Below are 110,886 nucleotides of genomic sequence, written 5' to 3'. Positions count from 1 at the left end.
TTCCTGCGCGTCCTTCAGCAGTTGCGGATCGGGCTGGTCGTACTCGCGGGCGATCCTGGCGAGCACGCGCAGCTGCGTGCCGGAAATCTCGCCGTAAGGCACGGCAATGCGCAGCATCGGCGCATAGCGCTGGATGTACCAGCCGTTCTGCAGGCGCAGCGGGCGGAACTCGTCGTCGCCCAGTGTGCCGGCGAGATTGCGCTCGAGCTGGTCGCGGTACTGGGCGGCGCGGTTGCGCACCATCTGCTTGTCGAAGTCTGTGTATTGATACATCTTGTGGTCTGGTTCAGAGGGAGAGCAGCCGCACGCCGGCATAGGCCAGCAGCAGCGAAAGGAGGGAGCGGATCAGGCGGTCCGGGGCGTGGCGCACCAGGCGCGAGCCGAGCCAGATGCCCGGGAGCGAGCCAATGAGCAAAGTGCCGAGCAGCGGCCAGTTGACGGAACCGATGGAGGCATGGCCAAGGCCCGCCACCAGGGTGAGGGGCACCGCATAGGCGATATCCGCGGCGATGATGCGGGGCAGGGGAAGCGCGGGATAGAGCAACATCAGCACCGTGACGCCGATCGCGCCTGCGCCCACCGACGTCAGCGACACGAGCGCGCCGATCGCGGCGCCGAACAGCACCGGCTGCGACCAGTGGCGCGGGCGGGTCGCCACGGCCAGCTGCGCGGGGTCGAGGTCGCGCGGCGTGTCCTTCCCGCGGATGGCCTTGTACAGCGTCGCGGCGGCGGTGAGCAGCAGCGCCAGCCCCAGCGTCGTCGTCATGACGGCCTGGACACCCGGGTCGGAGGGACCTGCCTGCCGCAGGATCAAGAGCGTGATGAGGGCCGCGGGGATACTCCCGGCGGACAGCAGTCCCACGATGGGCCAGTCGATCACGCGCGCGCGGGCGAGGCCCAGCGCGCCGCCGAACTTGGTCGTGCAGGCGAAGAGCAGGTCGGTGCCGATGGCCAGGTAGGGCTTGATGCCGAAGCCGAAGATCAACAGCGGCGTCATCAGCGAGCCCCCGCCGACGCCGGTGAGGCCGACCACGAGGCCGACACAGAACCCGGCGAAAACGAAGGCGAAATCATGCATGGGCGTCACTCTAGGGCGTCCCCTTATGGGAACGAACTACTTTTTAGTTCGCGCGTTATCTGGATAAGCTTATGCGCAAGGCGGGGCGCGGGTTGGCGCCTATTTCGAGGGCGCAGCCGGATAAGTGCCTGCAGGTTGCACCGCGACGGCCTGCCGCCATAATCGCCCCAACCAACCACGCCGTCACACATGGGCCAGCGGATCTTCGTCAAGGTCGTCGGATTCACCGACGTGGAGCGACACGCGCTCAACACGGTGTTTCGCCTGTCCGATTCGCGGGAAGTCAGCTACTGCCTCTGGATGCCCGACGCGCCGGAAGCGCCGCGGCTCGCCCTGTTCGACGGGCTGAGCTACGAGGCGCCGGTCGAGCTCGAATCGCCCCACCTGGCGGGCATGCGGATCATCTGGGTCGGCCCTTCCGGCCCGGCCAGCGCGTGGCGGACTTTCCAGCGCCCCATCGCCTGGACCGAGATCGTCGCCGCGATGGACCAGCTCTTCGCCCCCGACCCCCTGGACTTCGACCTCGGGTTCGGCGAGGACACGACCCTCCCGCCCCCCGCCGACGACGCGCACCCCAAACGCGCGCTCATCGCCAGCCCCGACCGCGACGAGCGCCTGTACCTGCGCGCGCGCCTCGCGCTCGCGAACATGACGCAGGCCGACGAAGCCGAGACCGGCGCGCAGGCGCTCGAGCTCGCGCGCCAGCACGAGTACGACGTCGCCCTCGTGGACTTCCACCTGCCGGACGTGGAAGGCTGGGCCTTCCTCAAGGAATTGAAGCAGGCGCGCCCGCCCATCCCGCACCTGATCGTCACGAAATCCGGCACCTCGCTCGCCGACAGCGTGCGCGGCTGGCTGTCCGGCGCGCAAGCGTTCCTGCCCAAGCCGCCGCACCCGGGCAAGCTGCAGCGCCTGCTGCGCCGCGTCTAGGCTTTAGGCAGGGGGAGCGGCGGCGCCTTGAGCCAGCCCTGTCGCACGCCCACCAGCACGTCGCGCGTGAGGGTGCCCGCGACGGGCAGCTTCGTCGACATGTTCATGAACACGTCCCGCAGCCACGGCAGCAGCGCCTGCTCCGACTGGAACAGCGGCGTGAGCCGGCGGCTCGCCTCGCCGTAGAAGTGCAGGTGCTGCTTGCGCAGCTCCGTGTAGCGCTCGAGCGCCGCCGGCAGCGCGGCCGATTGCGCGATGCATTCGGCGAGCGCCACCGCATCGAGCAAGGCGAGGTTCGTGCCTTGCCCGAGTTGCGGGCTGGTCGCGTGCGCCGCGTCGCCGATGACCACGCAGCGGTCGGTGTGGTAGGCGGGCATCACCACGTCGTGATAGCGAGCCCAGGTCAGGCGCTCCATCGAATCCAGTTGCGCGAGCAGCGCGTCGCAGCCGGGGTGCAGCGCGCGCACCTTCCCCTTGAATGCCTCCAGCCCCGCTGCGAGAAACGCCTCGTGATCGCGCGCGGGCACGCTCCAGAACAGGCTCACGACCGGCACATCGCTGCCGGGCGCCTTGCCCGTGGGCATGATGCCCAGCATCTCCTTCGCGCCGCGATACCACTGCCGCAGGGTGGTCGCGTGTTCGCCCGACGGGTCTTCGAGCACAGCCCACACCGCGCCCCACGGATACACGCGGTCGGTGCTGGCGAGTCCGGTCTGGCAGCGCAGCGAGGAGCGGCACCCGTCGGAGACGACGACCAGGTCGTGCTTCGCCTGCAACGCGGCCAGGTCCTTGACTTCCTGCCCGGCGACGATGGTCGCGCCGTGCAGCCTCGCGGCCTTCCACAGCGCGTCGAAGAGCACGCCGCGGTGCAGGCCGAGCCCGAAGGAGCCCGGCTGCCAGTGCTGGTAGCGGATGTCGACGACGGGCCAGCCGAAGCGCGTGACGCCATGAAGCCGCTCGATGCGCGCGCCTGCCGCCAGCACTTCCCCTTCGATGCCGAGGACGCGCAATGCCGCGAGTCCGCTGGGCTGCAGCAGCACGCCGGCACCGACCGATTGCGGCTCGGTGAATTTGTCGAACACCGTGACGTCGTGGCCCTGGCGCGCGAGCAGCACAGCGGTCGCGAGGCCCGCGAATCCCGCGCCTGCAATGGCGACTTTCAGATACTCGTTGTGTCCCTGCATCGCGCGATGCTAACGCGTCGCGTCGAGCGCTTGTGCCACCCGGCGTTCGAGAGGTAACGGTTCGCCATGCACGCGTGCCGCCAGCAGTTCGCCGCACAGCGCCGCGAAGGTGAGGCCGCGCGAGCCCATCGCGGTGCTGATCCACAAGCCCGGTTCGATTTCACCGAGCAGCGGCCGGCGGTCGATGGATGCGCAGCGCACGCCCGTCCAGTCCTGCAGTGCATGGCTCGCGATTGCGTGGGAGACGGCGTGCGCCACCGGGGGCGCGAGACGGGCGAGCCTATCGAGGTTGAAGCGCTGGTCTTCCGCGCGCGCCTGCAGGCTGGATTCGTTGGGCGTGAAGGTCGAGCCGCAGAACCACGCCGGCCCGTGCGCGGTCGGCACACCGGCAATGAAATGGCCGTCGCCATGCAGGGGGAAGGGCGGCAGTCCCTCGCTGCCTTGCACGCTCCAGGTGACTTGCCCCCGGACCGGATGGACCGGTATGCGCCCGCCGAGCAACTCGACACAGCCGGTCGCGGCGGCGGCAATCACCAGCGTGGCTTGCGCGAGCGTCGCGCCGTTGGCATCCTCCAGGCGCCAACAGTCATCCGCGCGCTCGATGCGCCGCACCCGCGATCCGCCCTGCCACGCGATGCCCGGCGTCGCGAGCCAGGCCCGCACCAAGGCTGCCGGCTTGATCCATGCCGCTTGCTGGTGCCAGATCGCGGCGGCGCCGGCAGGGACCCTGCCGAGCTCCTTGTGCCGTGCTTCGGCTTCACGGCTCCACGGCTGCATGGCTGCGTCCGCCAGCAGGGGACGCCTGTCTTCCAGATCGCGCACTTCCAGCGCGCCTGTCGCCGCCCAGTCCTCGCCCTCGCGCAGCAGCATCCGCGCCTGCGACATCGTCATGCGCACGCCGCTGCGGGACAGGCGCGAGAGCAGGCTGTCGTCCGGTGAATAGTGCGGCGCCAGCAGGCCGACGGGCAGGCCGGAAGCGCCCGCGGCCGGCTCCTGCGCGGCGTCGAGCACGGTGACGCGCCAGCCGCGGCGCGCGAGGCTCGCCGCCACCGCGGCGCCCGCGAGCCCGCCGCCGATGACGGCGCAGTCGCCGGGTTCGGCGTCCGCATCCGGCCTGGGGCCCCTGGGCTCCCAGGCGGGGTCGAAGACGGCTTGCAGACCCCCGGAGGAATCGCCACCGGCCTGTACGGCAAACCCTGCTTCGGCCAGCGATCGGCGAAGGGAATCGCTCGCGACCTGTGCGACCAGGCGCGCGCCCCGACGGCAATGGCGGGCGAGGGCTTTGCCCATGGTGGGGTTGTCCGTGCCGTCCGGTCGGCCCAGAAAGACGCAATCCGCGCGAAACGTCTGCTGGCGCAGCGCGTCGCGCACCTGGCCGACGAAGAGCGTGAGCAGCACGCGATCCCCGTCGAAGGCAAAGCGATGCATGCCGGCGGTGAGGCCGAACCATTGGCCGGCCAGTTCGGCCGCCAGGGGATGCAGTTGCGGCGTGGTGGCGGCTCGCAGCAGTTCCTCGGAAGGAGGGGGCGACGCGCAAAACGCCACGAAATGGAGCATCGCCGGCCTTCGCGCATCGCCTTTCCACGCCCGCCAGCAGGCGAGGAAATCCGCTCCCTGCCCGAAGTCCGTGTCCAGGATGCGCCATTGCCGGCGCCCGGCCCATGCGTCAGCCAGCCATGCGACCGGCTCGTCCATGGCCGCTCAGGCGCTGGGCGGCACGTAGCCCGCGGCCGTGTCCGCGCCGCCGCCGAAGAAGTGGTTCTCCATCTGGCGTGCGAGGTACTGGCGCGCGCGCTGGTCGGCCAGGTTCAGGCGGTTTTCGTTGACGAGCATGGTCTGCTGCTTGAGCCAGGCGGCCCACGCCTCCTTGCTCACGTTTTCATAGATGCGCTTGCCGAGCTCGCCCGGGTAGGGGGGAAAGTCGAGGCCCTCGGCTTCCTTGCCGAGCTTGATGCAGTTGACGGTACGTGCCATGTGAAAAGCCTCTGACGCTGGGTCTAAAGATCGCGCGCGCAATAAGCTTGTGCGAATAAACAAGTGAAAACTCGGTCGTTCCCGTTTGCTCGGAGGGCTCACAGAATCGCGGCTCGACTCCTGCAAACCCCCGAAAGAAACGCTATGACCGTACGCCGCGACTTTATCAAGATTCCCCTGGCCCTCGCCGCAGCCGCGACTCTGGGCATGGCAGCTCTGCCGTCGTTCGCCCAGCAGCAGGCCTTGACGCTGCTGAACGTCTCCTACGACCCGACGCGCGAGCTGTACGCGGAATTCAACCAGGCGTTCGCGAAGTACTGGAAGGCGAAGACCGGCCAGGACGTGACGATCAAGCAGTCGCACGGCGGCTCGGGCAAGCAGGCCCGCTCGGTGATCGACGGTCTGGACGCCGACGTCGTCACCCTCGGCCTGGCCGGCGACATCGATGCCCTCGTCACCAACGGCGGGTGGGTCGCCAGGGACTGGCAAAAGCGCCTGCCGCACAACTCGGCGCCATACACGTCCACCATCGTGCTGGTGGTGCGGCAGGGCAATCCGAAGGGCATCAAGGACTGGGACGACCTGGTCAAGCCCGGCGTGAGCGTCATCACGCCGAACCCGAAGACCTCCGGCGGCGCGCGCTGGAACTACCTGGCCGCATGGGAATTCGCCAAGCGCAAGATCGGCGGCGATGCGAGGGCGAAGGAGTTCGTCGGGAAGCTCTACGCCAACGTGCCGGTGCTCGACACGGGCGCGCGCGGCTCCTCGATCACCTTCGCGCAGCGCAACCAGGGCGACGTGTTCATTTCATGGGAGAACGAGGCGTACCTGCTGGAGAAGGAATTCGGCAGCAAGGTCGACGTGGTGTACCCGTCCATCTCGATCCTCGCGGAGCCGCCGGTGGCCGTCGTCGACCGCAACGTGGACAGGAAGGGCACCCGCGCCGCGGCCGAGGAATACCTGAAGTTCCTCTACACCGAGGACGGCCAGGACATCGCCGGCAAGAATTTCTACCGCCCGGCGGTGTCGCAGAAGGCGCAGGCTAAGTATGCGAAGCAGTTCCCCAAGCTCAATCTCTTCACGATCGAGCAGGGGTTCGGCGGATGGTCGAAAGCCGACAAGGAGCACTTCGCCGACGGCGGCAGCTTCGACCAGATCTACACGCGCAAGTAACCTGTCAGGCGGCGATGGCGGCCGTCGGCTGGTTCGCAGCCGAGGTCGTCAGCGCCTTGATCGTCACGTCCGCATCGCTCAGGGCTTGCGTCTTCACCGCGTCGCCCATCGCCACGCCTTCGGCGCGAACGAACCGCACGTCGGTGACACCGAAGAAGCCGAACACCGTCTTCAGGTAGCTCTCCTGGTGGTCCAGTCCGGCCATCGCCGGGTTCGTCGAATACACGCCACCGCGCGAGGACGCGATGATCACCGTCTTGCCGCCGGCCAGGCCCTTGGGGCCCTTTTCGGTGTACGTGAAGGTGCGGCCGGCCTGCGCCACGCGGTCGATCCAGGCCTTGAGCTGGCTCGGGACCGAGAAGTTGTACATCGGCGCGCCGATCACCACCACGTCCGCGGCGAGGAACTGGCTCACGAGCTTCTCGGAGATCTCGTTCTCGCGGCGTTGCACGTCGGTCAGGCCTTCAGCCTTCGGGCCGAGGCGAAAGCCCAGCGAGTCGATCGACAGGTGGGTGGGGGCGTCCTGGGCCAGGTCGAGATGCTCGACCGTGGTGCCGGGATGGGTGGCCTGCCACTGGGCGACGACGCGCTCGGTGAGCTGGCGGGAAACCGAATTGGTGCCCAGCGGGCTGGAATCGATGTGAAGCAGTTTCATGGACCTTTTCTCCTGTAGCGGCCTGTTTTTGACCATGGATTGATTGTGGGCGCGCAGGTAATCTTTGATAAGTCGGCAAAACTGCGATAGATTGTCCTGAACACAGGACAATCGACATGCAAGACCTCAACGACATGCTCTATTTCTCCGAGGTCGTGGACCGGGGCGGGTTCGCCGCCGCCGGGCGCGCGCTGGGCGTGCCGAAGTCCAAGTTGTCGCGGCGAGTGGCCGAGCTGGAAACGCGCCTGGGCGTGCGGCTCCTGCAGCGGACCACCCGCAAACTCTCGCTCACAGAAGCCGGCGAGCTGTTCCACCGCCACAGCGTCGCCATCCGCGAAGAGGCCGAGGCCGCCACGGAGGCCGTGGCGATGGTGCAGACCGAACCGCGCGGCACGATCCGCGTGACGTGCCCCGTCACCCTGGCGCACAGCACCATCGGCATGCTGATTCCCGCATTCCTGGAGAAGCACCCGCAGGTGCGCATCGACATGCAGGTCACCAACCGGGTCGTGGACCTGGTGGCGGAGGGCGTCGACGTCGCGCTGCGCGTGCGGCCGACGCTGGAGGACAGCGGCAGCCTCGTCGTGAAGAACCTTGGCCTGACGCAAGGCATGCTCGTGGGCACGCCCGCGCTGCTGGAGCGTCACGGCCGCCCCGCGTCGGTCGATGACCTCGGAAAGCTGCCGACGCTCGCGATGTCCGCCTCGGACGGCAAGGCGAACTGGACGTTGCTCGGCCCTGCCGGCAAGGTCTTCGAATTCCAGCACCGGCCGGTCTACACGGCGGACGACCTGCTCACCCTCAAGTTCGCGGTGTCCCAGGGCGCCGGCATCAGCATCCTGCCGGACTACATGTGCCGGCGCGACCTCGAACGCGGAGACCTCGAACACGTGCTGCCCCAGTGGGGGCCCCGTCCCGGTGTGCTGCATGCGGTGTTTCCCTCGCGGCGCGGCCTGACGCCGGCGGTGCGGCGCTTCCTGGATTACCTGGGCGACAACGTGATGGGAGAGGGCAAGGCACTGGAGTGCCCTTGAGCCACGGCGCGGAGCCTGCTCACACGCCGAGGTATTGATCGAGCAATTCGGGCCGAGCCCGCAGGTCCTGCGAAGTGCCCGCGTAGGCGACCTCGCCCTTGACGAGGATCACGTTGCGGTCCGTCACCTGCGTCACGTGCTTCCAGTTCTTGTCGACGATCACGCTGGAGATGCCCGACTCGCGGATCAGCCCGCAGATGCGCCAGATCTCGCGCGCGATGAGCGGCGCAAGGCCTTCGGTCGCCTCGTCGAGGATCAGCACATCGGGATTCGTCATCAGTGCGCGGCCGATGGTGAGCATCTGCTGCTCGCCGCCGGACAACTGCTGCCCGCCGTGGCCCAGGCGCTCCTTCAGGCGCGGGAAGGTCTCCAGCACCCGTTCGTACGTCCAGTCGCATTGCCCGCGCGTGCCCGGGCGCGCCGCCATCTGGAGGTTCTCCACGACGCTCAGGTTGCCGAAGATGCCGCGGCCCTCGGGCACATAGGCGATGCCGCGCTGTGCGATCTCGTAGGGCGCGCCGCCCGTCATGTCGTGCCCCGCGATGTGCACGGTGCCCGCGCGCGGCTTGACGAGGCCCATGAGGCTCTTGAGCAGCGTGCTCTTGCCCATGCCGTTGCGGCCCATCAGGCCGATCGTCTCGCCGCGGGCGACGCTGAAGTCGATGCCGCGCAGGATGTGGCTCGCGCCGTAGTACGTGTGCACGCCGCGCGCGTCGATGAGGAGCTCGGCCATCAGTGCTCCTCCTCGCCCAGGTAGGCGGACTGCACGCCCGCATCCGCGCGCACCTGCGCCGGCGTGCCGCTGGCGATGACCTGGCCGTTGACCATCACCGTCAGCTGGTCCGCGAGCGCGAAGACGGCGTCCATGTCGTGCTCCACCAGCATGATCGCGTGCCCGGGCTTGATGCGCAGCAGCAGTTGCACCATTCGCTCGGCCTCGGCGGTGCCCATGCCCGCGAGCGGCTCGTCGAGCAGCAGGACTTGCGGGCTCGTGGCGAGCGTCATCGCGATCTCGAGCTGGCGTTGCTCGCCGTGGCTGATCGTGCCCGATACGGCGGATTTGCGATGCTGCAGGCCTGCCAGTTCGATCGCGCGCTCCGCCGCCTCGTTGGTGGGCGCGAAGCCCGCTGCGCGGCTCAGCCAGCGCGCGGCATGCGGTGCGCGCGATTGCGCGGCGAGGCGCACGTTCTCCCAGACCGTGAAAGGCTGGAAGATGTTCGTCTTCTGGTAGCTGCGGCCGAGGCCCGCGCGCGAGATGCGCTCCGGCGTCCAGCCGGTGACATCGCGCCCGCCCAACATCACTTCGCCGGATGTCGGGGCGATGTCGCCCGACAGCAGGTTGGTCAGCGTGGACTTGCCTGCGCCGTTGGGGCCGATCACCGCGTGGATGCGACCGCGCTGCAGATCGACGGACACGTCGTTGACCGCCGCCAGGCCGCCGAAGCGCTTGGTGAGATGCGTCGCGCGCAGCACGGCATCACTCATGCTCGCGCTCCTTGCGGCGCGCCACGCGTTCCACGAGGCCGAGCAGCCCGCGCGGCGCGAAGAGCACGACGGCGACGATGAAGAGGCCCATCCACAGTTGCCAGTGCTTGCCGAGCTGGAAGTTTCCGACCGTGGGCAGGTCCTTGAACCACGACAGCAATGTCTCGAACGCGAACGCGCCGACGATCGCCCCGGCGAAGTTGCCCATGCCGCCGAGGATCACCATCATGATCGCGTGCGCGCTCATGTGGAATCCCATCAGCTCCGGGTTCACGTAGCCGGACTGCACGCCCCACAGGTAACCCGCGAGCCCCGCGAGCGCACCGGCCAGCGTGAAGGCCGCGAGCTTGTAGCGGAAGGTGCCGTAGCCCATCGCGCGCATGCGGTGCTCGTTCACGCGGATGCCCGCAAGCACGCGACCGAAGGGACTCCACAGCACGCGGCGCAGGAAGGCATAGACGGCCACGAGCATCGCCAGCGTGAAGTAGTAGAAGACGCGCTTGTTCTCCAGGTCGAAGATTCCCGCGTCGGGCTTGAAGTTCACATAGACGCCGTCGGACCCGCCGAGCGCCTTGTTGTCGAAGAAGAGGTAGAAGACCATCTGCGCGAAGGCCATCGTCACCATGATGAAGTAGATGCCGCTCGTGCGCACGACGAAGAAGCCGATGATCAACGCGGCGAGCCCCGACGCGGCGACGGCTGCGGGCAGCGTCCACCACAGGCTCACCGCTTCGCCCGCCGGCGTGAAATAGGCGAGCGCGTAACCCGCGAGCCCGAAGTACGCCGCGTGGCCGAGCGACACCAGGCCGGTGACCCCCTGCAGCAGGTCCAGGCTCATCGCGAAGATCGCGAGGATCATCATGCGGGCCACCATTTGCGCGTAGAAATCGCTGCCGACGAAGGGAAAGGCGATGAGCGCAACGAGGCCGAGCGCCAGCGCCACCTGCAGGCCGCGCGGCAACACCTCGAGATGGGAATGCGATGCCCTCATTGCTTGAACAGCCCTTCCGGCTTCCACAGCAGCACCGCGGCCATGAGCATGTAGACCAGCATGCCGGCGACCTGCGGCACGAGCACCTTGCCGAAGGTGTCGACCAGGCCCACGAGCAGCGCCGAGATCAGCGCACCGCGCACGGAGCCGATGCCGCCGATCACGACCACGACGAAGCACATGATCAGCACCTGCGAGCCCATGTTCGGATACACGCTGGACACCGGCGAGGCGATCATGCCGGCGACGGACGCGAGCGCGACGCCCAGCGCGAACACGATGGTGTGGATCAGCTTGATGTTGACGCCCAGCGCCTCCGTCATGTCGCGGTTGAAGGCGCCGGCGCGGATCTTCATGCCCAGGCGGGTCTTCGAGATCAGGAAGTACAAGCCGGCCGCGAGCGCGATGCACACGCCGGACATGAAGAGCCGGTAGACCGGGTAGGAGAGGTTGTCGGTGAGCGGGATCGATGCCGACAGGAGGTCGGGGATCTTCACGCCGTGCACGTCGTCGCCCCAGAGGATGGAGCGCATCTCCTCGAAGATGTAGATCAGCCCGAAGGTGAGCAGCACCTGGTCGAGGTGGTCGCGCTGGTAGAAGTGCCGGAACAGCAGCCATTCGAGCGCGAGGCCGAAGACCACGGACAGCGCCACGCCGCCGAGGATCGCCACGGTGAAGCTGCCGGAGAGGCTGGAGAGCGACCACGCGAGGTAGGCGCCCAGCATGTAGAACGCGCCGTGCGCGAGGTTCACCACGCCCATGATCCCGAAGATCAGCGTAAGGCCGGCGGCCAGCATGAACAGCAGCAGCCCATACTGCACGCTGTTGAGGAGCTGGATCAGGACGTTCGCGAGATCCATGGGCCGCTACGTGGGGCGGCGCGAGAGCAGCAGCAGGGCGCCCATCAGCGTGAAGAGGCCGCCGCACACCCGGTTGATCCATCGCACCGGGCCGCTCGCGCGCAGCACCGGCATCAGGCGGGCGACGCTGAGCGCGCAGGCGGTGAGCACCGCGAATTCGAAGAACATGAAGGTGAGCGCGAGCGCGGCGAACTGCGGCACGATGGGCGCGGCGGGGTTGAGGAATTGCGGGAAGAAGGCTGCGAAGAACAGCACGGCCTTGGGGTTGCTCGCGCCGACGAGGAAGCCCTGCATGTAGAAGGAGTGCGCACGCGGTGCGCCGCCGGCCTCGCCCGTCTTCAGCACCGCGTCGCTGCGGAAGGTCTTGATGCCCAGCCAGACGAGGTAGGCGGCTCCGGCCACCTTGGCGATGGTGAACGCGGTTTCCGATGCGGCGAGCAGCGCGCCGAGGCCCATGGCCGACAGCACCATCACGCCGAGCACCGCCGTCACTGCGCCCGCGACGGAGGTCATGGCGCGGCGCGGCCCGTGGTTCAGCGCATTGGTCATGCACATCAGCATGGTCGGGCCGGGCGTCACGATCAGCAGCGCGACCGCGACGACGTACAGGAGGTAGGTGGAGAGGGTCATGACGGTCTTCGCCAAAAAAATGGGAGGCGCGAACCTCCCATTGTTGCAGGCGCGGACGCTCAGGCCATCTTGCAGCCGGCGCCCGAATCGGCCAGCGCCTTCGCCGCGATGCCGATCACCTTGTTTTCCTTGTTCTCGACCACGCGCAGGTACATGTCCTGCACCGGGTTGTGCGACTTGCTCATCGTCCACTTGCCGCGCGGGCTGTCGATGGTCGCCGATTCCATCGCCTTGTACAGCGCCGCCTTGTTGCCGATGTCGCCCTTCACGGCGGCCATGCCCTGCGAAAGCAGGAGGCCGGTGTCGTAGCCCTGCACCGCGTAGACGTCCGGCTGCATGCGGAAGGTCTTGGCGTAGTCCAGCCGGAACTTGTTGTCGCGCGGCGTATTGAGCGAATCGCCGTAGTGCATCGTCGTGATGATGCCGTCGGCGGCGGGGCCGGCCGCATCCAGAACGCCTTCGGTGAGGAAGCCCGAGCCGTACAGCGGGATCTTGCCCTTCAGGCCCGCAGCGGCGTAATCCTTGATGAACTTCGCGGCGCCGCCGCCGGCGAAGAAGCACGCGACCGCGTCAGGCTTGAGCGCCGCGATCTCCGTCAGCAGCGCCTGGAATTCGACCTGCGGGAAGGGCAGGCCGAGTTCCTTGATGATGGTGCCGCCCGCCTTGGTGTAGCTTTCCTTGAAGCCCTCGAAGGCCTCGTCGCCGGCCGCGTACTTCCAGGTGATCCACACGGCCTTCTTGTGGCCCTTCTTGACCATCACGTCGCCGAGCGCGAGGGTAGGCTGGCTGTTGGTGAAGCTGGTGCGGAACACGTTCGGGGCGCACAGCGCGCGCGTCGCCGCGTGCACGCCGGCATTCGGGATCAGGCACAGCGTGCCGTTGTCGCGTACCACCTTCTGAATGCCCATCTGCACGCCGGAGTGCACCGTGCCGATCAGCACGTCGACCTTGTCGCGCAGCACGAGCTTGTTCGCGTTCTCGATGCCCTTGGACGGTTCGGCCTCGTCGTCGACCTTGAACCATTCGATGTCGCGGCCGCCCAGTTTGCCGCCGCGCTCGTCGATGGCCATGCGCACGCCGTTTTCGATGGCGACGCCGAGCTGCGCGAAGGTGCCGGTGTAGGGCAGCATGAGGCCGACGCGGACCTTGTTGCCCTGCGCGCGCGCGATCTGCGGCAGCAGCAGGCCGGTGGAAGCAGCACCGACGAGGGCTGCGCCGCGGGAGAGGACGAGACGGCGGGATGTCATGGAAAGGCTCCTTCGAATTTAATTTAGGCCTAAAGCATTTTTACCGGATGCGCCGCGGCGGCGCACCATGGCTTACCCGGATTCGGCTCGCGGAACTTCACGCGGCGGGCGGCGTGGAGGCACGCAGCTTGAAACGCTGGATCTTGCCGGTCGCGGTCTTGGGAAGCTCGGGCACGAACTCGATCCAGCGCGGGTATTTGTAGGGTGCCAGCGCATTCTTCACGTGCATCTGCAGGACCTCCGCCGACGCCGCCTGGCCCGCCTTCAGCACCACGAACGCTTTCGGCTTCACGAGCTCGTCGGTATCGGCGACGCCGATGACCGCCGCTTCCAGCACGGCGGCATGCGTCATGAGGCAGGCCTCGACCTCGAAGGGCGACACGTAGATGCCTCCCACCTTGAGCATGTCGTCGCTGCGCCCGCCGTAGGTGTAGTAGCCGTCCGCGTCGCGCGTGTACTTGTCGCCGCTGCGCGTCCACTCGCCGGCGAAGGTCGCCTTCGTCTTGGCGCGGTTGTTCCAGTACATGAGCGCGGCGCTGGGGCCGTTGATCTGCAGTTCGCCGATCTCGCCCGGGCCGCACTCGCGCCCGTCGTCGCCGACGATGCGAAGCTCGTAGCCGGGCACCGCCTGCCCCGTGGTGCCGTACCGCACCTGGCGGGGCCGATTGGACAGGAAGATGTGCAGCATCTCCGTCGAGCCGATGCCGTCGAGGATCTCGCAGCCGTAGGCCTCGGTCCATCGCCTGCCGATCTCGGCGGGCAGGGCTTCGCCGGCGCTGGTGCACACGCGCAGGTTCAGCTGCGCGCGGGCGGGCCGGTTCGCGTCGGCCAGCAGCGCGGCATAGAGCGTGGGCACGCCGTAGAAGATGGTCGGCTGGTACTTGAGCAGGGTATTGAACACCTCCGCAGGCGCGGGCCGCGCGGGCAGAAGCACCGCCGTGGCGCCGACGCTCATGGGAAAGGTGAGCGAATTGCCCAGCCCGTAGGCGAAGAACAATTTCGCCGCCGAGAAGACGACGTCGTCTTCTCGGATGCCCAGCACGCCGCGCCCATAGAGTTCGGCGGTCTGGATGAGGTGGCTGTGCAGGTGGACCGTGCCCTTGGGCGTGCCGGTGGATCCGCTCGAATACAGCCAGAAGCAGGGGTCGTCGGCGCTCGTGTCGTGGGGGGAAGGGACCGGCGATCCCGCTGCGATCAACGCGGCGACGGAGTTCGCCGCGTCATCTCCGGCCATGTAGACGTCCTTGAGCGTCCCGCTCGTGCCGACCAGCGACTCGAACACCGGCAGCAATGGCTTCGACACGAACAGCGCCTGCGCGCGCGAATCGCGCAGCATGAACTCGAAGTCCTTCGTCGTGAGCAGCGTGTTCGCGGCCACGGGCACCACGCCGGCCAGGATGCAGCCGAGGAACACGACCGGCCACTCCAGCGTGTCCAGCATCGCGATCATCACGCGCGTCTCGGGCGTGAAACCCTTCGCGCGCAGGGCGTTCGCGAATTGGTAGGACTGCTTCGCCAGGTCGCCATAGGTGAGGCTCGCGCCGGACACGGCATCGATGAACGCGACCTTTCCGTAGCGGCCCTCGTTTCGTGCCAGCAGGTCCTGCGCGGCGTTGTAGTCCCGCGGAATGTCGACCCGCGGCGGGGAAGACCGGTGGTCCGCGATGCTCGGACGCATGACGCTCAGGCAGTGGTGGTGGCGGGAGCCAGCGCCAGCGCCAGCCATTCGCGGCACCAGGCGGTGGCCAGTTCCTCGGGCATGGTCCCCGCGCTCGCGTCGTGGCACCAGACGTCGCCGATGCGCTGCGCGCCCAGGCCCTGCAGGCGCTCGTCGAACTTCTTGCCGCCGAAGGCGAAGGTGTTGAGGTAGGTGCGATCGCCCAGCGCGATCACGCCGTAGCGCACGTGGCCCAGGTACTTGGGCTGCGAATCGAGCGAGTCGTAGAGCTGGCGCGCGTTGTCGGGGACGTCGCCGGAGCCGTAGGTCGAGGAGCAGATGAGATAAAGTGCATCTTCATCGAAGACAGAGATGTCGAGGCCATCCATCAGGTGGACTTCGATCTCCTCCACCACATCCGCGCAGTCCATCTGGATGGCCTGCGCCACATAGTCGGCGGTGCTGGTCATGGTGCCGACGAGGATCTTCAATTTCATCTTGCTTCCGATCATCCGGTGTGGGCCAAGCAACATGCAATAAACTGCTTGACAATTCGATGATAGGAAGTATACTGCAATCTTGATTTAACGCAAGTCCCCGCGAAAAAAAGACGCCAGCATGCAACTGATGACCGACCACGACGCCCGGGCGACGCTTGCCGAGCTCGGTGCGCGCGTGCGGGCCTGGCGTGCGCGCCGCGGGATGACGCGCAAGCAACTGGCCGCGGATTCTGGCCTGTCCGAGCGCTTCCTCGCGGACGTGGAAAGCGGCAAGGGCAACGTCTCCATCAACTCGCTCGAAGCGGCGGCACGCGCGCTCAACATCACCATCCTGGAATTGCTGCAGGACGCGCCGCGTCCTGCGCTGGCACGGGCCCAGGGTTTGCTGGCGCGCCTGGACGATGGCCAGCTGGACCAGGCGCATGCGCTGCTGTCGTCGACCTTCGGCCTGGACGACGAGAAGGGCCGCGAGAAGCGCATCGCGCTCATTGGCCTGCGCGGCGCGGGCAAATCGACGCTGGGTGCGCAGCTCGCCGCGCATCGCGGCATTCCCTTCGTGGAACTGGACCGCGAGATCGAGCGCGAGGCGGGCACCAGCATGAACGAGATCCTGCTGCTGCACGGGCAGGCCGGGTACCGGCGTTACGAGCGCCGCGCCTTGTTCCGTATCGCCGAGGATCACGCGGATGGCGTCGTGATGACCACCGGCGGCAGCATCGTGAGCGAGCGCGAAACCTTCGACCTGCTGCAGAGCCGCTTCTACTGCGTGTGGCTCAAGGCCAACCCCGAAGAGCACATGAGCCGTGTCGTCGCGCAAGGCGACATGCGCCCTTTCGACACGACCCGTGGCGCGACCGGGGAGGCGATGGAAGACATCCGCCGCATCCTCGCCAGCCGCGAAGCGCTCTACGCGCGCGCCGATGCGGTGGTGGACACCGCGGCGCGCAGCGTCAAGCAATCCCTCAAAGACCTGGAACGCGCCGTTCCGATGGAGCCCAAGCCATGAATGCGATGACCGAACCGCTGCTGTTCAAGCAGGGCGACCGCGAGCTGGTGAATTTCGCCACGCACCCCTCCCGCTACCGGCACTGGAGCCTGGCCGTCGAAGGCGACGTCGCGCGGCTCAAGCTCGACATCGACGAGGACGGCGGCATCAAGCCCGGCTACAAGCTCAAGCTCAACAGCTACGACCTGGGCGTGGACATCGAATTGCACGACGCGCTCAATCGCGTTCGGTTCGAGCATCCGCAGGTGAAGGTCGTGGTGTTCGAGAGCGGCAAGGAGAAGATCTGGTGCTCGGGCGCCAACATCTACATGCTCGGCCTGTCCACGCATGCGTGGAAGGTGAACTTCTGCAAGTTCACGAACGAAACGCGAAATGGCCTGGAAGATTCCTCCCGGCACGACGGCCTGAAGTCGCTCGCCGCGGTCACGGGCGCCTGCGCGGGCGGCGGCTACGAACTCGCGCTCGCATGCGACCGCATCGCGATGGTCGACGACCGCGCGTCCACCGTGAGCCTGCCGGAAGTGCCGCTGCTCGGCGTGCTGCCCGGCACGGGTGGCCTCACGCGCGTGACGGACAAGCGCAAGGTCCGGCGGGATCTCGCGGACATCTTCTGCACGACGAGCGAAGGCGTGCGCGCCGACCGCGCCAAGGACTGGAAACTCGTGGACTCGAACGCGAAGCCGCAGCAGTTCGCGCAGCTGGTCGACGCGGAGATTGCCGCCTTGCGCGCGCAGTCCACCCGCTCGGGCGGGCAGGGCATCGAGCTGCCGGCGCTGGAGCGCACGGTGGACGACCAGGGCTACCACTACGAGACGCTGGACGTGCAGATCGACCGCGCGGCGCGCCTGGCCACGATCACCGTGACTGCGCCGAAAGCTGCGATCGAATCCACACCCGACGCCATCCAGGCTGCAGGCGCCACGTGGTGGCCGCTGCGCTTCGCGCGCGAACTGGACGACGCGATCCTCAGCCTGCGCGCGAACGAGCTCGAGATCGGCACCTGGGTCATCAAGACGCGCGGCGACGCGAATCGCGTGATGCACATGGATGCCGTGCTCGAACAGCACAAGGCGCACTGGCTCGTTCGCGAGACGACGGGTGCACTGCGCCGTACGCTCGCGCGCCTGGACGTGACGAGCCGCTCGCTGATCGCGCTGGTGGACGAAGGCTCGTGCTTTGCCGGCACCTTCTACGAACTCGCGCTGGCCTGCGACCGCATCTACATGCTGGATCTGCCCGATGCGCCGGACGCCGCGCCGGCGCTGCACCTGTCGCCGGCCAATTTCGGGCGCTATCCGGTCGTCAACGGCTTGACGCGCCTGCAGACGCGCTTCAATGAAGATGCCCAGACGATTTCACAGCTGCAGGGTTTGCAGGACAGCGCCTTGCGCGCCGACCAGGCCCTGGGGCTGGGCCTCGTGACGCTCACCCCGGACGACATCGACTGGGACGACGAGATCCGCGTCATGCTGGAAGAGCGCGCGTCGCTGTCGCCCGATGCACTGACCGGCATGGAGGCTTCGCTGCGCTTCCCGGGCAAGGAGACCATGGAGACACGCGTGTTCGCGCGCCTGTCCGCCTGGCAGAACTGGATCTTCATCCGGCCGAACGCGGTGGGTGAAGAGGGCGCACTGAAGCTTTTCGGCACGGGCAAGAAGGCCAAATTCGACTGGAAACGCATATGAGCAACATCGACCTGCAAGCGCTGATCCCCAACAACGTGCACCTGGGCGAGAACCGCCAGTTGCAGCGCGCCCTGGAGCATTGGCAACCGGCCTTCCTCAACTGGTGGGACGAGATGGGCCCGAGCGACTTCAAGGCCAAGGAGGTGTACCTGCGCACCGCCGTCGGCGTGGACGCGCAAGGTTGGGCGAGCTACGGCTACACACCGATGCCCGACTATCGCTGGGGCATCTTCCTCGCGGACAAGGAAGAGGGCCGCAAGATCGGCTTCGGCGACTTCATGGGCCAGGACGTCTGGCAGGACGTCCCCGGCGAATACCGCTCCACTTTCCGCCGCCTGATCGTGACGCAGGGCGACACGGAGCCCGCGTCCGTCGAACAGCAGCGCCTGCTCGGCCACACCGCGCCCTCGCTCTACGACCTGCGCAACCTCTTCCAGGTCAACGTGGAAGAAGGCCGCCACCTGTGGGCCATGGTCTACCTGCTGCACGCGCACTTCGGGCGCGACGGCCGGGAGGAGGCGGAGGAACTGCTGGAGCGCCACAGCGGCGACCCCAACAAGCCGCGCATCCTGGGCACCTTCAACGAGCCCATGGACAACTGGCTGTCCTTCTTCATGTTCACCTACTTCACGGACCGCGACGGCAAGTTCCAGCTCAAGAGCTTCGCCGAAAGCGCGTTCGACCCGCTGGCGCGCACCACGCGCTTCATGCTCACCGAGGAAGCGCACCACATGTTCGTCGGCGAGACGGGCGTGGGCCGCGTCATCAAGCGCACGCTGGAAGTGATGAAGGAGTTGGACACCGACGACGTCGCCACGCTGCGCAAGGCAGGCGTGGTGGACCTGCCCACCATCCAGAAATTCATGAACTTCTGGTTCACGAGTTCGCTGGACCTCTTCGGCTCCGAGTCTTCGTCGAACGCGGCCAACTACTTCAGCAACGGCATCAAGGGCCGGCCGGACGAAGCGAAGTTCGCGGACCACGTGGAAGCCGAAACGGAGATGACCATCCAGGTGCCGGACGGCCAGGGCGGCATGAAATCCGAGACGGTCTCCACGCGCAACGGCATGAACGAGATCACGCGGCTGGAATACGTGAAGGACTGCAACGTCGGCATCACGCGCTGGAACATGGGCATCAAGCGCGCGGGCGTCAACTTCGAATTGAAGCTGCCTTCCACGAGGTTCCGCCGCCAGGTCGGCGCATGGTCGGGCGTGCCGGTCAGCCCGGAAGGCCAGCCGATCACCCAGGCCGAGTTCGATGCGAAGAAGGACGACTGGCTGCCCACGGAAGCAGACATCGCCTTCGTGAAGAGCCTGATGCAGCGGGTGGTCGAACCCGGCAAGATGGCGGCGTGGATCGCGCCGCCGGACCGCGGGATCAACGCGCAGGCGATCGACTACGAATACGTGAAGCTGTAGGCGCTATTTGCTCGCGGCATCGGCAGGAGGCTGCGCTTCGGGCTCCTGCTGCCGCGACATCTCTTCCATCTGCCGCACGACATCCTGCTCCGACGGCACAGGCGCGTCCGCCGGTACGGCGACGACGGCCGGGTCGAGCAGATGCACCGCGCGCGGCCACGCGAACACCAACCCCAGCACGACGACCTGCGCCGCCATGAAGGGTGACAGCGAACGCAGCAGGGCGCCCGTGCCCACGCGGGGCAGCCCCGAACGCGTCCGCGCCATCAGCACCGCATAGCCCATCGGCGGCACGAGAAAACTCAATTGCAGGACAAGCAGCAGCAGCACCGCGACCTGCTGCGCGTCACCGAGCTGCACGATCAGGAGCGGCGCGACGATGGGGATGATCACGAAGATCATCTCGAACGCGTCGAGCACCCACGCGCACAGGGCCACGAGCAAGAGCACGGCGGCGGCTGTCGCCGGTGCGGGCAGCGGCGATGCCAACACCCATTGCGCGAGCAGCTTGTCGGTGCCGAACACGCGAAAGACCAGGCTGAACGTGGTCGCGCCCACGAGCAGCGCGAACAGGGCGCCACTGAGTGCCAGCGTGTCGCGCAGCACGGACTCCCACTGGGCGCGGTCGAGGGCGCGCGTGACCAGCGTGACCACCGCCAGCAGGCACCCGCCCATCGCGGCGGCCTCCACCGCGAACAGCTTGCCGACGAAGACGCCGCCCAGCAGCAGCACGATGACCAAGGCGGTCGTCGCCGCCTGGAAGACTTGCATGCGCGACACCGGTGCGGCTGCATCGGTTGATGCAGGTGGCCGCGCGCGCAGCCACGCGACCAGCGCCCACAGGGCCAGCAGCACTGCGGCCGGGAGCAGCGCGGCATGGAGGATGTCCTGCGTGTTGACGATGCGTTGCGTACCGAGCGTGAAGCCGGGCAGGTTGCTGGCCTCGGTATGCGCGCGCAGCATCGCGTCGCCCAGCAGGATCAGCACGAGGGACGGCGGCACGACGACGCCGATCGTTGCGGCCACGCTCACCAGCGTGATCGCGCGGGCGGGTTCGACGCCGGCGAGCCGCGGCGCCACCAGCCGCCCGAGCAAGGCGGAACTCGACGCCACCGAGCCGTTCATCGGGGCGACGAGCGTGCCCACCGCCAGCGCGGCGAGCGGCGTGCCGGCGCCGGTGCGGCGCAGGAGCCGCGCGGCGGATGCGAAGAGCGCGTCGGCGATGGCGACACGCTGCAGCAGCACGCCCACGAACACGTACAGGGGCAGCGCCTGCAACAGGTCATGCTCCAGCAGGTTGACGATGCGCGGCCCCAGCGCCGAGAGGATTCCTGCGTCGAAGGTGCCCGCTGCGAGGCCCGTCGCGGCGAAGGCGCCGGCCACGCCGACCAGCAAGGCCCACACCGGCAAACCCGTGGCGACGATCGTCACGCCCAGCACCAATAGCATCGCGAGGCCGACCGCGTTCATGCGCGGTCCCCGGCGGGACGAACGAGACTGCGCACGGCGTCGGCGAGCACCAGCGCCGCCAGCGCCCACAGTGACAGCTTGATGAGGAAGAAGCCCGGGTTCAGCGTTTCGCCGAAGTGTTCCAGCTGGCGCACCGACTGCCACGTCGACGCAGCCGAGCTCCACAGCAGGAAGAGCGCCCAGGGCGCGGTGCATGCGAAGAGCGCCCAGGCGCGCCAGCGGGAAGGGGCGGTGGGCTGCTCAGCGGGCGCGTGCGCGGCCGCGAGGTGCACGCCGTCGCGGCCGGCCGCGCTCACCGCGAAGGCCATGTACACCGCGAAGAGAACCTGCGCAAAGTCGTTCGCTTGCCGCGAGTAGGCCTGGACGAGGTCCCGCAGCGGCCACTGCGCGAACAGGAGCGCCGCGAGGGGCAACACCAGCCAGGCAGCGGCACGGAAGAGGGGGCGCATGGGGGCCGAGTGTAGGGGAGGGCCGGGTGGCGGAGCCCCCACCGGCTAGAATGCGGGCTGTCGGAGCGTAGCGCAGTCTGGTAGCGCATCTGGTTTGGGACCAGAGGGTCGGAGGTTCGAATCCTCTCGCTCCGACCAGAACAACAAAGGCCCCTCGGGGCCTTTTGTCCATCCGCTGCCCGTAGCTCAGTTGGATAGAGCACTTGCCTTCTAAGCAAGTTGTCGGGGGTTCGATTCCCTCCGGGCAGGCCACCCCTTCCGACGCACGCTCACCGCCGCTCGTACTGCGTCTTGCCGAACAGCACTTCGCGCGCCTTCTCGTCCGTGATCGGCTTGCGCATTCCCGCCAGCACCTCCACCCCGCGCTTCACGGCCGGACGCGCGGCGATGGTGTCGAACCACTTCTTCAGGTGCGGGTAGTCGGTGATGACGATGCCCTGGCGCTCCCAGCTGCGCAGCCAGGGGAAGGTCGCGATGTCGGCGATCGAATATTCCTTGCCGCCCAGCCACGGGCTCTGCGCGAGCCGCCGGTCGATGACGCCGTACAGGCGCTTCGCCTCATTGGTGTACCGGTCGATCGCATAGGTGATCTTCTCGGGCGCGTAGCCGCGAAAGTGGTGCGCCTGGCCGAGCATCGGGCCGACGCCGCCCATCTGGAACATCAGCCACTCCAGCACCTCGAACTTTTCGCGGTCGCCCCGGGGGAGGAACTTGCCCGTCTTGGCGGCCAGGTACACGAGGATCGCGCCGGACTCGAACACCGAGATGGGCTTGCCGTCCGGGCCATCGGGGTCCACGATGGCCGGAATCTTGTTGTTCGGGCTGATCTTCAGGAAGTCGGGCTTGAACTGGTCGCCGGCGCCGATGTCCACCGGGATCGCCTTATAGGGCAGGCCGCACTCCTCCAGCATGATGTGAACCTTGTGCCCGTTGGGCGTAGCCCACGAATACGCATCGATCATGGAGCTCCTTCACGTGTTTTACTGATAATGGCACTTTAGGTGAATCGCACGCAGTATGTTCGAGCGCATCAAAAAAGCCTTCTCCCGCGGGTCCAGGGACGCCGAAGGTCCCCCGTCCCAGCTGTCGCACGGCCCCGTCTCCGAATGGGCCGGCACCCAGGGCTTTGCCTTTTCGGTCGATGGCGCCAACCAGGGCATCGCGCTCGAAGGCAAGATCGGCGGCCGGCCCTGGCGCATTCAGCTGGGCCGCCCGACGCGCAACTACATCCTCGGCGAGGAAGTGCGGGCGCGCGGTGAGCTCGGTATCGACGAGAACGTCGCGATCCTGATCATGAACCGCGCGCTCAAGGAAGCGCTCGAAAAGCGCGCTTACCAGATCTACACGGACAACCTGCAGACCTCGGTGGACAGCAGCCTCCCGGAGGAGATGCGCTGGCTGGCCATGTTCCAGGAAGTGGGTTGGGAAGGGCTGCCGCGCGAGTTCTGGGAACGCTACAGCGTGCTCACCGACCGCCGCGAGAACGCCATGGCGTGGATCGGCGATTCGCTCGCGCACCTGGCGCTCCAGTGGCCCAAGCCGGGGCCCAGCGCCGAGGTTCCGTTCATGGTGCTGCTGATGAACGGCAAGGCCTACCTGCGCATGGAGTACACCCCGGCCGACATCGCCACGCTGCAGCACGCCTCGCTGATCTTCACGACCGCCTGCGAGTCGGCCCTGGGTACCTTCCGGCGCTAGCGCGTCAGGAGCCGCGGGTGATGGGCACCTGCGCGTCCGCGCCGTAGGCGCCGTACTTGCCGAGCTCCCACTTCGCGATCGCATTGCGGTGCACCTCATCCGGGCCGTCCGCGAAGCGCAGCGTGCGCGCGCCGGCATAGGCCGAGGCCAGGGGGAAGTCCCCGCTGACGCCGCCGCCGCCATGCGCCTGCATGGCCCAGTCGATCACCTGGCACGCCATCGTCGGCGCGACCACCTTGATCATCGCGATCTCGTTCTTGGCGACCTTGTTTCCGGCCACGTCCATCAGCCACGCCGCCTTGAGCGTGAGCAGGCGCGCCATGTCGATCTTGCAGCGGGCTTCCGCGATGCGCTCCTGCGTCACCGTCTGCTGCGCCACCGTCTTGCCAAATGCGACGCGCGCCAGCGAGCGGCGGCACATCAGCTCGAGCGCGCGCTCGGCCAGGCCGATGAGGCGCATGCAGTGGTGGATGCGACCCGGGCCCAGGCGCCCTTGCGCGATCTCGAAGCCGCGGCCCTCGCCGAGCAGGATGTTGTCCACGGGGACGCGGACGTTCTCGAAATACATCTCGACGTGGCCGTGCGGCGCGTCGTCGTAGCCGAAGACAGTCAGCGGGCGCACGATGCGGATGCCCTTGGCGTCCGCCGGCACGATCACCATGCTCTGCTGCGAATGGCGCGGGGCTTCCGGGTCGGTCTTGCCCATGGTGATGAACACGGCGCAGCGCGGGTCGGCCGCGCCGGAGATCCACCACTTATGGCCGTTGATGACGTATTCGTCGCCCTGGCGCTCGATGCGCGTGCTGATGTTGGTCGCGTCCGAGGACGCGACTTCCGGCTCGGTCATCGCGAAGGCCGAGCGGATCTGGCCTTCCAGCAGGGGCTTCAGCCAGCGCGCCTTGATCGCCTCCGAGCCGTAGCGCGCGATCGTCTCCATGTTGCCGGTGTCCGGGGCCGAGCAGTTGAAGGCTTCGCTCGCCCATGGCACGCGGCCCATGATCTCGGCGAGCGGCGCGTATTCCTGGTTCGTGAGGCCCGCGCCCTCGTACCCCGAAGCCGAGGCGCTGTCCACCGGCAGGAAGAGGTTCCAGAGCCCGGCCTTCCGGGCCTGCACCTTCAGCTTCTCCACGGTCTGCAGGGCGCTCCAGCGTTTGCCCGCCTGCGTGTTGGCGAGCATCTCGGCTTCGTAGTCCTTCTCCGCAGGGTAGATGTAGTCGTCCATGAACTTCAGCAGCTTGGCCTGCAGTTCGCGTGTCTTGGGGGAGTATTCGAAGTCCATGTGTCTTCCTTGGGTAAATCGGTGATGGGGCGGTGCGGCGGCTCAGGCCTTCTGGGCGAACTGCCAGGCGAGTTGCGCCATCGGCTTGGCGCCCGCGGCGTTGGCGGCCGCCTGTGCGCTCGACGCCGTGCCTGCCTCGACGCGCTTGGCGATCCCCTGCAGGATCGCGGCGATGCGGAACAGGTTGTAGGCCATGTAGAAGTTCCAGTCCGCGCGCAATTCGGCCGGTGTCGTGAGGCCGGTGCGCTCGCAGTAGCGGCGGATGTAGTCGTCTTCCGTGGGGATGCCCAGCGCCGCATAGTCCAGCCCGCCGATGCCCCGTGCCTGGCTGTGCGGGATGTGCCAGGCCATGCAGTGGTAGCTGAAGTCGGCGAGCGGATGCCCCAGGGTGGAGAGCTCCCAGTCGAGCACCGCGATCACGCGCGGCTCGGTCGCGTGGAACATCAGGTTGTCCAGCCGGAAGTCGCCGTGCACGATGGACACCTTGCTTTCGTCGCGCGCCGCCGCCGGGATGTGCGCGGGCAGCCAGGCGACGAGTTCTTCCATCTCCGGGATGGGCTGGCTCATGGGGCCCGCGCCGTCGGCGGACGCCTTGTACTGCTTGCTCCAGCGGCCGATCTGGCGGTCGAAGTAATTACCCGGCTTTCCGTACGCCGCCAGGCCGCGGTCCGCGAATTTCACCGTGTGCAGCGCGGAGATGACGCGATTCATCTCGTCGTAGATCTCGCCGCGCTGGGCGGGTGTCATGCCGGGCAGTGCCTGGTCCCAGATCACGCGGCCTTCCATGCACTCCATGATGTAGAACGCGCGGCCGATGACGGATTCGTCCTCGCACAGGCAATACATGCGGGGCACCGGGACGTCGGTGCCGTACAGGCCGCGCATCACCGCGAATTCACGCTCGATCGCATGGGCCGACGGCAGCAGTTTGGCCACCGGCCCCGGCTTGGCGCGCATTACGTAGCTTTGCTTGGGCGTAACGAGCTTGTACGTGGGGTTGGACTGCCCGCCCTTGAACATCTCCACCGTCAGCGGACCGGCGAATCCTTCGAGGTTTTTCTCCAGCCAGGCCGTCAGTGCGGCGGTGTCGAACGCGTGCTTGTCGGAAACCGGCCGGGTGCCGATGAAGTGGTCGTAGTTCATTTGGAAACCTGCGTGCTGCGCACTGCGGTGCGAGCCCCTTCGGGCGGCCGTGCGGGGCTCATGCCACATCCGTGTCGATGATTCGAAGCAGCGCTTCGCGGTTGCGCACGACGAGCCCGCCCGGCTCGATGCGGATCACTTCCTCGCGCTCCATCGCCTTCAATTCCTGGTTCACGCGCTGGCGCGACGCGCCCAGCAGCTGCGCGAGTTCTTCCTGCGCCAGCTGCAGGCCGATGCGCACCTCGCGCCCATCGGACAGCGACGGCACGCCGTAGCTGCGCACCAGGTGGCTCAATTGCTTGGCCAGGCGCGCGCGCAGCGGCAGGGTGTTCAGGTCTTCCACCAGCCCGAACAGCTGGCGGATGCGGCGCGCGTGCAGCCGCAACAGCGCTTCGTACAGCTCGACGTGCTGCGTGAGGATCTTGCGCAGGTCGCCGCGCGAGACCGACAGCATCGTGGTGTCGCCGTGCGCATAGGCATCGTGCGTGCGGCGGTCGCCGTCGAAAATCGCGACGTCGCCGAACCAGATGCCCGGCTCCACGTACGTGAGCGTCACCTGCTTGCCCGTGATCGAGGTGGAGCTCACCCGCACCGCGCCGCGCGCGACCGCGCTCCACTCGTCGGCCGCGTCGCCGCGGGCGCAGATCAGTTCGCCGTCCTTGTACCGTTTGACGTAGGCGCATCGAAGAATGTCGTGCCGCAGGGAAGGCGACAACGCGGAAAACCAGCGACCGGTATTGATCGCCTCTCGTTCTTCGATGGTAAGAATGGGGTCGTCCATGGGCTGTCTTGCAAGTGACTGGTTCCATGGCCATTGTCGCGTGTGGGGCCCCGCGAAAACAACGGGGTTGTCCCCCGTGCGTCACTCGTAGCGCGGTTTTTCCCGGGCGAGGAACGCGGCGATGCCGACACCGGCGTTGGCGTGATGCAGGTTTCGAACGAAATGGTCGCGCTCGTCGCCGAGGTGGTGGCTGAGCGTGGCGCCCGCGGCATCGCTGAGCAGCTCCTTGATGCTGGCCAGGGCATTGGGGGCGCGTTCGTTCAGCCGCTGCGTCAGCGCGAACGCCTCTTCCAGTGCCGCACCGGGAGCGGACACCCGATTGACGATGCCCAGCTCATGCAGACGCGCGGCGCCGATGCGCTCGGCACCCATCAGCAATTCGCTGGCGAGCTGGCGGGGCAGCGCGCGTGCGAGGCTCCAGGTCGCGCCGGCGTCGGGCGACAAGCCCACCGTGCTGTAGGCCATGACGAAGATGGCGTCCTGCGCGGCGACGATGAAGTCGCAGGCGAGCGCGAGCGAGAAACCCGCGCCGGCGGCGGCGCCCTCGACCGCGGCGATCACCGGCTTGGGAAACGTGCGGATCGCCTCGACCCATCCGTGCAGCGCTTCCACCGACTGCGCCTGCACCTCCGGCGGCTGCTGGCGGTTGGACAGCAGCCGCTGCAGGTTGCCGCCGGCGCAGAACATGCTGCCTTCCCCGGTCAGGATGACCGAGCGGACTTCCGGATTCGATTCGGCGACGCTGAGCGCCTCGACGCCCGCCGCGTACATCTCGGGGCTGAGGGCGTTGCGCTGGTCCGGGTTGCTGATGGCCAGCACCATGGTGCGGCCCTGGGTGGTGCTCTTGAGTTCGGACGTCATGGCGGGTCAGGATTCCTCGTGCAGCAGCGACAGGCCGATGGCGCCGCGGCGCCGCAGCCAGGGGCTCGGACGATAACGCGGATCGCCGTACACCGTCTGCATGTTGAACAGCACCTCGAGGATGCTGTCCGGCCCCCAGCGGTTACCCATGGCGAGCGGGCCCATCGGGTAGCCGAGCCCCAGCGTGACAGCGGTTTCGAGATCGGCCGGGCTGCAGATGCGCTGCTGGCAGATGTCCGAGGCGATGTTGACGATGCAGGCGACGACGCGCTGCGTCACGAAGCCGGCGGAGTCGCGGATGACGCTCACGGGCTTGCCGTCGCGCGACAGCAGGGCGTGGGCGGCGTCGCGCATGTCCGTGCGGGTCGCGGGATTGGTGGCGATCACGCGGCGTTTCGTCGCGGCGTCCTCCACCAGCATGTCGATCCCGACGGTGCGCGCCGGGTCGAGACGTTCGACGACGGCGACGGTCGTCACGTCGAAGCCCAGCGGCGCCACAAAGGTCAAAGCCTGTGCGGAGGGCGACTGCCCGGTCTCGATCTTCGCGCCCAGGTCCTTGAGCAATTGCAGGAGTTCGGAGCGGCGCGCGGCGCGCGTGGAGACCCACACGGGCGGCATCTCGTCGACCTGCGGCGCGGCGCCTTCGGGCGTGATCTGCGCCTTGCCACCGGTGTAGCGGTAGAAGCCTTCGCCAACCTTGCGTCCGACGACGCCGCCCGCGAGGCGCTGCGCCGTGATGACGCTCGGGCGGTAGCGCGGCTCATCGTAGTACTGGCGGTAGATCGACTCCATCACCGGATGCGACACGTCCAGCGCCGTGAGGTCCATCAACTCGAAGGGGCCGAGCTTGAAGCCGACTTGGTCGCGCAGGATGCGGTCGATCGTCGCGAAATCCGCGACGCCTTCGCCGACGATGCGCAGCGCTTCGGTGCCGTAGGCGCGGCCCGCGTGGTTGACGATGAAGCCGGGCGTGTCCTGCGCCTGCACGGGCGTGTGGCCCATGTCGCGCGCGTACGCGGCGAGCCGCTCGCAGACTGCCGCGTCCGTCTTGAGCCCGGCGATCACCTCCACCACCTTCATGAGCGGCACGGGGTTGAAGAAGTGGTAGCCGGCAAAGCGGGCGGGATGCTTCATCCCGGCGGCAATGGCGGTGACGGACAGCGACGACGTGTTGGTCGCGAGCACGGCCGACGCATCGACGACGCCTTCGAGTTCGGCGAAGAGGGACTTCTTCACGTCGAGCCGCTCCACCACGGCTTCGATCACGAGGGCGCACGTCGACAGGGCCTGGAGCGAATCCGAGGTCAGCAGGCGCTGTTTGCAGGCCTGCACCTGCTGTGCGTCCAAGCGGCCCTTCTCGAGCTGCCTGTCCCATTGCGAAAAGATCTCGTCGCGCGCCTTGGCGACGGCCTGCGGCTGCGTGTCGTAGAGGTGGACGGTGCTGCCGGCCTGCGCGGCGATCTGCGCGATGCCGCGGCCCATCGCGCCCGCGCCGACCACGCCCACGGAGTCGAAAGAGAGTGTCATGCGGCGGATTATCCCGCGTGGGCTTCAGGCGGGCCGAAGCGCAAGCGATCGCGTGGCGATGGCGCTCACCGCCATCGACAGCAGCAGGCCGATGAGCCCGGCCCAATGCAGGTGGTCCATGGCGCCCTGCGAGATCATCCAGCCGCCGCTCGCGGCGCCGATGGCCTGGCCCGCGTACATGGCGGAGCTGTTGAGCGCGATGGATCCCGAGGCGAGCGTCGGCGCGATTCCGACGAGCCGCGCCTGCTGCGCCGAATTCGACGAGAAGCAGCCGAGCGCCCACGGGATGGACACGAGCGCGGCAAGCATGAGGGTCGTGCCCAGCGGCCATATGAGCATGGTGAGCGCCATCGCGCCGACGGCGAGCATCACCGACATCGGCGCGCCGATGCGGTCGATGTAGCGCGACATCAGCATGTTGCCGATGAAGCCGAAGGCGCCGAACCACATGAACATCAGGCCGAGTTGGCCGGGCGTGATGCCGATCTTCATCTTGTAGTACGGCGCGAAGTACGAGAAGAGCACGAACTGGCCGGCCGAATACAGCATGGTGACGAGGACGCAGAGCATCAGCGGACGCGACGTGAAAGTCTCCCGCCAGGCGGCGGCCGAGAGGGCCGGCGGCTTCACGCCGTCGGGCATCGCACGCCACACCCACACGGCACTCGCCAGGCTGAGGAGCCCGATGGCGCCGAAGGCGCTGCGCCAGCCGAGCGTGCCGCCGATGTACGCCCCGATCGGCATGCCCAGCACCGATGCGACGGACCAGCCCAGGAACACGAAGGTGATCGCGCGGCCGCGCTGCTCGGGCGGCACCAGCAGGCCCACGCATGCCGCGGCCTGGGGCGTGAAGATCGCGGGAGCGATCATCGTGAGCACGCGCAAGGGGAGCAGGGCGGCGAAGGTGGTGGAGAGCGTCGACGCCAGGTGCAGCGCGCCGTACCAGACCATCGAGAGCGCGAGGAGGCGGCGCCGGTCCCATCCCGCCACCACCGCGGCGCACAGGGGTGCGCCGATGCACATGAGCAGCGCCGCAGCGGAAATGAGTTGGCCCGCCGTCGCCACGGAGATGTCGAGCGAACTGCTGATCTCGTTCAGCGTGCCCGGCACGACCATCACGCCAGTGCCGATGACGAAATTGCCGAACAGCAGCGGCCACAGCACGGACGGCATGCGGGCCATGGGGTCAGCGGCGGACCTGGAGCGCGCCGGGATTGACGATGTTGGTCGGCGTGCCCTTGATGAAGTTCACCACGTTGTCGAACGCGGAGCCGAAGTACATCTCGTAGCTGTCGAGCTCCACATAGCCGATGTGCGGCGTGCAGATGCAGTTCTCCAGCCGCAGCAGCGCGTGGCCCTGCAGGATGGGTTCGCTCTCGAAGACGTCCACGGCCGCCATGCCCGGGCGGCCGCGATTGAGGGCGGCAATCAACGCCTCGGGCTCGACGAGCTCCGCACGCGAGGTATTGACGAAGAGCGCCGTGGGCTTCATGCGGCCGAGGTCTTCCAGGGTCACGATGCCGGTGGTTTCGTCCGCCAGGCGCAGGTGCACGCTGAGCACGTCGCTCTCGGCGAAGAGCTCTTCACGCGAGCCCGCGGCCTGGAAGCCGTCGTTGACTGCCCGTTCGCGTGCGGAGGGACTGCCCCACACCAGGATCTGCATGCCGAAGGCCTTGCCGTAACCGGCGACGAGCTGGCCGATCTTGCCGTACCCCCAGATGCCCAGCGTGCGGCCCCTGAGCACCACGCCCAGCCCGAAATTCACCGGCATCGACGCCGACTTCATGCCCGACTGCTGCCAGGCGCCGTGCTTGAGTGTGCCGATGTACTGCGGCAGGCGCCGCATGGCGGCCATGATGAGCGCCCATGTGAGTTCGGCAGGAGCCACGGGAGAGCCCACGCCCTCCGCGACCGGGATGCCCCGCTCGGTGCAGGCCTGCACGTCCACGTGCGCGCCGACGCGCCCGGTTTGCGAGATCAGCCGAAGCCGCGGGAGTTTTTCGAGCAGCTGCCGCGTGAGGTGCGTGCGTTCCCGGATCAGCACGATCACGTCCGCGTCGCGCAGCCGGACCGACAGCTGGCCGATGCCCTTCACCGTGTTCGTGTAGACCTTGGCCGGGTAGGCTTCCAGCTTGGAAGCGCAGCGAAGCTTGCGTACTGCGTCCTGGTAATCGTCGAGGATTACGATGTTCATGGCTCGATTGTGCCTCGGGCCGGCCGGCCCCCGCCAAGCAGAGTTGTGGCGCGGCCGTTAGCATCGGCGTTTCGACCAAAACGAGGAGCATCCCATGAGCATTTCCATGTATTCCGCCAGCATTCCCGTCTTCAAGGCCATGCTGGGCAACCTCAGCCACATCCTCGACAAGGCCGTCGCCAACGCCGAATCACGCAAGTACGATCCGTCCGTCCTGCTGCAGTACCGCCTGGCACCGGACATGCTGCCCTTCACGCGGCAGATCCAGATTGCCTGCGACGCCGCGAAGAACGGCATCTCGCGGATCTCGGGCGTGGAAGCCCCGAAGTTCGAGGACAACGAGGCGAGCTTCCCGGAGCTGAAGGCGCGCATCCAGAAGACGATCGACTACCTGTCGAGCGTGCCTGCGGACAAGCTCGACGGCACCGAGGCCAAGGAAATCACCTTCCCCGTGGGCCGCGAGACGACGCGCACCATGACGGGCGAGGCCTACCTCAAGCACTGGGCCTTGGCGAACTTCCACTTCCACGTGACCATGGCCTACGCGATCTTGCGGCACAACGGCGTGGAGCTGGGCAAGGCCGATTACCTCGCTGGTGCCACGCTCAACAAGGGCTGAGCGTCACGGCCCGCGCGGTCAGCCCGCTGCCGCCTCGAGCGCCGCCAGGCGGTCGAGCTCGGCGCACACGTCTGCCATGCGGCCGGACATGAACATCCGGCCGGCAGCCGCCGGCCCGCAAGGCGATTCCACCAGCCGCACCACGCGCAGGGGAGGTACGCGTCTTGCGGGCGCATGTGCCACTGCCGCGTTTGCAGTCGCTGCACGTGCAGGCGCGTGCCCACGTGGTTCGGCGGGACGGGACGGCGCCAGCCACGCCACCAACGCCTGCAGGGGGGCGAACAATCCGCCGAGGGTGAGCATCGTGATTCCCATTTGAATGACTCCTTGAATTCCAGAGTTGGACCACGGCAGGATTGAAATGAAGAGGGCTTCCGCAGGGTGATGGCTTTGCGCCATACGCCCGCCACCTGCGGCAGTGCCCGGGATGCTGGCGCCCTACATGAGCATCGTGTTGCGGATCAGGCCGACGGCCAGGCCCTCGATCTCGAAGGCTTCACCGGGCTCGACGACGATGGTCGGGTAGTCGGGGTTTTCCGCGTGCAGTTCGATCAGGTGCTTGTTGCGGCGAAAACGCTTCACTGTTACGTCGTCGCCCAGGCGAGCCACGATGATCTGACCGTTCTTCGCGTCTTTCGTGGCTTGTACTGCGAGCAGGTCGCCGTCCATGATGCCGGCGTCTCGCATGGACATGCCGCGCACTTTCAGCAGGTAGTCGGGCCGGCGCTGGAACAGCGAGCTCTCGACGTAGTAGGTCTGGTCCACGTGTTCCTGCGCGAGGATGGGTGAACCGGCAGCCACACGGCCGACCAGGGGCAGGGCCAGTTGCGCGAGCGTCTGCAAGGGCAGCGAGAATTGCTTGTTGCGCGATTCGTTGATGGAGCGGAGTGCCTCGCTGCGCAGACGGATGCCGCGCGAGGTGCCGCTGACGAGCTCGATCACGCCCTTGCGGGCGAGCGCCTGCAGGTGTTCCTCCGCGGCGTTAGCGGACTTGAAACCGAGTTCCGTCGCGATCTCCGCACGGGTCGGCGGGGCGCCGGTGCGTGCGATGGCGCTCTGGATGAGGTCCAGAATCTGTTGCTGTCGGGCGGTGAGCTTGGGCGTGTCGAGCATGAAGGGCACTCCACTGTGTTGATATCCAGTACCTGTATTTTTAAACAGTTTTGGAAAGTGTGCAAGTGACGCGCAAAAAAATTGTGGTTTTGGCAACGGGCGGCACGATTGCCGGACGGGCCGCCAGTGCCGGGGACAACATCGGCTACACGGCGGGGCAAGTGGGCGTCGAGGAATTGCTCGACGCCGTGCCCGGGCTGCGCGACGTGGTGGCCGGCGCGGAGCAGGTGGCCCAGGTCGACAGCAAGGACATGAGCTTCGAGGTCTGGCGCGCGCTCGCGCTGCGCTGCGCGCACTGGCTCGGCCGCGACGACATCGCGGGCCTCGTGATCACGCACGGCACGGACACGCTGGAGGAGACCGCGTTTTTCCTTCAGGCTGTCCTTTCGCCCGCCAAGCCCGTGGTTCTCACTTGTGCCATGCGCCCCGCGACCGCGATGGCGCCCGATGGGCCGCAGAACATGCTGGACGCCGCGGCCGTGGCGCTCCATCCGGGCGCGCAGGGCGTCACCGCGGTCTGCGCCGGGGTGATCCATTCCGCCGCCGACGTCGCGAAGCGGCACACCTACAGGCTCGATGCGTTCAGCTCCGGCGATGCCGGCGCCGTCGGTTACGTGGAAGAGGGGCGCGTGCGGCAGCTCCGCGCCTGGCCCGTGCCGCGGCCCGCGCCGGGGGTGTTGGAGCGCTTCGTGGCTGCCACCTCACTGCCGCGCGTGGAAATCGTCACCAGCCATGCGGGCGCGGGTGGCGCGCTGGTGAACGCTCTTGTCCAGCAGGGGGTGGACGGCCTCGTGGTCGCGGCGACGGGCAACGGCACCGTGCATCGCGACCTCGAAGCGGCCTTGCTCAACGCGCAGGCTGCGGGAACGAAGATCGTGCGTACGAGCCGCTGCGCCGAAGGCGTGGTGCTGGCGCGTGGCGACGACCGGTTTCCGGCGGCCGCGATGTCGGCCGCCAAGGCGCGGATTGCGCTGGTGCTGGAATTGCTGGGGTGATCAGGCCGACAGGGCCTGCAGTGCGCGCGCGGTGATTTCTTCCACCGTGCCCGTGCCGTTGATGGCGCGATAGCGCGGACCGTTGACCGGATCGGCCTTGGCCCAGTCCGAGTAGTAGGCGACCAGCGGACGAGTCTGCGCCGAGTACACCTCGAGGCGCTTCTTGACGGTTTCTTCCTTGTCGTCTTCGCGCTGCACCAGCGGTTCGCCCGTGACGTCGTCCTTGCCCGCCACCTTCGGCGGATTGAACTTCAAGTGGTAGGTGCGCCCCGACGCCGGGTGCGAGCGCCGGCCGCTGATGCGCTCGATGATCGCCTCGAACGGCACGTCGATCTCCAGCACGTAGTCAAGCTTGACGCCCGCGTTCTTCATCGCGTCGGCCTGCGGGATCGTGCGGGGGAAGCCGTCGAACAGGAAGCCGTTGGCGCAATCGGCCTGCGCGATGCGCTCCTTCACGAGGCCGATGATGATGTCGTCGCTGACCAGCGCGCCCGAGTCCATGACCTTCTTCGCCGCGAGGCCGAGCGGCGTGCCGGCCTTGACGGCGGCGCGCAGCATGTCACCGGTGGAGATTTGCGGGATGCCGTACTTCTGGCACAGGAAGGTGGCCTGCGTTCCTTTGCCCGCGCCCGGCGCGCCCAACAGAATCAGTCTCATGGATGTCCTCGGATGTCTTGGATGTGGCCTGCGTCGCGCTGCGGGCAGGGCGTCGCCCGCCTTCGCGCTTTGTTGGCGCAAAGGATAGCATGCGACTCCTTCTGCCAGCCTTACGCGGACCGCTCGCGCCAGAGGGCGCGGACGCGTTCGAGGTCCTGCGGCGTGTCGACGCCGATGCCCGGCGCGGTGTCCGTCACATGCACCGCGATCCGGTGGCCGTGCCAGAGGGCGCGCAGTTGCTCCAGCGCCTCCACCTGCTCGACCGGCGCCGGCGCGAGGCGGGGGAAGAGCCGCAGGAAGCGCGCACGGTAAGCGTAGAGACCCACGTGGCGCAGGGGTGGGAGCGCGGCCGTGATCGACGCCTGCCCCGGCGAGCCGTCGCGCCACCACGGGATCGGCGCGCGGCTGAAGTACAGGGCCATGCCGTTCGCGTCGAGCACCGCCTTCACGACATTCGGATTGCGGAACTCGGCTTTGTCCGCGATCGCATGCGCGGCCGTGCTCATCGCAGCTTCCGGGCGCGAGACGAGCAGGGCCGCGACCGCGTCGATCAGCGCGGGCTCGATCAGGGGCTCGTCGCCCTGCACGTTGACCACGGCGTCGTCGCCGTCCAGCCCGAGCAGCTCGCACGCCTGCGCGAGGCGATCGCTGCCTGAAGGATGGTCCTTGTGCGTGAGCACCGCCTGGACCCCGTGCGTCTCGCACGCCCGGACGATCCGGAGGTCGTCAGCGGCGACGACGACGCGCGCCGCGCGAGAGCGTGCCGCGCGTTGCGCCACGCGCACCACCATCGGCGCGCCGCCGATGTCGGCCAGCGGCTTGTCGGGCAGCCGCGTGGACGCGAGGCGCGCGGGGATCAGGACGCAAAAGCCCATGGCGCGTTCAGACGAGCGGGGTGCGCGGCGGCAGGCGGTCGAGTTCGTCGTCGGACAGAGTGCGTGCCTGGTCTTCCAGCAGGATCGGGATGCCGTCGCGAATCGGATACGCCAGCCGCGCGGCGCGGGAGACGAGCTCGCCGCGCTCGCGGTCAAGGTCGAGGTGACCCTTCGTGACGGGGCACACCAGCAACTCGATCAGTTTGGGATCCATGCGGGGATGATAGCTTTGCATCGAGCAGGCGATCGAGCGCATCCCAGAATCCGCGCGGTATTTCGACGCGCAGCGGAACCGCCCAGGCATCGGGACGCAGCCGCCACAGCTTGACCGCGTCCTTTTCCGTGCAGACGATGGCCTCGTCCCCGGGAACCGGCGGGGCCGCGTAGTCGTGGTGGTCCGCAAGGGCGATGGTGCGGTCGGGCTGCAGACCGTTCTCGCGCAGCATGTCGAAGAACGCCCGGGGATTTGCGATGCCCGCCACGGCGGTGAGATGGCGCTGCCGCAGTTCGGCCCATTCGATGCGGGTGCCGTCGGCGCTCACGGCGAAGGATGCGAGCGTCCTGCGCATCGCCCATCCGCCCGCACCGGGCCCGTCCCCGGCCTGCAGTACCAGGTCCGCTGGCCTTGGCCACTTCTCCCGCAACGGGCCTGCCGGCAACAGCCACCCGTTGCCGGTGCCGCGCGCGTCGAACACGCAGATCTCGATGTCCCTCGCGAGCGCGAGGTGCTGCAATCCGTCATCGGAAACGATGACCTGCGTGCGCGGATGCGCCAGCAACAGCGCGCGGGCCGCATCGACCCGGCGCCGCGCGACGAAGACCGGCGCGCCGGTGCGGGCGATCAGCAAGGGCTCATCGCCGACGTCTGCGGGCAGGCTGTCAGGCTCCACGGCACGGCAATCCGTGGTCTGGCGTCCATAGCCGCGAGAGACCACGCCGGCTTCGATGCCGCGCGCGGCGAGGTGTTCGAGCAGGGCCGTCACCACGGGCGTCTTGCCGGCCCCGCCGGCGACGACATTGCCCACGACGATGACCGGCACGGGCAAGCTCGTGACGCGAAGCAGGCCCGCCCGATACGCTGCGCGGCGCGCGGCGGCCAACGCGCCGTACAGCAGCGAGACGGGCCACAGCAGGCGGGCCGGCACACCGCGCCGCAGCCATGCGCGCTGCAGCGCTTCGCGCACCTACTTTCCCCCGGCCTGGGCCGATGACTGCGTGGCGAAGGTGATCTGCACGAGCCCGATCCGGCGCGCGGCTTCCATGACGGTGATCACCGACTGGTGCGGCGCCGTGGCATCGGCGCTGATGATGACCACGCTGTCCTTGCCCGCCGTGGCGGCCTGGCCGAGCGCCTGCGCGACGGCATCGACACTGCGGCCCGCGACGGGCGTGCCCTTGATCGAATAGCGGCCGTCGCTTCCCACGGCGACGATCACTTCCTTCGGGTAGTCGCGCTGCGCATCGGCGTCCGCGACGGGCAGCTTGAGCTGCAGCTCGGTGAACTTGCTGTAGGTCGTGGACAGCATGAGGAAGATCAGCACGACGAGCAGCACGTCGATGAACGGGATCAAATTGATCTCGGGTTCGTCTTTCTGGCGCGGGCGGAAGTTCATGGCGGCGCGACGCGATTCATTTGCCGCGGAGCGTGTTGAGGTGGCGCACGAAGCGTTCGGCGGACAGTTCCAGCGTCAACAGGTATTCGTCCACGCGCACCCGGAAGTAGCGCCAGAAGATCAGCGACGGGATCGCCACGATCAGCCCGAAAGCCGTGTTGTAGAGCGCGACCGAGATGCCGTGAGCGAGCTGCGCCGGGTTGCCGCCGGTCGCACCGCCCGCGGGCGACTGCGAGCCGAAGATTTCGATCATGCCGATGACGGTCCCCAGCAGGCCGAGAAGCGGCGCCGCCGACGCGATGGTCGCGAGCGCGCTCAGGTAACGCTCCAGGCGGTGGGCCACGGCGCGCCCCGTGTTTTCCATCGTGGCCCGAAGGTCGACTTCAGTGCAGCGCGGGTCCGAGTTGAGGGCGCGAAAACCGCTTGCGAGCACTTCGCCCAGCGCGGAGTTGCGCTCCAGCTGGGTGACCACGTCCGGCGCCGGGACGGAGGAGCGCGAGACGGCCAGCGCCTCGTCCAGCAACCGGGGAGGCGCGATCTTCGCGGTCTGGAGGCTGAGGAAACGCTCGATGACGAGGGCCAGGGCGAGGATGGAGCATGCGACGAGGGGCCAGATGGGCCAGCCGGCGGCTTGTATGATCGAAAACAAGAGGGTGACTCCGGGCGCGAGGCGGGTTGGGAAGCAGGATTGCGGCCGATTATCGTGCACGCGCAAGCTTGTAGGAAAACGGCGCATCGACGTAGGACACGACTCACAGAAGTTGTGGATAACTTTGTTGAAAAGCGCACCCCCTCACGGCGGAAACCCGCGCCAATACTTCTCCGTGACAAATCGATGACAAATTGAGCAGGAAAAACAGCAGTGAATTCAATGACTTGCTCGGAAAAATGCGCCTTGCGCGGGGAAACCCGCCCCGCAGCGGCCTGCGGCGCGGCGCTGTGGACTAAGTTCGGCCCCCAACCCCTCGGAAAACCGCGATTTTCCTGATGTCCGGCTTCCCATCCCCTGCATCGGCGCCCCGGGTCTGGCAAGTCGGCGCGCTATGCCGCGCGGTTGCTGATGCGCTCGACGCGCGCTTCAACCCTGTCGCGGTGCGCGGCGAGCTTTCGGGCTTCTCGCGCGCTGCCAGCGGGCATTGCTATTTCTCCCTGAAGGACCCGCAAGGGCAGATTCGCTGCGCGATGTTCCGCCGCGCCGCCGGGCTGCTGGACTTCTCGCCGCGCGATGGCGACATGGTGGAAGTTCAGGGCCGGCTGGGCGTGTACGAGCCGCGCGGGGACCTGCAGCTCGTCGTGGAAAGCATGTCCCGGGCGGGGCAGGGTGCCTTGTTCGAACAGTTCCTGCGGCTCAAGGCGAAGCTGGAAGCCGAAGGCCTGTTCGACACTGCGCGCAAGCGGCCGCTGCCCGCACTGCCGAAAGGGATCGGCCTGGTGACGTCGCTGGGCGCGGCGGCGCTGCACGACGTCGTGACCGCACTGCAGCGCCGCGCGCCGCACGTTCCCGTGGTGCTGGCCCCGGCGGCCGTGCAGGGCGCCCAGGCGCCGGCGGACCTCGTGCGTTCGCTCGGCGCGCTCTACTCACTGGCGCAGCGCGGGGACATCGACGTGATCCTGCTCGTGCGCGGCGGCGGCTCCATCGAAGACCTGTGGGCGTTCAACGACGAGCAGCTCGCGCGCACCATCGTGCGCAGCCCTGTTCCGCTGGTGTGCGGCGTCGGCCACGAGACGGACTTCACCATCGCGGACTTTTGCGCCGACCTTCGCGCCCCCACGCCGACAGCGGCCGCCGAGCTGGCGGCCCGGCCGCGGGATGCATGGGTCGCCGACCTCGACGATGCGGGCGAGCGCCTGGCGTTGGCGTTGCAGCGGCGCGTGGACATCGCGGGGCAGCGCCTGGACGCCGCGGCAGCGCGGCTCGGGCGTCCGCTCAACCGCATGGCGCAACAGGGCACGCGGCTGGAACGCGCCGTGCACCGCCTGCGCTACTCGACCCTGGCCCGGCTGGAGAAGGAGCGGCAGCGCAGCGAGTCCGCGGAATCCACGCTCATGCGCGCGCTCGAGGCGCGCTCGCTGTCGGCTTCGCATGCACTGGAGCGCATGCGGCTGCGCCTCGAATCGCTGGATCCGCGCCTGGTGCTCAAGCGCGGCTATGCGCTGCTTGCGGATGAGCGGGGGCGCACGGTCGCCAGCGTTTCGCAGACATACGAAGGCCAAGCGCTGCGCGCAATCCTCGCGGATGGCGAGGTTGATCTCACGGTCGCGCCGCGAACCGTGATTTAGTTCTTAGAATCGCGCATACCCCGACACAACCAAGAGGACACCATGGAACACACCCTGCCCCCGCTGCCGTACCCGATCGACTCCCTCGCGCCGCACTATTCGAAGGAGACGCTGGAGTACCACCACGGCAAGCACCACAACGCATACGTGGTGAACCTCAACAACCTGCAGAAGGGCACCGAGTTCGAGAACATGACGCTCGAGGAGATCATCAAGAAGTCCTCCGGCGGCATCTACAACAATTCCGCGCAGATCTGGAACCACACGTTCTTCTGGAACTGCATGAAGCCGCAGGGCGGTGGCGAGCCCACCGGCGCACTGGCGGCCGCGATCAACAGCAAGTGGGGCAGCTACGCGGCCTTCCGCGAGGCGTTCGTGAAGTCGGCCGTCGGCAATTTCGGCTCCGGCTGGACCTGGCTCGTGAAGAAGCCGGACGGCAGCGTGGACATCGTCAACACCGGCGCCGCCGGCACGCCGCTCACCACCGCCGACAAGGCGCTGCTGACGGTGGACGTGTGGGAGCACGCGTACTACATCGACTACCGCAACCTGCGCCCGAAATTCGTCGAAACCTTCATGGACAAGCTCGCGAACTGGGACTTCGCGCAGAAGAATTTTGGCTAGGGCCTAACCCTTGAAGGGCGGGCCGCCGAGCTTCGCACCCGCCTTGATCCCCTTCTTCGCGAACCAGCCCTGGTTCATCTCGAGCACGAAGCGCACGGGCTTCTTCGAGCAGTGGGAGTCCGTGGTCTGCGGCTTCATGTCCACGAGATTGACGATGGTGCCATCGTCATCCACGAAGGCTGCGGTCAGGGGCAGCAGCGTGTTCTTCATCCAGAAGCACTGCACGGTGGGCTGTTCGAACACGAACAGCATGCCTTCGAGCTGAGGCATGTCCTTGCGGAACATGAGCCCGATCATCCGCTGCTCGGGCGTCGCGGCGACTTGCGCGTCGATGCGGTGCAGGCCCGCATTCAAGGCGACGCGGGGCAGGTCCATCTGAGCCTCCTGGGCGGATGCCAGGAAACCGGTTGCGGCCAGTGCCAGGGCGGCCAACCCTCGGAAGATGCTTTTCATGCCCGCCATTCTCACTTGCAAATGAAAACGCCCGCCGAAGCGGGCGTTTTGCCAGCCGAGGCCGGATTACTTCTTGGCGGAAGCGGCCGAAGCGGCCGGCTTGGCGGCGGAGGCCGAAGCCTTCGCGCCGGAAGCGCCGGCCATCGGGGCGCCGGCGTGCGAGGCTGCGAAGGTCGCAGCGGCGAAGAGGGTGGCGACGAGGCCAGCGATCAGCTTGTTCATGGTTTGAGTCCTTAGATATGGTTTTTCGAAAAACGGCTCGGGTCCATTTACCTGAGCCTCCGCGCTAACGCCGCCATGGATGGGCTGGTTGACACACCCCGGGAAACCCCGGGTTCGCGCGCTAGAATCCGATGGCTTCGCGCATCGCGAACCCCCGCAGCAATTCCATCCCCGGAGACGTTTTTTCCATGTACCAGCACATCAAGGTCCCCGCCCAGGGCCAGAAGATCACCGTCAACGCCGACACCTCCCTCAACGTGCCGGACCAGCCCATCATCCCGTTCATCGAAGGCGACGGCACCGGGGCGGACATCACCCCGGTGATGCTCAAGGTCGTGGATGCCGCGGTGGCCAAGGCCTACGGCGGCAAGAGGAAGATCCACTGGATGGAGGTGTACGCCGGCGAGAAATCGACCAAGGTGTACGGCCCCGACGTCTGGCTGCCCGAGGAAACGCTCTCCTCGGTGCGCGAATACGTGGTCTCCATCAAGGGCCCTCTCACGACGCCCGTCGGCGGCGGCATCCGCTCGCTCAACGTGGCCCTGCGCCAGGAGCTGGACCTCTACGTCTGCCTGCGCCCCATCCAGTACTTCGAAGGCGTGCCGAGCCCCGTGCGCGAGCCGCACAAGACCAACATGGTGATCTTCCGCGAGAACTCGGAAGACATCTACGCCGGCATCGAATTCGAGGCCGAGAGCGACAAGGCGAAGAAGCTCATCAAGTTCCTGCAGGACGAGATGGGCGTGAAGAAGATCCGCTTCCCGAACACCTCCGGCATCGGCATCAAGCCCGTGTCGCGCGAGGGCACGGAGCGCCTGGTGCGCAAGGCCCTCCAGTACGCCATCGACAACGACAAGCCCAGCGTGACCATCGTGCACAAGGGCAACATCATGAAGTTCACCGAAGGCGGCTTCCGTGACTGGGCCTATGCCCTGGCGCAGAAGGAATTCGGCGCGGTCGAGATCGACGGCGGACCGTGGTGCAAGTTCAAGAACCCGAAGACGGGCAAGGACATCGTCGTCAAGGACTCCATCGCCGACGCCTTCCTGCAGCAGATCCTGCTGCGCCCGGCTGAATACAGCGTCATCGCCACCCTGAACCTGAACGGCGACTACGTCTCCGACGCGCTGGCGGCGCAGGTTGGCGGCATCGGCATCGCTCCGGGCGCCAACATGAGCGACACGGTCGCGATGTTCGAAGCGACCCACGGCACCGCGCCCAAGTACGCGGGCAAGGACTACGTCAACCCCGGCTCGGAAATCCTCTCGGCCGAGATGATGCTGCGCCACATGGGCTGGAAGGAAGCCGCGGACCTGATCATCAGCTCCATGGAAAAGTCCATCAAGTCCAAGAAGGTCACCTACGACTTCGCGCGCCTGATGGACGGCGCGACGCAGGTGAGCTGCTCGGGCTTCGGCCAGGTGATGATCGACAACATGTGATCGCCGGGCCCCATCCAGGGAGCGAAGGAGCGTGAATCCGGCCATCGTGTTCGAACCCGATGGCTACCGCACCGACGGCGAGCGCCTGATGGGACGGCAGGCGGCCGGCAGCGGCTTCCTGCGGGCCGCCGTCGCGGCGGCCAACGGCGAGGCCCTGGCTGGTTACACGCCTACGCAACGATCCGCCGAAGTCTTCGCACGCACCGTCGCGGAGATCGATCCTTCGGCGAAGGCCCAGTGGCTGCAGCCCGGCCGGCCAGACCAGCTCGCACGCATCGGCCACCTCTACATGCCGGGCCCCACGCTGGGCGACCTCGCGCGCCAGCGCATGCGCGTCTCGCCGTCCGCCTGGTCGATCACGGGGATCACGCACACGACGGCCTCCCACGGCGCGATGGATTCCATCGCGGACCTTCTTGCAGCGCCTGTGATGCCCTGGGACGCGCTGATCTGCACATCGAATGCCGTCGTGTCCACCGTGCGCGTGGTGCTGGAAGCGCAGCGGGACTACCTGCGCTGGCGTTTCGGGACGCAGCTCGCGCTCACCACGCCGCAATTCCCGGTGATCCCGCTCGGCGTGCATTGCAAGGACTTCGATCTCGCGCCGGACGAGAGACGCCTCGCACGCCAGGCCCTGGGCATCGGGGACGACGAGGTCGTCGCGCTCTTCGTCGGCCGCCTCTCGTTCCACGCCAAGGCGCATCCGCACGCGATGTACGCGGCCCTGCAGGCGGTCGCCAAATCCACCGGCCGCAAGCTCACCTTGATCCAGTGCGGCTGGTTCGCCAACAAATCCATCGAGCAGGCCTTCCGCTCCGGCGCCATCGCCGATTGCCCGGACGTGCGCTGTCTCTTCACCGACGGCCGGGCCGCATTGAGCCGGCGCAGCAGCTGGGCGAGCGCGGATCTTTTCATCTCTCTCTCGGACAACATCCAGGAGACCTTCGGCCTGAGCCCCGTGGAGGCGATGGCCGCCGGCTTGCCGGTGGTGGTGAGCGACTGGGACGGCTACAAGGACACCGTGCGCGACGGCGTGGACGGGTTCCGCGTGCCGACCTGGATGGCGGGGCCGGGGGCGGGCGAGGGGCTCGCACGCGCGCACGAAATCGGCCTGGAAACCTACGATGCCTATTGCGGCCTGAGCTGCCAGTACGTGTCCGTGGATCACGCGGTGCTTGCCGCGCGGCTGTCGTCGCTCGTGACGGACGACGCATTGCGACAGCGCATGGGCGACGCGGGCCGCGCACGCGCGCGCGAGGTCTTCGATTGGGCGGTCGTCTATCGGCGTTACCAGGAGCTCTGGACCGAGCTCGACCGGTTGCGCGCGGCCGCGCCCGGCGTCGCGGGCGTGGCGCGGGCGTCGCCCGCCAGGCTCGATCCCTTCGTCTCTTTCGCGCATTACCCCACGCACCAGATCAGCGGCGCCACCGTCGTGCGGGTTCGCGGCGGCACCGCCGCCTCGGCTTATGAAGCGATGGCGAAGCAGGGGCTGTACAGCTACGCGCAGCGCGCCATTCCCTCCGTGGACAGCGTGCAGAAGCTGTGGCCGGTCATCGAAACGGGCTCCAGTGTGGAAGCGATCGCGGCGAAATTCCGCGTGTCGCAGGCCGAGGTCGTGCGTGCGGTGGCGGTCCTCGCCAAGATGGGCCTGGTCGAACTCACGGCGGGCGGGACATGACTGCGGCAGGTTCCGATGCGCTGACCGGGCAGCTGCGATTGCTGCGCATGACAGGCGAATTCGCCAAGGCGCGGGACCTGATACGGGCGCAACCCGGGTTCGGGAGTTCCGGGTCGTTGCAGCGACTGCTACACGAGCACGAAGACTTCTGGTGGGCGCCCATCGTCGGCAAGCGCGTGACCTTGCGCAGGCGCGGCGCGCAGGATGTTTCATTTGTACGCCGTTGCTGGAGCGACGCGGACTTCATGCGCCGGTTCAACCGCCTCGCGCGGCCGCTGCCCGAAAGCGACGAGGCACTGGCAGGCATCCTCGCACGCGAACGCGCGGGCTTGTGGAGCGAATCGAAGGCGCTGCACTGGACGCTGGAAGCCAAGGGCGAGGCGATCGGTTTCATCAGCGCCACCGACTATGCGCCGGGGCACAGGCGCTGCGAATTCCTCATCGGGCTGCTGGGCCGGGCGGCGAGCCCGGTACCGGTGGAGGCGACCCATCTCGCGTGCGACTTCCTGCGTGATCGCGCGGGCGTGGAGCGGCTGACGGCGTATTTCTACGCCGAGAACCAATACGCGTCGAAAGTCGCCGCCAAGTTCGGCTTCGAACCGGAAGGTGTGCTGAAGGGGTACATCCGCGATCCGGACGGCGGCCGGTCGGACCTGATGGTGTCCGGATTGCTGCTGGCAGGTGTTGGCACCGACGCCGCGCAAAAACGACGCAAGCGACTTTTTACCTAGATCGGCGCGCGGAATGCCGTGAAACTGAATTACATTTTTACACTGTTGTAGCAGTACGAGGGAGACGACAACAGTGGCGACGTTCAATGGAACGAGCGGCAATGACACGCTCATGGGCGGCGCCGGCGATGACAGCATCGACGGCGGCTCCGGCAACGACAAGGTTGTCTTCGCCGGCTATTTTTCCGACTACCTCGTCAGCTTCGACCCGGCCGCGGACAGCGGAGCCGAAGTCTTCGTGGTTGCCGACACGGCGCCAGGCCGTGATGGATCGGACACCATCTCGCACGTCGAGCAGTTCCAGTTCGCGGACGGGGTGCGCACCACCGCCCAGATGCGCGGGACGCTGGGTACGTCCGGCGGCGATTCGATCACGGGCTCCGCGTTCCCCGAAGCGCTGAACGGTCTGGCCGGCGACGACTCGTTGAGCGGAGGCGACGGCGACGACACACTCACTGGCGGCGCGGGCAACGACACGCTCAACGGCGGAGCCGGCAGCGATACGGCTGCCTACACGGATGCGATGGTGGCAGTTCGCGTGAATCTGGCGTCGGCTGTCGCGCAAAATACGGCGGGAGCAGGTGTCGATACGCTCGTCTCGATCGAGAACGTGTTCGGCGGGCAGGGCAACGACACGCTGACGGGCAACGGCGAGGCCAACCGCCTCGAAGGCGGCGCGGGGGACGATTCGATCGATGGTGGCGCCGGGATCGATTCACTCTATGGCGGCAGCGGCAACGACATGCTGGCCGGCTCAGGGACTCTCGCGGGCGGCGCCGGGGCCGACCTCATCATGGCCGGCGGCAAGGGCGGCAGCACCTTGTATTCGGACATGCCGACGCCATCGTTCTCGCGCCCGTACTACGACTACGTTCCTGCGGTCTATCCCGTGCTGGACACCGGAGCGGAGCGGGACACGCTGGTTGGTGGTACAGGGTACGACACCTTCTTCGCGGGATACGGCGACAACGTCGACGGAGGCGGTTCGGACAGCTCCAATGCGCTGTACATCAGCTTTCTCGGTTCGACGACAGGCGTGCATGCGGACTTCCGTCTGCTGTTGTCACAGGCCGCGATCACGGTGGGTGGCGCGACCATCACCCGCATCAACGATGTGGAATGGCTGCAGGGCAGCGAATTCGACGACTTCCTCGCGCCCCTCAATACCTACTACTCCAACTTCCCGCCGGTCTACGGGATGGGCGGGAACGACGAACTGGTGGCGAGCTATTACACAGGCGTGATGGACGGAGGCGAGGGCAACGACCTGGTCGATGCGCGCGCCGAAGGCTACAGCTTCCCTGTGTACGGCGGCAACGGGGACGACACCTTGCTGGGAAGCGGCGCCCTCTATGGAGGCGACGGCAACGACGTGCTGCGCGGCTCGGGCAGTTCGACTGCGTATGGCGGGGCCGGCGACGACCAGTTGTACGGCGGGAAATCCGCCGAAACGTTGCAGGGGGGCGATGGCAACGACACCATGACAGGGTCCGGTGGCGCCGATACGCTGGCAGGGGGTGCCGGAACCGACGTCGCTGTCTATACGAGTGCTGCCGCGGACTACTCGGTCGGCTTCAATGCGGCGGCCCGCGCCTTCCAGGTCATCGATTCGAACCCCTCGCGCGACGGCACCGACAGCCTCTCGTCCGTCGAACTCGTCCAGTTCTCGGACGGCACTGTCGCGATCTCCGATCTGATCGACCTCGACATCGTGGACGGCACGTCCGCGGCGGACACCCTGGCCGGGGCGGACGGGGCCAGCGCGATCTATGCGGCAGAAGGCAACGACCTCCTGCACGGTGCGGCCGGCAATGACACGCTGATGGGAGAGGCGGGTGCGGATACGCTCGCCGGCGACGCGGACGACGATTCGCTCGTCGGCGGCGACGGCCCGGATACGGCTCTTTTCACCGGGAATTTCGCCGACTACGTGGTGCACTACGAGACCACCACCGGAACCTACGTGCTGGCGGACACAGCGCCGGCCCGGGACGGAGTCGATCGGGTGATCGGCGTCGAGAGCTTCCAGTTCCAGGACGGCACACGGGCCGCGGGACTGCTGCAGGCGATCATCGACGGGACGGACTATGCCGATTCGCTCAGCGGCGACGGCAACGCCAACGCCATCAATGGCCGGGGGGGCGCCGATGTCTTGTACGGCCTTGCCGGCACCGACACCCTGGATGGGGGTGCGGGCAGCGACACGCTCTACGGTGGCGATGGCAACGATGTGCTCACCGGCGGCGGCGACGACGACACCCTCGACGGCGGTCCGGCTGACGACATGGTCACGTGGCGGGGCAATCTTGCGGAATATGCGGTTCGCTATGTCGCCGCCACGACGACTTACGTCGTGCATGACCTCGTCGAAGGACGTGACGGCAACGTCCAGGTGCGCAACGTGGAAACGTTCTCGTTCGCCGACGGCGCGCGCGCGGCAGACCAGGCCATCAACAACGCGGCATGGTACGGAACCTCCGGCGCGGACACCCTGACCGGCACCACGGATGGAGAAACGATGTGCGGGCTGGGAGGCGAGGACCGCCTGGACGGCGCCGCAGGCAACGACTCGCTGGCGGGTGGAGCAGGCAACGACACCCTCCTCGGCGGCGCGGGCGACGATTCGCTGGACGGCGGTGCGGGGTACAACGTGATCGCAGGTGGCGAAGGAAGCGATCTCATCCAGGGCGGCGCGAACGCCGACCGGATTTATTCCGCGTCCATCACGCCAGACTATTCGCCTCCGTACTTCGGACTGGCAGGCGTGCCGCCGCTGCTCGATACGGGGGCGGAGCGCGACACGATCGACGGAGGGGGCGGCGACGACTGGCTATTCGCCGGTTACGGCGACAGCGTCGACGGCGGCCCGAAAGAAAGCTGGGGCAACACGCTGCTGCTGAGCCTGCAGGGGGCGACCGCGGGTATCAGCGCTGATTTCCGCGCTTTCGACCGCGGGGAGTCGATCGTGATCGGCGGCGCGACCCTCGCCAATGTGCAGATTCTCGGGTGGTTGCAAGGCAGCGAGTTCGGCGACACGCTCGTCATGCAGGACGCCTCTGCCTATTTTGCGAGCTTTGTGCCGGTCTATGGCATGGGCGGCAATGACACCCTGCGTGGTGGCTACTACACCGGACTCATGGACGGCGGAGCCGGCGACGACGTGGTGGATGCCAGTCGTACCGCCTATGGATTCGACGTCCTGGGCGGCGCGGGGAACGACACGCTGATCGGTGGCATGCAAAGCGCGGTGCTGGACGGTGGCGACGGCAACGACGTGTTCCAGCTTCCGTACGACCTGGGCCGTGTCAACGGCGGTGCTGGCATCGACACGATGGTGTTGTCCCTTGCCTTCGCCAACTACGACCTGTCCTACAACGCCGGGCTTGGCATGTACAGCGTCGGCTTCTCATCGGCCGTCGGCGTCGAGTTCTTCCAGTTCACGGACCAGACATTGACGCCAGAACAGATGCTCATGGCGCGTGGCACGCCGGGCAACGATACCCTCACCGGGACGGCCGCGTCGGAGCGGCTGGCGGGACTCGCGGGCAACGATGTCATCAACGCCCTGGCGGGCAACGACACGCTCGATGGCGGCCCGGGCAACGATACGCTGAACGGTGGGGACGGCATCGACACGGCGTCGTACGAGAATGCGGCGGCTGCCGTGAAGATCAGCCTCTCCGTCGTGAAAGCGCAGCTCACGGGAGGCGGAGGAACGGACCTGCTCATCGGGATCGAGAATCTGCAGGGCAGTTCCTATAACGATGTGCTAACCGGAAATTCCGGACCCAACCGGCTCGACGGCGGCGGCGGCAACGACACGCTCGACGGTGGTACGGGCGCCGATGCCATGTTGGGCGGCGCGGACAACGACACCTATGTGGTGGACAACGCCGGCGATACGGTGACCGAGATGTACGGCAACGGAATCGACAGCGTGATCAGCGCCGTGAGCCTCACGCTGGGCGACCAGGTCGAGCACCTGACGCTGACGGGGAAACTCGCGATCAACGGGACCGGCAACGAACGGGACAACATGCTGATCGGCAATTCAGCCGCTAATGTGCTGATCGGCGGGGTCGGCGATGACACGCTCAATGGAGGCGCCGGGGCGGACCGGATGGCAGGGGGCAGCGGAAGCGACGTCTACATCGTCGACAGTGTTCAGGATGTCGTCAGCGAAGTCGACGAGACGAACATCGACACGGTGATTGCGAGCGTGAATTTTGTGCTCGGCGCCTTCGTGGACAACCTCGTGCTGGCGCCCGGCAGCAAGGCTGCCAGCGGAACAGGCAACTCGCTCGACAACGTGATCACCGGCAACGCCGCTGCCAACACCCTCAACGGGGCGGACGGCGACGATGTGCTCGACGGCCGTGCGGGCCTGGACATCCTGACCGGTGGCGCGGGCAACGACCAATTCGTCTTCAGCACCCCGCTCCCGAAGAACATCGACAAGGTGATGGATTTCCACGCGGCGCAGGACCAGATCGTGCTGGACCACGCCGTGTTTGCCGTGCTGGGAATGGGCAGCCTGTCGGCGTCGGCATTCCAGGCTGCGGCGACTTCCGCAGCCGCGACGCCCGACGTGCACATCGTGTTCAACACCGTGTCGGGTGCGCTGCTTTACGACGCCGACGGGTCGGGCGCCGGAAAAGCGGTGCAATTCGCAACCATCGTGCTCGCGGGCCTTGCGGGCCCAGTGACTGCCGAAGACTTCCTGGTCGTCTAGACGCTACTTCGACATCATGTCGCCATGCCCCGCGGCATGGAATTGCGGCGCGCGTACCTTGCTGTGGCGCTGCGGGCGCTCGCTCGGCTGCGTGGTGATCGGCTCGATGCTGCCGGTGCCCGGCTCGGCCTGGATGTTCTGCGCGAGCTGGCCCTTGGGACCCTCGGTGACCTCATAGGACACGCGCGAACCCTGCTTCAAGGTCTTGAAGCCTTCCATCGCGATGGCCGAGAAATGGGCGAATACATCAGCGCCTCCACCGTCGGGTTCGATGAACCCGAAGCCTTTTGCATCGTTGAACCACTTGACTATTCCTGTCGCCATTTTCTCGGGCCCCTGTTTCACTTAAATCGAGCCGCCAGTGTCCTGCATTCGGGGTACAGTTGTCAACGTTTTGAAGAACTAAAGTGTACTGACGGGTGGAATTATTTTGCACTGCGCCGCCGCGCCGGGGCGTGGGGCCGCCGCTGGCCGGCGCGCGCGGTTTTCGGCCCGCCGCGTGCGTGCTTGAATGTAGGAATTCCGCCACCAATTCACCTACAGGCTGCACTCGCCTACCCCGCTCGATAGAATGAATTTCATGGCCAGTAAAACACCCACGCCTGCTCCGGTAGCGCCCAAAACGCGGCCGAAGGAGGACGATGGCGGGTCGGTGGTGCTCGAGCGCAGGACCCAGAAGACCAAGCCCCCCCAGATGTACCAGGTCGTCATGCTCAACGACGACTACACCCCCATGGAGTTCGTGGTGGTGGTCATCCAGGAGTTTTTCAACAAGGACCGGGAAACGGCCACGCAGATCATGCTGAAGATCCACCTGGATGGGAAAGGCATCTGCGGTGTCTATTCGAGGGACGTGGCGGCGACGAAGGTCGACCAGGTGCAGGAAGCAGCCCGGCAGGCGGGACATCCCCTGCAGTGCGTGAGCGAACCGATAGAGTGATTTAAAGTGTTGTACACAGCAAGGCAGAAGGAATTTTCATGATTGCCCAGGAATTGGAAGTCAGCCTCCACATGGCATTTGTGGAGGCGCGGCAACAGCGCCACGAGTTCATCACCGTGGAACACTTGCTGTTGGCCCTGCTGGACAATCCCAGCGCGGCCGAAGTGCTGCGCGCATGCTCGGCGAACATCGACGACCTGCGCAAGTCCCTGTCCAACTTCATCAAGGACAACACCCCGCAGGTGGCGGGCACGGACGACGTGGACACGCAACCCACGCTGGGCTTCCAGCGTGTGATCCAGCGCGCCATCATGCACGTGCAGTCCACCGGCAACGGCAAGAAGGAAGTCACCGGCGCCAACGTGCTGGTCGCGATCTTCGGCGAGAAGGATTCGCATGCCGTCTACTACCTGCACCAGCAGGGCGTGACGCGGCTGGACGTGGTGAACTTCATCGCGCACGGCATCAAGAAGAGCGATCCGCCGGAGCCGGCGAAGGGCGGCGAAGCCGCGTCGAACGAGAGCGAAGAGGGCGGCGAGAAGAACGAGAAGGCATCGCCTCTCGAGCAGTTCACGCAGAACCTCAACCAGTCCGCCAAGGACGGCAAGATCGACCCGCTGATCGGCCGCGAGTACGAGGTCGAGCGCGTGATCCAGATCCTGTGCCGCCGCCGCAAAAACAACCCGCTCCTGGTCGGCGAGGCCGGCGTGGGCAAGACCGCGATCGCCGAAGGCCTCGCCTGGCGCATCGTGCAGAAGGAAGTGCCGGAGATCCTCGCGGACTCCCAGGTCTACTCCCTCGACATGGGCGCGCTGCTGGCCGGCACCAAGTACCGCGGCGATTTCGAGCAGCGCCTGAAGGGCGTGCTCAAGTCGCTCAAGGACAAGCCGAACGCGATCCTCTTCATCGACGAGATCCACACGCTCATCGGTGCCGGCGCGGCGTCGGGCGGCACGCTGGACGCGTCCAACCTGCTCAAGCCCGCGCTGAGCTCGGGCGTGCTCAAGTGCATCGGCGCGACGACGTTCACCGAATACCGGGGCATCTTCGAGAAGGACGCCGCGCTCTCCCGCCGCTTCCAGAAGGTGGACGTGGTCGAGCCGAGCGTCGCCGAGACGATCGAGATCCTCAAGGGCCTGAAGTCCCGCTTCGAAGAGCATCACAGCGTGAAGTACGCGGCGGGCGCCCTGCAGGCCGCTGCCGAGCTGAGCGCGAAGTACATCAACGACCGCCACCTGCCCGACAAGGCGATCGACGTGATCGACGAGGCCGGCGCGGCGCAGCGCATCCTGCCGGTGAGCAAGCGCAAGAAGACGATTTCCAAGACCGAGGTCGAGGAAATCGTGGCCAAGATCGCCCGCATCCCGCCCGCGAACGTCTCCAACGACGACCGCGGCAAGCTGCAGACGCTCGAGCGCGACCTGAAGAGCGTGGTGTTCGGCCAGGACAAGGCGCTGGAAGTGCTTGCCGCTTCCGTGAAGATGGCGCGCTCGGGCCTTGGCAAGGGCGACAAGCCGATCGGCTCGTTCCTCTTCTCGGGCCCCACGGGTGTCGGCAAGACCGAAGCCGCCAAGCAGCTCGCCTACATCATGGGCATCGAGCTCATCCGCTTCGACATGTCCGAGTACATGGAGCGCCACGCGGTGTCGCGCCTCATCGGCGCGCCTCCGGGCTATGTCGGTTTCGACCAGGGCGGCCTGCTCACCGAAGCCATCACGAAGAAGCCGCACGCGGTGCTGCTGCTCGACGAGATCGAGAAGGCGCACCCGGACATCTTCAACGTGCTGCTGCAGGTGATGGACCACGGCACGCTCACGGACAACAACGGGCGCAAGGCCGACTTCCGCAACATCATCATCATCATGACGACGAATGCGGGGGCGGAATCGCTGAACAAGTCGGTGATCGGCTTCACCACGGCGCGCGAATCGGGCGACGAGATGGCCGACATCAAGCGCCTGTTCACGCCGGAGTTCCGCAACCGCCTGGACGCGACGGTGAGCTTCAAGGCGCTGGACGAGAACATCATCCTGCGCGTGGTCGACAAGTTCCTGCTCGTGCTCGAGCAGCAGCTCGCCGAGAAGAAGGTCGAAGTGACCTTCACCGACGCGCTGCGCAAGCACCTGGCGAAGAAGGGCTTCGATCCGCTGATGGGTGCGCGGCCGATGCAGCGCCTGATCCAGGACACGATCCGCAGGGCGCTCGCCGACGAGTTGCTGTTCGGCCGCCTGACCGAAGGCGGGCGCCTCACCGTGGACATCGAGACCAAGGCGGACGACAAGGGTGTCGACACGTCCGAAGTGGTGCTCGACATCCAGCCGCTGCCCAAGAAAGAAGGCAAGGCGAAACCGGAGCCGGAAGAAATCTCCACCGACAATCCCTGAGCCATCGGGGACGCCTGAAGAGCCGCCCGCGAGGCGGCTTTTTCTTGGTCGCTGGAAGGTGCAGCGGCGTCCTCCTACGGTCGGTTGCAATTCTTTCCGATAAGGCGCGGAACGCGCGGATGGTTTGATGCCCCATGGACCGCATCACCCCACCCGCCACCGCCGCATTGACCGAGGCGTCCTCCAACGCCGGCAAGCCGCGGCGCAGGTGGTGGGACGGCCCCAATTACCCGTGGTCCACCCAGACCGAAGAGCAGTGGTCCGTCGGGGCGCACTGGCCGCAGCTGTGCGCCGCATTGAGCGAACAGGTGGCGAGCGAAGCCAATGCGATCCGCCGTGAAATGAAGCGGCTCCATGCGGACCGGGGGATCGATCGCGCCGAACTCGCGGCGGCGGACCATCTCGCGCAATCGATCCGGCGCGCGGGCACCACGGTCCAGCAGATCGTTCGCCTCGCGGCCGGCGGCGTGCAGCCGAAGGCGGAGCTCGTCGATCTGCCGGCGCTCGCCAAGCACGTCGTGAACGAGCGCCGCGCGCTCCTCGCCCGCCGCCATGCGGAGATCCGGCTCGATCTCCAGCCGGCGGACGTCTACGTCGATGCCGCCGTCGCGCTGGAAGTCATGAACGCCGCGGTGGACTGGGCCCTGGGGTTCAGCAGCCAGGTGGAGCTGGGCGTGGAGCCGGCGCGCGACGGAGGGCCGGTGCGGCTGATGGTCACGGGCGATCGGGCCGCCCCGCCGCGCGACAACCCGACCGCGCCGACAGCGAGGCGCCGCCGGATGAACGACAGCCTCGACTGGCTGCTGCTCAGGCAGCTGGCCGTCGTGACGCGGCTGAAAGTGTTCCGCGCCACGCAGGGCATGCGCGAGATCGCGTTCATCGAGTTTCCCCGCACCTATGCCACCATGGACGGTGTCGCGACAGTGGAGCTGCTCCCGGGCGCACAGTCCGAGTCGCAGCTGAAGGACGCGCGCGTGCTGCTCATGATCCGCAACAAGCCGCTGCGACAGAAAGTGCTGCGGTTGTTGCTCGCCAACGGTTTGCAGGTGAGCGTCGCGGACAGCGTGGAGCTGGCACGCCCGCTCTGCCAGAAGGACAAGCCGCGAGCCATCGTGTCCTGCCACGAGTTCATCGGCCCGGCCTACATCCGCGACGGGCTGGACCTCGACGGGTCGCGCTGTGCCGTCGTGCAGATCACGCTCGCCCGGCCCTCTTTCCAGGCGAGCGGCTTCCACGGCCACGAGTGCGTGCGGGTGGGCCGCGGCGATGTGGAGAAGGAATTGATCCCCGCGCTGCTGTTCGAGCTCGCCCAGCAGGAGTAGCGCGCGGCTCAGCCCCTGGCGTGGGGCCTGGGCGGCGAGATGCCCAGCACGGTCGTCACGAGCGCATGGGGCTTGAGCGGCTTGGCAGTGTGCGCGTCGAACCCGGCCTCCAGGGCGCGTGCCTTGTCTTCCGGCCGCGCGAACGCCGTCAGCGCGACGGCGGCCAGGCGCGCGGGGGCGCCCGGCGGCGGTTTCAGTTCGCGGATCCTGCGGATCAACTCGTAGCCGTCGCGCCCCGGCAGGCCGATGTCGCTGATCAGCACGTCGGGCCAGTGCGTGCCGACCTCCGCGATCGCCGAGTCGAAATCGTTGGCCGTCCTGATCCGGGCGCCGCGGTCGGAGAGCACCACGGAAAGCATTTCCGAGGCGCCGGGATCGTCCTCCACGATGAGGATGTCGAGGTCCTGCAGCGGCCGGCCCAGGCCGTCGGTTTCGTCGTCGTCCGACGAGGCGGAGGCCCTGAATTCCGCAGGCGCGGTGATGGCGGGAATGGTCACCGGGATTTCGACCAGCATCGTCGTTCCCTGGCCCGTGCCGCCGCTGCGCGCCTCCACGGTGCCCGCGTGGAGATCGACCAGGTGCTTGACGATGGACAGGCCCAGCCCCAGGCCGCCCTGGGTGCGGTTGCCCGGTGAATCGCTTTGCGTGAAGCGGTCGAAGAGAAGCGGCAGGAAGTCGGCCTTGATGCCCTGCCCGAAGTCCTGCACCGTGAGCGTCAGGCGGTCGGCGTCGCGCCGCAGCGTCACGCGCACCTCGCCGCCTTTCTTCGAGAACTTGATGGCGTTGGTCATCAGGTTCCAGAAGATCTGCTGGAAGCGGCCGGGGTCGAGCCAGGCGGGCTGGTCGGCCTGCTGGATGTCGGCCTGAACGGCGATGGCCTTCTCGTCGATCGATGCGCGCAGGGAGGCGATCGCGTTGCCGATGACCTCCGACGGAATCACGACTTCCGGCTCCAGGTGCAGCTTGCCGGAGTTGATGCGCGACACGTCGAGGATGTCCGAGATGATCCGTGCCTGGGTCTTAACGTTGCGCTCGATGGACTGCAGCCCCTTCACCTGGTCGGGCGTCGGGTTGCGGCGCATGAGGATCGCCACCCAACCCACGATCGAGTTGAGCGGCGTGCGCAGCTCGTGCGACAGCACGGCGATGAAGTCGTCCTTCGTGCGGCTGTGCTGCTCGGCGACGGAGCGCGCGGCCTGCTCGCGCTCCAGCACGTCGCGGCGGCGCTGCTCCAGGTCGTGGCGTTCGGACGCATCGTTGGCGATCGCCACGCGCAGGCCACCTTCGATCGGCGCGGAGATCGTCCAGTCCAGGTAGACGTCGCGGCCATCGGCGGCGAGCAGGGGAAATTCGCCGTGCCAGCCCTCGGCGTTGCCGGGCTCGATGAGCCGCGCCGCGCGATTGGCCACCAATCCGCTCCAGTCGGCCGGCGCGAGTTCGGCCAGCGACTTGCCGATCATTTCCTCGCGCGTGCGGCCCAGCAGGCGCTGCATCGCGGGGTTGGCGTCCTCGAAGCGGCCCTGCGCGTCCAGCACGGCGATGCCGCTTTGCGCGTGGTCGTGGATCGCGCGGTAGCGTTGTTCGCTGCGCCGCAGCTGGTCCTCGGCCGTGCGCGCCCGGATGAGCGCCTGCATGGTCGCGACCAGCACGGCCGGCTCCGCGGGGTGGACGAGGTAGGCGTCCGCGCCGGCGTTCAGGCCCGTGACCCGGTCCTCGTCGGCGACGTGCGTGGCCGACAGGTGCACGACCGGAAGGTGCTCCGTGCTGTTGCGCGCGCGGATCGCGCGGCACACGTCGAAACCGTCGATATCCGGGAGGTGGACGTCCAGCACCACGCCCGACACGCCTTCGGCGGAGCGCTCGATGGCTTCGGTTCCGTTGGCCGCTTCCAGGATGCGGAAGCCCGCAGCCTTGAGCACGCGCCCCGTGGAGTAGCGCGTCGCGGCGTTGTCGTCCACCACCAGCAGCGTATGCAGGCTGCGGTCGATGGTGACGTTGATGACGTCCGTGTCGATCATTGCTGTTTCGTGGCAACCACTTCGAGGGGAATGGTGACGGAAAAGACCGACCCTTTGCCCAGTTCGCTGCTCAATTCCACATGGCCGCCGAGGAGTTCCGCCAGGCGCTTGCTGAGCGACAGGCCCAGGCCCGTGCCCTTCAGGCGCTTCTGCAGCGGGGAGTCCACCTGCGAATAATCCTCGAAGATGCTGCGATGAAAGCCCGGCGCGATGCCGATGCCGGTATCGCTCACCCGGAAGCGGATCTTGTCGTCGCCTACCAGCTCGGTCGTGATGCGCACCTCGCCCTTCTGGGTGAACTTGAGCGCGTTGGAGATGAAGTTGCGCAGGATCTGCGAAAGCTTGCGGTCGTCCGTGTAGAGCCGCGGCAAGTCGCCGTGCGGCTCCTCGAAGACGAGGTTCACGTCGGGGTTGGTCAGCACGGGCTTGAACATGCCGCGCAGCGCCGAGAACAGGTCGACCATTTCGAACCACGCCGGGGAAATCTCCACCCGGCCGGCCTCGACCTTGGCCAGGTCCAGCAGGTCGTCCACCATCTCCGCGAATTCGACGGCGTTCTGCTGGATGAACTTGACCTGCTTTTCCTGCTCCTCGGTCAGGGGACCGTCCACGCGGTCGAGCAGCAGGCGCGCGATGCTGCGGATCGAGCCGATCGGCGTGCGAAATTCGTGGCTCATGTAGGCGAGAAAGCGGCTCTTGAGCTCGGTGGCCTGGCGCAGCTGGTCCGCCTGCGCCTCGAGCTCGGCGTACAACGCGAGCACGCCGCGGTTGGTTTCCTCCAGCTCGCTGCGCAGGCCTTCCAGCTCCCTGCGCGCGGTTTCGAGGTCCATGTCGGCGTCGCTCATGGCGTCATTCCTTGCGGCGCAGGACGACCACCGTGGCGTCGTCGCGCCCGCGGCAGTGGTCGCGCATGAGGATGGCCGCCGCGAGCGACGGGTCGCGACCGAGCACGGGCATCAGCCGCGACGTGCTCCAGCGCGATTCGATGCCGTCGCTGTGCACCACCAGCAGCGCGTGGGCGGGCCATGCGGTCACGGTTTCCTCGGGTTTGCGCACCTGGACGCCGGCGGTGCCGTGCTGGGCCAGGAGGGACTTGTCGGACACGCCGGAGACGATGCGGCCCATGACGTTGCCCGCGCCGCACGAGACGATGGTGTCGTTGGCGGCGTCCAGCCGCATCACGGACACGGCGGCGCCTCGCGTGCTGCGCAGGTGCGCGTGCGTGCGTTCCATCATTTCCGCCAGGCCGCATGCCGGGTCGATGCCGAAGACTTCGAGCGCCGCGAGCGACGCTTCGGCCGCGTCCGGGCCATGCCCCAGGCCGTCTGCCACCATGACCGAGCCGCCGGACCCATCCAGGCCCACGGCCCAGGCGTCGCCGCACACCGTTTCGCCGGGCGCGGCGGTGGAGATGCCCGCGCACTCGACGCGCTGCTTGCCCGCCGCGGCGCGCACCGCGCCCGAATTGCGGATGCGCGCGACGGCCACGGTGCCTTCGCCCATGGCCGAGTGCATGTCGAAATCCTGCGCGAGGCGGCGCACCGCGCCCAAACCGGTCCCCGGCGTGCCGCCGGTGGAGTACCCGTCGCCCATGCTGCGGGCGATGTCGGGGATGCCGGGGCCGTCGTCCATCGAGATGACTTCCACCTCGCCCGAGCCGGGGCGCGCCGCGATGAGCAGCTGGCCGCCCTTGGCATGGCGCACGAGGTTGTTGCCCAGTTCGGTGACCACCAGCGCCAGGCGGCCGGCCGCGGTGTCGTCCAGCGCGGCCGACTCGGCGAGCAGGGCTGCGTGGCGGCGCGCCTCGCCCACGCGTGTGACGTCCCCCATCGGAAACGCGGTGTGCAGGCAGCCGACGATGAGGTCCATGGCGGCTACTTCCATCGCGCGATGGTCACGCACGTGCCTTCGCCCGGCGCGGTGCGGATGTCGAATTCGTTGACGAGGCGCTTGCTGCCCGGCAGGCCGAGGCCCATGCCGCCCCCCGACGTCCAGCCGTCCTTGAGCGCGAGGTTGAGGTCGGAGATGCCCTTGCCCTGGTCCTCGAAGTAGAGGCGAAGGCCGAGCTTCATCCCGTTTTCCAGGAGTTCCCAGCGCATGTCGCCGCCGCCGCCGTGCACCAGCGTGTTGCGCGCGAGCTCGCTGGCCGCGGTGATCATCTTGGTCTGGTCGACGATGGAGAACTTGATGTGCTGCGTCAGCACGCGCACCATCTGGCGGGCGGCGACGATGTTCTCTTCGCTGCGCAGGGGCAGGGCGCCCGTCGGTTCAACGGCGGCCAAATGCGTTCTCCCCGCCCGACAGCCGGAGCAGGTCCATGCCCTTTTCGACATTGAGCGCGGTTCGCACGCCCTGGAGCGACAAGCCCAGTTCGACCAGCGTGATCGCCACCGCCGGCTGCATCCCGACGACCACCGTGGTGGCATCCATGATGCGGGCGATGCCCGAGATGCCGGCCAGCATGCGCCCGACGAAGGAGTCGACGATCTCCAGAGCGGAAATGTCGATCAGCACGCCCCGCGCGCCCGAGTTGGAAATCTTGTTGGCCAGGTCGTCCTGGAGGGCCAGCGCGGTCTGGTCCTGCATGTCGACCTGGATGGTGACGAGCAGGAAGCTGCCCATCTGCAGAATTGGGATGCGGTACATGCGGTGCCTTAGACCGCGTCGGCGTCGCGCGTGATCTTGTAGCCGCCTTGCTGCAGGGCCAGCAGCAGCGCGTCGGCCAGCGAGGCTTTGGTCGCGATGCCCTGCAGGTCGATGCCCAGGTGGACGATGGTCTGCGCGATCTGCGGGCGGATGCCGCTGATGATGCAGTCGGCGCCCATGAGCCGGATCGCGCTCACGGTCTTCAGCAGGTGCTGCGCGACCAGCGTATCCACGGTGGGCACGCCGGTGATATCGATGATGGCGAGCTGCGAGCCCGTCTCCACGATGCGCTGCAGGAGCGCCTCCATGACGAGCTGGGTCCGCGCGGAATCCAGCGTGCCGATCATCGGCACCGCCAGCACGCCTTCCCAGAGCTTGATCACGGGGGTCGAGAGTTCCAGCAGCTCGGCTTGCTGGCGCTTGATGACTTCTTCGCGCGACTGCTGGTAGGTGGTCACCGTCCACTGCGCCATCCGGTCCACGACGGAGGAGATGGCCCAGATCGCGTCGAACTGGTCTTTCGAATCCGCGCCCACCTGGCGCTGCATCGCGCTGAAGAGCGCGCGCTTGACGGCGAGCACGAAGCCGCTCGTGTCCCCGGCGGACTGGCCCTGCGCCACGCGCGAGCGCGACAGCGCGGTCAGCGCTTCGCGCAGCGGCGCCCAGGCCGGCGACTGGAAGGACGTCGCGTCGCCGCCGGCCTTCAAACCCGTCACGAGGGCGGACAGCAGGTCGTTGATTTCGCCCTGCATGGTGCGGCGGCCCGCCTCCGTGGACGACGCCCCCGATTCCTGCAGCCACGCGGCCGCGATCTGGGACTCATCCTTTCCGATGAGAGAAAGGATGGCGTCTGTTTCTTTGGTCATGCGGGCTCCGTGCTGCAGTTGGAATGATGAGGCCGCGCCCTTCGGGCGCAAGCGGACCATTCTAGGGTTGCGGTTGAGCTTCCCCTGTAGGACAAGGCCGACGGGCGGCCTGTCAGCCCTTGGGAAGCCGGCCGGTGATCGCTTTCCAGTGCTTCGCATCGACCGGCGTGATGGACAGGCGGTTGCCCTTCTGCAGCACGACCATGTCCGCCAGTTCGGGGCGGGCGCGCATCTCGGCGAGCGTGATGTTGGGGATCTTGCGTGTCACCTGGACGTCCACGAGCTGCCAGCGCGGCTCGTCTTTCTTCGACTTCGGGTCGAAGTATTTCGACTTCTTCTCGAACTGCGTCGGGTCCGGGTAGGGCGTGGACGCCACACGCCCGATGCCCACGATGCCCGGCTCCGCGCAGCTCGAGTGATAGAAGAGGACCCCGTCGTCCACGCGCATCAGGTCGCGCATGTAATTGCGTGCGAGGTAGTTGCGCACGCCGGTCCATGCCACGGTCGACTGGGGCGCCGCGATCGCGTCGTCCACGGAAACCTCTTCGGGTTCGGACTTCATCAGCCAGTAGTTCTTCGCCATGCGCGGGATTATCGGGGCTGCAAAGCGGCCAGCCGCCGGCGAAGCTCGGCGACTTCCTCGATGAGGTCGGCCGTCAACGCGGCGAGCTGCGGGTCCGCGTCGAAGTCGGATTCGAGCCGCGCGATGCGGCGCGCGCGCACCAGCGTCGTGCTGGCGAAGCGCCATTGCCCGCTGCCCGAATCGAGGCTCAGGACACCCGCCTGCACGTGTTCGTGCACCCAGGTGAGCTGCACGCCGCAGGCCCGCGCGAGCTCCTCGTCGGTGAACGCGGCGTCGCCCAGCAACTGCGCATGATGGGTTTCGTGGGCCATGGTCATGCTCCTTGCGCGCGGCGCGCATCGAAAGAGGGAAATGCCTTCGCCAGCGCGGCGAAGGCCTCGCGGGCGGCTTCGGTGTCCGTGGGCGGCAGGGCGAGTTCGAGCTCGAGGTAGAGGTCGCCCGGGTCCTTGCCCGGGATGCCGCGGCCCTTCAGGCGCAACTTGCGGCCGGGCTTCCACCCGGCCGGCACGGTCACCTCCGCGTCCCCCGTGGGCGTGCCCACCACCACGGGGCCCCCGAGCGCGGCCTCCCACGGCGCGAGCGGAACGCGCTGGTACACATCGCGGCCCTCGGCGCACCAGCGCGCGTCCGGCTTGAACGCCACTTCGAGCAGCAGGTCCCCGGGCGGGCCGCCGGCGTAGCCGGGCTCGCCGCGGCCGGCCAGGCGGATGTGCTGGCCCTCGCGTACCCCGGTGGGAATCTTCACCTCGAGCTGGTGGTCCTGCATGACGACGCGCCCCTGCTCGTCCAGGCGCGGCTGCCGCAAGGAGATGGTGCGCTGCGCGCCGTGGTAGGCGTCCAGCAGGTCGAGCTCGATGCGCGCGTGATGGTCTTCGCCGCGGGACGCGGCCGGCCGGCGTCCCGCCGCCTGGGCGCGCTGGCCGTGCGCCGCGCGGCCGAACAACTCCTCGAAGAAGTCGCTGAACTGACCGCCGCCCTGGCCGTCGCCGGTGAATTCGAAGCCGGCGTCCCAGTTCGGGGGCGGGCGGAAGTCGCGGCCGGCCTGCGCGTGGGGCTGCGATCCGAGCGAATCGTAGGCGGCGCGCTTTTCGGGATCGGACAGCACGGCGTTCGCCTCGTTGACTTCCGACATGCGCACCGCCGCGTCGGCTTCCTTGCTCACGTCCGGGTGGTACTTGCGGGCGAGCTTGCGATAGGCCTTCTTGATCTCGGGCTCGGTGGCGGTCTTCTCCACGCCCAGGATCTTGTAATAGTCCTTGAAATCCATGCGTGCGCTCCTGTGCACAATCCGTGCGATGCATTCACTCTACACCGGGCAACGGCGCCGCTTCGTGCAATCGCTGCTGGCCGCGCCCCTGCTTTCAGCTCTGCCGTTGCGCACGTTCGCGCAGGGCGCGGCGCCCTTCACCGAAGACGACCTCGCGCATGCGGCAGCCTTGCGCGACCAGGCGCTGCGCAGCAACCTCGCGTTCAACCTGATGGCTTCGCTGGTGAGCGAGGTGGGGCCCCGGCCCGCGGGCTCGCCCGGCTACGACAAGGCCACGCAATGGGCGCTCGCGCGCCTTGCGGCGCTCGGATTTTCCAACGTGCGTGCCGAGCCCGTTGCGCTCTCGGCGTGGCAGCGGGGGGCCACGACGCTCGACGTGCTCGCGCCGCAGGCGCGAAGGCTGATCGTCGCGGCCCTCGGCAACTCCGTCGGCACGCCCGCGGGCGGTGTGGAAGGCGAGATCGCGTACTACCCGGACTTCGCCGCACTGCGCGACGACACGACGGACCGGGCGCGCGGCCGCATCGCCTTCATCGACCGCCAGCTCGGGCGGGAGCGGGGCACGGGCAGTTACGGCGAGGCGATCCGCGGGCGGGTGCTCGGCGCGGTGGAAGCGGGCAAGCGCGGCGCGCTGGCCGTCGTGATCCGCTCGCTCGGGACGGATACGGACCGCATCGCGCACACCGGGTCCATGCGCTACGACGACGATGTCGCGAAGATTCCGGCGGTCGCCGTGTCGACGATGGACGCCCAGTGGATCGCGGAGCGCGCGGCGAACGGCCGGCCCGTGCGCGTGCGGCTCGCGATGGCCGCGACGGCTCAGGTGCCGGCGCTCGCGAACAACGTGATCGGCGAAGTCCCCGGCACCGGCCTCGCCGGGGAGATCGTCCTGCTCGGCGCGCACCTGGACTCGTGGGACATCACCCCCGGCGCACAGGACGATGCGGCGGGGGTGGGCATCGTGATGGCGGCGGCCAAGGCCATCATCGAAGCGGGACGCAAGCCGCGCCGCACCGTTCGCGTCGTGCTGTTCGCCAACGAGGAGAACGGCTTCGACGGCGCGAAGGCGTACGCGGCGCGCTACAAGGACGTGCCGCACCAGTTGATGGGCGAAAGCGACCTCGGCGCGGGCCGCATCTGGCGCCTGCGCAGCCGGGTTGCCGAATCCGCACTGCCGGCGATCGCCGCGATGGGGCGCGTGCTGCAGCCGCTCGGCATCGCGACGGAAGGCAACGACGGCTCGCCCGAGCCCGACATCTCGGCGCTGATGGACCTGAACCGGTGGCCCGCGCTCGAGCTGTCCCAGGACGCCACGAAATACTTCGACGTCCACCACACCATCAACGACACCGTGGACCGGGTGGACCCGGCCACGATGCCTCAGAACGCCGCGGCCTGGGCCGCGGTCGCATGGCTCGCGGCGCAGAAGGAGGGCGGCTTTGGCCCGATCGCCGGCACGTGACGAGCCCATGAAAAACGGGCCCGAAGGCCCGTCGATCCGCATGCGCCGGAAGCGCGCTCAGCGGCCGTCGCCGTCCGCATCGCCGGGGATGGCGCGCTCGACGCGATGCCATGCGGCGCGCGAGGCGTCCTTCGCTTCTTCCCATTTCAGGCGCGACTGGCCCTTGGTGCGCTCGAATTCGCTGCGCATCGTGGGCTCGTGCTTCTCGAAGCTTTCGCCGTTCGCGCGGGCGCGCTCCCAGCCGGTGTAGCCGGCACGGTATGCGGGCGCGTAGTCGTCGTACGTGTAGTCCTTCTTGTAGCCTGGCGTCTTGGTGTAGTTGTCGCGCCAGTAGCTGTCCTCGGCCGTGGGGTTCACGCCTTCGGCGGCGCCCTTGCCTGCGAGGCCGCCGGCGATCGCACCGACCGCGCCGCCAACCACGGTACCGACCGGGCCCGCGATGGAGCCGACAGCGGCTCCGGCTGCCGCGCCGGCCGCGGCGCCAGCGCCGGTGCCGACAGGATGGGCACCGGGCGCGCCGGTGATGGGATCTGCATTCGTGGGATTCTTGTCTGACATGGATGGTCTCCTTGATGTGCCGTTCGGATGAAGAGCCCTCGCATGCCAGGCGCAGGCTCAGGCGTCAGATTGACGTGCTCGGCGGTATGGTCATGTCGGACAACGCGCACTGGCGCAGTCGGAAAAACGGAAAGAGTCCCCGGACAAGCTCAGCTGTCGGCCGAAAGCAGCCACTCGATCGCTTCGCTCTCGGTGGTGAAGACCGTGAGGTTGACGCCCGAGCGCTTGGCCGTCTTCTCGCTGGCGCGCGTCACGCGGTCGGCGGGCACCACCGACGCCATCTTGCGCAGGTGGGCGAGGTGCCTCGCGACCGATTCGCCGATCGCGTAGTGCTCGGTGAAGGTCTTGAGCGAGCGGACGGTGCGCATGTCCACCAGCACCTCGCGCACACCCCAGCCGGCGGATTCCACGCCCAGGCGCTCGACGAAGGTCAGGAATTCGTTGAGGTCGGGCTCGCCGTCGACGCGTACCACCGAATACCGGCTCCGGTGCTCGACGGTGAAAGTGACGGGCATGGAATCACTTCACTTGCAGCAGTTCGATCTCGAACACGAGCGTGGCGTTGGGCGGGATCACGCCGCCGCCCGCGCCGCGCTCGCCATAGGCAATGGCCGCCGGGCAGGTAAGGCGGGCCTTGCCGCCCGGCTTCATGAGCTGGACGCCTTCGGTCCAGCACTTGATCACGCGGTTGAGCGGGAACTCGGTGGGTTCGCCGCGCGAGTAGGAGCTGTCGAACTCCTTGCCGTCCATGAGCGTGCCGCGGTAGTGGACGCGCACGGTGTCGGTGGCGGCGGGCGACTTGCCCGAACCGTCCTTCAGGGATTGGTAGACGAGCCCGCTGGCGGTGGTGACGGGCTGCGCGGCCGTGGCGCAGGCGGACAAGGCCACGATGGCGGCAGCGACGAAGATGCGTTGGAACAAGATGGAAACTCCTTCAGCCGGCAAGGCCGACGAATACATTCTGCACGTCATCGTGCGCGTCGATGGCCGCGAGGAAGGCTTCCACCTCCTCGAGCGCCGCGGGCGTGAGATTTGCCGGGTCGACCGGGTTCTTCGGCTTGTAGCCGAGCTTGGCCGACAGAACCGTGAAGCCATGCGCGGGCAGGGCGCGGCTCACGAGGTCGAGGTCGGTCGCGTCGGTGATGAAGAGCGTCGTGCCTTCGGCCTCGCCGGCCTCGAAGTCCTGCGCGCCCGCTTCGATGGCGGCGACCTCCGGGTCTGCCCCTGCCGCGGCCGGCTCTGCTTCGATCATGCCCACGTGGTCGAAGTCCCAGGACACCGAGCCGGAGGTGCCGAGCTGGCCCTTGCGGAAGAGCACGCGCATCTCCGGCGCGGTGCGGTTGACGTTGTCCGTGAGGCACTCGACCATCAGCGGCACCTGGTGCGGCGCGAAGCCTTCATAGATCACGTGCTCGAAGTTCACGGCTTCGCCGGTGAGCCCCGCGCCCTTCTTGATCGCGCGGTCCAGCGTGTCCTTGGGCATGGACACCTTGCGCGCCTGCTCGACGACGAGGCGCAGCCGCGAATTGGTCGCAGGGTCCGCGCCGCTGCGCGCCGCCACCATGATGTCCTTGGCCAGCCGGCCGAAGAGCTTGCCCCTCGCGTCGGCGGCTTGCGCCTTGCCTTTTGCCTTCCATTGCGCGCCCATGTGAAGTCCTCCTCGAATTCGGATGCAGGCGCCGAGTTTCTCAGATTCCGCCGCGGGCCATCGCTTACCATCGCTGCGAAATTAGGGGGGAATCGCGGATGTTCAGAAGTTGGATCGTCATGCTGTTCGCTTGCTGCGCCATGGGCGCGCACGCCGGCGAGTCCGAGATGCGCAAGGCGCTGGGGGTCGAATTCGACAGCGCGTTCCAGCGCGGCGACTTCGCCGCCATCGAGGCGCGCTATGCCAGGGCGCTGGGCTCGCGCGAGCGGATGCCGAGCGGGGTCTTCGTCACGAGCCAGATGGTGTACCTGATGTTTCGCAGCTTGCCGAAGACCGTGGAGGCGAAAGGCAACGACGCGTACTGGAAGCCTATCGAGGACCAGGCGCACAAGTGGTTCGCGCAGTATCCGAAGTCCACCATCGCTGCGATCGCGCTGTCGAAGGCCTACTCGGAACACGGGTGGGACTATCGGGGCACGGGTTATGCCAGCACGGTGGGCAAGGAGGATTGGGCGAAACTCAAGGACTACCTGGCGAAAGCGGGAGTTGCCTTGTCCAGCCGCGCCGAAGAAGGCCGCAGGGACCCGACATGGCGCTGGCAGATGCTGCACCTCGGGCGCCTGGCAGGCTGGCCCGACGACAAATATCGCGAGTTCGCGCAGGCGTCGCTGGAAGAATTCCCCGGGTATTACGACACTTATTTCGAAATCGCCGAGGCCATGCTGCCTCAATGGGGCGGCAGCATGCAGCAGCTTGCCGCCTTCGCGGACTACGCGGCGGACCGCACGAAGAAGACCGACGGCAAGGCGCTCTTCGCGCGGATCTACTGGAGCATGCACGGCTACCTCGGGCCTTCCGGCTTGAGCCAGCCGGAGGTCGACTGGCCGTCCATCCGCGCGGGCTTCGACGACCTCGTCAAGCGCTACCCCGACCCGTGGAACCTCAATTACTACGCGCGAATCGCCTGCGATGTCGGCGACAAGGCGACGACGCGGCGCGTGCTCACCGCCGTGGGAGAGCGCGTTGATCCCATGGCCTGGGAGACGCGGGCGAACTGGATGCGCTGCAAGCGCTGGGCGGAGGGCTGAGGCGATGCAATCGCCGATCGCGCGCTGGATGGCGATCGCCTGGCTGCTGCTGGCGTGCGCACCGGGCTTCGCGCAGTCCTCGGCATTCGCCCGGGAGACACGCCCCTTGTTGGTCGCCGGCAGGTTCGACGAACTCGACCAGCTCTATGCCCGGGACATCGCGGCGGCTCCGGTGCCCGGCGCATGGGAACACGAGACGGTCTACTTCTTCTTCAACATGTGGCTGGGCTTCAACGACAAGAAGTGGGCCGAGGACGACGAAGCCACCCGCAAATGGCTCCAGCACTCCCCGCGATCGACCGCCGCCATGATCGCGCGCGCCATGGAGCGCAGTCGCTACGCCGGACGCCTGGAGAAATCCGGCGACTGGGGCAAGGAGGAGGCAGCCCTTGCCGAGGTGCGCAAGCTGCTAGCCGCGGCGCAGCCCAACGCGAAGAACGATGTCGTGTGGCACACGCTCACGATCATCCAGGCCCAGCGCGACGGCTGGCCCGCCGACCGCCTGAAGCGCGCGGTGGAGGCCGCGTTGCGCGTGGACGCCACCTCGATGTTCTACGCCACGGCCGCAGCCAAGGCGCTGGTGCCCGAGCAGCGAAGCGGCCCGGAACCGCTCGCGTGGCTGGCGCGCCGTTCCGCCGAGCTGTCGGAGAAGACGCACGGCAAGGGCATGTACGCGCGGATCTATCTCTGGAACCCGTACGTCTCCGCCGAAGTTTACGAAGACCCGTTCGGCCGCGGCCTCATCGACTGGCCGACGATGAAGCGGGGCCTCGCCGACCTGCAGGAGCGCGGCCCTGCATCCGACGACTTGCTCAACCAGGCGGCGGTCATGGCGTGCAAGGCGGGCGACCAGGAGGCCACGGCGCAGGCGTTGCGCCGCATGAAGGGCGCGGTACAGCTGGAGGTGTGGAAGCAGTGGGGCGGCGATCCACTGTACGAGCGCTGCAGGAAATGGGCCGCGCCGAAGGCCGTGACCTCGTGATTCGCGGCGTGACATCGCGAGGCGGCATGGGCAGAATGCGGCATGCCCGATGTACGCATACCAACACAGCGTGCCCAGCGCTTCCTCACCGCCGCCTTCGACAAGCTGGGCCTTCCACCCGATGATGCCGCGACCGTCGCTCGGTTGATGACCGAAGCGGAGGCGCAAGGCTCCGACGGCCATGGCGTGATCCGCCTTATCCCCTACGCGCGGCGCATCCGCGCGGGCGGCATGAACCTGAAGCCCGACATCCGCGTCGTCAAGGAGAAGGCCGCGATGGCCCTCATCGACGGCGACAACGGCATGGGCCACCTCGTCATGCAGCGCGCCGCGGAACTCGCCATCCGGAAGGCGAAGCAGTGCGGGATCGCGTGGGTCGGCGCGCGCCTCTCCAACCACGCCGGCCCGGCGTCGCTGTATGCGCGCATGGTGCAGCAGCAGGACATGATCGGCATGTACTACGCCGTCGGCAATGCGAACCACCTGCCGCCCTGGGGCGGGCTGGACATGCTGCTGTCCACCAACCCGATCGCCGTGGCCGTGCCCGCGGGCGAGGAGCCGCCCATCGTGCTCGACATGGCGACCACCGTCGCCGCGTACGGCAAGGTGAAGGCGAAGGCGCAGCGCGGCGAGCAGATGCCCGAGGGCTGGATGATCGACCGCACCGGCCAGCCGCTCACCGACCCGAAGCGCGCAGACGAAGGCTTCCTCATGCCCATCGGCGGCTACAAGGGCTATGGGCTTGCGCTCGTCGTCGGCATCCTCGCCGGCACCTTGAATGGCGCGGCGATGGGCAGCGAGACCATCGACTTCAACAAGGACGACGTGACGGTGACGAACACCGGTCAAGCCATCGTCGCGATCGATCCCGATGCCTTCGGCGAGCTGGATGAATTCAAGGCGCGCGTCGACAAGCTGATTCGCGAGCTGCGCGCGAGCGAACGCATGCCCGGCGTAGACCGCATCTGGCTGCCCGGCGAGCAAAGCCATGCGAAGCGGATCGCCAATGAGCGCGATGGCCTGCTGCTGCCGCCCGCGCTGCTGGCGCAACTCGACACATTCGCCCGCGAGGTGGGCATCACGAACATTCTGGAGACGACATGAAGTACGCAGCGATTTTTCTATCGGCGGTACTCGCCACCACCGGCGCGCAAGCCCAGAGCTGGCCCACCAAACCGATCCGCCTCATCGTGCCGCTCGCGGCCGGCAGCGCGGTAGACGCGGCCGCGCGCATCGTCGCGGAGAAGATGTCGCGCGACCTCGGACAGAACATCGTCGTGGAGAACCAGCCCGGCGCGGCGGGGATCATCGGCGCTGGCGCCGTTGCGAAAGCCGCACCCGACGGCTACACCTTCGGCGGCTTCAACGACAGCATCATGACGATGGTGCCCAACCTCACGCCCAAGATGCCCTGGGACATCACGAAGGATTTCGAGCCCGTGTCGCTCGTGGCCACGGTGGAGTGGGGCCTGGTGGTCAACGCGGAACTGCCCCTGAAGAGCGCGGGCGACCTGATCGCCGCTGCGAAGAAGGCGCCCGGCAAGATCAACTACGGCTCGGGCGGCAACGGCAGCCCGCAGCACATCGCGATGGCGCTCTTCGCCTCGCAGGCCGGTGTGCAGATGACCCACGTGCCGTACAAGGGCGCAACCCAGGCGGCGATGGGCGTCGCGGGCAAGGAGGTGGACGCGGCGTTCCAGGGCATCGCGACGGTGAACTCGCTGATCAAGGCGGGGAAGGTGCGGCTGGTCGGCGTCACGACGCCGAAGCGCATGCCGCAGTTCCCGGACGTGCCGACGGTGAGCGAGTCCGGCATGCCGGGCTTCGAGTTCAATTCCTGGTTCGCGATGATGGCGCCCGCCGGCACGCCGAAAACCATCGTGAACCAGATGGCGGCCGAAGTGAAGAAGGCGCTGGAAGACCCGGAAGTGCGCGAGAAGCTGAACGCGCAGGGGCTGACACCCAGGGGCACCACGCCGGATGAGCTCGGAACGGCCACGAAGGCACAACTGGCGAAGTACGGCGAGTTGATCCGGAAAAACGGGATTACGGCGGAGTAGTTCACGATGCGCTGATCCGCGCACACACGGCTCGGCGGTTTCCGCCTAGCATCGGACCGCGCAGCGGGCTCGCCGCTGCGTTTCCACCCCAAGGATCCATGCACAGACGCGAATTCTCCAAGCGGGCCGCCACCACGGCTGCCGCGTTGCTCGGCGCTACACGGCCGTACGAAGCCACAGCAAGCGCCGATGTGGAAGCCGCAGCCTCGCGGGGCAGCGGCGGCGGCCTGGCGCTGGGCACCAATCTCTCCGGCATGGAATGGGCGCGGCCCGGCCTGCGCTATGGCGGCAGCACCGCCCCGAACATCAACTTCACCGTGCCCCGCAAGGCGGACGTCGCCTATCTCGCGTCGCTGGGCTATACGAAGAACCGGCTCCCGGTGCAGTGGGAGTTGCTGCAGCCGATGCTGAACACGACGTTCGCCAGCCAGGCCGTGCAGGCCGCCATCGGCGCGCCGGGGGCGTTCCATGCGGTGTACGCCTCGTATATCACCGACGTGCTCGACGCCCATGCGGCCGCGGGCATCAAGTGCATCATCGACTGCCACAACTACTGCCGCTACCAGGACTTCGTGTTCCAGCCCGACGGTTCGGTCGCCGGGCTCACCACCTTCACGAACCCGCTGCTGCGGCCGTACACCACCGACCCATCGCAGGTGCAGGTGCGCATCTTCGCGCTCGCGCCCGGCGCGACCTTGACGCCCGCCAACTTCAGCGACTTCTGGACGAAGGTCGCGCTCACCTGGAAGAACCATCCGGGCTTCGGCGGCTACGGGCTCATGAACGAGCCGCACGACATGCCCGCGCCGGGCGGCATCGTGGAGTCCTACAACGGCGAAGACCTCACCATCTGGCCGGCGTTCGCGCGCGCGGCCATCGCGGCGATCCGCGCGGTGGATGCGGCCAACCCGATCTATGTCGCGGGCAACGGATGGGACGCCGCGATGACCATCGGCACGATGAACCCGGGCTGGCCGCTCGCGGGCACGAACCTTATCTACGAAGTCCACATGTACCTGGACGCGTACAGCAACGGCGGCGCGTTCGACTACGACACGGAAGCCGCGAAGAACTATTCGGCCGGCATCGGCGACGTCGCCATCAACGTCAATACCGGAGTGAGCCGGCTCAAGCTCGCGACCGCATGGGCGTCCGCGCACAAGGTCAAGCTCGCACTCACGGAAACGGCGATGCCGATCGACGACGTGCGCTGGCAGCAGATGTTCCTCGCGGCGGCGGCTTTCGCGCGCAAGCAGGGCGTGGAGGTCTACACCTGGATGGGCGGCAACCACTGGCCGATCCACAACCACGCGACCAATCACGTCCCGGGCTGGCACCAGAACAAGACGGTGCATCCCGCCGTGGCGGGCGCGCAGCTGGCGGCTGCGGGCATTGCGCGCGCCGCGCTCTTCGACGATGGTCCCGGCTACGCGCCGGCCGGCATTCCGGTCACGGTCACGGTGTACGCGCGCGGCAACCTCGCCAAGTCCGCGTCCTTGAAATTGGCGGCGCCGCCCGGCGTGATCCTCAGCAAGTCGAAGCTCACGATCCCTGCCGGCGCCAACGGGCAGGACAGCTACACCGTCACCTGCCCGGCCAACACCATCGTCACGCTCGTTTATTCGGGCTCGGGTGTGACGGCTCCGCCGCCGCGCAAGCTGTATTCGCTGGCCGATCCGGTCGCGTATGCGGCAGGCACGAGCCTCGCGGATGGCGCGAGGGCCATCCTGGCGAAGTACAGCGCCTGCAAGTGGGACATGGCCGATGGCTACACCGACTACCTCCTGGGCGCGCCCGCCGCCGACGGCCAGGTGGTGCGCGCGATTTCCGATTCGGGCTACGGCTCCTCGCCGGGCAACGCGATGGAGATGCTCAACTGGATCAACAAGGACAACCCCAACGGCGGGACGATGTCCCTGCCCGTCATGCGCGTGACCAACGGCCGCAGGAATTCCGACCACACCGTCTACGACACCTACGGCTTCTGGTGCAAGAAGACCGAGCCCGTGCCCAACATCCAGCCGCGCCCGCGCAACCGCGTGCCCTACAACGTGGAGGACCCGCACTTCACGATCATGGCGTTGAGCGTGCCCGGCTTGAACAACACCGGCGTGGCTTTCCAGGTGTCGAAGACGGAAGCGGGCTACCGCTCGGAACTGGCCTTCGCCAACAGCCAGCCGCAGGCCAACTGGATCGACGGCAACGGGCAGGTGGTGTCGATCACCAGCCCGTTGCGGCTGGTGCCGGGGGCCGTCTCGGTCGTCTCGCTCACCTCGATGCCCGGCGCGCAGGCCTTGCGTGTCGACTCGGCCGTGATGGCCACCAGCGCCGCGAGCTTCGCGCCGAGTCCCTGCACGCAGATGCTGATCGGATGGGGCTATGTCGACTACTACCCGCGCGACGGCTTCCAGGGAAATGTCTACGGCGTGATCACGGGCAAGGGTGTCCCGACGGCGGGTGAGCTGGCGGTACTCGAGCGCTTCCTGGCCGGCTAGCGCCCCGTGAGGAGGCGCACGATGGCCGCCTCCTTGATCCAGATCAAACCGCGGCGGTGCGCCGCGCACCATCCTTGGGCACCAGCACCAGAAAGGTCGGTCCCATGAATGCTCCGCTGCGCAATGCCGCCGGCGTCCTCCTCCTGTCATGGCTTGCCGCTTGCGTGCCCGCGCCCGCGACCGACGCCTACGACACCTCGAAGATGGATCTCAAGCCTATCGCGGCCAAGCTCACGCAGGAGCGTCACAAGGGCGCTTTCGCGTCAGGCGATTCGCTCAACCTCACGGCGCTGCTGAAGCCTGTCGATCCCGCACCGGTCAAGACCGTGCAGCTGGACACGACGCACAAGATCATCGAGATCGCGCCCGGCGTGAAGTTCAGCGGCTGGACCTTCGGCGACCAGGTGCCCGGCCCCGCGATCCGCGCGCGGGTGGGTGAGAGGATCCGCTTCAGCATGACCAACCGCAGCGACGAAGCCGCCCCGGGCATCAGCCTCACCGCCGCGCCGATGATGCATTCCATGGACTTCCACGCGGCGATGGTGTCGCCGCAGGACAAGTACCGCTCCGTGGCGCCGGGCCAGACCATCGAATTCGAGTTCACGCTCAACTACCCGGGCGTGTTCATGTACCACTGCGGCACGCCCATGATCCTGGAGCACATCGCCTCGGGCATGTATGGCGCCGTGATCGTGGAGCCGCGCGGGGGCTACCCCACGAAGGTGGACCGCGAGTACCTGGTCGTGCAGAGCGAGTTCTACGCGAAGCCCGATCCGGAGGGCCGCAAGGTGGACGGCGGCCCGCTGTACGTGCTGGACAACGAGCGCCTGCGCGCCGCGCAGCCGACCCACACCGTCTTCAACGGCTCGCACAATGGCATGGTGAGGAACCCCTTGCCCGCGAAGGCCGGGGAACGGGTGCGGCTGTTCGTGCTCAACGTGGGCCCGAGCAAGACATCCAGCTTCCACGTGGTGGGAACGATCTTCGACCGCGTCTGGCTGGAGGGCAACCCGGACAACCAGATGCGCGGCATGCAGACCGTGCTGCTCGGCTCGAGCAACAGCGCGATCATGGAGATGGTGATCCCGGAGAACGGCTCCTACATCATGGTGGACCACCACTTCGCCAATGCCTCGCAAGGCGCGATCGGGCTGATCTCCACGGAATCGAAGCCGAAGGAAGCCGACCTCGAGCATCACAACATGTCCGCGTCGGCCGCGCCGACGGACCCGCAGGTGCTCGCGGGGAAGACGGCCTTCGAGAGCAAGTGCTTCGCCTGCCACTCCGTCGGGCAGGGCAGGAAGCTCGGCCCGGACATCGCGGGGGTGACGACGAGGCGCACCGACGAGTGGCTCCGGCAGTGGCTGAAGGCGCCCGAGAAGATGCTGCAAACGGACCCGGCGGCGCAGGCGATGCTGAAGGAATCAGGCGGCATCCCGATGCCCAACCAGGGGCTGAGCGAGGCCGAGATCGCGCAGTACCTCGCCTACTTCCACTGGATCGATGCGCAGGCCGCGGCCGCGCCGAAACCGGCGGCCTCGAAATGAAGCGCCTCCATGGTGTCATTGCAGTCGCGATCGTCGCCATGGCCAACGCGGCGGCGGCCTGCGGCTACTGCGTGGAAGACCGGATTGCCGCCGTGTACGACCATGCGCTCACGCTGCGGGCCGCGGGCGGCAAGCTGCAGATCGCCTACTTCGCCTGGGACGGCCCGGTGGCGCGCAGCAGCGAAATGCGCGCGAAGATCGTCTCGGCGGTGCAGGGCACCGGCGGGGTGGACGGGCCCTCGGTGCGCGTGTCGATGGAGCCGGCGGCCATCGCGGTCGCCTTCGACCCCGCGCGCGTCAAACGCGAACAACTCGACGCATCGATGCGCCGGCGCCTCTCCGCGCTGAAGATCGACCTCACATCGTTGCAAACATCGCCACCACCGCCACGGCCATGAGCACCGCGGTGGCCCAGCCCGTCGTTCGCAGGCGCCCCGAAATCACGAACGGGCCCATGACCCGTGCGTTGGCCGCCATCAGCAGCATCACGCCCATGATCGGGATGGAGATGACGCCGTTGATCACCGCGCTCCAGAAAAGCGCCCGGATCGGGTCGATCGGCAGGAAGCCGATGGCGATGCCGAGCACGGTCGAGACCGCGATAATCGAGTAGAAGCCCTTGGCGCGGCTGGGCGGCAGCTCCAGGCTGTTGCGCCAGCGGAAGGTGCCCGCCATGGCGTACGCCGCGGAGCCTGCGAGCACCGGAATGGCCAGCAGCCCGGTGCCGATGATGCCCATGCCGAACAGGAAGAACGCGAAGTCGCCCGCGATCGGGCGCAGCGCGGACGCGGCCTGCGCGGAGGTCTGGATGTCGGTGACGCCCTGCGTGTGCAGCGTCACGGCAGTCGTGAGCATGATGAAGAACGCGATCAGGTTGGAAAAGCCCATGCCGACCACCGTGTCGAGCTTGATGCGCCTGAAATTCGCGCGCGCCTGCACAGGCGCCTTGAGCAGCGACAGGGCGCCGGGCGTGGCATGCAGCTCCTCCACCTCCTCGGAGGCCTGCCAGAAGAAGAGGTACGGGCTGATGGTCGTGCCGAACACGGCGACGAGCGTCGTCACGTAGGCCGCGCTGAACGTGAGGTGGGGCCACACGGTGGCACGCACGACGTCCACCCAGTCGATCTTCACGGCGAAGACGATGCCGACGTAGGCCAGCAGCGCGAGCGTGAGCCACTTCAGGACACGCACGTACCTGTGGTAGGGCACGAAGACCTGCAGCACCAGCGACAGCAGGCCGAACGCGACGGTGTAGACCTTGGCATTGCCGCCGGCCAGCAGGGTGAGCGCGTCGCCCATCGCCGACACGTCGGCGGCGATGTTGATCGTGTTGGCGCAGAGAAGGAGCAGCACGATCGTGTACAGCAGCCACTTCGGGTAGTGACGCCTGATGTTGGTGGCCAGGCCGTGCCCGGTGACGCGGCCGATGCGCGCGCTGACCATCTGGATGGAGACCATCAGCGGATAGGTCAGCACGATCATCCACAGCAGCCCGGTGCCGAACTGCGCGCCGGCCTGCGAGTAGGTGGCGATGCCGCTGGGATCGTCGTCCGCGGCGCCCGTGATGAGGCCCGGGCCGAGTTTCTTCAGCCACGACTGCCGCGCCGGTGCGGCGTTGGGCGCGGGTGCGGGGTGGGACATGGCGCGCAGTGTAGGCCGCGCGCCTTAGTGCCGGCTGACCCCGGCCGCCGCTGGCTCAGCCCGCGCGCCGGCTCGCGGCGGCTTGCGCGACCTCGGGCGGCAGGCGCTTGAGCAGCCAGCGGATGGCCAGCGGGACCAGCACGATGTCGTCCATGAAGCCGACGAAGGGGATGAAGTCGGGGATGAGGTCGATGGGCGACAGCACGTAGAGCACGATCAGCACCGAGCCCACCTTGAGCCAGCGCGGCGCGGCCGGGTGGCGCAGGGCGAACCACAGTTGCCGCGCATCGCCGCGCAGGACGGTCCACAGCAGGGGCAGGCGTTTCCACATGGCAGCGTCTTTCACTGGGGTGCCCGGCGGGCACGATGCTGGGAAGATGGGCACGCGCGCCGCCGCTGCAAGGGGCCGCACGAGCAGTTACATCGCCGCGGCTCAGGCCGTGGCCGTCATGCCTTGCCGCACCGGCATGCGGGCGGTGAAGCACGTGCCGTCTTCGCGGGAAGAGCTCACCTGCAGCGTGCCGCCATGGGCACGCACGATTTGCGAACAGATATGCAGCCCGAGGCCCAGGCCGCCGCCGAGGTTCCCGCCGGCCTTGGTCTCCGGCGGGCGCCAGTAGGGCTCGAAGATTTTCTCGAGGCTCGCGCCCGGGATCGGGTCGCCGCCATTGCGCACGGACAGGCAGAGCCAGGCCGCGTCGCTGTGGACGTCGACGCGCACCGGCTCGCCGGGAGCCCCGTACGCCAAGGCGTTGCCGAGCAGGTTGGACAGCAGGCGCTGCACGCGGTTCAGGTCGCATTCCACGATGCCGTCGATCCGGTATTGCTCCTCGATTGCGCGGGCCGCATTCGAATCGCGCAGTTCCTGCACGACGTCGCGAAGGTTCGCAGCCAGGTCCGTGACAGGTTCGATGTGCAGGCCCATTCCCGCGCCCATGCGGCCGCGGGCGAAATCCAGCACGTCTTCGATCAGACGGGACATGCGCCGGGCGCTGGCGCGAAGCCGCTGGCCGTACCCTGCGACCTGCTCTTCGGACCGCCGCGCGAGGATTTCCGCGATCATCGCGACCGACGAAAGCGGGTTGCGCAGGTCGTGCCCCAGCACCGCGATGAACTGCTCGCGCAGCTCGACGGTGGCGCGGGCATCCAGCAGCGCGATCTCGGTTTCCTCCTGCTTCTGCTCGATGTCCAGCTGGCGGCCGATGAGTTCGGCGAAGCTCTGGAACATGGAGACGATCTTCGGGTCCGACACGACGGCGGGGCGGGGATCGATCGCGCACAGGTTGCCGAAATATTCGCCGTTCGGGCGCACGATCGGCACCGAGATGTAGCTTTCGATGTTGTATAGCCGCGGCGTGTGGTGGTCCCTGTAGTCCGGGTCCCGGCTGGCCTGGTCGATCACGACCGGGGCGCGCGCGGCGCGGGACTCCTTGCACAGGGTCGTGTGCACGTCGAGCTGGCTGCCCGGCACGAGGCCGAATTCGATCTGGTCTTCCACGGCGCAGGCGGTCCAGGTGCCGTCCGTGACGCGGGCGACGGCGGCAAAGCGCATGCCGGTGTTGTCGCAGATGATCTTCAGCAGGGAGGGAACGGAGCCGATGCGCGACACGACGGCGATGTCGCGCGCGATGGCCGAGGGACTGTCATCCAACGGGAGCCTTGTCTAAAAACGGGGGGCGATGCGCCATTCTAGGCATCCCGCTGGCCGCGCGTGCATGGCGGGGTTTCCGGTGGGAGCTCATCAGTCCCCACAGCGGCTCCAGGTCCGGTCGCGGATCGGGCAGGCGGCCGGTTTCTTCAAGGTAGAAGCGAGTGTTTCAGCGGCGGCTGACGGATTCGTGCTTCGCCCACCTACAAGCCGCAGCGGCAGCGTGCGTCACCCTCGAAGCCTCAACCACAGGCTCCCCGATGCAGCAGTACCGCACCCGCCTCGCCCTCACCACCCTGGCCGCGCTCTGGCTGAGCGCTTGCGGCGGCGGAGGTGACGGCGGTCCCGCGGGGGAAGCACCGGCGCCCATGGGCATCGCGTCCTCCTCCGTCGCCCCGCTTCGGGCTGCCATCGCCTCTGCGTGGAACGTGGCGTATCCGACGCCGCTCATCTGGCATTCGATGTCGACGAATGCCGCCGGCGACGTGCTGGCGGCAGGCACCGCCGGCGGCTCGATCCTCGTCTCCGCCGACGCGGGCGCCACCTGGACCGCCGGCAACAGCCCGTCGGGCATCTGGATTTCCAGCGCGATCTCCGGCACGGGCGACCTGATCCTTGCCGTGCAATACGGCGTGGGCATGTACAGGAGCACCAACCGCGGCGCCACGTGGACACAGGTGACGAACAGCCCGCTGGTCTACAACGCCAACGGCATCAACTTCGAGGCGGTGAGCATGTCGCAGGACGGGCGGCACATCGCCGTCGTGATCCAGAACGGCCGCATCGTGCTCAGCGACGACGCCGGCGCGACATGGCGCCTGGCGACCCTTCCCGATGCGCCGCAGGAGCGCTGGTGGCGCTGGGTCGACAGCTCATCCGACGGACGCGTCATCGTTGCCGTCTCGCACAACGGCGAGATCTACCGTTCGGCCGATACCGGCATGACCTGGAAGGCGATCACCGTGGCGGTGGGCTCGCCGAAGACCACCGTGGCCGAGCACTGGTATCGCGTGAAGCTGTCCGCCGACGGCAACACGATGGCGGTCGTCGCCAACTCCTTCGGCGGCGGGCCGGGCACCGGCATCTACGTGTCCCACGACGGGGGCTCCAGCTGGACCAAGGGCTACAGCCTGGTGGCCGACTACACCTTCCTCGCGATGTCCGCGGATGGAACGGCGATAGGCGCCACGGTCTCGAACACCGGTTCGACGCCGGGGCGCGTCCTGCTGTCGAGCGATGGGGGCGCGACATTCGCGGCGCAGGCGATGCCGGGCAGCGACACGAACTGGCGGGCGATGACGATGTCGGCGAATGCCGGCCGCATGGCGGCCGCGACGGGGGGCTTCAATACGCAATCGACGGGACTGCTCTACACGCGATCGGCCGGTGCGCCTGCGCCGGCACCCGCGCCGACTCCTGCCCCGGCGCCGGCTCCTGCACCAGCCCCCACGCCTGCGCCAGCCCCTGCACCTGCACCTGCACCTTCGTGCAACCCGCCCCTGTGGAACACGAGCACGCGCTACATGCCTGGCGATACCGTCACGCGCAACAGCAGTTTGTACGTGGCCACCCAGCAATCCGCGACTTCCTGGAATGTGAACAGCCCGCCGGAATGGACGCCCAGCCTCTGGTCGGTGACGAGCTGCGGCGCACCCGCCCCGGCGCCCGCACCGGCGCCCGCGCCGGCGCCAGCTCCCGCGCCGACGCCTGCGCCAGCGCCTGCTCCAGCGCCAGCGCCAGCCCCATCGCCCGCACCCGCACCGGCACCGTCGTGCACCGCGGCGGCATGGAACACCACCATGCGCTACATGCCCGGCGACCGGGTGCTGCGCAACGGCACGCTCTACACCGCCACGGATGCCTCCGCGACGGCCTGGAATGTCAACAGCCCGCCCGAGTGGACGCCGAAATACTGGTCGGTCACGGCGTGCTGACGGACGGTGCGGCTCCATGCCGCATGGCGAAGGACTAAGATCGATCGGGCCCGCTCGAAGCTTTTCCTCGGCGGGCCGGTCATGCAATCACCTCCGGACGTCACCCCCTACATCGGCCAGCTCATCAAGTTCCGGCGCGACCTGCACACGCACCCCGAACTCAAGTTCGAGGAGACGCGCACCTCCGACCAGGTGGCATCCTGGCTCACGGCACTGGGATTGCCGCTGCGGCGCGGCCTCGGCGGCACCGGCCTCGTCGCGACCTTGCGCGGCACCGGGCCGAACGCGGGCAAGCCGGGCCGCGCCATCGGGTTACGCGCCGACATGGACGCCTTGCCTGTCCAGGAGACCAACGCCTTCGATTACGCGAGCGCGAACCCCGGCCGCATGCACGCGTGCGGCCACGACGGGCACACCACCATGCTGCTGGGCGGCGCGACGCTGCTCGCCAAACGCCCCGACTTCGACGGGACCGTGCATTTCATCTTCCAGCCGGGCGAGGAGGGCGGCGCGGGCGCGCGCCTGATGATGGAAGACGGCCTCTTCGACGAATTTCCGATGCGCGCCGTGTTCGCCCTGCACAACTGGCCCGCGCTGCCCGCCGGGCAGATGGGCGTGCGCATCGGGCCGATCATGGCGTCCGCGAACCGCTTCGAGATCCGCGTGCACGGCCAGGGCGGCCACGCCGCGCAGCCGCACACGACGGTGGACCCGATCCCCGTGGCCTGCGCGATCGTGGGCGAGCTGCAAAAGCTCGTGTCGCGCGGCGTCGACCCGCTGGACAGCGCCGTGCTCACCGTCGGCAAGATCGAATCGGGCACGGTGGAAAACATCATCCCCAACGACGCGTTCATCTACGGCACCTGCCGCACGCTGGGCGCCGCCACACTGAAGCAGCTCGTGGAGGGCATCGAGCGCGTCAGCACGCACATCGCGCAGGCGCATCGCGCGACCGCCGAGGTCATCATCAAGCCCGGCTACCCGACGACGGTGAACACCCCTGACGAGGCGCGCTTCATGGCGCGCGTGATGGGACAGATGGTCGGCGAAGGCAACGCGCACGCGGACGTCCTGCCCGCGATGACGTCGGAGGACTTCGGCTTCATGCTCGAGAAGGTGCCGGGCGCCTACGGCTTCATCGGCAACGGTCGCGGCGGCAAGCCGGGCGTCAACCTGCACAACGCCGCCTACGATTTCAACGACGACATCCTCGGGCCCGGCGCGGCCTTCTGGGACACGCTGGCGCGGCAGTGGTTCGAACAACATCCGTGAACACGGCAAGAAAGAACGACATGACATCCCGACGACACGCCCTGGTCCTGGGCCTGGGCTCCCTCACCGCCACGATGCTGCCCTTCGCCGTGCGCGCGCAGGCCGCCTGGCCCACGCGGCCGGTGCGCATCATCGTGCCGTACCCGGCGGGCGGCGTGAACGACGTGGTCGCGCGCATGTTCGCGGACAAGCTGCAGCCGATGCTCGGCAAATCCGTCATCGTGGACAACCGTGCAGGGGCGGGCGGCACGATCGGCATGGACGCGGTAGCCAAGGCCGACGACGGCCACACGCTGGCCTTCGCGGCGATCAGCCCGCTGACGCTCAACCCGCACATCATGAAGGTGCAGTACGACCCGATCAAGGACTTCGTCCCGGTCGCCTCGGTGATGTATTCGCCGGTGTACGTGCTGGCGACGAAACGCTTCAAGGGCGCGAGCTTCAACGACGCCATCGCGATGGCGAAGGCGGAGCCGGGCAAGGTGAGCATCGCGAGCTCCGGCTTCGGCACGCTCGGCCACATAATGATCGAGCAGATCCGGCGCAAGTCCGCCGCCGACTTGACGCACGTGCCCTACAAGGGCGGCAGCCAGCTCATCACCGATGCGGCGGGCGGCCAGTTCGACCTGTTCGTCGCCAACCCTTTCGCGGCGATCAACGGCTTGATCGACGAGGGCAAGCTGCGCGTGCTCGCGGTGACCGGCCCGCGCCGCCTGCCGGCGATGGCGCAGGTGCCGACCCTCGCCGAGCTCGGGTTTCCCGAAGCCAACCTGACGTCGCTGTTCGGTTTCTACGCCCCCGCGTCGATGCCGGCAGACCGCGTGCAGCGCCTGAACGCGGACATCAACAAGGTGCTGGGCGACAAGGATGTCCAGGAGCAGCTGCGCAAGCTGGACAACGTGGTGAGCACCGGGACGCCGCAGCAGTTCGCATCGGTGATCGAGAAGGAACACGCCGCGAACGCGCGCGTGGTGAAAGAGGCGAACATCAAGGCTGAGTGAGCCGTGGCTGGGTTGCGCGGGGGATGTCGATTCCCAGGCGACTCGTTCGTCGTATCCCTGTCCACTTTCACCAGGAGCAACCGTGTCCACCTTGAAACCCGCAGCGGAGCTCGCGGCAGCCGCCGCCACTCCCTATCCCAACGACAGCGCCGAGTACCGCGCAGCCCGCACCCGGCTGCTCGCGGAAGAGATCGAACTGCGGCGCCACATCGAGCGCGTCGCGGCGATGCGCCGCGAACTGCCGCTGGGCGGCCAGCCACCCGACTACCGGTTCCAGGACGCGAACGGCAAGACGGTAGGCCTGGCCGACCTGTTCGGTGCGCACGACACGCTGGTGACCTACTTCTGGATGTTCGGGCCCCAGCGCGAACGGCCGTGCCCGATGTGCACGTCCTGGCTGGGTTCGCTCGACATCCCGATGCGCGACATCACGCAGCGCGTCGCATTCGCCGTGCTGGGCCGCTCGCCGGTGGCGCGGCAGCTCGCCTTCGCCCGCGAGCGCGGCTGGCGCAATCTCGAGTTCTATTGTGTCGGCGACGACTTCGCTCGCGACTACCACGCGCTGCAGCCCGACGGGGAGTGGGCCGCGCTGGACGTCTGGGTCAAGCGCGACGGCGTGGTGCGCCACTTCTGGGGCGGCGAGATGGGCGCCAGCACCGCCGACCCCGGGCAGGATCCGCGCGAGGCGCCGGAGATCGCGCCGCTGTGGAACATCCTGGACTTGACGCCCGCCGGCCGCGGCGAGAAGTGGTACCCCAAGCTGGCCTACTGAGCTAGCGGCCGGCCGGTACCGTGTTGCGGTGCCGCGCGGCCGCCTGCATCGTCGTGCTGCGCAGGCGCGACGCGAGGTCCAGCGAGATGTTCATGAGAAGCTGCTGCGCGATGCGCGGATGCGCGTGCGCGAGCTCGTCGAACGCCTCGCGCGCCAGCAGCATCGCGATCAGCGGCGAGTCGGCGATGACGGTGGCGGACCGCAACGCGCCATCGAGGAAGCCGATCTCGCCGATCAGCGTGCCGTTGCGCACGCCCGCGAGGCGCACGGAGGGCTTGTCGTCGAACGCGATGACGACGCTGCCCGTGCCCTTGAGCACGAGGTGGATGCCATCGGCGACCTCGCCCCGAGTCACGATGGCCTCGCCCGGCGCGTAGTGGCGCACGACCATGCGCCGCGTCACTTCCTCGCGTTCGCTGTCCGAGAGGCCGCGCAGGAAGCTCGAGTCCTCCGCGGTCGTGATGCCCGTCGCTTCCATCTCCTGCTGGTACTTCTCGATCAGCCGGTTCTCCGCGAGCTCGAGGCCGCGGTCCAGGTCCGCCACGAGAAGCGCGCGCGGCAGGTGCTGCGCGAATTCCTGATTGAGGTGTTCCTGCTCGAGCTCCGTGCCCGCGTGCACCAGCAGGACGCCCTGTTTCGCCGCGTGCGACTCCAGCCGCGCCAATGTCTGGATCAGGCTCGTGTCGATGTTGCGCACGCCGGACCAGTCCAGCACGACCGTGTGCGCGCCCGCCACCTGCTCCTTCACCGAGGCGCTCAGCTGGGCGGCGGATGCGAAGAACTGGTTGCTGTCCAGTTGCAGCACGCGGATCTCGTCGCCGTGGCTGCGCAGCAGCCTGCGCTCGTTGCCGGAGCGCGCGCAATTGGAGCCGATCTCCCGGCCGGTCCAGGCCTGGCGCACGGGCCTGCGCGTGTTGCGCAGCGCGTGGAGCAGCAGGCCCAGCAGCAGGCCGACCACGAGCGCGGCGACCATGTTCACGAGCAGCGAAGCCGCCATGACCCCCACGATGACCACGATGTCCTGCTTCGCGTTGGTGGCGAGCGGGCGGCCGCGCAGCCAGGTCCAGAGGTTGCGGGCGGAAGGCCTGTCCCACATCGCCCATGCATCGGCGATGAAGATGCCCGTCAATGCGGCGAGCGGGACAAAAGCGAGGATGTGCGTCGCGTACACCAGCGTGATCGCGACCGCGACGGTCCACACGACGAGCGGCGTGACCATCGCGCGGCGCGAAGCGATGGCTGCGACGTTGGGCCCGCCCGAGATGGGCGCCGCGCCCATCGCCCCGGCCCACGCGAGCGCCGCGGACTGCAGCAGCGCGTCGCTGCGGCGCATGCCCTGGCGCTCGTCGTTCTGGGTGAGCATCTGCCCGGTGACGACGGTGTTGAGGAACACGAGCGCGCCGAGGATGATGCCGTTCTGCGCCAGCTCCAGCACCAGTGCGGGTGTCTGCACGCCGGCCGCCGTCATCGCGCGGAAATCCGCGAGCTGCACCGGAAGCACCAGGCCCGAACCCACCGACAGCAGCGGCAGCGGCGCGGGCCCGAGCCGCGCCAGCAGCAGGGCGAGCAGCGCGCCGGCGAGGAGGGCGGTCGCGCCGGGCGGCCACATCGGCCGCCAGCGGCGCAGCGCGACGGCAAGGGCGGCGATGAATGCGATGAAGGGCACCACCGGCGATCCCGGCGCGGCGTCGCTAGCCTGGTGCCAGAGCGCGCGAATCTGCAGGAGCACGAGCAGCACCGCGACGCTGTTGGTAAAGCCCACGTAGACCGGCGCCGGAACGAAGCGGGCGAAGCGCTCGGCACGCGCCATCCACAGCAGGCCGAGCACCATCCCGCCGAGCGCGACGACGATGCAGGCCATGGCGACGCGCACCGAGGCCGTGTTGGCGAGTCCCCAGTTCGGCGCCTGCGCGGCCATCTGCTGCACCATCGCTGCGAGCGTGGCGGCTTCGAAGAAGCGCGCCGCATAGACCACGGGCCGGTGGATGTGCGCCGTCATGGCGTGCACGAGCACCATGCCCAGGCAGCCGGCGAGGACGCCGCTCGCGAGCCACTCCGGTGCGATCTGCGAATACAGGATGACGGTGCCGCCCAGCGTCATGGGCACCGAGACGGCGGCCGCGTCGAGCCCGGCGAGGATCGACCGCTTGCGCCGGGTGGACGCTGCCTCGCCGTCCATCACCGCGGCCGGTGCTGCCCGATCGCTTCGCGCACGCGGGCCGTGACCTCGAAGCCCGGCCCGAACTTCGCCGCGAGCTGCGCGGCGCGCGCGAGGAATGCGTCGATGCCCGTGCCGTAGATGAACTGCATCGCGCCGCCCGTCCACCCCGGAAAGCCGATGCCGAAGATGGAGCCGATGTTCGCGTCGTGCACGGTGGTGAGCACGCCCTCGGCGAGGCAGCGCGCCGTCTCCACCGCCTGGCGGTAAAGCAGCCGGTCTTTCAGGTCCTGCATGTCCCAGGCGACGCCGGGCTTTTCGAAGAGCGGCTTGAGCTGCGGCCAGAGCGACTTCCTCGCGCCGCGCTCGGCGGGGTAGTCGTAGAAGCCACCGCCGGCCGCGCGGCCGTTGCGGTCGAACTCCTTGACCATGCGCTCGACGAGCAGCTCGCCCGGCGTCGCAATGTAGGTGCCGCCCTCGGCGCGCAGGTCGGTGCGTGTCTGGTCGAGCACGTGCACGGACAGCGAGAGCGCCGTTTCGTCCAGCACCGCGAGCGGGCCGACCGGCATGCCCACCTGCAGGCCCGCCTGTTCCACCACCGGCGCCGGAATACCCTCATCCACCATCGCGGCGCCTTCCATGACGAAGGTGCCGAACACGCGCGAGGTGAAGAAGCCGCGCGAATCGTTCACGACGATCGGGATCTTTCCGATGGCCTGCACGTAGTCGAACGCGCGCGCGACGGTCTCGTCGTCGGTCTTCGCCCCGCGGATGATCTCGACCAGCTTCATCTTGTCGACCGGGCTGAAGAAGTGGATGCCGATGAATTTGTCCGGCCGCGCGCTGGCCTTGGCGAGACCCGTGATCGGCAGGGTCGACGTGTTGCTCGCGAAGAAGCCGCCTTCGGCCAGCATCGGCTCGGCTTCCTTCGTGACGCGCGCCTTCAGCTCGCGGTTCTCGAAGACGGCCTCGATGATGAGGTCGCAGCCGCGCAAGTCGCCCACCGATTCGGCCGGCGTGATGCGCGCGAGCAGTTCGGCCTGCTCGTGCGGGCCCATGCGGCCCTTCTCCACGCGCGCCTGCGTGAGTTTCGCGCTGTAGGCCTTGCCGTTTTCCGCCTTGTCGAGCGAGACGTCCTTCAGCACCGTGGCGATGCCGCGGCTCGCCTGCGCGTACGCGATGCCGGCGCCCATCATCCCGGCGCCGAGCAGCCCGACCTTCCCGGGTTTCCACTTCGGCGAATCGCCCGGTCGCGACCGGCCCGACTTGATCGCGTTCATGTTGAAGAAGAACGTGTTGATCATGTTCTTCGCCACGGGGCCCACGGCCAGCTTCGCGAGGTAACGCGATTCGATGCGCAGCGCCGTGTCGAAGTCCACCTGCGCGCCTTCGACCATCGCCGCGAGCGCGGCTTCCGGCGCGGGATACAGGCCGCGCGTCTTCTGCCGCAGCGCCGCCGGCGCCACGCTGAGCAGGCCCGCAAGTTTCGGGTCCGCCGGCGTGCCGCCGGGCATGCGGTAGTTCTTGTCGTCCCACGGGTGGTGCGGCGGTGCCGCGGCGCCGGCGTGGCGCTCGATCCAGGCGAGAGCCGCCGGTCGCAGCGCCGCGGCGTCGGGCACGAGCTCGTGCACCAGCCCGAGCTCCAGCGCCTCGCGCGGCGGAAAGAGCCTGCTCTCGAGGATGTAGGGCTGCGCACCCATGAGGCCGAGCAGGCGCGTCATCTTGGTGATGCCCGACGCGCCGGGGATGAGGCCCAGCGTGATCTCCGGCAGGCCGAACTGGATCCTGGGGTTGTCCACGGCTACTCGGTAGTGGCCGACCAACGCAACTTCCCAGCCGCCGCCCAGCGCGGTGCCGTTCAGGCAGCTCACGACCGGCTTGCCCAGGGTTTCGAGCGTGCGGAAGTTCTTCTTCATCTGCTCGATTTCGCGAAACACCATCGGCGCGTCGGCCGGCGCGAGGCGCAACGTGGCCTTCAAGTCCGCGCCGGCGAAGAAAGTCGATTTCGCGGAGGCGAGCACGATGCCGCGGATCGCGTCCCTGTCCTTCACGACCTGCGCGGTGACTTCGGTCAGGTCATGCTGCCAGTCGGCGCACATCGTGTTGACGGGCGAGCCCTGCTCGTCGAACGTGATCGTCGCGATGCCGTCCTGCAGTTCGTAGCGGATGGTGTTCATCTCAGGCTCTTTCGACGATGGTGGCGATGCCCATGCCGCCGCCGACGCACAGGGTGGCGAGGCCGTAGCGGAGGTTGCGCCGGTGCAATTCATCGATCAGCGTGTTGAGGATCATCGCGCCCGTCGCCCCGAGCGGATGGCCCATGGCGATCGCGCCGCCGTTCACGTTGACCTTCTCGTGCGGCACGCCCATCTCGCGCATGAAGCGCATCGGCACCGCCGCGAAAGCCTCGTTGACTTCGAACAGGTCGATCTGGTCGATGGTGAGGCCGGCCTTGGCGAGGGCCTTGCGCGCGGCGGGCATCGGCCCGGTGAGCATGATCGTGGGGTCGGCCCCGGACAACGCGGCCGCGACGATGCGCGCGCGCGGCTTGAAGCCGTGCGTCCTGCCCGCGGCCTCGCTGCCGATGAGCACGGCCGCGGCGCCGTCGACGATGCCCGACGAATTGCCGGCGTGGTGCACATGGTGGATGCGCTCGACCTGCGGATAGCGGCCGATCGCGACCTGGTCGAAGCCCATCGCGCCCAGCTGCTCGAACGCGGGCCGGAGCGCGGCCAGGCCTTCCATGGTGGTGTGCGGCTTGATGAATTCGTCGTGGTCGAGGAGGGTCTGGTCGAGGAAGTCCTTCACCGGGACAATGGAGCCCGCGAAGAAGCCGCCTTCGCGCGCCTTCGCCGCGCGCTTCTGGCTTTCCATCGCGAAGGCATCCACGTCGTCGCGCGTGAAGCCGTCGAGCGTCGCGATCAGGTCGGCGCCGATCCCCTGCGGCACGAAGGACGTGGCCGTGTTCGTTTCCGGGTCCTGTGCCCAGGCGCCGCCGTCCGAGCCGATCGGTACGCGGCTCATGCTCTCCACGCCGCCTGCGACGACGAGGTCCTCCCAGCCGGAGCGCACCTTCTGCGCCGCCATGTTCACGGCCTCGAGGCCCGAAGCGCAGAAGCGATTGAGTTGCACGCCCGAGCACCGGAAGTCCCAGCCGGCCTTGAGCGCGGCGACCTTGGCGATCACGGAGCCCTGCTCGCCGATGGGAGAGACGACGCCCATCACGACGTCGTCCACCTGCGCGGTGTCGAAGTCGCTCCTGCGCTGCAGCTCGGTGAGCACGCCCGCCAGCAGGTTGACGGGCTTGACCTCGTGCAGGCTGCCGTCCTTCTTTCCCTTGCCCCGCGGCGTGCGGATGGCGTCGTAGACGAATGCTTCTGTCATGGTGTGCTCCAGGGGCGTTTGAGGGCATCTGCAGTATATTGAAACGCCATGATCGAACGTACCCTCTTCACCGCCGACCACGAAGCGTTCCGCGACAGCTTCCGCCGCTTCGTGGACAGGGAAATCGCGCCGCACCACGAGGCGTGGGAAGAGCAGGGTTACGTGGCCCGCGAGGTGTGGAACAAGGCGGGCGACAACGGCTTCCTGTGCGCCACGCTGCCGCAGGAATACGGCGGGTCGGGCGCGGACAAGCTCTATTCGGTGGTGCAGATGGAAGAACTCGCGCGCGGCGGGTTCACCGGGATCGGCTACAGCCTGCATAGCGAGATCGTGGCGCCGTACATCCTGCACTACGGCACCGAGGACCAGAAGCGCAAGTACCTGCCCCGGCTCGCGAGCGGCGAGATGATCGGCGCGATCGCGATGAGCGAACCCGCGGCGGGCAGCGACCTGCAGGGCGTGAAGACCACGGCCATCGCGCAGGCGGACGGCAGCTACCTGCTGAACGGCAGCAAGACCTTCATCACCAACGGCTGGCACGCGGACCTCGTGGTGGTCGTCGCGAAGACGGATCCGGCGGCAGGTGCGAAGGGCACGAGCCTGCTCCTCGTCGAACGCGGCATGCCCGGTTTCGACAAGGGCAAGCGCCTGAAGAAGCTCGGGCTCAAGGCGCAGGACACCTCCGAGCTCTTCTTCGACAACGTGCGCGTGCCGGCGGAGAACCTGCTGGGCGGCGAGGCGTTTCGCAACAAGGGCTTCATCTGCCTCATGGAGCAGCTGCCGTGGGAGCGCATGCAGATCGCGGTGACGGCCGTGGCGTCCGCGCAGGCGGCCATCGACTGGACGGTGCAATACACGAAGGACCGCAAGGTGTTCGGCCAGCCCGTCGCGGCCTACCAGAACACGCGCTACAAGCTCGCAGAACTGCAGACCGAAGTGCAGGTCGCCCGCGTCTTCGTCGACAAGTGCCTCGAACTCGTGTGCGGGGACAAGCTCGACACCGCCACGGCCAGCATGGCCAAGTACTGGACCACCGACCTGCAATGCAAGGTGATGGACGAATGCGTGCAGTTGCACGGCGGCTACGGCTACATGTGGGAGTACCCGATCACGCGCGCCTATGCCGACGCCCGCGTCCAGCGCATCTACGGCGGCACGAACGAGATCATGAAGGAAGTGATCACGCGGGCGATGGGGCTGGGCGGGCGCTGACCTTCATCGCACATCAAGGAGCAACGCATGAACCCCGTGGTGCATTTCGAGATTCCCTACGGCAACCGCGACCGCATCGCGGCGTTCTACGAACAGGCGTTCGGCTGGACGATGAACAAGCTGGGGCCCGACATGGGCAACTACGTCGTGGCGACGACTTCGGACAAGGACGGTCCGAAAGGCCACCGCGGCGCCATCGACGGCGGATTTTTCGAGCGCAAGGCCGACTGGCCGGACCAGTATCCTTCCGTGGTCGTCGCCGTCGAGGACATCCAGGGCGCGATGAAGAAGGTCAAAGCTGCGGGCGGGGAAGTGCTGGGCGAACCGATGGTGATCCCGGGCGTCGGCCACTACGTGAGCTTTCGCGACACCGAAGGCAATCGCCTGAGCCTGCTGCAGCCGCTCGCGATGTAGCGCCTGCTGTTGCGCTTGGCAACCATTGATGCGCTTGTATCAGGCGCGCTACAAATGGCTGTGTCATTCTCGCGGCACTCTTCCAATTGCCGAGCCATGAACCTAGTCGTCGCTTCCCGTCATGATGGTCCCCTGATGCGTTTCCAGGTGGAGGGCCGCTGGCAGAACGGCGACGCGCTCAAGCTGGCCTACATGGTCAAGGCGGCGGTCTCGCGGCTGCGGCAGGACCACGTGCTGATCGACCTCAGCCGCGTGGCCACTGCCCCGGACGCGCAGGGCAAGTTCCTCATCTGCGACCGCCTGCGCCGCGCGCTGGCCCCCAAGACACGCGTCGGCGTCGTCGCGACGCCGGACCTCGTGGACGCGGATTGCGCGCCCGAAGGCTCTTCCACGCCCTGCCCAGCCATCGCCCTCTTCGGCGCGGAACGCGAAGCGCTGAGCTGGCTCGACTCGGTCTGAGCGCGCGCGAAAAAATCCCCCGGTTTTTGAGGCCGAGGGATCGAAGAGCCGGGGGAAGAAACTTGAAGAAAACCCGGCTTGCGTGTTCGACACGCGCCGCGCCAACAGGTTCCCCTCATCCATTTGCGATAGCGGCGCTGTCCTACAACCCTTTCGCAACACCCCATGGCGCACCCCCGCGTGAATATGTCACGCGTGGCTCGACCATGACCGCTTCATTGACCCTGTCGCTGGCTTGCAATCGCGAGTCTCTGTAGGATTGCACTGACAAAAGGGGCTCGAGCCCGGTGTCACGCCCCAGCGGCAAAAAAGCAACAACAACCCAGCCGCGGCGTTCGCCGGCAGCTCTTCCCGATTCAACCCGAGCAAGGCTCGAGCGTCACGTCCGTGTCGAACGTGAGCCCGTGACTTGCATGATGAAAGAGCACACATGTCGGATCTTTCGGCCAGCCCGCAACCCACGCCCGAGAACGCGCAGCAAGCCGTCGCGCCCAGCCTGTGGTTCCAGCTGCGCAAGCACGTCGCCCGCCTGCAGGACTGGTTCTCGATCCAGTCGCTCGCCATCCGCACGCTCGTCATCGCGATCGCCGTGCTGATCCCCGCCACCGCGATCTATTCGGTCTCGCTGATGCAGAAGCAGGCCGCCGTCGCCGAGGAGGTCAAGACCATGACCGCCGCGGAGCCGCAGGGCGGCGCCGTGTGGACCTTCAACCCCAAGCTGCCCGTGGTGTTCGGCAGCGGCTCCGTCCTGAGCTTCCTCGACGCGAACGCCGTGGACCGCATCACGGTGATCTACAAGCCGCTGATGTGGAACGTCTCCGAGCGCATCGTGCTCGTCGAATCGCAGGGCAAGCAGTACGCCTACTACCCGAGCGACATGGAGACCAAGATCTTCGCGGACAAGGCCGTGAACGCGCCCTGGGGCGGCAAGCTCGCCTTCGTGCCGCGCGCCGACCTCGACCCGGCCAGCGTCGAAGTGCTCGAGCGCCTGGACAACCGCTTCGCCGGCGCCCGCCCGCAATCCGAGAAGGACGGCTGGAAGGCCGGCGTGAGCGGCGTGCTCTCCGCGACGCTGACGGTCGGCCTGATCGGCTTCCTGCTGTTCCAGCTGAAGGGCCAGTTCAAGTCGCTGAAGTTCCTGGAGCCCTCGCAGATCCACGGCTCGATCGACGACCTCGTGGGCATGGACGACATCAAGAGCGAAGTGGCGCAGATCAAGGACCAGTACGAACGCCGCACCGAATACGCGGAGTACGGCATCAACAAGCCGTTCAACGTGATGTTCAGCGGCCCGGCCGGCACCGGCAAGACCAAGCTCGCGAGCTACCTCGCCAAGGAGCTGGGCCTGCCGATCCTGTTCCATTCCGCGGCCAACCTGGAGACGGGCTACGTCGCGGGCGGCTCCAACACGCTGTCGCGCATCGCGGCGATGGCCAAGCGCCGCAAGCGCTGCATCGTCTTCCTGGATGAGGCGCAGGACCTCTTCATGAAGCGCGGCGGCCACCGCAAGTTCGACGACGACACGCAGAACTCGCTGCTCGCGATCCTGGACGGTGTGCGCACCAAGAGCGACGGCGAGATCATCTGGATCGTCGCGTCCAACTTCAACAGCGAATCCATGCAGATGGACGAAGCCATGCTGCGCCGCTTCCAGATGAAGGTGGACTTCCGCATGCCCAACAAGGAAGAACGCCTGGCGATCATCGGCCACTACCTGTCCCAGCGCGCGGACAAGGTGCTGCCCGACCTCGACCTGCGCCACCTCGTGGAGCTGACCGAGGGCCGCAGCCCGGCGGACCTGGAGACGATCGTGAACCAGGCCGGCATCAGCGCGGTGCAGGCCGGCGACATGATCGGCACGGAAACGCTGATGCTCGCCGCCGAGCGCGTGCTGGTCGGCAACGTCAACACCAACACCACGAAGGAGCGCGAGCGGGACCGCCGCATCATCGCGATCCACGAGTGGGGCCACTTCCTCGTGGACTTCGAGCGCGAACGCAAGGAAGCCGGCGGCGACTGGGAGAAGATCCAGGCCGACATGAAGACCATCAAGATCTCCCTGAAGGCCAACCCGCGCAACAACGCGCTGGGCTTCGTCTTCCACAAGCAGGGCGCGAACCTGCTCAAGACCAAGGGCGACATCGAGCACGACGTGCGCGTGCTGCTGGGCGGCATGGCCAACGAGGAGCTGTTCTTCGGCGAGCAGGGCACGACCAACGGCGCGCACAACGACATCACGCGCGTGACGAAGCTGCTGCACCACGCGGTGGGCGAGATGGGCATGTTCCGCAAGACGCGGCTGAACTTCGGCGCGCTGTCCAACGACGGTTCGAGCCGCCACCTCGATGAGGAAACGCGCGGGATCATGGAAGCGCAGAGCGAGCGCCTGTACGGCGAGACGCGCGCGATGCTGGCCCGCCTCAAGCCGCTCACCGAGCACCTCGCCGGCAAGCTGATGGATGCGGGCGAGATGAGCCTGAAAGAGGCGCTGTTCGAGATCCGCAGCTTCGAGGCCGCGTGCCACGAGTTCGGCAACCGCGTCGGCCTGGCGGGCCGCGAACTGACCGCGGACTGAACACTGGGTTTCGAGGGCGCGCGAGCGCCTTCGCGTCCTACACCCACGAGCCCGCGTGTCGCACGCGGGCTCGTCTCTTTTTCCGGCTTCGCTTTCCCGGGGGCGTGACTAATCTCAAGTCATACGAACCCCCAGGAGGCGCACATGTCCGAAGACAAGAACCGGTATTCAGATGACTACGTGGTCAGCCTCGACCATGAATGGGAACGCCGCAACTGGATGAACTGGCTGCACTGCAGCGAGCCCGAGTTGCGGCATGCGGTGGAATCGGTGGGCAGCGACCCGGACAACGTCCGGCGGTTCATCCGCCAGGGACGTTGAAGGCTGCCTAGCGGCTGGCCGGCTTCGCGGACGGGCGTGCGGCCGGCGCAGGCGCCGCGGCGCCGTTGGGCGCGACGCCCAGGCGCTTGGCGATCGATGCTTCGAGCGCGCGGACCTTGGGCTCGATGGTCGGGCGCGTGTCCGCCACGACCTTCTCGATGAGGGCCTTCTGCATGTCGTCGCCCATCGCCTGGAATTTCCCGTAGACGGGCGATTCGATGATGGAGACGATCTGCTTGAGCTCGTCCTCGGTGAACTTCTCCTCCAGCATGGCGCCGATGGTGGAGGGCGCGAGCGCCACGGCGCGATCGCGCACGACCGGCGAAGTTTCATCGACGTACTTGCGGGCGTCGGCCTGGATGTCCTTGGCGACGGATTCCTGCTTGTCCTTGGGGACGCGCGTGGCGATGGCATTGCCGGCGCTGTTGAGCAGCTCCAGGGCTGGCTGCTCGATGAGGCCGTGCGCCATGCCTTCGATGCCGGGGCGCTGCAGCTTCAGGATGCGGCCGATGGAGTCTTTCTTGGATGCGGACGCGTTCGCGGTCTGGGCGAAGGAGGGAAGGGCGCTGGCGAGTGCCAGCGCTCCGATAAGGAGGCTTTTTTGGATCATGGGGCGATCTTAAACCCCACGGACCCACCCCCTGTTCGCGTCAGTAACGGCGCGGATTGTCCGGGCGCGCGTCGTACCGGTTCGGCACGCCGTCGCCGTCACGGTCGCGGCGGTCGCCGTAGTAGCGATAGGCGGGGCGCTGCTCGATCACGACCGCGCTGCTGCCGTAACCGTAGCCGCTGCCATAGCCATAGGCCGGGCCGCTGCTGTAGTAGGCCGATCCGTAGGTGCCGCCGCCGTAGCCGACGCAGCCCGTGAGGCCGGCGACGCCGACCAGCGCGAGGGGAAGCAGGAACTTTCTCATGGGGGTCTCCTTGAGGGTTGCGGACGGTGCCCGCATGCACTCATTGAACGCCCGGCGCGTGTCGGCGAGGTGTCGGCCATGTAGACGGACCATGTCGGCCTGTGTCGTCTTGTTGTGCAGGCGGGGGCCCTCAGGGGCAGCTCACCAGGCCGCCCTGCTGCAGGCACGGGCCGCGCGGCCCCAGCAGCAGCGGGCCCTGGCTGTTGAGCCGGCGGCTGTTGCTGTCCCAGCACCCGGAGGTGTCGCAGGAGGTGATCGCGGCGGGGCGCGGCATCTCCACCGCGGGAGGCGCGGGTGCGAGGGACGGCATCGCCAGCGGCCGCACGGGCGCGATCACCGGCGGGGGCACGCGCACCGGGGTGTCGGGCGCGCCGGTCCGCGCGGGAGTATCCGGTTCCGGCTGGGCTGACGCGCAGGGCGGCAGCAGCAGGGCAAGGCATGAAAGCGTCAGGGCGAGGCGCATGGGGTGTTGGAGTGCGGGCGTCACATTCGGTTCACGCGGCGCTGTCCGACAAATGGCCGCGCCGGGCGCGCCGTAAGCTGGCCCCATCGACTCAGAAGGAGGCCGCCATGCCATACCTCAGACGGGGCACGAGCCCGAGTCGCGCGAAGCGCGGCGATGCACCGATGCGATCGCCTCCCCCGCGCAGCGACTCCGCCGACAACAGCGCGAGCGAGCTGATCGAATCGCCGCGCACGAAAAAGCGCGATCCGCTGGATGCGCACGACTTCGCCGATGGCGGTGGCGGCGGGGGCGCCTCCGCCTTCAGTCGCGAGAAGGTGAAGGGTCCTTGAGGAAACCCGCCGCGTTGATGTCTTCCCCCGGCTTGCCGGCCACGGGCTTGGCGGCTTCCTTCTTTCCGGGAACTTCGTAGCGCCGAGGGGAGGCCGGCCCGCGCGGCCTGGATGCCTGGGGCGCGGCGTCCGGGTCGATCCTGTCGGCGTTGGCGGCTTCGGTGCTGAAACGGATGGGCATGATGGAGCCATGATGCGCCGCCTGCTTCGACACGGATGTAGGACTGCGCCTTCTGCGCGGCGGGCCGCGGTGCGCGATGATGCGTGCGATGCGAATCGCCACCTTCAACGTCAACGGAATCAAGACCCGCCTTGCGCACCTGCTCCAGTGGCTGGAGCGGGAGCAACCGGATGTCGCCTGCCTCCAGGAACTCAAGGCTCTCGACGGATCCTTCCCGCGCCAGGAACTGCTCGACGCCGGCTACCACGCAATCTGGAAGGGGCAGCAATCCTGGAACGGCGTCGCGATCCTCGCGCGCGGCATCGAGCCGCTGGAGGTGAGGCGCGAGCTGCCCGGGGACCCTGACGACTCGCACAGCCGCTACCTCGAGGCGGCCGTGGACGGCGTGATCGTCGCCTGCCTGTACCTGCCCAACGGCAACCCGCAGCCCGGCCCCAAGTTCGACTACAAGCTCGCGTGGTTCGAGCGTTTCATCGAGCACGCCGCCTCGCTCTACAAGTCGGGCCATCCGGTCGTGATGGCGGGCGACTACAACGTGGTGCCGACGGACTTCGACATCTACAACCCGCGCTCCTGGCTGAAGGATGCGCTGCTGCAGCCGGAAAGCCGCGCCTGCTACCAGCGCCTGCTCGACCAGGGCTGGGTCGATTCGATCCGCCATCTCCATCCGGACGAGGCGATCTTCACGTTCTGGGACTACTTCCGGAAGCACTGGGAGCGTGACGCCGGGTTGCGCATCGACCACCTGCTGCTGAACGCGGAGCTCGCGCCGTGCCTGGTGGACGCGAACGTCGACCGGTGGGTGCGCGACCTCGAAAAGCCCAGCGACCACGCGCCCACCTGGATCGAGCTGGACATGACCCGGCTCGGCAAGAAAAAGCCGGCCGCGCGCAAGAGGGCGAAGAAGGCGTGAGGACGGCATGAGCTACCAGCTGCACTATTGGCCAGGCATCCAGGGCCGCGGCGAATTCGTGCGGCTCGCGCTGGAAGCCGCAGGCGCGGACTATGTCGACGTCGCGCGCGGCGAGGGGCGAGGGCAGGGTGTGCCCGCGATGACGCGCTTCTTCGAGGACGAGTCGATCGCCCGGCCGCCCTTCGCGTGCCCCTTCCTGGTCGACGGCAAGAAGGTGATCGCCCAGAGCGCCGCCATCCTGCTGTACCTCGGCCCTCGCCTGGGGCTGGCCGGCAAGTCGGAGGCCGACCAGTTGTGGACGCACCAGATCCAGCTCACGATCGCGGACCTCGTGAGCGAGGCGCACGACACGCACCATCCCGTGGGCGCGGGGCTCTACTACGAGGACCAGAAGAAGGAGGCGCTGAGGCGCGCGGGCGAGTTCCGCAAGGAGCGCATCCCAAAGTTCCTGCGCTGGTTCGAGGCGATCCTGGAGCGCAATCCGCGCAACGCGAAGCGCAAGGACCCGCATCTCGTCGGCGCGAAGCTGAGTTATGCGGACTTGTCGCTCTTCCAGGCTGTGGAAGGGCTGTACTACGCGTTCCCAAAGGCCACGAAGCGCGCAATGAAGAAGGCGCCGCTCGTGGGGGCCCTGCATGACGGCGTGGCCCGCCATCGCCGCATCGCGGCCTACCTCGCGAGCGAGCGGCGCATTCCGTTCAACGAGGACGGCATCTTTCGCAGGTATCCCGAACTCGATGGGTAGCTTTTCCGGGCACGCCGGGCCCCTAGGAAATTTCCCTAAGGCGGCGTCCAGTTTTGCCTAGTGGCGCTTTCCTTGCGCATGGTCTCATTCTGTTACCAATCAACCCCGAGGGTGACCATGAGCCAGAACCAGCAAACCGAGTCGACCAAAGTCCCGCGCATCCTTGTCGTCGACGACATGCCGGACAACCTGTTCCTCATGAACGGCCTCTTCGAGGACCGCTACGACGTGGTGCAGGCGGCGTCGGGCAAGGACGCGCTTCGCGTGCTGATGTCGGCCAACCCGCCCGACATGGTGCTGCTGGACATCATGATGCCGGACATGGATGGCTACGAAGTGCTGCGTCGCATCCGCCAGCACCCGCCCACAGCGAACATCCCGGTCATCTTCCTCACCGCGCTCGCGACGCATCACGACGAGCGGCTGGGGCTGGACCTCGGCGCCGTCGACTATCTGACCAAGCCGGTGGATCCGGGCCAGGTGGTGCTGCGCGTGGACGCGCACGTGCGCGCGACCGAGCGCTCGCGCCGCATCGAGGCACTTTCGGAAAAACTCGCGCGCCACCTCCCGCCGCAGGAGTGGCAGGCCCTCTTCCACGGCGATGGCACGCACGGCATCGAATTCGAATCGCGGCAGCTCACCGTCCTGCATGCGGAGCAGGGCGAGCAGCGCCTGTGGAACGAGCGCGAGCGCGAAAGCTTCGCCGCGGAAGCCGAATGGCTGGCGATGCGCCATGGAGGACACGTGGACCATTTCATCGACGGCGCCGCGGCGATCTGGTTCGACGACCCGGCCGCGTGCGTGAAGATGGCGATGGAGCTGCAGCGCAGCGCGCAGGACCTGCACGTGCGCATGGGCATCCACACCGGCGTGGGCGAGATCGGCACCTTCCGCTGCGGCTTCCAGGTCGCGAGCACGCTCGTCGGGCCGGCCACGCGCATGGCCGCGCAGGTCGCCGCCACGGCGGCCACGGGCAGCATCGCGGTGTCCCCCGAAACGTATGAGCTGGTGCGCGATTCGGTGGAAGCCGACACCTCCGGCTGCCTGCTGATGGAAGAGTACTTCCACGACTCCGACCTGGCGCAGGTGAGCCTCACGCCCGCGCCGCAAAAGGGCGGCCACGCCCTGAGCACCTTCGCGGGGCTCGGGATCCTCTGAGCGCCTCAGCCGGCGAAGCCGCCTTCGTCGAGGAAGCGCTGCTCCTCCTGCGTGGTGCTTCGTCCCAGCACCGCGTTGCGGTGCGGGAAGCGGCCGAATCTCGCGATGATGTCGCGATGCATGAGGGCGAAGCGCTGGTGCTCGCCGCCCAGCGCCTGCGTGAGTGCCACGGCGCGATCCTGATCCGCGAGCGCCTCCGAATGCATCAACGGGAGATAAAAGAAGTTGCGCAGCTCGGGGGGGACCTGCACGTCCCATCCCGCAGCCAGCGACTGCCGCGCGATGTCGCGGGCCTTGCCGTCGGTCGCGAACATGCGCGGCGTGCCGCGAAAGCTGTTGCGCGGAAACTGGTCGAGCAGGATCAGCAGGGCCAGCGCCCCCTCGGCGCTTTGTGCCCAGCCGTCCAGTTCGCCGCGCGCGGCCGCCTCGTGCCGGGCGAGGAAGGCGCCGCGGAAGCGGTCATCGAAAGCAGCATCCTTCTTGAACCACTTCGACGGTCCGGCCTCGCGCCAGAACGCGAGCACAGGTGCCCAAGCCTTGTCGGGTGAGGAAGTCATCGCGACATTCTGCTCGGTCGGGCGAGCTCATCCGTGAACTTCCCTTGCACCGGGTATGTCCTAGCGTGGGTGGCATCGCCACGTGTCGAGAATCACCTGCCCGATATCCAACCTGGAGAAACACATGAAAAAACGCCACGCCGTCCTGCGACTCGCTGCACTCGCCGGTGCGCTCACCCTCGGCCTCGCGGGCTGCGCGCAGATGGGCATGGGTTCCAGCATGCAGGTCTACAAGGCCACGCTCTCGGGAGCGCAGGAAGTGCCTGCCAATGACAGCAAGGGCACGGGGACCGCCGAGCTTCGCGTCGACACGAAGAACAACGAGATGACGTGGAAGGTCAGCTTCAGCGGCCTGAGCGGTCCCGCCACCGCGGGCCACATCCACGGCCCGGCGCCGGCCGGCAGGAACGCAGGGGTGCTGGTGCCCTTCGCGGGCGTTCCCAACGCGACCTCGGCCGAGGGCAAGACCTCGCTCACGCCGGCCCAGATGGCCGAACTCGCGGCAGGCAACTGGTACGTCAACATCCACACGGCCAAGCACCCCGGGGGCGAAATCCGGGGCCAGCTGCAGAGGTAGCAATACCCTTAGAAGTGGCTTTCTGGGGTAGCCGAAAGTACAATCGCGGGTTCCCCCCAGAGAGCCCATGAACGCCCCCGTCGACGTTTCCTTTTTCGCGCGCGCCGCCAAGCCGATCACCAGCTACCGCAAGTACTGGGCGTCGCGTTTCGGCACGGCGAAATTCCTGCCGACCACGCGCGCCGAAATGGACGCGCTGGGCTGGGACAGCTGCGACGTCATCGTCGTCACGGGCGACGCCTACGTGGACCACCCCAGCTTCGGCATGGCGGTGATCGGCCGCGTGCTCGAGGCGCAGGGTTTCCGCGTGGGCATCATCGCCCAGCCGGACTGGCAAAGCGCCGAGCCGTTCAAGGCCCTCGGCAAGCCGAACCTGTTCTTCGGCGTCACGGCCGGCAACATGGATTCGATGATCAACCGCTACACCGCGGACCGCAAGATCCGAAGCGACGACGCCTACACGCCCGGCGACGTCGGCGGCAAGCGGCCGGACCGCGCATCGCTCGTCTACTCGCAGCGCTGCCGCGAGGCCTTCAACGACGTGCCGATCATCATGGGCGGCATCGAAGGCAGCCTGCGCCGCATCGCGCATTACGACTACTGGTCGGACAAGGTGCGCCGCTCCATCCTCGTGGACGCGAAGTGCGACCTGCTGCTGTACGGCAACGCCGAGCGCGCGATCGTGGAGATCGCGCACCGGCTGGCCGCGAAGGAGCCGGTGCAGCAGATCACGGACGTACGCGGCACCGCGTTCTTCCGCCGCGAAACTCCGCAAGGCTGGATCGAAATCGATTCGACTCAGGTCGACCAGCCGGGCCGCGTGGAGGACCACATCAACCCGTACCTCACGACGTCGGACCAGGCGAAGGCGCAGGGCGAGACGTGCGCGAAGGAGGAGGGCACGGGCGCCCCCGCCGAAGCCCCCCACGCGCTCACCTTCGTTCCCAATCCCCGCATCAAGCTCAATCGCGACCGCACCGTGATCCGCCTGCCGTCGTACGACCAGGTCAAGGGCGACCCCGTGCTGTACGCCCACGCCAACCGCGTGCTGCACCTGGAGACGAACCCGGGCAACGCGCGCTCGCTCGTGCAGGCCCACGGCGACCGCGACGTGTGGCTCACGCCGCCGCCCATCCCGCTGACCACCGCCGAGATGGACTACGTGTTCGGCCTGCCGTATGCGCGCAGCCCGCATCCGCGCTACGCGGACGAGAACGGCAGCCATGAGCACGCGACCAAGATTCCCGCCTGGGAGATGATCCGCTTCTCGGTGAACATCATGCGCGGCTGCTTCGGCGGCTGCACCTTCTGCTCGATCACCGAGCACGAAGGCCGCATCATCCAGAGCCGCAGCGAAGACTCCGTGATCCGCGAGATCGAGGAGATCCGCGACAGGATTCCCGCGTTCACCGGCGTCATCTCGGACCTCGGCGGGCCGACGGCGAACATGTACCGCATCGGCTGCAAGTCCCCGGAGATCGAGGCCGCGTGCCGCAAGCCGAGCTGCGTGTACCCGGGCATCTGCTCGAACCTGAACACCGACCACTCCGCGCTGATCCACATGTACCGCCGCGCGCGGGCGTTGAAGGGCGTGAAGAAGATCCTCATCGGCTCGGGCCTGCGCTACGACCTCGCGGTGCAGTCGCCCGAGTACGTGAAGGAGCTCGTGCAGCACCACGTCGGCGGCTACCTGAAGATCGCGCCCGAGCACACCGAGCAGGGGCCGCTCACGAAGATGATGAAGCCGGGCATCGGCAGCTACGACAGGTTCAAGGCGATGTTCGAGAAGTACAGCGCCGAGGCGGGCAAGAAGCAGTACCTCGTGCCGTACTTCATCGCCGCGCACCCGGGCACGAGCGACGAGGACATGATGAACCTCGCGCTCTGGCTCAAGAAGAACGGCTTTCGCGCCGACCAGGTGCAGACCTTCTATCCGAGCCCCATGGCCACGGCGACCGCGATGTACCACTCCGGCCGCAATACGCTGCGCAAGGTGCGCCGCACGGCCACCGACGAAGACACCGTGGACATCGTGCGCGGCGAGCGGCGCCGCCGGCTGCACAAGGCCTTCCTGCGCTATCACGACGCGAACAACTGGCCCCTCCTGCGCGAGGCGCTCAAGGCGATGGGCCGCGCCGACCTGATCGGCAACGGCAAGCACCACCTGATCCCGTCGTTCCAGCCGGTGACGGACGGCAGCTACCAGAGCGCGCGCCGCAAGAACTCGACGCCGCTCGCCGCCCGGCCCGCATCGCCTGCCAAAGGGCGCCTGCTGACCCAGCACACGGGGCTGCCGCCGCGCGTCACGGGAAGCGCCAAACCCCCTGCCAAGGCCTTGCGCAAGCCACGCTGACGGGAAGCTGAAGGCCTTTCCTTCAGTTGACAGCCTCATCCGGACATCATGGTGAGGCGCCGTCCTACACGAGGACGGCTGAGCTTGGCTCAGGATCAGCTTCCCATTCATCGAAAAAGCGAGTTCGCAATGCAGGAAATCATCACCACCGCCGCTCCGCAAGAACAGCGCCGTCCCCGCGGTTTCGCCGCGATGTCGCCGGAGAAGAAGCGCGAGATCGCCAGCCTGGGTGGCCGCGCCGCCCACGCCTCCGGCCGTGCGCACCAGTTCAGCAGCGAAGAAGCCCGCGCCGCCGGCAAGAAGCGTCACCAGCGCGCCGAGAGCCCTTCGACCTGATCTAGGCCCGTTCCGCCCGCAGCCGCAAGGCGCGGGCGAACCACCAGCCCGTCAAGGGCAGCAAGGCCGCGGGCACCGCCAGCAATGGCGCGGCGCCCAGCCGGTCGAACACCCAACCCGACACGCTGACACCGGCCGCCTGGCCCGTGAACAGGCAGAACGCGAACAGCGACACGGCCGTCCCGCGCGCCTGCGGCGCCATCTGAGTCGCGTGCGTCTGCAGCGTGTTGTGGAAGAGGTAGGTCCCGAATCCCACCAGCAGCGCCACGGGAGCGGCGACCTGCCACCACGGCGAAGCGAACCACGCCGCGAAGCCCAGCCCCATCAGCACACCCCCCGTCGCGACCATGCGCCGTTCGCCGAAGCGCTGGACGATGCGGCGTGCCGTCATGGCGTACACGAGGCCGCCTGCGGCATAGAGCGCGATGGCCGCGGATGCGACCGACAGCGTGATGCCGAAACGCGCGTGCAGGTACGCCGGCAGGAAAGCCAGCGGGCCCAGCAGCAGCATGCCTTCGAGCAGCGCGGCGATGAGCACGTAGCGCGACCAGGGCATGGCCAGCACGGAGGCGAGCTGCCTGCCGAACGGCTGCGCGGCGTGCGATGACGCGGGCGCGGCCACCTGGGAGCGCACGCGGACCAGCACCAGGAGCCCGACGACCGCGTAGCCGGCGGCCAGCGTGCCGAAGGCGCCGCGCCAGCCCGCGGCGGAATCGGCGAAGAGGCCGCCCGCCAGCTGACCCGCCATCATCCCGGACAGGGTGCCCGTGAGAAGGCGGGCGAGGGTGGCCTGCCGTTCTGCATACGGCACGGCGTCGCCGATCCAGGCCATCGCGAGCGGCACCACGCCCGCCGCGGCCATGCCCCACACCATGCGCGTGCCCACGAGGAAGCCGAAGCCCGGCGAGAAGACGCAGGCGGCGGCTCCCGCGGCGCAACCGAAGAGGGCGACGCAGACCATGCGCGCCTTGCCGTAGCGGTCGCCGAGCGGACCGAACACCAGCTGCATCAGGCCATAGGCCACGGCGAAGCCGATGATGACCTGGCCGGCGGTGCCGGGCGTCACCTGGAAATCGCTCGCGAGGCGGGGGATGAGCGAGTCGCACACCCGCAGCGCCGCGCCGCTGAAGAAGCACGCGAAGGCGAGGAGCGTTTGGGTGGACAGGCCCCCGGAAGGGGGAGGCGTGGAAACGCCGCCCTGGGGCGGCGTTGGAGGGACTGCGGGAGAGGTCAAGCAGGGAGCTTAACAAACCCCCGCGGGGCGCATCGTCAGATCTTGTCGTTGCGCCGGATGTCCGACTTCAGGTCCGACTTGATGTCGTCGGCGGCATCGGACACGGTGTCCTTCGCGTCGCCGTAGTTCTTCTGCACCTTGCCGGCCTGCTCCTTGGCGTGGCCCTTGGCCTCCTGGGAATCGTTGCCGGTGACGCGGCCCACATGTTCCTGCACCTCGCCTGCGGCTTCCTTGAGACGGCCCTTGACTTGATCCTTGTTCATGCTGAACTCCTTTTCGGTTGGAAGGATTCAGCCTAACGCCGGGCTGGGCCCGGCTGTGCGGGAGCGGCGCGTCCCTGCGCGTGCGTCACGGACTACACGCCTGCGCACGCGCTCAGACGGCTGAGACACTTTCGCCGAAACCGCTGGGGTCGCTCAGGGTGGCGAGCGCATTGCGAACCCGCCGCACACCGGGCACCCGCGTCAGCTGCACGAGCAGGCCGTCGAGTTCCCCCGAAAGCACCTGTCCGCTGACGCGGACTTCGCCCTCGTGCACTTCCACCTCGATCGCGCGCGGATGGCTCACGAGCTCATCGAGCCTGGCGCGCACGTCCTTGCGCAGCCGCGCATCGTCGGCAGGCCGCGCGGACACGGGCACGAGGCGCGTGCCGCGCGGCGCCAGGAGCATGCTGCCGGCCCACCAGGTGACGGCGGCGCCCGCGGCGAAGGAAAGGAGGAGGGTGAGGGTGTCGTCTTTCTTCATCGTCATGCGGCCTTCTTGCGGGGTTTGGCTTTGACGCTCGCGCTGGCGCGGGGCTTGGTCTTCGCGGCGGCAGCGGCACGCGTGCGCGACGGGGTCTCGTCGTTGGCGGCCTTGCGCCGCGAGGGGGGCTTGCGGGCCGGCGTTTCGGCTTCGGCCTCGTCCGCCTCGTCGTTCGCGGCGCCCTTGCCGCCGCCCTTGCGCAGGCTGCGGCGCAGGAGCTCGGTGAGGTCGATGATGTCGGCGCTGGACTGCATCTCCTCGCCCTCGATGGGCTTCACGATGTGCTCGCCCTTGCCGGCCTTGACCTTCGCTTCCACGACCTTCTCGAGCTTCTCCCGGAATTCATCGTGGAAGGACTCGGGCTTCCACTTGTCGGCGAGCTCGGTCACGAGCTGCTCGGCCATCTTCAATTCCTTCGGCGACACGTGCGCGTCGTCGCCCTTGGGCAGCGGCAGGCCTGCGGTGTCGCGCACCTCGTCGTGCCAGCGCAGCAGCTCCAGCACGAGGCCGTCCTCGGCGGGGAACAGCGCAGCCAGGTGCTGCCGGGTGGAAATCACCACCTTCGCAAGGCCCACCTTCCCAGTCTTGCGCAAGGTCTCGAGCAGCAGCAGGTAGGGCTTGTTGCCCTTGGCTGCCGGGGCGACGTAGTACGGCTTGTTGTAGTAGGTGCTGGGGATCTGCCCCGCGTCGATGAACGATTCGATCTCGATCGTCTGGGTCGACTTGGGCAGCGCCGCCTTGATCTCTTCGGGCGTGACGACCACGTACTGGTCTTTCTCGTACTCGAAGCCCTTGACGACGTCTTCCTTTTGCATCGCCTTGCCGGTGGACTTGTTCACCTGCTGGTTGCCCACGGGGTTCATGGAGCGTTTGTCCAGCAGGTTGAATTTCAGCCGGTGCTCCTCGGTGGCCGAGTGGAGCGTGACGGGGATGTAGACGAGACCGAAGCTGATCGCGCCTTTCCAGAGGGTTCGTGTGCTTGAGGGTGCCATGCCAGCACCCTACGCCAACGCAGCGCCCCGGTTGTAGGACGGCGCTGGAAGCCGGTGTGCGGCGGTCAGCCGCCCCGGCCCGCTCTGCTCAACCGCCCTTGTGGGGACGCTTGCCCGGGTTCTTCTTGCTGCGGGTGGCGGTGCCGCGCTCGAGGCTGACCTTCTGGCCCTGCCCCTTGCGCTGCTTGGTCGCGATGCCTTCCTGCACTTTCACTGCCGGGGTGCGCTTGCGGTCTGCTTCGGTGACGATCTTGTTGCCCATGAAGGAATCTCCAGTTACTTAAATTTGCAAACCCGACATTAGGCCATAGTCGGATGTCGCGCGTTGATTGGTGAGGATGTCTTACACAGCCGTTGCCCCTGATGGCCTAAGGTGGATGTCTCAACAGGAGAAAACAACCATGAACTTCAAACTCAAAGCGGTGCTCGGCGCCGCCGCCGTGGTCCTGGGATCGCAGGCGATGGCCCAGGTCACCTTCTACGAGCACGACGGCTACCGCGGCCGGTCCTTCACGACCGACCAGCCCGTGCGCAACATGAGCCGGGCAGGCTTCGGCGACATGGCCAGCTCCGTGGTCGTCCAGCGCGGCCGCTGGGAAGTTTGCGACCAGCCCCGTTTCGAAGGCAATTGCATGGTCCTGCGCCGCGGCAGCTACGCCTCCCTGCGCGACATGGGCATGAACGACCGCGTCTTCTCGGTCCGCAAGGTCGATGATCGCCGCGTGTACCGCAACGAAGCGCCGGAACCCGTCGCCGTGATTCCCGCCCCCGCGCCGGAATTCCGCCGCCGCCCGCAGGAACGCCTGTTCGAAGCGCCGATCAGCTCGGTGCACGCCATCGTCGGCCCGCCGAACCAGCGCTGCTGGGTGGAGCGCCAGGCCGTGACGCAGGGCAACCAGCCCAACGTGGGCGGCGCCATCGTGGGCGGCCTGCTGGGCGGCATCATCGGCCACCAGATCGGCGGCGGCTCCGGCCGCGACGCGGCGACGGGTGTCGGCGCCGTTGCAGGCGCGGCCATCGGCGCGAACACCGGCGGCGGCAGCACGGTCCAGGGGTACAACGACGTGCGCCGCTGCGAGAACGTCGCCAGCACGACGCCGGCGTACTACGACGTCGCCTACGTCTTCCGCGGCGTGGAACACCACGTCCAGATGACCGAAGCGCCGAGCCGCCAGACCGTCATGGTCAACGACCGCGGCGAACCGCGCCAGTAAGGCTCAGGCCGGTCCCGCTGCCATCGTGTGCAGCGGGATGTCCTTCTCCATCGCCAGCCTGTCCAGCTCCCCGCACGTGCGGGTGGCCAGGAAGGCTGCGATGGTTTCGTGCGTGGCGGGCGCGAACATCGCGCGCATGTCGCTCGCGGGCACTCCCGCGGCGGCGCACAGTGCCGCCGCGAAATGCGGCTCCAGGGCCGCCACCGCCACCCGTCCATCCTTGCACGCGTAGACCCGGTAGCCGGCGTGCGCGCCACCTACCGACCCGCCGGGCTGCGTCAACCCCCATTGCCTCGGCAGCGCGAGATACGCCGCTGCATCGGACAGGGCGACCTCGATCAGCACGCCTTTCGGATGCGTGTCGCCGCTGCCGGCGTACCGTTCGCTCTGCAGGAGCGCTGCGCGCAGCACGGCTTCGCTGGCCATCAGGGAACCGCTCATGTCCGCGTAGAGCGTGGCGGGGAGCTCCAGCCCGGGAACGAGGCCGTTGTCCGCGAGATACGTGAGGTCGTGCCCCGGCTCCTCCGCGCGCGCGCCCGGCGCCCCGACGATGGCGACCTGGCACAGCGACGGGTACGCGGTGTGCAGCTGCTTCCACCCGAGCCCGAGCTTGTCCAGCGCCGAGGGCCGGAAGGAGGTGAGCAGCACATCCGCGCGTGCCAGTTCGCGATGCAGCGTCTTCTGGCCCTCGCCGGACTTGAGGTCCGCGGCGATCACTTTCACGCCCTCGTGCATCCGGGCATACGCGGGCGGGTTGTAGAGCCCCATCGGATCGCCCGAGGGCGGCTCGAGCTTGGTGCAGGTCGCGCCCATGCCGCGGCAGCGCATGAGCGCGGCGGGGCCGGGGAGGTTGAGCGCGAGGCTGAGGATGCGGACGCCGTGGAGGACGGCAGGGGATTGCGCCATGGGCAGGGAATTCGTGAACGGTTGCGCGCAAGACTAGCAGAGCGGCGCGCCCGGGAACATACCGATTCCCGCTGCGCGGGCCTGGGCTACGCTGGCCGGCATCCACAGGAGATCACCATGAATCTGCGTCGCCGTTGTCTCGCCGCCGGGCTGTGCGTCCTGGCTGCCTCCGCGTCCCTGGCCCAGTCCGCATGGCCCGCCAAGCCCGTCACGCTGGTGGTGCCCTTCGCCGCGGGCGGGCCGACGGACGTCGTCGCGCGCACGCTGGGCGTGTCCATCGGCAAGACGATCGGCCAGACCGTCGTCATCGAGAACAAGCTCGGGGCGGGCGGCACCGTCGCCGCAGCGTACGTCGCGAGGTCCGCGCCGGACGGCTACACCTTCTTCATCCACCACAACGGGATGGCGACGTCGACGGCGCTCTATCGCAAGCTCTCGTACAACGCGCTCACCGACTTCGAGTACGTGAGCCAGGCGGTCGAGGTGCCGATGACGATGCTCGCGCGCAAGGACTTCCCCGCCAACAACTTCCAGGAGTTCGCTGCCTACGTGAAGGCGAACCAGTCCAAGATCAACCTCGCGAACGCCGGCCTCGGCGCCGTGTCGCAGCTGTGCGGGATGATGTTCGAGCGCGCGCTCGGCGTGAAGCTCACCGCCGTCCCGTTCCAGGGCACCGCCCCCGCGATGAACGCGCTGCTCGGCGGCCAGGTCGACATCCTGTGCGACCAGACGACGCAGACCATCCCGCAGATCAAGGCAGGCAACGTGAAGTTCTACGGCGTCACGACGAAGAGCCGCATCAAGGCGCTGCCCGATGCGCCGACGTTGGCCGAGCAGGGCCTCAAGGACTTCGAGGTCGTCGTATGGCACGGCATCTACGCGCCCAAGGGCACGCCCAAGCCGATCCTCGACAAGATGAACCAGGCGATCCGCATTGCACTGAAGGACCCGCAGGTGGTCGCGCGCATGACCGAACTCGGCGCGGAAATCGTCGGCGAAGACAAGCTGACGCCGGAATCGCTGCAGGTGTGGCTGAAGGCGGAGATCGACAAGTGGGGGCCGATCATCAAGGCGACGGGCACGTTTGCGGATTGAGGCCCTACAGCGGCAACCCCACGTAGTTTTCCGCGAGCGCCGTCGACGCAGCGGCGGAGCCCACCAGGTAGTCCAGCTCCGCCTCCTGCAGCTTCTGCCCGAAGTCGCCCGTCTCCGGGAAGCGGTGCATGAGAGAAGTGAACCACCACGAGAAGCGTTCGGCCTTCCAGACGCGGCGAAGGCACTTCTCGGAATAATGATCGACGCCCGCGCGCGACCGTTCCCTGTAGAACTCGATGAAGGCCGACGACAGGTACTTCACGTCCGACGCCGCGAGGTTCAAACCCTTCGCGCCCGTCGGCGGCACGATGTGCGCGGCGTCCCCTGCGAGGAAAAGGCTGCCGAAGCGCATCGGCTCCGCGACGAAGCTGCGCAGGGGCGCGATGCTCTTCTCGAGCGACGGCCCCGTGACGAGATGGTCGCGTGCCTCGGGATCGAGACGGCTGCGCAGCTCGGCCCAGAACGCGTCGTCGCTCCAGTTCTCCACCTTCTCGTCCGAAGGCACCTGCACGTAGTAGCGGCTGCGGGTCGGGCTGCGCATGGAACAGAGTGCGAAGCCACGCTCCGTGTTCGCGTAGATCAGCTCGTGCGACACGGGCGGCACGTCGGCGAGGATGCCCAGCCAGCCGAAGGGATAGACCTTCTCGTAGGTCTTGAGCGATGCCTGCGGCACGCTCGCGCGGCTCACACCGTGGTAGCCGTCGCAACCCGCGATGAAGTCGCATTCGATCTCGTGCGGTTGCCCATCCTTCACGTAGCGCACCCGCGGGTGCGCGCCGTCGAAGCCGTGCAGCGTCACGGTGTCGCCGGCGTCGTAGACCGTCTCGAGTCCCTCCGCCCGGCGGGCGTCCATGAGGTCGTGCGTGACCTCGGTCTGGCCGTAGACCGTCACCGTCTTGCCGCCGGTAAGCTGCTGCATGTCGATGCGGTGCCGCGCGCCCTTGAAGAGCAGCTCGATCCCGCCGTGCACCAGGCCCTGCCTGTGCATGCGCGCGCCGACGCCGCATTCGTCGAGCAGGTCGCAGGTGACCTGCTCCAGCACGCCCGCGCGGATGCGCCCCAGCACATAGTCCGCGCTCTGCCGCTCGATGATGATGTTGTCGATGCCGGCCTTGAACAGCAACTGGCCGAGCAGCAGGCCCGAGGGGCCGGCGCCGACGATGGCGACCTGGGTGCGCATGATGGGTACTCCTGGGTCGCAGCGTAGGCGCTGCGCGCGCCCGCGCCAAGGACGATCGGGCGGGTCTGTGCGATCATTGCGCCGTTTGCGCGATCACCGCGCAAACGCTCCGTGTTCGCGCCGCGAGGATGACCGCATGATCGCCAGGGCAGACTTCATCGAGGGCATGGCCAAGGGCCTGGCCGTGCTGGAAAGCTTCGACACCGAACGCCAGCGCCTCAATGCCACGCTGGCGGCCCAGCGCGCCGGCATCACGCGCGCGGCGGCCCGTCGCCACCTGCTGACGCTCGCGCACCTGGGCTACCTGGAAACCGACGGCTCGTATTTCTGGCTCGCGCCCAAGGTGTTGCGCTTCTCGGGCAGCTACCTGGCCTCCGCCCGGCTGCCGCGGGTGATCCAGCCCACGCTCAACCGGCTCGCCGCGCAGACTGCGGAGTCCTTCTCGGCGGTGGTGCTGGATGGCGACGAGGTGGTCATCGTCGCGCGCAGCGGCTCGACGCGCGTCCTGGCCTATGGCCTGCACCTGGGGGCGCGCCTGCCCGCGCACGCCACCTCGACAGGGCGGGTTCTGCTCGCCGCGATGCCCAAGGCCCGGTTCAACGCCTGGATGAAGGGCCGCGAGCTCGCGCGGCTCACGGCCCACACCACGGTCGATCCTCGGAAGTTCAAGGCCGTCGTCGAGGCGGTGCGCGAGCAGGACCTCTGCGTGGCCAGCGAGGAGCATGAACTGGGCGTCCATGCCCTGGCCGTTCCCCTGCGCAACATGCAGGGGCACACCGTGGCCGCGCTCAACGTGGTGGCGGCGCCCCAGCGGCTGGAGGCCCGCCAGATGCAGCGCGACCTGCTGCCGCTGCTGCTGGAGGCCGCCCGGGAGCTGCGACCTTTGTTGTAAGGCCTTATAGGCCTGGGCGCATGAGCTAACAACAAGACGGTCGTTGGGAGGGCGCCTGCGCGCCCCAAAATCGGAGGAACATGAAAACCTCGCTCAAGACCCTCCTCGCCGCCGCCGCCTTCGCGGCCAGCGGCCTCGCTTCCGCGCAGACCCTGCTCAACGCGTCCTACGACGTGGCGCGCGAGTTCTACAAGGATTACAACGCCGCCTTCATCGCCCACTACAAGAAGACCACGGGCAAGGACGTCAAGATCGACCAGGCCCACGGCGGCTCCAGCGCGCAGGCGCGTGCCGTCGCCGACGGCCTCGATGCAGACGTGGTCACCATGAACACGACCACCGACGTGGACTTCCTCGCCGAGCGCGGCGTGGTCGCCAAGGACTGGGCGAGCAGATTCCCGGGCAACGCGTCGCCGACCTCGTCGACCATGCTGTTCCTGGTGCGCAACGGCAACCCCAAGGGCATCAAGGATTGGGACGACCTCGTCAAGCCCGGCGTCGGCGTGGTCGTGGTGAACCCCAAGACCGGCGGCAACGGCCGCTACGCCTACCTGGCGGCGCTCGGCTACCTGAAGAAGAAGGGCGCGACCGAGGCGCAGCAACAGGAATTCCTGTCGAAGCTGTACAAGAACGTGCCGGTGCTGGCGCGCGGCGGCCGCGATGCGACCACGGCCTTCCTGCAGCGCAACACGGGCGACGTGCTCATCACCTTCGAATCGGAAGTCGAATCGGTCAACAAGGAATTCGGCGCCGACAAGGTGGACGTGGTCTACCCGTCGATCAGCATCGTGGCCGAGAACCCGGTCGCGGTCGTCGAGCGCACGGTGGCGAAGAAGGGCACCGCGGAGCTCGCGAAGGCCTACCTGCAGTACCTGTACTCCGATGAAGGCCAGGAGATCGCGGCGAAGCACTCGATCCGCCCGCACTCCGCCGCCGTCCTGAAGAAGTACGCGTCGACCTTCAAGCCGATCAAGCTGTTCACCGTGCAGGAGCTGTACGGCTCGCTCGCCGAGGCGCAGAAGGTCTACTTCAACGACGGCGGGCAGTTCGACAAGATCTACACCGTCAAATGAGCGCGGCTGCCGCGGTGCCCGCGACGGGCGCGAACCGCAAGGTCCTGCCGGGCTTCAACCTCACGCTCGGATACACGCTGCTGTACCTGAGCCTGATCGTCCTCATCCCGCTCTCGGCGCTGGTCCTGAAGACCTTCACCCTGAGCTGGGACCAGTTCTGGGCCGCCATCAGCTCGCCGCGCGTGGTGGCCTCGTACCGGCTTACCTTCGGCGCCTCGTTCATCGCGGCGCTCGTGAACGTGGTTTTCGGGCTGCTGGTGGCCTGGGTGCTGGTGCGCTACACCTTCCCGGGCAAGAAGATCATCGACGCACTGGTCGACCTGCCTTTCGCCCTGCCGACGGCGGTGGCGGGCATTTCGCTCACCGCGCTGCTCGCGGGCAACGGATGGATCGGCCAGTACCTCGAGCCCCTGGGCATCAAGCTCGCGTTCAACCCCAACGGCGTCGTCATCGCGCTGATCTTCATCGGCCTGCCGTTCGTGGTGCGCACGGTGCAGCCGGTGCTGGAGGAGGGCGAGCGTGAACTTGAAGAAGCCGCGATGTGCCTGGGCGCCACGCGCCTGCAGACGTTCACGCGTGTGATCTTTCCGTCGATCGCGCCGGCCCTGCTCACGGGCTTCGCGATGGCATTCGCGCGCGCGATCGGCGAGTACGGCTCGGTGATCTTCATCGCGGGCAACATGCCCATGGTCTCGGAGATCACCCCGCTGGTCATCATCGGCAAGCTGGAGCAATACGACTATGCGGGCGCGACTGCCGTGGCCGTGGTGATGCTGGCGCTGTCCTTCGTGCTGCTGCTCGTGATCAACGCGCTGCAAGGCTGGCAGCGCCGGCGGTCGGGGGGAACATGAGCTCGCTCGCGACCAAGCGCATCGTCACGAGCGAATCGGCATGGGTGCGGCGCACGCTGATCGGCATCGCGCTGGTGTTCATCGTGCTGTTCCTGGTGCTGCCGCTCGCGGCGGTGTTCACCGAGGCATTGCGCAAGGGCGTCGGCGCCTATCTCGAAGCGCTGAAGGAGCCCGACGCGTGGTCGGCCATCAAGCTGACGCTGATCACGGCCGCGATCGCGGTGCCGCTCAACCTCGTGTTCGGCATCGCCGCGGCCTGGTGCATCGCGAAGTTCGAGTTCCGCGGCAAGGCCTTCCTCACCACGCTCGTGGACCTGCCGTTTTCGGTGTCGCCCGTGGTGGCGGGCCTGATCTACGTGCTCATGTTCGGCGCGCAGGGCTGGTTCGGCCCGTGGCTGGCGGCGCACGACATCAAGATCATCTTCGCGGTCCCGGGCATCGTGCTCGCGACGGTCTTCGTGACCTTTCCCTTCATCGCCCGCGAATTGATCCCGCTGATGCAGGCGCAGGGCAACGACGAGGAGCAGGCGGCCATCGTGCTGGGCGCCAACGGCTGGCAGACTTTCTGGTACG

Annotated in this window: 111 protein-coding genes, 2 tRNA genes and 2 pseudogenes (2 of these 115 cut by a window edge); 50 read left to right on the top strand and 65 right to left on the bottom strand. The window is 67.7% G+C overall.

The genetic code is table 11. The annotated features are described in order from the left end of the window. Together I5803_RS03720 and I5803_RS03715 are read right to left on the bottom strand one after the other, a co-directional pair. Positions 1–273, bottom strand: the 5' end (the start) of a protein-coding gene (locus I5803_RS03720) for a nitrite/sulfite reductase (RefSeq protein ID WP_196985062.1). It extends 1,548 nt beyond the left edge of the window; the window shows 273 of its 1,821 coding nt (coding positions 1–273); it begins with the start codon at positions 271–273; its stop codon lies beyond the left edge, outside the window. Positions 274–286: 13 nt separating this feature from the next. Continuing rightward, positions 287–1,078 (bottom strand): sulfite exporter TauE/SafE family protein, encoded by a 792-nt coding sequence (locus tag I5803_RS03715; protein ID WP_196985061.1) that lies wholly within the window; start codon positions 1,076–1,078, stop codon positions 287–289. Positions 1,079–1,267: 189 nt separating this feature from the next. On the opposite strand from I5803_RS03715, the gene I5803_RS03710 reads away from it, so the two are divergent. Continuing rightward, on the top strand, positions 1,268–2,008 hold the full coding sequence (locus tag I5803_RS03710) for a response regulator transcription factor (protein ID WP_196985060.1): 741 nt from the start codon (positions 1,268–1,270) through the stop codon (positions 2,006–2,008). Here I5803_RS03710 and I5803_RS03705 read toward each other — a convergent pair. Genes I5803_RS03705 through I5803_RS03695 form a run of 3 tightly spaced genes read right to left on the bottom strand, consistent with a single transcriptional unit; the run spans position 2,005 to position 5,166 of the window. Further along, entirely contained in the window at positions 2,005–3,192 is a 1,188-nt protein-coding gene (locus I5803_RS03705; RefSeq protein WP_196985059.1) for an FAD-dependent oxidoreductase, read from the bottom strand. The genes I5803_RS03710 and I5803_RS03705 overlap by 4 nt on opposite strands. A gap of 9 nt (positions 3,193–3,201) precedes the next feature. Further along, complete coding sequence (gene mnmC1 / locus I5803_RS03700; RefSeq protein WP_196985058.1) at positions 3,202–4,887, bottom strand: FAD-dependent 5-carboxymethylaminomethyl-2-thiouridine(34) oxidoreductase MnmC1; 1,686 nt, start codon at positions 4,885–4,887, stop codon at positions 3,202–3,204. 6 nt (positions 4,888–4,893) lie between these two features. Next, on the bottom strand, positions 4,894–5,166 hold the full coding sequence (locus tag I5803_RS03695; RefSeq protein WP_196985057.1) for an oxidative damage protection protein: 273 nt from the start codon (positions 5,164–5,166) through the stop codon (positions 4,894–4,896). A gap of 144 nt (positions 5,167–5,310) precedes the next feature. On the opposite strand from I5803_RS03695, the gene I5803_RS03690 reads away from it, so the two are divergent. After that, positions 5,311–6,339, top strand: coding sequence for a sulfate ABC transporter substrate-binding protein (locus I5803_RS03690; protein ID WP_196985056.1), 1,029 nt, complete (start codon positions 5,311–5,313; stop codon positions 6,337–6,339). Between the two features lie 4 nt (positions 6,340–6,343). On the opposite strand, the gene I5803_RS03685 is transcribed toward I5803_RS03690, so the two are convergent. Further along, positions 6,344–6,994 carry an FMN-dependent NADH-azoreductase gene (locus tag I5803_RS03685; protein WP_196985055.1) on the bottom strand — a complete coding sequence of 217 codons (651 nt, stop codon included), beginning with the start codon at positions 6,992–6,994 and terminating at the stop codon, positions 6,344–6,346. A gap of 116 nt (positions 6,995–7,110) precedes the next feature. Between I5803_RS03685 and I5803_RS03680 the strand changes: the two genes are divergently transcribed. Next, positions 7,111–8,028, top strand: coding sequence for a LysR family transcriptional regulator (locus tag I5803_RS03680; protein ID WP_196985054.1), 918 nt, complete (start codon positions 7,111–7,113; stop codon positions 8,026–8,028). A 19-nt stretch (positions 8,029–8,047) separates the two neighbouring features. Here the strand turns inward: I5803_RS03680 and I5803_RS03675 are convergent, their stop codons facing one another. The 8 genes from I5803_RS03675 to I5803_RS03640 form a co-directional block, all read right to left on the bottom strand. Next, positions 8,048–8,761, bottom strand: a complete 714-nt coding sequence (locus tag I5803_RS03675; protein ID WP_196985053.1) for an ABC transporter ATP-binding protein — start codon at positions 8,759–8,761, stop codon at positions 8,048–8,050. Next, positions 8,761–9,513, bottom strand: coding sequence for an ABC transporter ATP-binding protein (locus tag I5803_RS03670; RefSeq protein WP_196985052.1), 753 nt, complete (start codon positions 9,511–9,513; stop codon positions 8,761–8,763). Before I5803_RS03670 ends, I5803_RS03675 begins: the two co-directional genes overlap by 1 nt. Next, positions 9,506–10,504, bottom strand: coding sequence for a branched-chain amino acid ABC transporter permease (locus I5803_RS03665; protein ID WP_196985051.1), 999 nt, complete (start codon positions 10,502–10,504; stop codon positions 9,506–9,508). Before I5803_RS03665 ends, I5803_RS03670 begins: the two co-directional genes overlap by 8 nt. Continuing rightward, on the bottom strand, positions 10,501–11,364 hold the full coding sequence (locus I5803_RS03660) for a branched-chain amino acid ABC transporter permease (protein WP_196985050.1): 864 nt from the start codon (positions 11,362–11,364) through the stop codon (positions 10,501–10,503). The genes I5803_RS03665 and I5803_RS03660 overlap by 4 nt, the downstream gene beginning before the upstream one ends. A gap of 6 nt (positions 11,365–11,370) precedes the next feature. Continuing rightward, positions 11,371–11,994 carry a LysE family translocator gene (locus I5803_RS03655; RefSeq protein ID WP_196985049.1) on the bottom strand — a complete coding sequence of 208 codons (624 nt, stop codon included), beginning with the start codon at positions 11,992–11,994 and terminating at the stop codon, positions 11,371–11,373. 59 nt (positions 11,995–12,053) lie between these two features. Then, positions 12,054–13,241, bottom strand: a complete 1,188-nt coding sequence (locus I5803_RS03650) for an ABC transporter substrate-binding protein (RefSeq protein WP_196985048.1) — start codon at positions 13,239–13,241, stop codon at positions 12,054–12,056. A 97-nt stretch (positions 13,242–13,338) separates the two neighbouring features. Next, positions 13,339–14,919: a benzoate-CoA ligase family protein gene (locus I5803_RS03645; protein ID WP_196985047.1), complete on the bottom strand. Its 1,581-nt coding sequence runs from the start codon at positions 14,917–14,919 to the stop codon at positions 13,339–13,341. A 5-nt stretch (positions 14,920–14,924) separates the two neighbouring features. Then, the gene (locus I5803_RS03640) at positions 14,925–15,395 is read right to left on the bottom strand and encodes a flavodoxin domain-containing protein (RefSeq protein ID WP_196985046.1); all 471 of its coding nucleotides are present in this window, start codon (positions 15,393–15,395) and stop codon (positions 14,925–14,927) included. Between the two features lie 118 nt (positions 15,396–15,513). Here I5803_RS03640 and I5803_RS03635 point away from each other — a divergent pair. The 3 genes and pseudogenes from I5803_RS03635 to boxB all read left to right on the top strand — a co-directional run. Next, positions 15,514–16,404 (top strand): annotated as a pseudogene (locus tag I5803_RS03635) (helix-turn-helix transcriptional regulator); the annotation flags it as partial. Further along, positions 16,401–18,089, top strand: a complete 1,689-nt coding sequence (boxC, locus tag I5803_RS03630) for a 2,3-epoxybenzoyl-CoA dihydrolase (protein WP_196985044.1) — start codon at positions 16,401–16,403, stop codon at positions 18,087–18,089. The pseudogene I5803_RS03635 and the gene boxC, both read left to right, overlap by 4 nt. Then, positions 18,086–19,510 (top strand): benzoyl-CoA 2,3-epoxidase subunit BoxB, encoded by a 1,425-nt coding sequence (gene boxB / locus I5803_RS03625; protein WP_196985043.1) that lies wholly within the window; start codon positions 18,086–18,088, stop codon positions 19,508–19,510. The genes boxC and boxB overlap by 4 nt, the downstream gene beginning before the upstream one ends. Before the next feature lie 3 nt (positions 19,511–19,513). Here the strand turns inward: boxB and I5803_RS03620 are convergent, their stop codons facing one another. Next, a complete protein-coding gene (locus tag I5803_RS03620; RefSeq protein WP_196985042.1) occupies positions 19,514–20,980 on the bottom strand; it encodes a TRAP transporter large permease subunit in 1,467 nt (488 codons plus the stop codon). Further along, complete coding sequence (locus I5803_RS03615; RefSeq protein WP_196985041.1) at positions 20,977–21,429, bottom strand: C4-dicarboxylate ABC transporter substrate-binding protein; 453 nt, start codon at positions 21,427–21,429, stop codon at positions 20,977–20,979. The genes I5803_RS03620 and I5803_RS03615 overlap by 4 nt, the downstream gene beginning before the upstream one ends. Positions 21,430–21,490: 61 nt before the next feature. Between I5803_RS03615 and I5803_RS03610 the strand changes: the two genes are divergently transcribed. Further along, positions 21,491–21,567 (top strand) — tRNA-Pro (locus I5803_RS03610). A 37-nt stretch (positions 21,568–21,604) separates the two neighbouring features. After that, positions 21,605–21,681: transfer RNA gene (locus I5803_RS03605), tRNA-Arg, on the top strand. A 17-nt stretch (positions 21,682–21,698) separates the two neighbouring features. On the opposite strand, the gene I5803_RS03600 is transcribed toward I5803_RS03605, so the two are convergent. Continuing rightward, on the bottom strand, positions 21,699–22,391 hold the full coding sequence (locus I5803_RS03600; protein WP_196985040.1) for a glutathione binding-like protein: 693 nt from the start codon (positions 22,389–22,391) through the stop codon (positions 21,699–21,701). Positions 22,392–22,446: 55 nt separating this feature from the next. On the opposite strand from I5803_RS03600, the gene I5803_RS03595 reads away from it, so the two are divergent. Beyond that, positions 22,447–23,127, top strand: a complete 681-nt coding sequence (locus tag I5803_RS03595) for a hypothetical protein (RefSeq protein WP_196985039.1) — start codon at positions 22,447–22,449, stop codon at positions 23,125–23,127. Positions 23,128–23,131: 4 nt separating this feature from the next. Here I5803_RS03595 and I5803_RS03590 read toward each other — a convergent pair whose 3' ends face one another. The 7 genes from I5803_RS03590 to I5803_RS03560 all read right to left on the bottom strand — a co-directional run bounded on the left by I5803_RS03590 (position 23,132) and on the right by I5803_RS03560 (position 30,912). Next, entirely contained in the window at positions 23,132–24,406 is a 1,275-nt protein-coding gene (locus I5803_RS03590) for an acyl-CoA dehydrogenase family protein (protein ID WP_196985038.1), read from the bottom strand. A gap of 42 nt (positions 24,407–24,448) precedes the next feature. Further along, entirely contained in the window at positions 24,449–25,549 is a 1,101-nt protein-coding gene (locus I5803_RS03585) for a phosphotransferase (protein WP_196985037.1), read from the bottom strand. A 58-nt stretch (positions 25,550–25,607) separates the two neighbouring features. Beyond that, complete coding sequence (locus tag I5803_RS03580; RefSeq protein WP_196985036.1) at positions 25,608–26,330, bottom strand: Crp/Fnr family transcriptional regulator; 723 nt, start codon at positions 26,328–26,330, stop codon at positions 25,608–25,610. An 81-nt stretch (positions 26,331–26,411) separates the two neighbouring features. Further along, a complete protein-coding gene (locus I5803_RS03575; RefSeq protein WP_196985035.1) occupies positions 26,412–27,191 on the bottom strand; it encodes an oxepin-CoA hydrolase, alternative type in 780 nt (259 codons plus the stop codon). Between the two features lie 6 nt (positions 27,192–27,197). Next, on the bottom strand, positions 27,198–28,718 hold the full coding sequence (locus I5803_RS03570; RefSeq protein ID WP_196985034.1) for a 3-hydroxyacyl-CoA dehydrogenase: 1,521 nt from the start codon (positions 28,716–28,718) through the stop codon (positions 27,198–27,200). A gap of 24 nt (positions 28,719–28,742) precedes the next feature. Continuing rightward, complete coding sequence (locus I5803_RS03565; protein ID WP_196985033.1) at positions 28,743–29,900, bottom strand: MFS transporter; 1,158 nt, start codon at positions 29,898–29,900, stop codon at positions 28,743–28,745. Between the two features lie 4 nt (positions 29,901–29,904). Beyond that, positions 29,905–30,912 carry a D-2-hydroxyacid dehydrogenase family protein gene (locus tag I5803_RS03560; protein WP_196985032.1) on the bottom strand — a complete coding sequence of 336 codons (1,008 nt, stop codon included), beginning with the start codon at positions 30,910–30,912 and terminating at the stop codon, positions 29,905–29,907. A 94-nt stretch (positions 30,913–31,006) separates the two neighbouring features. On the opposite strand from I5803_RS03560, the gene I5803_RS03555 reads away from it, so the two are divergent. Beyond that, entirely contained in the window at positions 31,007–31,531 is a 525-nt protein-coding gene (locus I5803_RS03555) for a DUF1993 domain-containing protein (protein ID WP_196985031.1), read from the top strand. Positions 31,532–31,969: 438 nt separating this feature from the next. Here the strand turns inward: I5803_RS03555 and lexA are convergent, their stop codons facing one another. Next, positions 31,970–32,644: a transcriptional repressor LexA gene (lexA, locus tag I5803_RS03545; protein WP_196985029.1), complete on the bottom strand. Its 675-nt coding sequence runs from the start codon at positions 32,642–32,644 to the stop codon at positions 31,970–31,972. An 89-nt stretch (positions 32,645–32,733) separates the two neighbouring features. On the opposite strand from lexA, the gene I5803_RS03540 reads away from it, so the two are divergent. Beyond that, entirely contained in the window at positions 32,734–33,639 is a 906-nt protein-coding gene (locus I5803_RS03540; RefSeq protein ID WP_231402328.1) for an asparaginase, read from the top strand. On the opposite strand, the gene adk is transcribed toward I5803_RS03540, so the two are convergent. The 6 genes from adk to I5803_RS03510 form a co-directional block, all read right to left on the bottom strand. Continuing rightward, positions 33,640–34,296, bottom strand: a complete 657-nt coding sequence (adk, locus tag I5803_RS03535; RefSeq protein ID WP_196985027.1) for an adenylate kinase — start codon at positions 34,294–34,296, stop codon at positions 33,640–33,642. It abuts the gene before it with no gap. A 110-nt stretch (positions 34,297–34,406) separates the two neighbouring features. Then, positions 34,407–35,171, bottom strand: coding sequence for a 3-deoxy-manno-octulosonate cytidylyltransferase (kdsB, locus tag I5803_RS03530; RefSeq protein WP_196985026.1), 765 nt, complete (start codon positions 35,169–35,171; stop codon positions 34,407–34,409). Between the two features lie 7 nt (positions 35,172–35,178). Continuing rightward, positions 35,179–35,385, bottom strand: a complete 207-nt coding sequence (locus I5803_RS03525) for a Trm112 family protein (protein ID WP_196985025.1) — start codon at positions 35,383–35,385, stop codon at positions 35,179–35,181. After that, positions 35,324–36,355 carry a tetraacyldisaccharide 4'-kinase gene (gene lpxK / locus I5803_RS03520; protein WP_196985024.1) on the bottom strand — a complete coding sequence of 344 codons (1,032 nt, stop codon included), beginning with the start codon at positions 36,353–36,355 and terminating at the stop codon, positions 35,324–35,326. The genes I5803_RS03525 and lpxK overlap by 62 nt, the downstream gene beginning before the upstream one ends. Beyond that, positions 36,356–36,784: an ExbD/TolR family protein gene (locus I5803_RS03515; protein ID WP_196985023.1), complete on the bottom strand. Its 429-nt coding sequence runs from the start codon at positions 36,782–36,784 to the stop codon at positions 36,356–36,358. A gap of 16 nt (positions 36,785–36,800) precedes the next feature. Beyond that, positions 36,801–37,433 (bottom strand): MotA/TolQ/ExbB proton channel family protein, encoded by a 633-nt coding sequence (locus I5803_RS03510; protein ID WP_196985022.1) that lies wholly within the window; start codon positions 37,431–37,433, stop codon positions 36,801–36,803. Positions 37,434–37,771: 338 nt separating this feature from the next. On the opposite strand from I5803_RS03510, the gene xseA reads away from it, so the two are divergent. Further along, the gene (gene xseA / locus I5803_RS03505) at positions 37,772–39,064 is read left to right on the top strand and encodes an exodeoxyribonuclease VII large subunit (RefSeq protein ID WP_231402327.1); all 1,293 of its coding nucleotides are present in this window, start codon (positions 37,772–37,774) and stop codon (positions 39,062–39,064) included. A 42-nt stretch (positions 39,065–39,106) separates the two neighbouring features. Beyond that, positions 39,107–39,688, top strand: coding sequence for a superoxide dismutase (locus I5803_RS21935; protein WP_231402326.1), 582 nt, complete (start codon positions 39,107–39,109; stop codon positions 39,686–39,688). Between the two features lie 3 nt (positions 39,689–39,691). Here I5803_RS21935 and I5803_RS03500 read toward each other — a convergent pair whose 3' ends face one another. Both I5803_RS03500 and I5803_RS03495 read right to left on the bottom strand, forming a co-directional pair. After that, on the bottom strand, positions 39,692–40,141 hold the full coding sequence (locus I5803_RS03500; protein WP_196985021.1) for a DUF192 domain-containing protein: 450 nt from the start codon (positions 40,139–40,141) through the stop codon (positions 39,692–39,694). A gap of 66 nt (positions 40,142–40,207) precedes the next feature. Next, complete coding sequence (locus I5803_RS03495; protein ID WP_196985020.1) at positions 40,208–40,363, bottom strand: hypothetical protein; 156 nt, start codon at positions 40,361–40,363, stop codon at positions 40,208–40,210. A 188-nt stretch (positions 40,364–40,551) separates the two neighbouring features. Between I5803_RS03495 and icd the strand changes: the two genes are divergently transcribed. The 4 genes from icd (at position 40,552) to I5803_RS22310 (ending at position 48,946) form a co-directional block, all read left to right on the top strand. Continuing rightward, positions 40,552–41,805 (top strand): NADP-dependent isocitrate dehydrogenase, encoded by a 1,254-nt coding sequence (icd, locus tag I5803_RS03490; protein WP_196988444.1) that lies wholly within the window; start codon positions 40,552–40,554, stop codon positions 41,803–41,805. 31 nt (positions 41,806–41,836) lie between these two features. Continuing rightward, on the top strand, positions 41,837–43,483 hold the full coding sequence (locus I5803_RS03485; protein ID WP_196985019.1) for a glycosyltransferase family 4 protein: 1,647 nt from the start codon (positions 41,837–41,839) through the stop codon (positions 43,481–43,483). Then, a complete protein-coding gene (locus I5803_RS03480; protein ID WP_196985018.1) occupies positions 43,480–44,214 on the top strand; it encodes a GNAT family N-acetyltransferase in 735 nt (244 codons plus the stop codon). The genes I5803_RS03485 and I5803_RS03480 overlap by 4 nt, the downstream gene beginning before the upstream one ends. A gap of 73 nt (positions 44,215–44,287) precedes the next feature. Beyond that, positions 44,288–48,946 carry a beta strand repeat-containing protein gene (locus I5803_RS22310; RefSeq protein ID WP_354001616.1) on the top strand — a complete coding sequence of 1,553 codons (4,659 nt, stop codon included), beginning with the start codon at positions 44,288–44,290 and terminating at the stop codon, positions 48,944–48,946. 126 nt (positions 48,947–49,072) lie between these two features. Here I5803_RS22310 and I5803_RS21920 read toward each other — a convergent pair. Next, positions 49,073–49,270: pseudogene (locus I5803_RS21920) on the bottom strand (cold-shock protein); the annotation flags it as partial. Positions 49,271–49,517: 247 nt separating this feature from the next. Between I5803_RS21920 and clpS the strand changes: the two are divergent. The 3 genes from clpS to I5803_RS03415 all read left to right on the top strand — a co-directional run bounded on the left by clpS (position 49,518) and on the right by I5803_RS03415 (position 53,592). Beyond that, positions 49,518–49,886 (top strand): ATP-dependent Clp protease adapter ClpS, encoded by a 369-nt coding sequence (clpS, locus tag I5803_RS03425; RefSeq protein WP_196985016.1) that lies wholly within the window; start codon positions 49,518–49,520, stop codon positions 49,884–49,886. Between the two features lie 38 nt (positions 49,887–49,924). Continuing rightward, positions 49,925–52,270, top strand: coding sequence for an ATP-dependent Clp protease ATP-binding subunit ClpA (clpA, locus tag I5803_RS03420; RefSeq protein ID WP_196985015.1), 2,346 nt, complete (start codon positions 49,925–49,927; stop codon positions 52,268–52,270). A 134-nt stretch (positions 52,271–52,404) separates the two neighbouring features. Beyond that, positions 52,405–53,592: a hypothetical protein gene (locus tag I5803_RS03415; protein WP_196985014.1), complete on the top strand. Its 1,188-nt coding sequence runs from the start codon at positions 52,405–52,407 to the stop codon at positions 53,590–53,592. Between the two features lie 8 nt (positions 53,593–53,600). Here the strand turns inward: I5803_RS03415 and I5803_RS03410 are convergent, their stop codons facing one another. The 9 genes from I5803_RS03410 to I5803_RS03370 form a co-directional block, all read right to left on the bottom strand. Continuing rightward, complete coding sequence (locus I5803_RS03410) at positions 53,601–55,610, bottom strand: hybrid sensor histidine kinase/response regulator (protein WP_196985013.1); 2,010 nt, start codon at positions 55,608–55,610, stop codon at positions 53,601–53,603. Next, the gene (locus I5803_RS03405; RefSeq protein ID WP_196985012.1) at positions 55,607–56,455 is read right to left on the bottom strand and encodes a sensor histidine kinase; all 849 of its coding nucleotides are present in this window, start codon (positions 56,453–56,455) and stop codon (positions 55,607–55,609) included. Before I5803_RS03405 ends, I5803_RS03410 begins: the two co-directional genes overlap by 4 nt. A 4-nt stretch (positions 56,456–56,459) precedes the next feature. After that, positions 56,460–57,494 (bottom strand): ATP-binding protein, encoded by a 1,035-nt coding sequence (locus I5803_RS03400; RefSeq protein WP_196985011.1) that lies wholly within the window; start codon positions 57,492–57,494, stop codon positions 56,460–56,462. Continuing rightward, on the bottom strand, positions 57,485–57,892 hold the full coding sequence (locus I5803_RS03395) for an anti-sigma regulatory factor (RefSeq protein WP_435520840.1): 408 nt from the start codon (positions 57,890–57,892) through the stop codon (positions 57,485–57,487). Before I5803_RS03395 ends, I5803_RS03400 begins: the two co-directional genes overlap by 10 nt. After that, positions 57,879–58,256, bottom strand: coding sequence for an STAS domain-containing protein (locus I5803_RS03390; protein WP_196985009.1), 378 nt, complete (start codon positions 58,254–58,256; stop codon positions 57,879–57,881). The genes I5803_RS03395 and I5803_RS03390 overlap by 14 nt, the downstream gene beginning before the upstream one ends. A gap of 8 nt (positions 58,257–58,264) precedes the next feature. Continuing rightward, a complete protein-coding gene (locus tag I5803_RS03385) occupies positions 58,265–59,122 on the bottom strand; it encodes an STAS domain-containing protein (protein WP_196985008.1) in 858 nt (285 codons plus the stop codon). Between the two features lie 112 nt (positions 59,123–59,234). After that, on the bottom strand, positions 59,235–59,705 hold the full coding sequence (locus I5803_RS03380; protein WP_196985007.1) for an EVE domain-containing protein: 471 nt from the start codon (positions 59,703–59,705) through the stop codon (positions 59,235–59,237). Between the two features lie 8 nt (positions 59,706–59,713). Further along, the gene (locus I5803_RS03375) at positions 59,714–60,016 is read right to left on the bottom strand and encodes a chaperone modulator CbpM (RefSeq protein ID WP_435520839.1); all 303 of its coding nucleotides are present in this window, start codon (positions 60,014–60,016) and stop codon (positions 59,714–59,716) included. A gap of 2 nt (positions 60,017–60,018) precedes the next feature. Next, entirely contained in the window at positions 60,019–60,972 is a 954-nt protein-coding gene (locus tag I5803_RS03370; RefSeq protein WP_196985005.1) for a DnaJ C-terminal domain-containing protein, read from the bottom strand. A gap of 28 nt (positions 60,973–61,000) precedes the next feature. On the opposite strand from I5803_RS03370, the gene I5803_RS03365 reads away from it, so the two are divergent. Next, positions 61,001–62,434 carry a M20/M25/M40 family metallo-hydrolase gene (locus I5803_RS03365; RefSeq protein WP_196985004.1) on the top strand — a complete coding sequence of 478 codons (1,434 nt, stop codon included), beginning with the start codon at positions 61,001–61,003 and terminating at the stop codon, positions 62,432–62,434. Between the two features lie 57 nt (positions 62,435–62,491). On the opposite strand, the gene I5803_RS03360 is transcribed toward I5803_RS03365, so the two are convergent. The 4 genes from I5803_RS03360 to I5803_RS03345 all read right to left on the bottom strand — a co-directional run bounded on the left by I5803_RS03360 (position 62,492) and on the right by I5803_RS03345 (position 64,640). Beyond that, the gene (locus I5803_RS03360) at positions 62,492–62,992 is read right to left on the bottom strand and encodes a hypothetical protein (RefSeq protein WP_196985003.1); all 501 of its coding nucleotides are present in this window, start codon (positions 62,990–62,992) and stop codon (positions 62,492–62,494) included. Between the two features lie 149 nt (positions 62,993–63,141). Beyond that, the gene (locus I5803_RS03355) at positions 63,142–63,507 is read right to left on the bottom strand and encodes a SpoIIAA family protein (RefSeq protein WP_196985002.1); all 366 of its coding nucleotides are present in this window, start codon (positions 63,505–63,507) and stop codon (positions 63,142–63,144) included. A 4-nt stretch (positions 63,508–63,511) separates the two neighbouring features. Next, positions 63,512–63,913, bottom strand: coding sequence for an FKBP-type peptidyl-prolyl cis-trans isomerase (locus tag I5803_RS03350; RefSeq protein ID WP_435520838.1), 402 nt, complete (start codon positions 63,911–63,913; stop codon positions 63,512–63,514). 13 nt (positions 63,914–63,926) lie between these two features. After that, the gene (locus tag I5803_RS03345) at positions 63,927–64,640 is read right to left on the bottom strand and encodes a YebC/PmpR family DNA-binding transcriptional regulator (protein ID WP_196985001.1); all 714 of its coding nucleotides are present in this window, start codon (positions 64,638–64,640) and stop codon (positions 63,927–63,929) included. A 98-nt stretch (positions 64,641–64,738) separates the two neighbouring features. On the opposite strand from I5803_RS03345, the gene I5803_RS03340 reads away from it, so the two are divergent. From I5803_RS03340 to I5803_RS03310, 7 genes are all read left to right on the top strand, one after another. After that, positions 64,739–65,728: a hypothetical protein gene (locus I5803_RS03340; RefSeq protein ID WP_196985000.1), complete on the top strand. Its 990-nt coding sequence runs from the start codon at positions 64,739–64,741 to the stop codon at positions 65,726–65,728. Positions 65,729–65,732: 4 nt separating this feature from the next. Then, positions 65,733–66,710, top strand: a complete 978-nt coding sequence (locus I5803_RS03335; RefSeq protein ID WP_196984999.1) for a hypothetical protein — start codon at positions 65,733–65,735, stop codon at positions 66,708–66,710. A 42-nt stretch (positions 66,711–66,752) separates the two neighbouring features. Further along, a complete protein-coding gene (locus I5803_RS03330; RefSeq protein ID WP_196984998.1) occupies positions 66,753–67,814 on the top strand; it encodes an Ldh family oxidoreductase in 1,062 nt (353 codons plus the stop codon). Next, complete coding sequence (locus tag I5803_RS03325; RefSeq protein ID WP_196984997.1) at positions 67,811–68,770, top strand: Bug family tripartite tricarboxylate transporter substrate binding protein; 960 nt, start codon at positions 67,811–67,813, stop codon at positions 68,768–68,770. The genes I5803_RS03330 and I5803_RS03325 overlap by 4 nt, the downstream gene beginning before the upstream one ends. A gap of 98 nt (positions 68,771–68,868) precedes the next feature. Then, positions 68,869–71,265: a glycoside hydrolase family 5 protein gene (locus I5803_RS03320; RefSeq protein WP_196984996.1), complete on the top strand. Its 2,397-nt coding sequence runs from the start codon at positions 68,869–68,871 to the stop codon at positions 71,263–71,265. 104 nt (positions 71,266–71,369) lie between these two features. Beyond that, positions 71,370–72,812 carry a multicopper oxidase domain-containing protein gene (locus I5803_RS03315; RefSeq protein ID WP_196984995.1) on the top strand — a complete coding sequence of 481 codons (1,443 nt, stop codon included), beginning with the start codon at positions 71,370–71,372 and terminating at the stop codon, positions 72,810–72,812. Further along, on the top strand, positions 72,809–73,210 hold the full coding sequence (locus I5803_RS03310) for a hypothetical protein (RefSeq protein ID WP_196984994.1): 402 nt from the start codon (positions 72,809–72,811) through the stop codon (positions 73,208–73,210). The genes I5803_RS03315 and I5803_RS03310 overlap by 4 nt, the downstream gene beginning before the upstream one ends. Here the strand turns inward: I5803_RS03310 and I5803_RS03305 are convergent. The 3 genes from I5803_RS03305 to I5803_RS03295 form a co-directional block, all read right to left on the bottom strand. Next, positions 73,170–74,453, bottom strand: coding sequence for an NRAMP family divalent metal transporter (locus I5803_RS03305; RefSeq protein ID WP_196984993.1), 1,284 nt, complete (start codon positions 74,451–74,453; stop codon positions 73,170–73,172). The genes I5803_RS03310 and I5803_RS03305 overlap by 41 nt on opposite strands. 55 nt (positions 74,454–74,508) lie before the next feature. Beyond that, positions 74,509–74,784 carry a YkvA family protein gene (locus tag I5803_RS03300; RefSeq protein ID WP_196984992.1) on the bottom strand — a complete coding sequence of 92 codons (276 nt, stop codon included), beginning with the start codon at positions 74,782–74,784 and terminating at the stop codon, positions 74,509–74,511. A gap of 102 nt (positions 74,785–74,886) precedes the next feature. Beyond that, a complete protein-coding gene (locus tag I5803_RS03295) occupies positions 74,887–76,104 on the bottom strand; it encodes a sensor histidine kinase (RefSeq protein ID WP_196984991.1) in 1,218 nt (405 codons plus the stop codon). Between the two features lie 257 nt (positions 76,105–76,361). Here I5803_RS03295 and I5803_RS03290 point away from each other — a divergent pair, with 257 nt between their 5' ends. The 4 genes from I5803_RS03290 (at position 76,362) to I5803_RS03275 (ending at position 81,080) form a co-directional block, all read left to right on the top strand. Next, the gene (locus I5803_RS03290) at positions 76,362–78,035 is read left to right on the top strand and encodes a sialidase family protein (protein WP_196984990.1); all 1,674 of its coding nucleotides are present in this window, start codon (positions 76,362–76,364) and stop codon (positions 78,033–78,035) included. A gap of 81 nt (positions 78,036–78,116) precedes the next feature. Then, the gene (locus I5803_RS03285; protein ID WP_196984989.1) at positions 78,117–79,307 is read left to right on the top strand and encodes a M20 aminoacylase family protein; all 1,191 of its coding nucleotides are present in this window, start codon (positions 78,117–78,119) and stop codon (positions 79,305–79,307) included. 20 nt (positions 79,308–79,327) lie between these two features. Next, positions 79,328–80,308 (top strand): Bug family tripartite tricarboxylate transporter substrate binding protein, encoded by a 981-nt coding sequence (locus tag I5803_RS03280; protein ID WP_196984988.1) that lies wholly within the window; start codon positions 79,328–79,330, stop codon positions 80,306–80,308. A gap of 82 nt (positions 80,309–80,390) precedes the next feature. Then, complete coding sequence (locus I5803_RS03275; protein WP_196984987.1) at positions 80,391–81,080, top strand: DUF899 family protein; 690 nt, start codon at positions 80,391–80,393, stop codon at positions 81,078–81,080. Position 81,081: 1 nt separating this feature from the next. On the opposite strand, the gene I5803_RS03270 is transcribed toward I5803_RS03275, so the two are convergent. The 3 genes from I5803_RS03270 to I5803_RS03260 are packed head-to-tail and all read right to left on the bottom strand — an operon-like array spanning position 81,082 to position 86,622. Continuing rightward, entirely contained in the window at positions 81,082–83,259 is a 2,178-nt protein-coding gene (locus I5803_RS03270) for a cyclic nucleotide-binding domain-containing protein (RefSeq protein WP_196984986.1), read from the bottom strand. After that, on the bottom strand, positions 83,259–85,415 hold the full coding sequence (locus tag I5803_RS03265) for a 3-hydroxyacyl-CoA dehydrogenase NAD-binding domain-containing protein (protein ID WP_196984985.1): 2,157 nt from the start codon (positions 85,413–85,415) through the stop codon (positions 83,259–83,261). Before I5803_RS03265 ends, I5803_RS03270 begins: the two co-directional genes overlap by 1 nt. A gap of 1 nt (position 85,416) precedes the next feature. Then, positions 85,417–86,622 (bottom strand): acetyl-CoA C-acetyltransferase, encoded by a 1,206-nt coding sequence (locus I5803_RS03260; protein WP_196984984.1) that lies wholly within the window; start codon positions 86,620–86,622, stop codon positions 85,417–85,419. A 48-nt stretch (positions 86,623–86,670) separates the two neighbouring features. On the opposite strand from I5803_RS03260, the gene I5803_RS03255 reads away from it, so the two are divergent. The 5 genes from I5803_RS03255 to I5803_RS03235 all read left to right on the top strand — a co-directional run bounded on the left by I5803_RS03255 (position 86,671) and on the right by I5803_RS03235 (position 91,603). Beyond that, a complete protein-coding gene (locus tag I5803_RS03255) occupies positions 86,671–87,834 on the top strand; it encodes an acyl-CoA dehydrogenase family protein (protein WP_196984983.1) in 1,164 nt (387 codons plus the stop codon). Positions 87,835–87,861: 27 nt separating this feature from the next. Next, positions 87,862–88,248, top strand: a complete 387-nt coding sequence (locus I5803_RS03250; protein WP_196984982.1) for a VOC family protein — start codon at positions 87,862–87,864, stop codon at positions 88,246–88,248. Positions 88,249–88,344: 96 nt separating this feature from the next. Further along, complete coding sequence (locus tag I5803_RS03245) at positions 88,345–88,707, top strand: hypothetical protein (RefSeq protein ID WP_196984981.1); 363 nt, start codon at positions 88,345–88,347, stop codon at positions 88,705–88,707. A 430-nt stretch (positions 88,708–89,137) separates the two neighbouring features. Beyond that, entirely contained in the window at positions 89,138–91,282 is a 2,145-nt protein-coding gene (locus tag I5803_RS03240) for an AAA family ATPase (RefSeq protein ID WP_196984980.1), read from the top strand. A 144-nt stretch (positions 91,283–91,426) separates the two neighbouring features. Continuing rightward, positions 91,427–91,603: a DUF3606 domain-containing protein gene (locus I5803_RS03235; RefSeq protein WP_196984979.1), complete on the top strand. Its 177-nt coding sequence runs from the start codon at positions 91,427–91,429 to the stop codon at positions 91,601–91,603. A 7-nt stretch (positions 91,604–91,610) separates the two neighbouring features. On the opposite strand, the gene I5803_RS03230 is transcribed toward I5803_RS03235, so the two are convergent. The 3 genes from I5803_RS03230 to I5803_RS03220 form a co-directional block, all read right to left on the bottom strand. Next, complete coding sequence (locus I5803_RS03230) at positions 91,611–92,213, bottom strand: DUF2059 domain-containing protein (RefSeq protein WP_196984978.1); 603 nt, start codon at positions 92,211–92,213, stop codon at positions 91,611–91,613. Between the two features lie 40 nt (positions 92,214–92,253). Continuing rightward, positions 92,254–92,517, bottom strand: a complete 264-nt coding sequence (locus I5803_RS03225; RefSeq protein ID WP_196984977.1) for a hypothetical protein — start codon at positions 92,515–92,517, stop codon at positions 92,254–92,256. A gap of 130 nt (positions 92,518–92,647) precedes the next feature. After that, entirely contained in the window at positions 92,648–92,980 is a 333-nt protein-coding gene (locus I5803_RS03220) for a hypothetical protein (protein ID WP_196984976.1), read from the bottom strand. Positions 92,981–93,087: 107 nt separating this feature from the next. On the opposite strand from I5803_RS03220, the gene I5803_RS03215 reads away from it, so the two are divergent. Continuing rightward, positions 93,088–93,312 carry a hypothetical protein gene (locus tag I5803_RS03215; RefSeq protein WP_196984975.1) on the top strand — a complete coding sequence of 75 codons (225 nt, stop codon included), beginning with the start codon at positions 93,088–93,090 and terminating at the stop codon, positions 93,310–93,312. On the opposite strand, the gene I5803_RS03210 is transcribed toward I5803_RS03215, so the two are convergent. Further along, on the bottom strand, positions 93,284–93,493 hold the full coding sequence (locus I5803_RS03210) for a hypothetical protein (protein ID WP_196984974.1): 210 nt from the start codon (positions 93,491–93,493) through the stop codon (positions 93,284–93,286). The two genes, I5803_RS03215 and I5803_RS03210, sit on opposite strands and share 29 nt — an antisense overlap. 88 nt (positions 93,494–93,581) lie before the next feature. Here I5803_RS03210 and xth point away from each other — a divergent pair, with 88 nt between their 5' ends. The 3 genes from xth to I5803_RS03195 all read left to right on the top strand — a co-directional run bounded on the left by xth (position 93,582) and on the right by I5803_RS03195 (position 96,309). Further along, positions 93,582–94,406, top strand: coding sequence for an exodeoxyribonuclease III (gene xth, locus I5803_RS03205; RefSeq protein WP_435520837.1), 825 nt, complete (start codon positions 93,582–93,584; stop codon positions 94,404–94,406). 7 nt (positions 94,407–94,413) lie between these two features. Continuing rightward, complete coding sequence (locus I5803_RS03200; RefSeq protein WP_196984972.1) at positions 94,414–95,151, top strand: glutathione S-transferase; 738 nt, start codon at positions 94,414–94,416, stop codon at positions 95,149–95,151. 117 nt (positions 95,152–95,268) lie between these two features. Further along, positions 95,269–96,309: a response regulator gene (locus I5803_RS03195; RefSeq protein WP_196984971.1), complete on the top strand. Its 1,041-nt coding sequence runs from the start codon at positions 95,269–95,271 to the stop codon at positions 96,307–96,309. Between the two features lie 5 nt (positions 96,310–96,314). Here the strand turns inward: I5803_RS03195 and I5803_RS03190 are convergent, their stop codons facing one another. Then, positions 96,315–96,866, bottom strand: a complete 552-nt coding sequence (locus I5803_RS03190; RefSeq protein ID WP_196984970.1) for a DUF924 family protein — start codon at positions 96,864–96,866, stop codon at positions 96,315–96,317. 124 nt (positions 96,867–96,990) lie between these two features. On the opposite strand from I5803_RS03190, the gene I5803_RS03185 reads away from it, so the two are divergent. The 3 genes from I5803_RS03185 to I5803_RS22370 all read left to right on the top strand — a co-directional run bounded on the left by I5803_RS03185 (position 96,991) and on the right by I5803_RS22370 (position 100,132). Further along, complete coding sequence (locus tag I5803_RS03185; protein WP_196984969.1) at positions 96,991–97,443, top strand: CHRD domain-containing protein; 453 nt, start codon at positions 96,991–96,993, stop codon at positions 97,441–97,443. Between the two features lie 67 nt (positions 97,444–97,510). After that, complete coding sequence (locus I5803_RS03180; protein ID WP_196984968.1) at positions 97,511–99,796, top strand: YgiQ family radical SAM protein; 2,286 nt, start codon at positions 97,511–97,513, stop codon at positions 99,794–99,796. A gap of 129 nt (positions 99,797–99,925) precedes the next feature. After that, positions 99,926–100,132 (top strand): KGG domain-containing protein, encoded by a 207-nt coding sequence (locus tag I5803_RS22370; protein ID WP_196988441.1) that lies wholly within the window; start codon positions 99,926–99,928, stop codon positions 100,130–100,132. A 1-nt stretch (position 100,133) separates the two neighbouring features. On the opposite strand, the gene I5803_RS03170 is transcribed toward I5803_RS22370, so the two are convergent. From I5803_RS03170 to I5803_RS03150, 5 genes are all read right to left on the bottom strand, one after another. Continuing rightward, entirely contained in the window at positions 100,134–101,297 is a 1,164-nt protein-coding gene (locus tag I5803_RS03170) for an MFS transporter (RefSeq protein ID WP_196988440.1), read from the bottom strand. Positions 101,298–101,401: 104 nt separating this feature from the next. After that, complete coding sequence (locus I5803_RS03165; protein WP_196984967.1) at positions 101,402–101,629, bottom strand: CsbD family protein; 228 nt, start codon at positions 101,627–101,629, stop codon at positions 101,402–101,404. A gap of 112 nt (positions 101,630–101,741) precedes the next feature. Next, on the bottom strand, positions 101,742–102,116 hold the full coding sequence (locus I5803_RS03160) for a BON domain-containing protein (RefSeq protein WP_196984966.1): 375 nt from the start codon (positions 102,114–102,116) through the stop codon (positions 101,742–101,744). Beyond that, positions 102,113–103,102, bottom strand: coding sequence for a non-homologous end joining protein Ku (gene ku, locus I5803_RS03155; RefSeq protein ID WP_196984965.1), 990 nt, complete (start codon positions 103,100–103,102; stop codon positions 102,113–102,115). Before ku ends, I5803_RS03160 begins: the two co-directional genes overlap by 4 nt. An 88-nt stretch (positions 103,103–103,190) precedes the next feature. After that, positions 103,191–103,364, bottom strand: a complete 174-nt coding sequence (locus I5803_RS03150) for a hypothetical protein (RefSeq protein WP_196984964.1) — start codon at positions 103,362–103,364, stop codon at positions 103,191–103,193. Between the two features lie 139 nt (positions 103,365–103,503). Here I5803_RS03150 and I5803_RS22305 point away from each other — a divergent pair, with 139 nt between their 5' ends. After that, positions 103,504–104,316 carry a beta/gamma-crystallin gene (locus I5803_RS22305; RefSeq protein WP_196984963.1) on the top strand — a complete coding sequence of 271 codons (813 nt, stop codon included), beginning with the start codon at positions 103,504–103,506 and terminating at the stop codon, positions 104,314–104,316. A 3-nt stretch (positions 104,317–104,319) separates the two neighbouring features. Here I5803_RS22305 and I5803_RS03140 read toward each other — a convergent pair whose 3' ends face one another. Further along, on the bottom strand, positions 104,320–105,222 hold the full coding sequence (locus I5803_RS03140) for a CoA transferase (protein ID WP_196984962.1): 903 nt from the start codon (positions 105,220–105,222) through the stop codon (positions 104,320–104,322). A gap of 117 nt (positions 105,223–105,339) precedes the next feature. Here I5803_RS03140 and I5803_RS03135 point away from each other — a divergent pair, with 117 nt between their 5' ends. After that, a complete protein-coding gene (locus tag I5803_RS03135; RefSeq protein WP_196984961.1) occupies positions 105,340–106,317 on the top strand; it encodes a tripartite tricarboxylate transporter substrate-binding protein in 978 nt (325 codons plus the stop codon). A 4-nt stretch (positions 106,318–106,321) separates the two neighbouring features. Here I5803_RS03135 and pobA read toward each other — a convergent pair whose 3' ends face one another. Continuing rightward, the gene (gene pobA / locus I5803_RS03130) at positions 106,322–107,497 is read right to left on the bottom strand and encodes a 4-hydroxybenzoate 3-monooxygenase (RefSeq protein ID WP_196984960.1); all 1,176 of its coding nucleotides are present in this window, start codon (positions 107,495–107,497) and stop codon (positions 106,322–106,324) included. Positions 107,498–107,633: 136 nt separating this feature from the next. On the opposite strand from pobA, the gene I5803_RS03125 reads away from it, so the two are divergent. The 4 genes from I5803_RS03125 to cysW all read left to right on the top strand — a co-directional run. Next, positions 107,634–108,389: an IclR family transcriptional regulator domain-containing protein gene (locus tag I5803_RS03125; RefSeq protein ID WP_196984959.1), complete on the top strand. Its 756-nt coding sequence runs from the start codon at positions 107,634–107,636 to the stop codon at positions 108,387–108,389. An 80-nt stretch (positions 108,390–108,469) separates the two neighbouring features. Beyond that, positions 108,470–109,462, top strand: a complete 993-nt coding sequence (locus I5803_RS03120) for a sulfate ABC transporter substrate-binding protein (protein ID WP_196984958.1) — start codon at positions 108,470–108,472, stop codon at positions 109,460–109,462. After that, positions 109,459–110,313 carry a sulfate ABC transporter permease subunit CysT gene (cysT, locus tag I5803_RS03115; RefSeq protein ID WP_196984957.1) on the top strand — a complete coding sequence of 285 codons (855 nt, stop codon included), beginning with the start codon at positions 109,459–109,461 and terminating at the stop codon, positions 110,311–110,313. Before I5803_RS03120 ends, cysT begins: the two co-directional genes overlap by 4 nt. Then, positions 110,310–110,886 carry the 5' portion of a sulfate ABC transporter permease subunit CysW gene (cysW, locus tag I5803_RS03110; RefSeq protein ID WP_196984956.1) on the top strand. It continues 308 nt past the right edge of the window, so 577 of the gene's 885 nt are visible here — the first part of the coding sequence; it begins with the start codon at positions 110,310–110,312; the stop codon falls past the right edge of the window. Before cysT ends, cysW begins: the two co-directional genes overlap by 4 nt.

Origin of the sequence: Caenimonas aquaedulcis, from assembly GCF_015831345.1 — a bacterium.
GTDB lineage: Bacteria > Pseudomonadota > Gammaproteobacteria > Burkholderiales > Burkholderiaceae_C > Ramlibacter > Ramlibacter aquaedulcis.
Note: the sequence above shows the minus strand (reverse complement) of the source record. Positions and strands in the feature narration are given on the sequence as shown.

Excerpts from the sequence above, each read along its gene's own strand:
- I5803_RS03715 (WP_196985061.1), bottom strand. The coding sequence starts at position 1,078 with ATGCATGATTTCGCCTTCGTTTTCGCCGGGTTCTGTGTCGGCCTCGTG.
- I5803_RS03710 (WP_196985060.1), top strand. The coding sequence starts at position 1,268 with ATGGGCCAGCGGATCTTCGTCAAGGTCGTCGGATTCACCGACGTGGAG.
- I5803_RS03705 (WP_196985059.1), bottom strand. The coding sequence starts at position 3,192 with ATGCAGGGACACAACGAGTATCTGAAAGTCGCCATTGCAGGCGCGGGA.
- mnmC1 (WP_196985058.1), bottom strand. The coding sequence starts at position 4,887 with ATGGACGAGCCGGTCGCATGGCTGGCTGACGCATGGGCCGGGCGCCGG.
- I5803_RS03695 (WP_196985057.1), bottom strand. The coding sequence starts at position 5,166 with ATGGCACGTACCGTCAACTGCATCAAGCTCGGCAAGGAAGCCGAGGGC.
- I5803_RS03690 (WP_196985056.1), top strand. The coding sequence starts at position 5,311 with ATGACCGTACGCCGCGACTTTATCAAGATTCCCCTGGCCCTCGCCGCA.
- I5803_RS03685 (WP_196985055.1), bottom strand. The coding sequence starts at position 6,994 with ATGAAACTGCTTCACATCGATTCCAGCCCGCTGGGCACCAATTCGGTT.
- I5803_RS03680 (WP_196985054.1), top strand. The coding sequence starts at position 7,111 with ATGCAAGACCTCAACGACATGCTCTATTTCTCCGAGGTCGTGGACCGG.
- I5803_RS03675 (WP_196985053.1), bottom strand. The coding sequence starts at position 8,761 with ATGGCCGAGCTCCTCATCGACGCGCGCGGCGTGCACACGTACTACGGC.
- I5803_RS03670 (WP_196985052.1), bottom strand. The coding sequence starts at position 9,513 with ATGAGTGATGCCGTGCTGCGCGCGACGCATCTCACCAAGCGCTTCGGC.
- I5803_RS03665 (WP_196985051.1), bottom strand. The coding sequence starts at position 10,504 with ATGAGGGCATCGCATTCCCATCTCGAGGTGTTGCCGCGCGGCCTGCAG.
- I5803_RS03660 (WP_196985050.1), bottom strand. The coding sequence starts at position 11,364 with ATGGATCTCGCGAACGTCCTGATCCAGCTCCTCAACAGCGTGCAGTAT.
- I5803_RS03655 (WP_196985049.1), bottom strand. The coding sequence starts at position 11,994 with ATGACCCTCTCCACCTACCTCCTGTACGTCGTCGCGGTCGCGCTGCTG.
- I5803_RS03650 (WP_196985048.1), bottom strand. The coding sequence starts at position 13,241 with ATGACATCCCGCCGTCTCGTCCTCTCCCGCGGCGCAGCCCTCGTCGGT.
- I5803_RS03645 (WP_196985047.1), bottom strand. The coding sequence starts at position 14,919 with ATGCGTCCGAGCATCGCGGACCACCGGTCTTCCCCGCCGCGGGTCGAC.
- I5803_RS03640 (WP_196985046.1), bottom strand. The coding sequence starts at position 15,395 with ATGAAATTGAAGATCCTCGTCGGCACCATGACCAGCACCGCCGACTAT.
- boxC (WP_196985044.1), top strand. The coding sequence starts at position 16,401 with ATGAATGCGATGACCGAACCGCTGCTGTTCAAGCAGGGCGACCGCGAG.
- boxB (WP_196985043.1), top strand. The coding sequence starts at position 18,086 with ATGAGCAACATCGACCTGCAAGCGCTGATCCCCAACAACGTGCACCTG.
- I5803_RS03620 (WP_196985042.1), bottom strand. The coding sequence starts at position 20,980 with ATGAACGCGGTCGGCCTCGCGATGCTATTGGTGCTGGGCGTGACGATC.
- I5803_RS03615 (WP_196985041.1), bottom strand. The coding sequence starts at position 21,429 with ATGCGCCCCCTCTTCCGTGCCGCTGCCTGGCTGGTGTTGCCCCTCGCG.
- I5803_RS03600 (WP_196985040.1), bottom strand. The coding sequence starts at position 22,391 with ATGATCGATGCGTATTCGTGGGCTACGCCCAACGGGCACAAGGTTCAC.
- I5803_RS03595 (WP_196985039.1), top strand. The coding sequence starts at position 22,447 with ATGTTCGAGCGCATCAAAAAAGCCTTCTCCCGCGGGTCCAGGGACGCC.
- I5803_RS03590 (WP_196985038.1), bottom strand. The coding sequence starts at position 24,406 with ATGGACTTCGAATACTCCCCCAAGACACGCGAACTGCAGGCCAAGCTG.
- I5803_RS03585 (WP_196985037.1), bottom strand. The coding sequence starts at position 25,549 with ATGAACTACGACCACTTCATCGGCACCCGGCCGGTTTCCGACAAGCAC.
- I5803_RS03580 (WP_196985036.1), bottom strand. The coding sequence starts at position 26,330 with ATGGACGACCCCATTCTTACCATCGAAGAACGAGAGGCGATCAATACC.
- I5803_RS03575 (WP_196985035.1), bottom strand. The coding sequence starts at position 27,191 with ATGACGTCCGAACTCAAGAGCACCACCCAGGGCCGCACCATGGTGCTG.
- I5803_RS03570 (WP_196985034.1), bottom strand. The coding sequence starts at position 28,718 with ATGACACTCTCTTTCGACTCCGTGGGCGTGGTCGGCGCGGGCGCGATG.
- I5803_RS03565 (WP_196985033.1), bottom strand. The coding sequence starts at position 29,900 with ATGGCCCGCATGCCGTCCGTGCTGTGGCCGCTGCTGTTCGGCAATTTC.
- I5803_RS03560 (WP_196985032.1), bottom strand. The coding sequence starts at position 30,912 with ATGAACATCGTAATCCTCGACGATTACCAGGACGCAGTACGCAAGCTT.
- I5803_RS03555 (WP_196985031.1), top strand. The coding sequence starts at position 31,007 with ATGAGCATTTCCATGTATTCCGCCAGCATTCCCGTCTTCAAGGCCATG.
- lexA (WP_196985029.1), bottom strand. The coding sequence starts at position 32,644 with ATGCTCGACACGCCCAAGCTCACCGCCCGACAGCAACAGATTCTGGAC.
- adk (WP_196985027.1), bottom strand. The coding sequence starts at position 34,296 with ATGAGACTGATTCTGTTGGGCGCGCCGGGCGCGGGCAAAGGAACGCAG.
- kdsB (WP_196985026.1), bottom strand. The coding sequence starts at position 35,171 with ATGGGCTTTTGCGTCCTGATCCCCGCGCGCCTCGCGTCCACGCGGCTG.
- I5803_RS03525 (WP_196985025.1), bottom strand. The coding sequence starts at position 35,385 with ATGGATCCCAAACTGATCGAGTTGCTGGTGTGCCCCGTCACGAAGGGT.
- I5803_RS03515 (WP_196985023.1), bottom strand. The coding sequence starts at position 36,784 with ATGAACTTCCGCCCGCGCCAGAAAGACGAACCCGAGATCAATTTGATC.
- xseA (WP_231402327.1), top strand. The coding sequence starts at position 37,772 with ATGTCCGGCTTCCCATCCCCTGCATCGGCGCCCCGGGTCTGGCAAGTC.
- I5803_RS21935 (WP_231402326.1), top strand. The coding sequence starts at position 39,107 with ATGGAACACACCCTGCCCCCGCTGCCGTACCCGATCGACTCCCTCGCG.
- I5803_RS03500 (WP_196985021.1), bottom strand. The coding sequence starts at position 40,141 with ATGAAAAGCATCTTCCGAGGGTTGGCCGCCCTGGCACTGGCCGCAACC.
- I5803_RS03495 (WP_196985020.1), bottom strand. The coding sequence starts at position 40,363 with ATGAACAAGCTGATCGCTGGCCTCGTCGCCACCCTCTTCGCCGCTGCG.
- icd (WP_196988444.1), top strand. The coding sequence starts at position 40,552 with ATGTACCAGCACATCAAGGTCCCCGCCCAGGGCCAGAAGATCACCGTC.
- I5803_RS03480 (WP_196985018.1), top strand. The coding sequence starts at position 43,480 with ATGACTGCGGCAGGTTCCGATGCGCTGACCGGGCAGCTGCGATTGCTG.
- clpS (WP_196985016.1), top strand. The coding sequence starts at position 49,518 with ATGAATTTCATGGCCAGTAAAACACCCACGCCTGCTCCGGTAGCGCCC.
- clpA (WP_196985015.1), top strand. The coding sequence starts at position 49,925 with ATGATTGCCCAGGAATTGGAAGTCAGCCTCCACATGGCATTTGTGGAG.
- I5803_RS03415 (WP_196985014.1), top strand. The coding sequence starts at position 52,405 with ATGGACCGCATCACCCCACCCGCCACCGCCGCATTGACCGAGGCGTCC.
- I5803_RS03410 (WP_196985013.1), bottom strand. The coding sequence starts at position 55,610 with ATGATCGACACGGACGTCATCAACGTCACCATCGACCGCAGCCTGCAT.
- I5803_RS03405 (WP_196985012.1), bottom strand. The coding sequence starts at position 56,455 with ATGAGCGACGCCGACATGGACCTCGAAACCGCGCGCAGGGAGCTGGAA.
- I5803_RS03400 (WP_196985011.1), bottom strand. The coding sequence starts at position 57,494 with ATGGAAGTAGCCGCCATGGACCTCATCGTCGGCTGCCTGCACACCGCG.
- I5803_RS03390 (WP_196985009.1), bottom strand. The coding sequence starts at position 58,256 with ATGTACCGCATCCCAATTCTGCAGATGGGCAGCTTCCTGCTCGTCACC.
- I5803_RS03385 (WP_196985008.1), bottom strand. The coding sequence starts at position 59,122 with ATGACCAAAGAAACAGACGCCATCCTTTCTCTCATCGGAAAGGATGAG.
- I5803_RS03380 (WP_196985007.1), bottom strand. The coding sequence starts at position 59,705 with ATGGCGAAGAACTACTGGCTGATGAAGTCCGAACCCGAAGAGGTTTCC.
- I5803_RS03375 (WP_435520839.1), bottom strand. The coding sequence starts at position 60,016 with ATGGCCCACGAAACCCATCATGCGCAGTTGCTGGGCGACGCCGCGTTC.
- I5803_RS03370 (WP_196985005.1), bottom strand. The coding sequence starts at position 60,972 with ATGGATTTCAAGGACTATTACAAGATCCTGGGCGTGGAGAAGACCGCC.
- I5803_RS03365 (WP_196985004.1), top strand. The coding sequence starts at position 61,001 with ATGCATTCACTCTACACCGGGCAACGGCGCCGCTTCGTGCAATCGCTG.
- I5803_RS03360 (WP_196985003.1), bottom strand. The coding sequence starts at position 62,992 with ATGTCAGACAAGAATCCCACGAATGCAGATCCCATCACCGGCGCGCCC.
- I5803_RS03355 (WP_196985002.1), bottom strand. The coding sequence starts at position 63,507 with ATGCCCGTCACTTTCACCGTCGAGCACCGGAGCCGGTATTCGGTGGTA.
- I5803_RS03345 (WP_196985001.1), bottom strand. The coding sequence starts at position 64,640 with ATGGGCGCGCAATGGAAGGCAAAAGGCAAGGCGCAAGCCGCCGACGCG.
- I5803_RS03340 (WP_196985000.1), top strand. The coding sequence starts at position 64,739 with ATGTTCAGAAGTTGGATCGTCATGCTGTTCGCTTGCTGCGCCATGGGC.
- I5803_RS03335 (WP_196984999.1), top strand. The coding sequence starts at position 65,733 with ATGCAATCGCCGATCGCGCGCTGGATGGCGATCGCCTGGCTGCTGCTG.
- I5803_RS03330 (WP_196984998.1), top strand. The coding sequence starts at position 66,753 with ATGCCCGATGTACGCATACCAACACAGCGTGCCCAGCGCTTCCTCACC.
- I5803_RS03325 (WP_196984997.1), top strand. The coding sequence starts at position 67,811 with ATGAAGTACGCAGCGATTTTTCTATCGGCGGTACTCGCCACCACCGGC.
- I5803_RS03320 (WP_196984996.1), top strand. The coding sequence starts at position 68,869 with ATGCACAGACGCGAATTCTCCAAGCGGGCCGCCACCACGGCTGCCGCG.
- I5803_RS03315 (WP_196984995.1), top strand. The coding sequence starts at position 71,370 with ATGAATGCTCCGCTGCGCAATGCCGCCGGCGTCCTCCTCCTGTCATGG.
- I5803_RS03310 (WP_196984994.1), top strand. The coding sequence starts at position 72,809 with ATGAAGCGCCTCCATGGTGTCATTGCAGTCGCGATCGTCGCCATGGCC.
- I5803_RS03305 (WP_196984993.1), bottom strand. The coding sequence starts at position 74,453 with ATGTCCCACCCCGCACCCGCGCCCAACGCCGCACCGGCGCGGCAGTCG.
- I5803_RS03300 (WP_196984992.1), bottom strand. The coding sequence starts at position 74,784 with ATGTGGAAACGCCTGCCCCTGCTGTGGACCGTCCTGCGCGGCGATGCG.
- I5803_RS03290 (WP_196984990.1), top strand. The coding sequence starts at position 76,362 with ATGCAGCAGTACCGCACCCGCCTCGCCCTCACCACCCTGGCCGCGCTC.
- I5803_RS03285 (WP_196984989.1), top strand. The coding sequence starts at position 78,117 with ATGCAATCACCTCCGGACGTCACCCCCTACATCGGCCAGCTCATCAAG.
- I5803_RS03280 (WP_196984988.1), top strand. The coding sequence starts at position 79,328 with ATGACATCCCGACGACACGCCCTGGTCCTGGGCCTGGGCTCCCTCACC.
- I5803_RS03270 (WP_196984986.1), bottom strand. The coding sequence starts at position 83,259 with ATGGACGGCGAGGCAGCGTCCACCCGGCGCAAGCGGTCGATCCTCGCC.
- I5803_RS03265 (WP_196984985.1), bottom strand. The coding sequence starts at position 85,415 with ATGAACACCATCCGCTACGAACTGCAGGACGGCATCGCGACGATCACG.
- I5803_RS03260 (WP_196984984.1), bottom strand. The coding sequence starts at position 86,622 with ATGACAGAAGCATTCGTCTACGACGCCATCCGCACGCCGCGGGGCAAG.
- I5803_RS03255 (WP_196984983.1), top strand. The coding sequence starts at position 86,671 with ATGATCGAACGTACCCTCTTCACCGCCGACCACGAAGCGTTCCGCGAC.
- I5803_RS03250 (WP_196984982.1), top strand. The coding sequence starts at position 87,862 with ATGAACCCCGTGGTGCATTTCGAGATTCCCTACGGCAACCGCGACCGC.
- I5803_RS03245 (WP_196984981.1), top strand. The coding sequence starts at position 88,345 with ATGAACCTAGTCGTCGCTTCCCGTCATGATGGTCCCCTGATGCGTTTC.
- I5803_RS03240 (WP_196984980.1), top strand. The coding sequence starts at position 89,138 with ATGTCGGATCTTTCGGCCAGCCCGCAACCCACGCCCGAGAACGCGCAG.
- I5803_RS03235 (WP_196984979.1), top strand. The coding sequence starts at position 91,427 with ATGTCCGAAGACAAGAACCGGTATTCAGATGACTACGTGGTCAGCCTC.
- I5803_RS03230 (WP_196984978.1), bottom strand. The coding sequence starts at position 92,213 with ATGATCCAAAAAAGCCTCCTTATCGGAGCGCTGGCACTCGCCAGCGCC.
- I5803_RS03225 (WP_196984977.1), bottom strand. The coding sequence starts at position 92,517 with ATGAGAAAGTTCCTGCTTCCCCTCGCGCTGGTCGGCGTCGCCGGCCTC.
- I5803_RS03220 (WP_196984976.1), bottom strand. The coding sequence starts at position 92,980 with ATGCGCCTCGCCCTGACGCTTTCATGCCTTGCCCTGCTGCTGCCGCCC.
- I5803_RS03215 (WP_196984975.1), top strand. The coding sequence starts at position 93,088 with ATGCCATACCTCAGACGGGGCACGAGCCCGAGTCGCGCGAAGCGCGGC.
- I5803_RS03210 (WP_196984974.1), bottom strand. The coding sequence starts at position 93,493 with ATGCCCATCCGTTTCAGCACCGAAGCCGCCAACGCCGACAGGATCGAC.
- xth (WP_435520837.1), top strand. The coding sequence starts at position 93,582 with ATGCGAATCGCCACCTTCAACGTCAACGGAATCAAGACCCGCCTTGCG.
- I5803_RS03200 (WP_196984972.1), top strand. The coding sequence starts at position 94,414 with ATGAGCTACCAGCTGCACTATTGGCCAGGCATCCAGGGCCGCGGCGAA.
- I5803_RS03195 (WP_196984971.1), top strand. The coding sequence starts at position 95,269 with ATGAGCCAGAACCAGCAAACCGAGTCGACCAAAGTCCCGCGCATCCTT.
- I5803_RS03190 (WP_196984970.1), bottom strand. The coding sequence starts at position 96,866 with ATGACTTCCTCACCCGACAAGGCTTGGGCACCTGTGCTCGCGTTCTGG.
- I5803_RS03185 (WP_196984969.1), top strand. The coding sequence starts at position 96,991 with ATGAAAAAACGCCACGCCGTCCTGCGACTCGCTGCACTCGCCGGTGCG.
- I5803_RS03180 (WP_196984968.1), top strand. The coding sequence starts at position 97,511 with ATGAACGCCCCCGTCGACGTTTCCTTTTTCGCGCGCGCCGCCAAGCCG.
- I5803_RS22370 (WP_196988441.1), top strand. The coding sequence starts at position 99,926 with ATGCAGGAAATCATCACCACCGCCGCTCCGCAAGAACAGCGCCGTCCC.
- I5803_RS03165 (WP_196984967.1), bottom strand. The coding sequence starts at position 101,629 with ATGAACAAGGATCAAGTCAAGGGCCGTCTCAAGGAAGCCGCAGGCGAG.
- I5803_RS03160 (WP_196984966.1), bottom strand. The coding sequence starts at position 102,116 with ATGACGATGAAGAAAGACGACACCCTCACCCTCCTCCTTTCCTTCGCC.
- ku (WP_196984965.1), bottom strand. The coding sequence starts at position 103,102 with ATGGCACCCTCAAGCACACGAACCCTCTGGAAAGGCGCGATCAGCTTC.
- I5803_RS03150 (WP_196984964.1), bottom strand. The coding sequence starts at position 103,364 with ATGGGCAACAAGATCGTCACCGAAGCAGACCGCAAGCGCACCCCGGCA.
- I5803_RS22305 (WP_196984963.1), top strand. The coding sequence starts at position 103,504 with ATGAACTTCAAACTCAAAGCGGTGCTCGGCGCCGCCGCCGTGGTCCTG.
- I5803_RS03140 (WP_196984962.1), bottom strand. The coding sequence starts at position 105,222 with ATGGCGCAATCCCCTGCCGTCCTCCACGGCGTCCGCATCCTCAGCCTC.
- I5803_RS03135 (WP_196984961.1), top strand. The coding sequence starts at position 105,340 with ATGAATCTGCGTCGCCGTTGTCTCGCCGCCGGGCTGTGCGTCCTGGCT.
- pobA (WP_196984960.1), bottom strand. The coding sequence starts at position 107,497 with ATGCGCACCCAGGTCGCCATCGTCGGCGCCGGCCCCTCGGGCCTGCTG.
- I5803_RS03125 (WP_196984959.1), top strand. The coding sequence starts at position 107,634 with ATGATCGCCAGGGCAGACTTCATCGAGGGCATGGCCAAGGGCCTGGCC.
- I5803_RS03120 (WP_196984958.1), top strand. The coding sequence starts at position 108,470 with ATGAAAACCTCGCTCAAGACCCTCCTCGCCGCCGCCGCCTTCGCGGCC.
- cysT (WP_196984957.1), top strand. The coding sequence starts at position 109,459 with ATGAGCGCGGCTGCCGCGGTGCCCGCGACGGGCGCGAACCGCAAGGTC.